General features: G+C 71.8%; 106 protein-coding genes, 1 tRNA gene and 2 pseudogenes (2 of these 109 running past the window's edge). 39 read left to right on the top strand and 70 right to left on the bottom strand.

What is annotated here, in order from left to right:
- Positions 1-2,030 carry the 5' portion of an FdhF/YdeP family oxidoreductase gene (locus tag BLV76_RS10575; RefSeq protein ID WP_342711703.1) on the bottom strand. It extends 370 nt beyond the left edge of the window, so the window shows 2,030 of its 2,400 coding nt (coding positions 1-2,030); its start codon is at positions 2,028-2,030; the stop codon falls past the left edge of the window.
- A 91-nt stretch (positions 2,031-2,121) separates the two neighbouring features.
- Between BLV76_RS10575 and BLV76_RS10570 the strand changes: the two genes are divergently transcribed.
- Together BLV76_RS10570 and BLV76_RS10565 are read left to right on the top strand one after the other, a co-directional pair.
- Positions 2,122-4,005 (top strand): ABC transporter ATP-binding protein, encoded by a 1,884-nt coding sequence (locus BLV76_RS10570; protein ID WP_090969087.1) that lies wholly within the window; start codon positions 2,122-2,124, stop codon positions 4,003-4,005.
- Positions 4,002-5,936, top strand: coding sequence for an ABC transporter ATP-binding protein (locus BLV76_RS10565; protein ID WP_090969086.1), 1,935 nt, complete (start codon positions 4,002-4,004; stop codon positions 5,934-5,936). The genes BLV76_RS10570 and BLV76_RS10565 overlap by 4 nt, the downstream gene beginning before the upstream one ends.
- A gap of 60 nt (positions 5,937-5,996) precedes the next feature.
- Here BLV76_RS10565 and BLV76_RS10560 read toward each other — a convergent pair whose 3' ends face one another.
- Positions 5,997-7,238, bottom strand: a complete 1,242-nt coding sequence (locus BLV76_RS10560; protein WP_217630319.1) for a multidrug effflux MFS transporter — start codon at positions 7,236-7,238, stop codon at positions 5,997-5,999.
- 43 nt (positions 7,239-7,281) lie between these two features.
- Positions 7,282-8,490, bottom strand: coding sequence for a homogentisate 1,2-dioxygenase (locus BLV76_RS10555; RefSeq protein WP_090969085.1), 1,209 nt, complete (start codon positions 8,488-8,490; stop codon positions 7,282-7,284).
- A 65-nt stretch (positions 8,491-8,555) separates the two neighbouring features.
- Here BLV76_RS10555 and BLV76_RS10550 point away from each other — a divergent pair, with 65 nt between their 5' ends.
- The 3 genes from BLV76_RS10550 (at position 8,556) to BLV76_RS10540 (ending at position 11,888) form a co-directional block, all read left to right on the top strand.
- Complete coding sequence (locus BLV76_RS10550; RefSeq protein WP_090969084.1) at positions 8,556-9,416, top strand: hypothetical protein; 861 nt, start codon at positions 8,556-8,558, stop codon at positions 9,414-9,416.
- Complete coding sequence (gene fahA / locus BLV76_RS10545) at positions 9,413-10,630, top strand: fumarylacetoacetase (protein ID WP_342711699.1); 1,218 nt, start codon at positions 9,413-9,415, stop codon at positions 10,628-10,630. Before BLV76_RS10550 ends, fahA begins: the two co-directional genes overlap by 4 nt.
- A 64-nt stretch (positions 10,631-10,694) precedes the next feature.
- Entirely contained in the window at positions 10,695-11,888 is a 1,194-nt protein-coding gene (locus BLV76_RS10540; RefSeq protein ID WP_090972593.1) for a glycosyltransferase, read from the top strand.
- On the opposite strand, the pseudogene mptB reads toward BLV76_RS10540, so the two are convergent.
- Positions 11,885-13,231, bottom strand: a pseudogene (gene mptB, locus BLV76_RS23080) (polyprenol phosphomannose-dependent alpha 1,6 mannosyltransferase MptB); the annotation flags it as partial. The gene BLV76_RS10540 and the pseudogene mptB overlap by 4 nt on opposite strands.
- A gap of 103 nt (positions 13,232-13,334) precedes the next feature.
- On the opposite strand from mptB, the gene BLV76_RS10535 reads away from it, so the two are divergent.
- From BLV76_RS10535 to BLV76_RS10525, 3 genes and pseudogenes are all read left to right on the top strand, one after another.
- Complete coding sequence (locus BLV76_RS10535; RefSeq protein ID WP_090969083.1) at positions 13,335-14,243, top strand: metallophosphoesterase; 909 nt, start codon at positions 13,335-13,337, stop codon at positions 14,241-14,243.
- A gap of 34 nt (positions 14,244-14,277) precedes the next feature.
- Positions 14,278-14,942 (top strand): annotated as a pseudogene (locus BLV76_RS10530) (histidine phosphatase family protein).
- A gap of 135 nt (positions 14,943-15,077) precedes the next feature.
- On the top strand, positions 15,078-15,284 hold the full coding sequence (locus tag BLV76_RS10525; protein WP_139306543.1) for a sigma factor-like helix-turn-helix DNA-binding protein: 207 nt from the start codon (positions 15,078-15,080) through the stop codon (positions 15,282-15,284).
- A 95-nt stretch (positions 15,285-15,379) separates the two neighbouring features.
- Here the strand turns inward: BLV76_RS10525 and BLV76_RS10520 are convergent, their stop codons facing one another.
- From BLV76_RS10520 to BLV76_RS10505, 4 genes are all read right to left on the bottom strand, one after another.
- Positions 15,380-16,720, bottom strand: coding sequence for an MFS transporter (locus tag BLV76_RS10520; protein ID WP_090969081.1), 1,341 nt, complete (start codon positions 16,718-16,720; stop codon positions 15,380-15,382).
- The gene (locus BLV76_RS10515; RefSeq protein ID WP_090972591.1) at positions 16,717-17,682 is read right to left on the bottom strand and encodes a carbohydrate kinase family protein; all 966 of its coding nucleotides are present in this window, start codon (positions 17,680-17,682) and stop codon (positions 16,717-16,719) included. Before BLV76_RS10515 ends, BLV76_RS10520 begins: the two co-directional genes overlap by 4 nt.
- Before the next feature lie 20 nt (positions 17,683-17,702).
- The gene (locus tag BLV76_RS10510) at positions 17,703-18,947 is read right to left on the bottom strand and encodes an AGE family epimerase/isomerase (protein ID WP_245734627.1); all 1,245 of its coding nucleotides are present in this window, start codon (positions 18,945-18,947) and stop codon (positions 17,703-17,705) included.
- Between the two features lie 88 nt (positions 18,948-19,035).
- Positions 19,036-19,117, bottom strand: a tRNA-Tyr gene (locus tag BLV76_RS10505).
- A gap of 84 nt (positions 19,118-19,201) precedes the next feature.
- Between BLV76_RS10505 and BLV76_RS10500 the strand changes: the two genes are divergently transcribed.
- On the top strand, positions 19,202-19,693 hold the full coding sequence (locus BLV76_RS10500) for a YajQ family cyclic di-GMP-binding protein (RefSeq protein ID WP_090969080.1): 492 nt from the start codon (positions 19,202-19,204) through the stop codon (positions 19,691-19,693).
- A gap of 53 nt (positions 19,694-19,746) precedes the next feature.
- Positions 19,747-21,057 (top strand): NHL repeat-containing protein, encoded by a 1,311-nt coding sequence (locus tag BLV76_RS22520; protein WP_175539634.1) that lies wholly within the window; start codon positions 19,747-19,749, stop codon positions 21,055-21,057.
- A 13-nt stretch (positions 21,058-21,070) separates the two neighbouring features.
- Here BLV76_RS22520 and BLV76_RS10490 read toward each other — a convergent pair whose 3' ends face one another.
- The 6 genes from BLV76_RS10490 to BLV76_RS10465 form a co-directional block, all read right to left on the bottom strand.
- Complete coding sequence (locus tag BLV76_RS10490; protein ID WP_175539633.1) at positions 21,071-21,715, bottom strand: cobalamin B12-binding domain-containing protein; 645 nt, start codon at positions 21,713-21,715, stop codon at positions 21,071-21,073.
- 79 nt (positions 21,716-21,794) lie between these two features.
- The gene (locus BLV76_RS10485; RefSeq protein WP_090969077.1) at positions 21,795-22,772 is read right to left on the bottom strand and encodes a sulfate/molybdate ABC transporter ATP-binding protein; all 978 of its coding nucleotides are present in this window, start codon (positions 22,770-22,772) and stop codon (positions 21,795-21,797) included.
- 33 nt (positions 22,773-22,805) lie between these two features.
- The gene (locus tag BLV76_RS10480; RefSeq protein ID WP_090969076.1) at positions 22,806-23,615 is read right to left on the bottom strand and encodes a sulfate ABC transporter permease; all 810 of its coding nucleotides are present in this window, start codon (positions 23,613-23,615) and stop codon (positions 22,806-22,808) included.
- Complete coding sequence (cysT, locus tag BLV76_RS10475) at positions 23,609-24,481, bottom strand: sulfate ABC transporter permease subunit CysT (RefSeq protein WP_090969075.1); 873 nt, start codon at positions 24,479-24,481, stop codon at positions 23,609-23,611. Before cysT ends, BLV76_RS10480 begins: the two co-directional genes overlap by 7 nt.
- On the bottom strand, positions 24,481-25,530 hold the full coding sequence (locus tag BLV76_RS10470; RefSeq protein ID WP_090969074.1) for a sulfate ABC transporter substrate-binding protein: 1,050 nt from the start codon (positions 25,528-25,530) through the stop codon (positions 24,481-24,483). The genes cysT and BLV76_RS10470 overlap by 1 nt, the downstream gene beginning before the upstream one ends.
- Positions 25,531-25,752: 222 nt before the next feature.
- Complete coding sequence (locus BLV76_RS10465; protein ID WP_245734626.1) at positions 25,753-27,249, bottom strand: glycosyl hydrolase family 18 protein; 1,497 nt, start codon at positions 27,247-27,249, stop codon at positions 25,753-25,755.
- 279 nt (positions 27,250-27,528) lie between these two features.
- Here BLV76_RS10465 and BLV76_RS10460 point away from each other — a divergent pair, with 279 nt between their 5' ends.
- On the top strand, positions 27,529-29,454 hold the full coding sequence (locus BLV76_RS10460; RefSeq protein ID WP_245734625.1) for a 2-oxoacid:acceptor oxidoreductase subunit alpha: 1,926 nt from the start codon (positions 27,529-27,531) through the stop codon (positions 29,452-29,454).
- The gene (locus BLV76_RS10455) at positions 29,454-30,557 is read left to right on the top strand and encodes a 2-oxoacid:ferredoxin oxidoreductase subunit beta (RefSeq protein WP_090969071.1); all 1,104 of its coding nucleotides are present in this window, start codon (positions 29,454-29,456) and stop codon (positions 30,555-30,557) included. The genes BLV76_RS10460 and BLV76_RS10455 overlap by 1 nt, the downstream gene beginning before the upstream one ends.
- Before the next feature lie 30 nt (positions 30,558-30,587).
- Here the strand turns inward: BLV76_RS10455 and BLV76_RS10450 are convergent, their stop codons facing one another.
- Positions 30,588-30,995 carry a hypothetical protein gene (locus tag BLV76_RS10450; RefSeq protein ID WP_090969070.1) on the bottom strand — a complete coding sequence of 136 codons (408 nt, stop codon included), beginning with the start codon at positions 30,993-30,995 and terminating at the stop codon, positions 30,588-30,590.
- Positions 30,996-31,096: 101 nt separating this feature from the next.
- Here BLV76_RS10450 and rarD point away from each other — a divergent pair, with 101 nt between their 5' ends.
- Positions 31,097-32,005, top strand: a complete 909-nt coding sequence (rarD, locus tag BLV76_RS10445; RefSeq protein ID WP_090969069.1) for an EamA family transporter RarD — start codon at positions 31,097-31,099, stop codon at positions 32,003-32,005.
- 76 nt (positions 32,006-32,081) lie between these two features.
- Here the strand turns inward: rarD and BLV76_RS10440 are convergent, their stop codons facing one another.
- The 16 genes from BLV76_RS10440 to BLV76_RS10365 all read right to left on the bottom strand — a co-directional run bounded on the left by BLV76_RS10440 (position 32,082) and on the right by BLV76_RS10365 (position 49,724).
- Complete coding sequence (locus BLV76_RS10440; protein WP_090969068.1) at positions 32,082-33,080, bottom strand: polyprenyl synthetase family protein; 999 nt, start codon at positions 33,078-33,080, stop codon at positions 32,082-32,084.
- Entirely contained in the window at positions 33,077-34,666 is a 1,590-nt protein-coding gene (gene nuoN / locus BLV76_RS10435; protein WP_090972587.1) for an NADH-quinone oxidoreductase subunit NuoN, read from the bottom strand. The genes BLV76_RS10440 and nuoN overlap by 4 nt, the downstream gene beginning before the upstream one ends.
- Positions 34,666-36,150 carry an NADH-quinone oxidoreductase subunit M gene (locus BLV76_RS10430; protein WP_090972585.1) on the bottom strand — a complete coding sequence of 495 codons (1,485 nt, stop codon included), beginning with the start codon at positions 36,148-36,150 and terminating at the stop codon, positions 34,666-34,668. Before BLV76_RS10430 ends, nuoN begins: the two co-directional genes overlap by 1 nt.
- Entirely contained in the window at positions 36,150-38,045 is a 1,896-nt protein-coding gene (nuoL, locus tag BLV76_RS10425) for an NADH-quinone oxidoreductase subunit L (protein ID WP_090972584.1), read from the bottom strand. Before nuoL ends, BLV76_RS10430 begins: the two co-directional genes overlap by 1 nt.
- A gap of 97 nt (positions 38,046-38,142) precedes the next feature.
- Positions 38,143-38,436, bottom strand: a complete 294-nt coding sequence (nuoK, locus tag BLV76_RS10420) for an NADH-quinone oxidoreductase subunit NuoK (RefSeq protein ID WP_056907095.1) — start codon at positions 38,434-38,436, stop codon at positions 38,143-38,145.
- Positions 38,433-39,263: an NADH-quinone oxidoreductase subunit J gene (locus BLV76_RS10415; protein WP_090969067.1), complete on the bottom strand. Its 831-nt coding sequence runs from the start codon at positions 39,261-39,263 to the stop codon at positions 38,433-38,435. The genes nuoK and BLV76_RS10415 overlap by 4 nt, the downstream gene beginning before the upstream one ends.
- Positions 39,260-39,844, bottom strand: coding sequence for an NADH-quinone oxidoreductase subunit NuoI (nuoI, locus tag BLV76_RS10410; protein WP_090969066.1), 585 nt, complete (start codon positions 39,842-39,844; stop codon positions 39,260-39,262). Before nuoI ends, BLV76_RS10415 begins: the two co-directional genes overlap by 4 nt.
- Positions 39,837-41,177: an NADH-quinone oxidoreductase subunit NuoH gene (nuoH, locus tag BLV76_RS10405; protein WP_090972582.1), complete on the bottom strand. Its 1,341-nt coding sequence runs from the start codon at positions 41,175-41,177 to the stop codon at positions 39,837-39,839. Before nuoH ends, nuoI begins: the two co-directional genes overlap by 8 nt.
- An 11-nt stretch (positions 41,178-41,188) precedes the next feature.
- Positions 41,189-43,618, bottom strand: a complete 2,430-nt coding sequence (locus tag BLV76_RS10400) for an NADH-quinone oxidoreductase subunit G (RefSeq protein WP_090969065.1) — start codon at positions 43,616-43,618, stop codon at positions 41,189-41,191.
- Entirely contained in the window at positions 43,615-44,925 is a 1,311-nt protein-coding gene (gene nuoF / locus BLV76_RS10395; protein WP_090969064.1) for an NADH-quinone oxidoreductase subunit NuoF, read from the bottom strand. Before nuoF ends, BLV76_RS10400 begins: the two co-directional genes overlap by 4 nt.
- Positions 44,918-45,601: an NADH-quinone oxidoreductase subunit NuoE gene (gene nuoE / locus BLV76_RS10390; RefSeq protein ID WP_090969063.1), complete on the bottom strand. Its 684-nt coding sequence runs from the start codon at positions 45,599-45,601 to the stop codon at positions 44,918-44,920. Before nuoE ends, nuoF begins: the two co-directional genes overlap by 8 nt.
- Positions 45,598-46,938, bottom strand: a complete 1,341-nt coding sequence (locus BLV76_RS10385) for an NADH-quinone oxidoreductase subunit D (protein ID WP_090969062.1) — start codon at positions 46,936-46,938, stop codon at positions 45,598-45,600. The genes nuoE and BLV76_RS10385 overlap by 4 nt, the downstream gene beginning before the upstream one ends.
- On the bottom strand, positions 46,938-47,612 hold the full coding sequence (locus BLV76_RS10380) for an NADH-quinone oxidoreductase subunit C (protein WP_090972580.1): 675 nt from the start codon (positions 47,610-47,612) through the stop codon (positions 46,938-46,940). Before BLV76_RS10380 ends, BLV76_RS10385 begins: the two co-directional genes overlap by 1 nt.
- 221 nt (positions 47,613-47,833) lie before the next feature.
- Positions 47,834-48,388 (bottom strand): NuoB/complex I 20 kDa subunit family protein, encoded by a 555-nt coding sequence (locus BLV76_RS10375; RefSeq protein WP_090969061.1) that lies wholly within the window; start codon positions 48,386-48,388, stop codon positions 47,834-47,836.
- Position 48,389: 1 nt separating this feature from the next.
- Positions 48,390-48,749 (bottom strand): NADH-quinone oxidoreductase subunit A, encoded by a 360-nt coding sequence (locus BLV76_RS10370; protein WP_090969060.1) that lies wholly within the window; start codon positions 48,747-48,749, stop codon positions 48,390-48,392.
- Positions 48,750-48,986: 237 nt separating this feature from the next.
- Positions 48,987-49,724, bottom strand: coding sequence for a demethylmenaquinone methyltransferase (locus BLV76_RS10365; RefSeq protein ID WP_217630317.1), 738 nt, complete (start codon positions 49,722-49,724; stop codon positions 48,987-48,989).
- A gap of 96 nt (positions 49,725-49,820) precedes the next feature.
- On the opposite strand from BLV76_RS10365, the gene BLV76_RS10360 reads away from it, so the two are divergent.
- The gene (locus BLV76_RS10360) at positions 49,821-50,819 is read left to right on the top strand and encodes a L,D-transpeptidase family protein (protein ID WP_090969058.1); all 999 of its coding nucleotides are present in this window, start codon (positions 49,821-49,823) and stop codon (positions 50,817-50,819) included.
- Between the two features lie 27 nt (positions 50,820-50,846).
- On the opposite strand, the gene BLV76_RS10355 is transcribed toward BLV76_RS10360, so the two are convergent.
- From BLV76_RS10355 to BLV76_RS10345, 3 genes are all read right to left on the bottom strand, one after another.
- Positions 50,847-51,212, bottom strand: a complete 366-nt coding sequence (locus tag BLV76_RS10355; protein ID WP_090969057.1) for a hypothetical protein — start codon at positions 51,210-51,212, stop codon at positions 50,847-50,849.
- Positions 51,213-51,319: 107 nt separating this feature from the next.
- Positions 51,320-52,579, bottom strand: coding sequence for an AMP-binding protein (locus BLV76_RS10350; protein WP_090969056.1), 1,260 nt, complete (start codon positions 52,577-52,579; stop codon positions 51,320-51,322).
- 140 nt (positions 52,580-52,719) lie between these two features.
- Positions 52,720-53,880, bottom strand: coding sequence for an AMP-binding protein (locus BLV76_RS10345; protein ID WP_139306542.1), 1,161 nt, complete (start codon positions 53,878-53,880; stop codon positions 52,720-52,722).
- Between the two features lie 140 nt (positions 53,881-54,020).
- On the opposite strand from BLV76_RS10345, the gene BLV76_RS10340 reads away from it, so the two are divergent.
- Positions 54,021-55,280 carry an isochorismate synthase gene (locus BLV76_RS10340; protein WP_090969054.1) on the top strand — a complete coding sequence of 420 codons (1,260 nt, stop codon included), beginning with the start codon at positions 54,021-54,023 and terminating at the stop codon, positions 55,278-55,280.
- 35 nt (positions 55,281-55,315) lie between these two features.
- Here BLV76_RS10340 and BLV76_RS10335 read toward each other — a convergent pair whose 3' ends face one another.
- Entirely contained in the window at positions 55,316-55,951 is a 636-nt protein-coding gene (locus BLV76_RS10335) for an MBL fold metallo-hydrolase (RefSeq protein ID WP_090969053.1), read from the bottom strand.
- A gap of 142 nt (positions 55,952-56,093) precedes the next feature.
- On the opposite strand from BLV76_RS10335, the gene BLV76_RS10330 reads away from it, so the two are divergent.
- Positions 56,094-57,311: a glycoside hydrolase family 16 protein gene (locus tag BLV76_RS10330; RefSeq protein WP_175539631.1), complete on the top strand. Its 1,218-nt coding sequence runs from the start codon at positions 56,094-56,096 to the stop codon at positions 57,309-57,311.
- A gap of 47 nt (positions 57,312-57,358) precedes the next feature.
- Here the strand turns inward: BLV76_RS10330 and menD are convergent, their stop codons facing one another.
- Genes menD through BLV76_RS10315 form a run of 3 tightly spaced genes read right to left on the bottom strand, consistent with a single transcriptional unit; the run spans position 57,359 to position 60,929 of the window.
- Positions 57,359-58,966, bottom strand: coding sequence for a 2-succinyl-5-enolpyruvyl-6-hydroxy-3-cyclohexene-1-carboxylic-acid synthase (gene menD, locus BLV76_RS10325; protein WP_090969051.1), 1,608 nt, complete (start codon positions 58,964-58,966; stop codon positions 57,359-57,361).
- Entirely contained in the window at positions 58,963-59,904 is a 942-nt protein-coding gene (locus BLV76_RS10320; RefSeq protein ID WP_090969050.1) for an o-succinylbenzoate synthase, read from the bottom strand. Before BLV76_RS10320 ends, menD begins: the two co-directional genes overlap by 4 nt.
- Positions 59,904-60,929, bottom strand: a complete 1,026-nt coding sequence (locus BLV76_RS10315; RefSeq protein ID WP_245734624.1) for an AMP-binding protein — start codon at positions 60,927-60,929, stop codon at positions 59,904-59,906. Before BLV76_RS10315 ends, BLV76_RS10320 begins: the two co-directional genes overlap by 1 nt.
- Positions 60,930-60,967: 38 nt before the next feature.
- Here BLV76_RS10315 and BLV76_RS10310 point away from each other — a divergent pair, with 38 nt between their 5' ends.
- The 5 genes from BLV76_RS10310 (at position 60,968) to BLV76_RS10290 (ending at position 65,739) form a co-directional block, all read left to right on the top strand.
- Complete coding sequence (locus BLV76_RS10310) at positions 60,968-62,230, top strand: MFS transporter (protein WP_090969048.1); 1,263 nt, start codon at positions 60,968-60,970, stop codon at positions 62,228-62,230.
- A 29-nt stretch (positions 62,231-62,259) separates the two neighbouring features.
- Positions 62,260-62,547, top strand: a complete 288-nt coding sequence (locus BLV76_RS10305) for a DUF1330 domain-containing protein (protein WP_090969047.1) — start codon at positions 62,260-62,262, stop codon at positions 62,545-62,547.
- Positions 62,548-62,549: 2 nt separating this feature from the next.
- Positions 62,550-62,891, top strand: a complete 342-nt coding sequence (locus tag BLV76_RS10300) for a DUF1801 domain-containing protein (protein ID WP_090969046.1) — start codon at positions 62,550-62,552, stop codon at positions 62,889-62,891.
- Positions 62,892-62,947: 56 nt separating this feature from the next.
- Entirely contained in the window at positions 62,948-64,207 is a 1,260-nt protein-coding gene (locus BLV76_RS10295; protein WP_090969045.1) for a NupC/NupG family nucleoside CNT transporter, read from the top strand.
- Positions 64,208-64,359: 152 nt separating this feature from the next.
- Positions 64,360-65,739: a hypothetical protein gene (locus tag BLV76_RS10290; protein ID WP_217630316.1), complete on the top strand. Its 1,380-nt coding sequence runs from the start codon at positions 64,360-64,362 to the stop codon at positions 65,737-65,739.
- Between the two features lie 50 nt (positions 65,740-65,789).
- Here BLV76_RS10290 and BLV76_RS10285 read toward each other — a convergent pair whose 3' ends face one another.
- Positions 65,790-67,295, bottom strand: a complete 1,506-nt coding sequence (locus BLV76_RS10285; RefSeq protein ID WP_090969043.1) for an HNH endonuclease signature motif containing protein — start codon at positions 67,293-67,295, stop codon at positions 65,790-65,792.
- Positions 67,296-67,463: 168 nt separating this feature from the next.
- Between BLV76_RS10285 and BLV76_RS10280 the strand changes: the two genes are divergently transcribed.
- The 3 genes from BLV76_RS10280 to BLV76_RS10270 are packed head-to-tail and all read left to right on the top strand — an operon-like array spanning position 67,464 to position 70,991.
- Positions 67,464-68,819, top strand: a complete 1,356-nt coding sequence (locus BLV76_RS10280; RefSeq protein ID WP_090969042.1) for an MFS transporter — start codon at positions 67,464-67,466, stop codon at positions 68,817-68,819.
- Positions 68,803-69,693, top strand: coding sequence for a 1,4-dihydroxy-2-naphthoate polyprenyltransferase (locus BLV76_RS10275; protein WP_090969041.1), 891 nt, complete (start codon positions 68,803-68,805; stop codon positions 69,691-69,693). The genes BLV76_RS10280 and BLV76_RS10275 overlap by 17 nt, the downstream gene beginning before the upstream one ends.
- 41 nt (positions 69,694-69,734) lie before the next feature.
- Complete coding sequence (locus BLV76_RS10270) at positions 69,735-70,991, top strand: GNAT family N-acetyltransferase (protein WP_175539630.1); 1,257 nt, start codon at positions 69,735-69,737, stop codon at positions 70,989-70,991.
- Here the strand turns inward: BLV76_RS10270 and BLV76_RS10265 are convergent.
- Both BLV76_RS10265 and BLV76_RS10260 read right to left on the bottom strand, forming a co-directional pair.
- Positions 70,978-72,060 (bottom strand): DNA glycosylase AlkZ-like family protein, encoded by a 1,083-nt coding sequence (locus BLV76_RS10265; RefSeq protein ID WP_090969039.1) that lies wholly within the window; start codon positions 72,058-72,060, stop codon positions 70,978-70,980. The genes BLV76_RS10270 and BLV76_RS10265 overlap by 14 nt on opposite strands.
- A gap of 4 nt (positions 72,061-72,064) precedes the next feature.
- Positions 72,065-72,334 carry a DUF4229 domain-containing protein gene (locus BLV76_RS10260; protein ID WP_090972579.1) on the bottom strand — a complete coding sequence of 90 codons (270 nt, stop codon included), beginning with the start codon at positions 72,332-72,334 and terminating at the stop codon, positions 72,065-72,067.
- A gap of 37 nt (positions 72,335-72,371) precedes the next feature.
- Between BLV76_RS10260 and BLV76_RS10255 the strand changes: the two genes are divergently transcribed.
- Positions 72,372-72,551 (top strand): hypothetical protein, encoded by a 180-nt coding sequence (locus tag BLV76_RS10255; RefSeq protein WP_090969038.1) that lies wholly within the window; start codon positions 72,372-72,374, stop codon positions 72,549-72,551.
- Here the strand turns inward: BLV76_RS10255 and ccsB are convergent.
- Genes ccsB through hemL form a run of 6 tightly spaced genes read right to left on the bottom strand, consistent with a single transcriptional unit; the run spans position 72,468 to position 78,407 of the window.
- On the bottom strand, positions 72,468-73,478 hold the full coding sequence (gene ccsB / locus BLV76_RS10250) for a c-type cytochrome biogenesis protein CcsB (protein ID WP_090969037.1): 1,011 nt from the start codon (positions 73,476-73,478) through the stop codon (positions 72,468-72,470). The two genes, BLV76_RS10255 and ccsB, sit on opposite strands and share 84 nt — an antisense overlap.
- A complete protein-coding gene (resB, locus tag BLV76_RS10245; RefSeq protein WP_245734623.1) occupies positions 73,475-75,106 on the bottom strand; it encodes a cytochrome c biogenesis protein ResB in 1,632 nt (543 codons plus the stop codon). The genes ccsB and resB overlap by 4 nt, the downstream gene beginning before the upstream one ends.
- Positions 75,103-75,822, bottom strand: a complete 720-nt coding sequence (locus tag BLV76_RS10240) for a cytochrome c biogenesis CcdA family protein (RefSeq protein ID WP_217630473.1) — start codon at positions 75,820-75,822, stop codon at positions 75,103-75,105. Before BLV76_RS10240 ends, resB begins: the two co-directional genes overlap by 4 nt.
- 23 nt (positions 75,823-75,845) lie before the next feature.
- A complete protein-coding gene (locus BLV76_RS10235; protein ID WP_245734622.1) occupies positions 75,846-76,403 on the bottom strand; it encodes a TlpA family protein disulfide reductase in 558 nt (185 codons plus the stop codon).
- Positions 76,400-77,077 (bottom strand): histidine phosphatase family protein, encoded by a 678-nt coding sequence (locus BLV76_RS10230; RefSeq protein WP_090969035.1) that lies wholly within the window; start codon positions 77,075-77,077, stop codon positions 76,400-76,402. Before BLV76_RS10230 ends, BLV76_RS10235 begins: the two co-directional genes overlap by 4 nt.
- Before the next feature lies 1 nt (position 77,078).
- A complete protein-coding gene (hemL, locus tag BLV76_RS10225) occupies positions 77,079-78,407 on the bottom strand; it encodes a glutamate-1-semialdehyde 2,1-aminomutase (protein WP_090969034.1) in 1,329 nt (442 codons plus the stop codon).
- A 192-nt stretch (positions 78,408-78,599) separates the two neighbouring features.
- Between hemL and BLV76_RS23325 the strand changes: the two genes are divergently transcribed.
- Complete coding sequence (locus tag BLV76_RS23325) at positions 78,600-79,775, top strand: lytic transglycosylase domain-containing protein (RefSeq protein ID WP_090969033.1); 1,176 nt, start codon at positions 78,600-78,602, stop codon at positions 79,773-79,775.
- 173 nt (positions 79,776-79,948) lie between these two features.
- On the opposite strand, the gene hemB is transcribed toward BLV76_RS23325, so the two are convergent.
- The 5 genes from hemB to BLV76_RS10195 all read right to left on the bottom strand — a co-directional run bounded on the left by hemB (position 79,949) and on the right by BLV76_RS10195 (position 85,587).
- Positions 79,949-80,953, bottom strand: coding sequence for a porphobilinogen synthase (gene hemB, locus BLV76_RS10215; protein WP_090969032.1), 1,005 nt, complete (start codon positions 80,951-80,953; stop codon positions 79,949-79,951).
- A gap of 66 nt (positions 80,954-81,019) precedes the next feature.
- On the bottom strand, positions 81,020-82,669 hold the full coding sequence (locus BLV76_RS10210) for a bifunctional uroporphyrinogen-III C-methyltransferase/uroporphyrinogen-III synthase (protein WP_090969031.1): 1,650 nt from the start codon (positions 82,667-82,669) through the stop codon (positions 81,020-81,022).
- Positions 82,670-82,682: 13 nt separating this feature from the next.
- On the bottom strand, positions 82,683-83,633 hold the full coding sequence (hemC, locus tag BLV76_RS10205; RefSeq protein WP_217630315.1) for a hydroxymethylbilane synthase: 951 nt from the start codon (positions 83,631-83,633) through the stop codon (positions 82,683-82,685).
- Positions 83,630-84,916, bottom strand: a complete 1,287-nt coding sequence (locus BLV76_RS10200; RefSeq protein WP_090969030.1) for a glutamyl-tRNA reductase — start codon at positions 84,914-84,916, stop codon at positions 83,630-83,632. Before BLV76_RS10200 ends, hemC begins: the two co-directional genes overlap by 4 nt.
- The gene (locus tag BLV76_RS10195; RefSeq protein ID WP_245734621.1) at positions 84,913-85,587 is read right to left on the bottom strand and encodes a redox-sensing transcriptional repressor Rex; all 675 of its coding nucleotides are present in this window, start codon (positions 85,585-85,587) and stop codon (positions 84,913-84,915) included. The genes BLV76_RS10200 and BLV76_RS10195 overlap by 4 nt, the downstream gene beginning before the upstream one ends.
- A gap of 305 nt (positions 85,588-85,892) precedes the next feature.
- Here BLV76_RS10195 and BLV76_RS10190 point away from each other — a divergent pair, with 305 nt between their 5' ends.
- Positions 85,893-87,299, top strand: a complete 1,407-nt coding sequence (locus tag BLV76_RS10190; RefSeq protein WP_090969028.1) for an HNH endonuclease signature motif containing protein — start codon at positions 85,893-85,895, stop codon at positions 87,297-87,299.
- 113 nt (positions 87,300-87,412) lie between these two features.
- On the opposite strand, the gene BLV76_RS10185 is transcribed toward BLV76_RS10190, so the two are convergent.
- The 4 genes from BLV76_RS10185 to BLV76_RS10170 are packed head-to-tail and all read right to left on the bottom strand — an operon-like array spanning position 87,413 to position 90,602.
- On the bottom strand, positions 87,413-87,796 hold the full coding sequence (locus BLV76_RS10185; protein WP_090969027.1) for an NUDIX domain-containing protein: 384 nt from the start codon (positions 87,794-87,796) through the stop codon (positions 87,413-87,415).
- 30 nt (positions 87,797-87,826) lie between these two features.
- On the bottom strand, positions 87,827-88,792 hold the full coding sequence (locus BLV76_RS10180) for an MsnO8 family LLM class oxidoreductase (RefSeq protein WP_090969026.1): 966 nt from the start codon (positions 88,790-88,792) through the stop codon (positions 87,827-87,829).
- Positions 88,793-88,807: 15 nt separating this feature from the next.
- Positions 88,808-89,047 (bottom strand): glutaredoxin family protein, encoded by a 240-nt coding sequence (locus tag BLV76_RS10175; RefSeq protein ID WP_090969025.1) that lies wholly within the window; start codon positions 89,045-89,047, stop codon positions 88,808-88,810.
- Between the two features lie 7 nt (positions 89,048-89,054).
- Entirely contained in the window at positions 89,055-90,602 is a 1,548-nt protein-coding gene (locus BLV76_RS10170) for a class I adenylate-forming enzyme family protein (RefSeq protein ID WP_090969024.1), read from the bottom strand.
- Positions 90,603-90,654: 52 nt separating this feature from the next.
- Here BLV76_RS10170 and BLV76_RS10165 point away from each other — a divergent pair, with 52 nt between their 5' ends.
- The 3 genes from BLV76_RS10165 to BLV76_RS10155 all read left to right on the top strand — a co-directional run bounded on the left by BLV76_RS10165 (position 90,655) and on the right by BLV76_RS10155 (position 93,807).
- Complete coding sequence (locus BLV76_RS10165; RefSeq protein ID WP_245734620.1) at positions 90,655-91,542, top strand: HAD family hydrolase; 888 nt, start codon at positions 90,655-90,657, stop codon at positions 91,540-91,542.
- Positions 91,543-91,637: 95 nt separating this feature from the next.
- Positions 91,638-92,411 (top strand): sigma-70 family RNA polymerase sigma factor, encoded by a 774-nt coding sequence (locus BLV76_RS10160; protein ID WP_090969022.1) that lies wholly within the window; start codon positions 91,638-91,640, stop codon positions 92,409-92,411.
- A gap of 106 nt (positions 92,412-92,517) precedes the next feature.
- Positions 92,518-93,807, top strand: a complete 1,290-nt coding sequence (locus BLV76_RS10155; RefSeq protein ID WP_090969021.1) for a DUF5667 domain-containing protein — start codon at positions 92,518-92,520, stop codon at positions 93,805-93,807.
- A gap of 34 nt (positions 93,808-93,841) precedes the next feature.
- Here BLV76_RS10155 and BLV76_RS10150 read toward each other — a convergent pair whose 3' ends face one another.
- From BLV76_RS10150 to BLV76_RS10130, 5 genes are all read right to left on the bottom strand, one after another.
- Positions 93,842-95,008, bottom strand: coding sequence for a lysophospholipid acyltransferase family protein (locus tag BLV76_RS10150; protein ID WP_090969020.1), 1,167 nt, complete (start codon positions 95,006-95,008; stop codon positions 93,842-93,844).
- Positions 95,001-95,993 (bottom strand): SDR family oxidoreductase, encoded by a 993-nt coding sequence (locus tag BLV76_RS10145; RefSeq protein ID WP_090969019.1) that lies wholly within the window; start codon positions 95,991-95,993, stop codon positions 95,001-95,003. The genes BLV76_RS10150 and BLV76_RS10145 overlap by 8 nt, the downstream gene beginning before the upstream one ends.
- 12 nt (positions 95,994-96,005) lie before the next feature.
- The gene (locus BLV76_RS10140) at positions 96,006-96,107 is read right to left on the bottom strand and encodes a 30S ribosomal protein bS22 (RefSeq protein WP_008356322.1); all 102 of its coding nucleotides are present in this window, start codon (positions 96,105-96,107) and stop codon (positions 96,006-96,008) included.
- Between the two features lie 128 nt (positions 96,108-96,235).
- Positions 96,236-96,442 carry a helix-turn-helix domain-containing protein gene (locus BLV76_RS10135; RefSeq protein WP_090969018.1) on the bottom strand — a complete coding sequence of 69 codons (207 nt, stop codon included), beginning with the start codon at positions 96,440-96,442 and terminating at the stop codon, positions 96,236-96,238.
- A gap of 192 nt (positions 96,443-96,634) precedes the next feature.
- Positions 96,635-97,816, bottom strand: a complete 1,182-nt coding sequence (locus tag BLV76_RS10130; protein ID WP_090969017.1) for an acetoin utilization protein AcuC — start codon at positions 97,814-97,816, stop codon at positions 96,635-96,637.
- Between the two features lie 119 nt (positions 97,817-97,935).
- On the opposite strand from BLV76_RS10130, the gene BLV76_RS10125 reads away from it, so the two are divergent.
- From BLV76_RS10125 to BLV76_RS10110, 4 genes are read left to right on the top strand one after another with little or no spacing between them, the layout of a single operon-like run.
- Entirely contained in the window at positions 97,936-98,352 is a 417-nt protein-coding gene (locus tag BLV76_RS10125) for a hypothetical protein (RefSeq protein ID WP_090969016.1), read from the top strand.
- 3 nt (positions 98,353-98,355) lie between these two features.
- Complete coding sequence (locus tag BLV76_RS10120) at positions 98,356-98,757, top strand: DCC1-like thiol-disulfide oxidoreductase family protein (protein ID WP_090969015.1); 402 nt, start codon at positions 98,356-98,358, stop codon at positions 98,755-98,757.
- Positions 98,758-98,766: 9 nt separating this feature from the next.
- Positions 98,767-99,483, top strand: a complete 717-nt coding sequence (locus BLV76_RS10115) for a TetR/AcrR family transcriptional regulator (RefSeq protein ID WP_090969014.1) — start codon at positions 98,767-98,769, stop codon at positions 99,481-99,483.
- 12 nt (positions 99,484-99,495) lie between these two features.
- Positions 99,496-100,425 (top strand): phosphotransferase family protein, encoded by a 930-nt coding sequence (locus tag BLV76_RS10110; RefSeq protein WP_090969013.1) that lies wholly within the window; start codon positions 99,496-99,498, stop codon positions 100,423-100,425.
- A 51-nt stretch (positions 100,426-100,476) separates the two neighbouring features.
- On the opposite strand, the gene proC is transcribed toward BLV76_RS10110, so the two are convergent.
- From proC to BLV76_RS10070, 8 genes are all read right to left on the bottom strand, one after another.
- The gene (proC, locus tag BLV76_RS10105) at positions 100,477-101,277 is read right to left on the bottom strand and encodes a pyrroline-5-carboxylate reductase (protein ID WP_090969012.1); all 801 of its coding nucleotides are present in this window, start codon (positions 101,275-101,277) and stop codon (positions 100,477-100,479) included.
- A 28-nt stretch (positions 101,278-101,305) separates the two neighbouring features.
- Positions 101,306-102,241: a proline dehydrogenase family protein gene (locus tag BLV76_RS10100; protein WP_217630314.1), complete on the bottom strand. Its 936-nt coding sequence runs from the start codon at positions 102,239-102,241 to the stop codon at positions 101,306-101,308.
- A gap of 14 nt (positions 102,242-102,255) precedes the next feature.
- Complete coding sequence (locus tag BLV76_RS10095; protein WP_090969011.1) at positions 102,256-102,993, bottom strand: ABC transporter permease; 738 nt, start codon at positions 102,991-102,993, stop codon at positions 102,256-102,258.
- Positions 102,990-103,694 (bottom strand): ABC transporter ATP-binding protein, encoded by a 705-nt coding sequence (locus BLV76_RS10090; protein WP_090969010.1) that lies wholly within the window; start codon positions 103,692-103,694, stop codon positions 102,990-102,992. The genes BLV76_RS10095 and BLV76_RS10090 overlap by 4 nt, the downstream gene beginning before the upstream one ends.
- A 51-nt stretch (positions 103,695-103,745) precedes the next feature.
- Complete coding sequence (locus tag BLV76_RS10085) at positions 103,746-105,368, bottom strand: peroxidase family protein (RefSeq protein WP_090969009.1); 1,623 nt, start codon at positions 105,366-105,368, stop codon at positions 103,746-103,748.
- Positions 105,369-105,493: 125 nt separating this feature from the next.
- Complete coding sequence (locus BLV76_RS10080) at positions 105,494-106,081, bottom strand: TetR/AcrR family transcriptional regulator (protein ID WP_090969008.1); 588 nt, start codon at positions 106,079-106,081, stop codon at positions 105,494-105,496.
- 10 nt (positions 106,082-106,091) lie between these two features.
- The gene (locus tag BLV76_RS10075; RefSeq protein WP_090969007.1) at positions 106,092-106,907 is read right to left on the bottom strand and encodes a sugar phosphate isomerase/epimerase family protein; all 816 of its coding nucleotides are present in this window, start codon (positions 106,905-106,907) and stop codon (positions 106,092-106,094) included.
- A 2-nt stretch (positions 106,908-106,909) separates the two neighbouring features.
- Entirely contained in the window at positions 106,910-107,854 is a 945-nt protein-coding gene (locus BLV76_RS10070) for a Ppx/GppA family phosphatase (protein ID WP_090969006.1), read from the bottom strand.
- Between the two features lie 26 nt (positions 107,855-107,880).
- Between BLV76_RS10070 and BLV76_RS10065 the strand changes: the two genes are divergently transcribed.
- From BLV76_RS10065 to BLV76_RS10055, 3 genes are all read left to right on the top strand, one after another.
- Positions 107,881-108,657 (top strand): DUF3109 family protein, encoded by a 777-nt coding sequence (locus BLV76_RS10065; RefSeq protein WP_090969005.1) that lies wholly within the window; start codon positions 107,881-107,883, stop codon positions 108,655-108,657.
- Positions 108,658-108,738: 81 nt separating this feature from the next.
- The gene (locus BLV76_RS10060; protein WP_090969004.1) at positions 108,739-109,377 is read left to right on the top strand and encodes a VOC family protein; all 639 of its coding nucleotides are present in this window, start codon (positions 108,739-108,741) and stop codon (positions 109,375-109,377) included.
- 111 nt (positions 109,378-109,488) lie between these two features.
- The gene (locus BLV76_RS10055; protein ID WP_090969003.1) at positions 109,489-110,172 is read left to right on the top strand and encodes a class I SAM-dependent methyltransferase; all 684 of its coding nucleotides are present in this window, start codon (positions 109,489-109,491) and stop codon (positions 110,170-110,172) included.
- A gap of 34 nt (positions 110,173-110,206) precedes the next feature.
- Here BLV76_RS10055 and BLV76_RS10050 read toward each other — a convergent pair whose 3' ends face one another.
- Positions 110,207-111,253 carry a LacI family DNA-binding transcriptional regulator gene (locus tag BLV76_RS10050; RefSeq protein ID WP_090969002.1) on the bottom strand — a complete coding sequence of 349 codons (1,047 nt, stop codon included), beginning with the start codon at positions 111,251-111,253 and terminating at the stop codon, positions 110,207-110,209.
- Between the two features lie 506 nt (positions 111,254-111,759).
- On the opposite strand from BLV76_RS10050, the gene BLV76_RS22835 reads away from it, so the two are divergent.
- Together BLV76_RS22835 and radA are read left to right on the top strand one after the other, a co-directional pair.
- Complete coding sequence (locus tag BLV76_RS22835) at positions 111,760-112,671, top strand: ankyrin repeat domain-containing protein (protein WP_217630313.1); 912 nt, start codon at positions 111,760-111,762, stop codon at positions 112,669-112,671.
- A gap of 42 nt (positions 112,672-112,713) precedes the next feature.
- Positions 112,714-112,979: the start of a DNA repair protein RadA gene (radA, locus tag BLV76_RS10040; RefSeq protein WP_090969001.1), read on the top strand. It continues 1,132 nt past the right edge of the window; the window shows 266 of its 1,398 coding nt (coding positions 1-266); its start codon is at positions 112,714-112,716; its stop codon lies off the right edge, out of view.

Here is a 112,979-nt window from a genome sequence, read left to right as displayed (position 1 = left end):
CGGTAGCGGTCGTCGAGGCCGTAGATGGTGGTGTTGAACTGGTCGTGCGAACGCAGCGTCTGGAGGATCAGCCGGCCCTCGGGGACCTGCAGCACGTCGAACGGCGTGACGCTGAGGACCGCCTTGCCGGACGGGGTCGTGAAGGTGCGGCTGTCGCGCGGCGGGTGCGGCAGCACGAAGCCGCCGGGGGTGTCGACGCGCCGGTCGTAGTCGTCACAGCCCGGCACCACGCGCGCGATCCGGCGGCGGATCTCGGTGTAGTCGGCCCTCAGGTGGGCCCACGGCACGACGTGGTCGGCACCGAGCGTCGCGAGGGCCGTCGAGCAGATGATGTCGACCTCCGAGCGCAGGTGCTCCGAGGCCGGCTCGAGCGGGCCCTTCGACGCGTGGACCGCGGACATCGAGTCCTCGACGGTGACCCGCTGCTCGCGACCGCCGGTCATGTCCTTCTCGCTGCGGCCGAGCGCCGGGAGGATGAGCGCCTCGCCGCCGGTGACGACGTGCGAGCGGTTCAGCTTGGTCGAGACCTGCACGGTCAGCGCGGCGTTGCGCATCGCCTTCTCGGTGACCTCGGTGTCGGGGGTGGCGCCGACGAAGTTGCCGCCCATCGCGAAGAAGACGCGGGCCTCGCCGTCCTTCAGCGCGTGGATCGCCGCCACGGTGTCGTGGCCGTGCTCGCGCGGCGAGGTGATCGAGAACTCGGCGTCGAGCCGGTCGAGGAAGTGGTCGGGCACCCGCTCCCAGATGCCCATCGTGCGGTCGCCCTGGACGTTGGAGTGGCCGCGCACCGGGCACACGCCCGCGCCCGGCTTGCCGATGTTGCCCTGCAGGAGGGCCAGGTTGACGATCTCCTTGATCGTGCCGACGGCGTTGCGGTGCTGGGTGATGCCCATCGCCCAGCAGGTGATGGTCGCCGGGGAGTCGCGGAAGTAGGTCGCCGCCTCGGTGATCTGCGCACGCGAGAGGCCGGTGGCCTGCTCGACCTGCTCCCAGTCGAGGTCGGCCACGTGGGCGACGTAGTCGTCGAGCCCGGTCGCGTGGTCGGCCAGGAACTCGTGGTCGAGCGCGTCCCACTCGACGAGGAGGTGGCCGATCGCCTGGAAGAGCGCCAGGTCGCCGTTGATCCGGACCGGCAGGTGCAGGTCGGACAGCGCGGTGCCGCCACCGACGACGCCCTTGGCGTGCTGGGGGTTCTTGAAGCGGACCAGCCCGGCCTCCTGGAGCGGGTTGATCGAGATGATCTTCGCACCGTTGTTCTTGGCCTCCTCCAGCGCGCTGAGCATGCGCGGGTGGTTGGTGCCGGGGTTCTGCCCGACGACCACGAGGAGCTTGGCCCGGTGGATGTCGTCGAGGCTGACCGAGCCCTTGCCGATGCCGATCGTCTCGACCAGCGCGGTGCCGCTCGACTCGTGGCACATGTTCGAGCAGTCGGGCAGGTTGTTGGTGCCGAAGGACCGGACGAAGAGCTGGAACGCGAACGCGGCCTCGTTGGAGACCTTGCCGGAGGTGTAGAACACGGCCTGGTCGGGGTGGTCGAGCGCGTTGAGGTGGCGCGCGACCGTCGCGAAGGCGTCGTCCCACGAGATCGGCTCGTAGTGGGTGGCCCCGGGCCGCAGCACCATCGGCTCGGTGATCCGGCCCTGCTTGCCCAGCCAGTACTCCGACCGGTCGGCGAGGTCGGCGATCGAGTGCCGGGCGAAGAAGTCGCGGTCGAGGAGCTCCTTGGTGGCCTCCTCGGCGACGGCCTTCGCGCCGTTCTCGCAGAACTCCGCGGCGTGGCGGTGACCGGCGTCGGGGTCGGGCCACGCGCAGCCCTGGCAGTCGAAGCCGTCGACCTGGTTGAGCCTGAGCAGCGTCTGCGCGGTGCGGACCGGGCCCATCTGCCCGACGGCGCGGCGCATCGCCACCGCCACCGCCGTCACCCCGGCCGCCGCGTGGGCCGAGCCGTCGACCTTCGGGTCGTCCTCGACCGGGTCGATCTCCGGAACGCCTCGCAGGCGGTCGGTCACCTTCTTCTTCAGCCGCGTCACCCCTCCCATCCTGCCTCCTCGCCCCAGCCGAGCGACAGAGGCGTTAATGCTTCGTGGGTTCGGGGTCCGGGCGCCTAGGGTCGTGCGGGTCATGCAGGACTTCCCTCCCCGGATCGCGACGTTCTTCACCGGAACCGACGACGCACCCACCCCGGACCCCGACACCCGGTCCCCTGCGGCGTTCCTCCGCTGGGTCCTCGGGCAGCAGAAGGGCCTGATCGCCCTCTCGTCCCTCTGCTACGCGCTGTGGTTCCTCCCGATGACCCTCGGACCCTGGATCTTCGGCCGCGCGGTGGACGACGGCATCGTCGGCGGGTCGGTCGCGGCGCTGCTGGGCTGGGCGGCCCTGCTGCTGGTCGTCGTCCTGATCGGCGGCGTCTTCGGGGTCGTCTCCCACACCCTCGTGGTCCGCAGCTGGCTCGTCGGCCTCTACGGCACCCTCGAGATGGTCACCCGCAAGGTGGCGCAGATGGGGCACGTGCTGCCCCGGCGCTCCCCCACCGGCGAGGTGCTCAGCGTCGCGTCGAGCGACTCCGACGAGTTCGGCGCGCTCACCGAGATCGTGGCGCGCACGGCCGGCCAGCTGGCGTCGTACCTCACCGTGGCGTTCATCGTGCTGACGATGTCGTGGCAGCTCGGCGTGCTCACGCTGGTCGCCGCACCCGTCCTGGTCGGCGCCGCACTGCCGCTGCTGCGCCCCCTCCACCGGCGCCAGGAGGTGGAGCGCTCGCGCACCTCCGACCTGACCTCGCTGGCCACCGACATCGTGGCCGGGCTGCGGATCCTGCGCGGCATCGGCGGCGAGCAGACCTTCGGCGCCAACTACGACCGGCAGTCGCAGTCGGCGCGGCAGGCCGGCGTCGCGGCCGGGATCTGGCAGGCGGTGGTCGAGGCCGTCGGTGTCCTGCTCTCCGGGATCTTCCTGGTCGCGCTGGTCTGGCTGGGCACCCGGCAGGTCCAGGAGGGCGCGCTGACCGTCGGCGAGCTGATCACCTTCCTCGGCTACGGCCTGTTCATGGTCGGCCCGATCCGGACCTTCTTCGAGTTCGCGCAGAAGGTGACCCGCGCCCTGGTGAGCGCGCGCAAGGCCGTCGCGATCTTCGAGCAGCGACCCCCGTGGCGCGACCCCGCGCAGCCGGTGGCCCTCGACGGCACGGCCGGCCTCCACGACGACGCCAGCGGGCTCGACGTACGACCCGGGCTGCTGACCGTCGTGGTCAGCGCAGTGCCCGAGCAGAGCGCCGCGCTCGCCGACCGGCTCGGTCGCTACCTGCCTGCCGACACCGAGCCGGCGCCGACCGAGGACGAGGCGGGAGCCAAGGGCCGCGCCGCGCGCCGTGCCCGCGCCGCCCGGGCGCAGGAGCGCGCCCGCATCGCCGCGCTCGACGAGGAGCGCGCCGGCCGCGACTGGGGCGTGACGCTGGGCGGGGTGGACCTCGCCCGCGCCAGCCTGGGAGACGTACGCCGCCAGGTGCTGGTGAGCGACACCGGCAGCCAGGTCTTCGCCGGCACGCTGCAGGACGCCGTCGACCCGCACGGCCGGCTCACCCGCGAGGAGGCCGAGCACGCGCTGCGGGTCGCCAACGCCGAGGACGTCTACGACGCCCTGCCGGAGGGCTGGCAGGGCCAGCTCGACGAGCGCGGCCGCGGCCTCTCCGGCGGCCAGCGCCAGCGGGTGGTCCTCGCCCGGGCGATCGCCACCGACGCGCCCGTCCTGGTCCTCGTCGAGCCGACGTCCGCCGTCGACGCGCACACCGAGGCCCGCGTGGCCGAGCGCGTCGCCGAGACCCGGCGGGGGCGCACCACGGTCGTCGCGACGGTCTCCCCGCTGTGGCTGCACCACGCGGACCACGTCGTCCTCCTCCACGACGGGACCGTGGCGGCCGAGGGCGACCACGCCGACCTGCTGGCCGGCAACGACGACTACCGGCGCGTGGTCGCGCGGGCCCTCGACGACGAGGAGGTGGCTCGATGACCTCGATGGCACCCGACCTCCTGGCCACCTCGGCGGAGACGTGGCGCGACCGGTCGGCCGACCCGCCCGTCATCCCCGACGAGCTGCGACCGCCCGGGCACGGCGGCGCACGCGCTCGCAACCGGGCCCTCTGGCAGCGCCACGACCTGCGCCGCCAGCGCGCCGAGGACGTGTACGCCGCCTCCCGCAACCCCGTGCGCGGCTGGCCCGTGTCGGGCAACCGGGCGGTGCTCGCCTTCTTCGGCGACCTGGTGCGGAGCCGCAAGCGGAGCTTCGTCCTGCTGGTCGTGCTCAACGCCCTGGCCGCCGGGTCCGCCCTCGTCGTGCCGCGCCTGCTCGGGGAGCTGGTGAACCGCGTCCAGTCGCAGGGCGCCGGGGTGACCGGGCTGGACTCGCTCGCGCTCACCGTGGTCGGGGTCGTGGTGCTGCAGGCGCTCTTCACGTTCGCCGCCCAGCGCACCTCGACGTACTTCGGGCAGGACCTGCTCGCCTCCGCCCGCGAGTACGTCGTCGGCACGATCCTGCGGCTGCCCGTCGGGCGCGTCGAGAGCGCGAGCACCGGCGACCTCGTCACCCGCGTGACCCGTGACGTCGGCACGATGGCGCGCTCGGTGCAGTGGGGCGTGCCCCGGCTGCTGATCTCGCTGCTGACGGTCGTGCTGTCCGTCCTCGCGATGCTGCTGAACTCGCTCGTGCTGGCCGTGCCCGCGCTGCTGGTCTTCGCGCTCTGCGCCCCCGCGGTGCGCACCTACCTGCGGCGCGCGCCCAAGGCGTACATCACCGAGGGGGCGACGTACTCCCGGATCAACACCACGCTCACCGAGACCGTCGAGGGCTCGCGGACGGTCGAGGCCCTCGGCCTCTCCGCACGCCGCGTGCGCGCCGGTGGCGACGACATCGAGGTCTCGGGCCAGGCCGAGCGCTACAGCATGACGCTCCGCAACGTGCTCTTCGCCGCGCTCAACGGCGCCTTCCAGGTGCCCCAGGTCGTCACGCTCGTGGTCGGCGCCTACGGCTACAGCCGGGGCTGGGTCGACCTCGGGCAGATCACCGCGGCCATGCTCTACGTCGTCGCGCTGGGCGAGCCGCTCGACGCGGTCATCGGCGAGGTCGACCGGCTGCAGGTCGGCGCCGCCTCGACCAGCCGGCTCCTCGGGATCGCGGAGGTGCCGCCCGACCGCGAGGCCGGCGACCGGCTGCCCGACGGCGTCGAGCTGGCAGCTGCGGACCTCCGCTTCGCCTACCGCGAGGGCCACGACGTGCTGCACGGCGTCGACCTGCGGCTGGCCGTGGGCGAGCGGCTCGCCGTCGTCGGCCCGAGCGGGTCGGGCAAGTCGACCCTCGGGCGGCTGCTGTCCGGCATCAACCGGCCGCGCACCGGGACCGCCCGGGTCGGCGGGGTCGACCTCGTCGACCTGCCGCTGGAGGTGCTGCGGACCGAGGTCGCGCTGGTGACCCAGGAGCACCACGTCTTCATCGGCACCGTGCGCGACAACATCGTCCTCGCGCGCGAGGACTCCGACGACGACGCCGTCCGCGACGCGCTGCGGGCCGTCGGCTCGCTGGCGTGGGTCGAGCGGCTGCCCGACGGGCTCGACACGATGATCGGCTCCGGCCGGTTCGCCCTCACCCCCGCGCAGGCCCAGCAGGTCGCGCTCGCGCGGCTGATCATCGCCGACCCGCACACCCTCGTCCTCGACGAGGCGACGTCGCTGATCGACCCGCGGACCGCCCGCACCCTCGAGGGCTCGATGAACAACCTGCTCACCGGCCGCACCGTCGTCGCGATCGCCCACCGGCTCCACACCGCCCACGACGCCGACCGGATCGCGGTCGTCATGGACGGGCGCATCGTCGAGCTCGGCAGCCACGACGAGCTCATCGCGCTCGACGGGGAGTACGCCGACCTCTGGCGGGCCTGGACGTCCTGAGGTCGACTCCCTCCAGGCGTCCGACTCGCCCGCCCGTCGGGCCTTGAGTCTCCTGGAGACTCAGGAGCGAGCGGCGGCCTGGCGGCGCAGGGCGATCCGGTTCCAGGTCCAGAAGCCCCAGCCGAGGAGGACGCAGCCGGCAGCCGCGACCGCGAAGCCCAGCACGGACCGGCCGGCGTACGGCGCGAGCACGGCGGCGCTGACGGCGTTGAAGACGAGCGTGACGAAGGACGACGCCGACATCACCGCACCGCGGCGCGCAGGCACGAGGTCGAGCATCAGGAGCTGGATGTTGGGGAAGGCCAGGCCGTTGCCGAAGGCGACGAGCGAGATGCCGACGACGGCCCAGGGCAGCATCTCCCCGGCCGGGGTCAGGGCGACGAGGATGCCGACGACCGCGCCGACCGTGCTGACGGCGTACCCGAACGTGACCAGCTCCGAGCTCGTGACGGTGCGGCCGAAGCGACCGCTGGCGACCGACCCGACGACCATGCCGCCGATCATCGGGACGAAGAGCTTCCAGAAGTCGAGCTCGCCCTCGCCGAGGAGGTCGACCACGAAGATCGAGGCGCCGCCGATGTAGAGGAACTGGGCACCGAACACGAGGGTCGCGGCCCAGGTCATCCGGTGGAAGGACGGCACGCGGGCGACCTGGACGAGGCCGCGGAAGATCTCGCCGACCCGCAGCGGCACCCGGCGCTCGACCGGGTGGCTCTCGGGCAGCAGCGCGACCGAGAGCACGATGAGCAGGAGCGCCATCACGGCCATGAACCAGAAGACCGTCTCCCACGGACCGACCTGGATGAGCAGGCCGCCGATGATCGGGGCGATGGCCGGTGCGACGCCGAAGATCACCGCGACCTGGCTCATCATCCGCTGGGCCTGCGGGCCGTCGAAGAGGTCGCGGATGACCGTGCGGCTGACGATCGTGGAGCCACCGGCGGCGAGGCCCTGCACGACGCGGCCGACGAGCAGCAGCTCGAGGGTCGGCGCGAACGCGCACGCGACCGAGGCGACGGCGTACACCACGAGCGAGCCCATGATGACCGGGCGCCGACCGATCGCGTCGGACAGCGGACCGTGGAACAGGCTCATCGTCGCGAAGGCCAGCATGTAGGCCGTGACCACGAGCTGGAGCTCGTGCGAGCCGACGTCGAGCGCCTCGCCCATCTGCGTGAACGCCGGGAACGGCGTGTCGATGCTGAACGGGCCGATCATCGACAGGAGCGCGAGCACGAGGGGGATCAGCACGACCGCCCGGGAGGCGACCGCCCGGTCCCGGGAGGAGTCGGTGGCGGTCACCTCGAAAGTCTAGTCGCGGACATGGGTTAGCCCGCGGGCGGTCTCAGCTGTTGCTGAAGACCGCGTCGTCGTCTCCCTGCGGCCCGCGACCGGCCCACGTCCAGGCGTAGGCCGGGTCCTCGACCGCGAGGCCTCCCTCACCGAGCTCGAGCGGGGCGAAGGTGTCGACCATGACGGCCGACTCGTCGAAGTAGTGGACGCCGAGGCTGGCCTCGATCGCGCTCGGCTGAGGGCCGTGCGCGTGGCCGCCGGGGTGCAGGCTGATCGAGCCGAGCCCGATCCCCGAGCCCTTGCGCGCCTCGTAGTCGCCGCCGACGTAGAACATGACCTCGTCGGAGTCGACGTTGGAGTGGTAGTAGGGCACCGGGATGGCGAGCTCGTGGTAGTCCACCTTGCGGGGCAGGAAGTTGCAGATGACGAAGTTCCAGCCCTCGAAGACCTGGTGCACCGGCGGCGGCTGGTGGACCTTTCCGGTGATCGGCATGTAGTCCTCGATGTTGAACGTGTAGGGGTAGAGGCAGCCGTCCCACCCGACGACGTCGAAGGGGTGGGTGGCGTACGTCATCCGGGTGCCGACGATGCCCGCGCTGGTGCGGTGCTTGACCAGCACCTCGACGTCGGTCCCCTCGGCCCGGAACGTCTCGTCCGGTCCGTGCAGGTCGCGCTCGCAGTAGGGCGCGTGCTCGAGCAGCTGGCCGAAGCGCGAGAGGTAGCGCTTGGGCGGGTGGATGTGGCTGTTGGCCTCGATGGCGTAGAGCCGGGACGGCTCGGCCGGCACCCAGCGGTGGTCGGTCGCGCGCGGCACGACGACGTAGTCGCCGGCGCGGTAGGGCACGACGCCGAAGACGGTCTCGACGGTGCCGGTGCCGGACTCGACGAAGACGCACTCGTCGCCGATGGCGTTGCGGTAGAGCGGGGAGGCGTCGGTGCCGGTGACGACGTAGGTGATCCGGACGTCGTTGTTGCCGAGCACGAGCCGGCGTCCCTCGACCGGGCAGGTCCCCGTCGCGAGGTCGTGCAGCGTGAGGTGCCGCGGCTTGAGCGGGTGGTTGGGCGTGCGCGACTGGTCGGGCAGCTCCCAGACCTCGCTGTTCGTGATCGCGCTGGGCACGCCGCGGCGGTAGAGCAGCGACGAGTCGGACGAGAAGCCCTCCTCGCCCATCAGCTCCTCGCGGTAGAGGTGGCCGTCGTCGTCCCGCAGCTGGGTGTGGCGCTGACGCGGCAGCCGCCCGAGGGCTCGGTAGTGGGCCATCCGCCCGCTCCATTCATCCGATTATCGGACACTGATGTCCGCTATCTGGTGGCTAGAGTAGACCCGTGGCACCCGCTGACGCACCTGTCCTTCCCGACCCGCACCCGGCCCCGCTCCCCGAGGCCTGGCGCGCACTGATCGACGACGCGGCGATCTTCCCGCCGGGCGACGTGCCGATCCACGAGGCCACGGCGGCCTTCGGCACCCGCCGGACGGAGTGGTACGCCGACCTCGTCGGCAGCTTCGTCCTCCGCGACACCGACCTCCCGCTCGTGCGGGGCTTCGGCGGCCCGCTGTCGGTGGTCGTGACCGGCGGCGCGGGCCAGCTCGCCGGGCCGATCGGTGCCGCGGCCAGGCTCGGGCTCGAGGTCGCCGCGGTCGAGATCGCGGTCCGCGACGTCGACGACCCGGTCGGCAACGTACGACGCATCGACGCCGCCGCACGCGACGCGGACATCGACGTGCCGATCTTCGTCGAGCTCCCCGGGCCGGCGACCGCGGCGTGGCTCGCGGCCGCCGACGAGGTCGCCGCCTGCGACCACCAGCTGAAGCTCCGGCTCGGCAACGTCGACCACGACCTGGTCCCGGACTCCCCCACGGTGGCGGCCTGGATCGACGCCGCGCTCGACCGCGAGCTCCGGTTCAAGGCGACGGCCGGCCTGCACCGCGCCGTCCGCCACGACCCGGAGGGCGGCGGGGCGCACGGCTTCCTCAACGTGCTCGCCGCGACGCAGGCGCTCTGGGACGGTGGCACCGTCGCTGACGCGACCGACGTGCTGGAGCAGCGCGACGGCGCCGCCCTGGCCGCCGGCCTCCCGGGACCTGGCCCGTCCTCGGCCCGCCGCTGGTTCACCTCGTTCGGGTCGTGCTCGGTGTCCGAGCCGCTCGACGACCTCATCTCCCTCGGACTGCTGGAGGCACCGTGACCACGCTGACGACCTGGGTCGAGGGAGCCGCCGGCTCCGGCTTCGATGTCGACCACCTCCCCTACGGAGTCTTCGCCCGCTCCGGCGAGCACCCGCGGGTCGCGGTGCGCATCGGCGACTTCGTGCTCGACCTGAGCATCGTGGCGGCGGCCGACATGGTCGACACGCACGCGCTGTTCGACCAGCCGACGCTCAACCCGTTCATGGCGGCCGGTCCGGAGGCCTGGGCCTCGACCCGGACGTGGGTGACGGGACTGCTCACCGACGAGACCGAGCGCGACCTCGTCGAGCCGGCACTCTCGCCCGTCGACTCGGTGCGGATGCTCATGCCCTTCACGGTGGGCGACTACGTCGACTTCTACGCCTCCGAGCACCACGCCTCCAACGTCGGCCGCATCTTCCGCCCCGACCAGGAGCCGCTGCTGCCGAACTGGAAGCACCTCCCGGTCGGCTACCACGGCCGCTCCGGCACGGTCGTCGTCTCGGGCACGGACATCGTCCGCCCGTCGGGCCAGAGAAAGGCCCCCACCGACGCGCTGCCGTCGTACGGCCCCTCGGGTCGGCTCGACATCGAGGCCGAGCTCGGCTTCGTCGTCGGCGTGCCGTCGGAGATGGGCGAGCGCGTCGCGACCGCCGACTTCGCGCGGCACACCTTCGGCGTCGTCGGCCTCAACGACTGGTCGGCGCGCGACCTCCAGGCCTGGGAGTACGTCCCGCTCGGCCCGTTCCTCGGCAAGTCGTTCGCCACCTCGATCAGCGCGTGGGTCACCCCGCTCGCGGCGCTCGACGCGGCGTGGACCGACCTGCCCGGCCAGGACGACCCGGAGGTGCTCGACTACCTCCGCATCGACGGGCCCGCCGGTCTCGACATCGAGGTCGAGGTCGTCCTCGACGGCGAGGTCGTCGCCCGCCCGCCCTACCGCTCGATGTACTGGTCGCCCGCGCAGATGCTCGCGCACACCACGGTCAACGGCGCCAGCGTGCGCACCGGCGACCTGTGGGGGTCGGGCACGATCTCGGGCGCCGACCCCGGTCAGCGGGGGTCGCTGCTCGAGCTCGGCTGGGGTGGGAAGGAGCCGTTCACGGTGGCAGGGCGCGAGCGCACGTTCCTCGAGGACGGTGACGAGGTGACGCTGCGCTACACCGCTCCCGGCACGGGCGGTGGCCGGATCTCGCTCGGCGAGGTCACCGGCCGGGTCCTCCCCGCGCACTGACCTGCCCCCTGGCATCCAGCCAGAGGTCAGGGTCCGTTCACCTCGCTGCGCCAGCGTGCGCAGCATGCGTATCGCCCAGCTGGCCAACTTCGTGGGACCCGCGTCGGGAGGCATGCGCACCGCGCTGCGCGCCCTGGGCAGCGGCTACGTCGAGGCCGGGTGCCGGCGCCTGCTCGTCGTGCCCGGCCCCGAGGACGCCCGCGAGTCGACGCCGCTGGGCGACGTCGTCCAGCTGCGCGCACCGCGCGTCGGGGGCGGCTACCGGCTGATCGTCGAGCCGTGGCGGGTCACCGAGGTGCTCGAGCAGTGGGAGCCGACGTCGATCGAGCTGAGCGACAAGCTCACGCTCCTGCCGGTCGCCCGGTGGGCCCGCCGCAACGGTGTCGGGTCGGTGCTCCTGTCGCACGAGCGGCTGGGCGACATGCTCGCGCTCCGCACCGGCTTCGACACCACCTCGAAGGTCTCGATCGGCCTGCTCAACCGGCTCCTCGTGCGCAGCGTCGACACCGTCGTGGTGACCTCGGCGTACGCCCAGCAGGAGTTCCAGGACGTCGCCGACGCGGCCGGCTGCCCGGTCGTGCGGGTGCCGCTCGGCGTCGACCTCGACACGTTCCGGCCGCACGCGCGCGGTGCGTTGCGACCTGACCGGGGGGAGCTCCGGCTCGTGCACGCCGGCCGGCTGTCGCGGGAGAAGAGCCCGCACCTCGCCGTCGCCACCGCCGTCGAGCTGCACCGTCGCGGCGTGCCCGTGCGGATGGACGTCTACGGCGTCGGCCCGCACCGCGACGAGCTCGAGGAGATCGCCGGCGACGCCCCGGTCCGCTTCCGGGGCTACGTCGACTCGCGGGCCCGCCTCAGCCGCGCGCTGGCCCACGCCGACGTCGCGCTCAGCGTGTGCCCGAGCGAGACGTTCGGGCTCGCCGTGCTCGAGGCGCTGGCGTCCGGCACGCCCGTCGTCACCGCCGACCGCGGTGGCGCGCGCGAGCTCGTCGACGCCTCCTCCGGCGCGTGGGGCGCCCCGGAGCCGGGAGCCCTGGCCGACGCGGTGCTGGAGGTCGCGGCCCGCCCCACGGCGTACCGCCGCGCAGCCGCCCGGGCACGCGCCGAGCGCTACCCGTGGTCGGCGACGGTGGAGTCGATGCTGGCGGTCCACTCGTCGGTCGCGATGCCGGCCAGCCGCTCGCGCGCGCGCCGGGTGATCAGCAGCAGCGCGGCCGCGGCGGCCACGACCAGGGAGCCGATCACGATCGCCAGGTAGGCGCCGTGCAGTGAGGAGTCCATCGGCGCGACCAGCCCGGAGACGAGCGAGAGCGCGACGAGGGCGGCCGTCGCGCCCCGGCCCAGCCGGAGGACCGCGACGAACGGGACGAACCACAGGAAGTACCAGAGGTGGACGACCGGGCTCAGCGCCACGGTCGCGGCCATCACGAGCGCGAGCGAGCGGACCGCCTCGCGCCGGTCGCCGGTCGGCCTGGTGAGGAGCACCCACGCGGTGACGACCACGATGCCGACCTGCGCGACGAGGCGGACGATGTCGAGGAAGGTCTCGTCGGGAGTGCCGAGCCCGATGAGCTGGGAGACGAGGTCGAACCAGCCGCCGACGACGGTCGGGATGGAGAGCGGGGTGTTCACCGTGCCGGGCACCGCGAGGGCTCCGAGCCAGCCGATGCCCAGGCCCCAGACGACGCCCGGCAGCACGAGGGCCGCGACGGCGACGACGCCGACCCGGGCGGTGTGGCGCAGGCGTACGGCGACGGTGGCCGCCGCGGGCAGGGTGACCAGCACGACGGCGACGCAGACCAGCCCGCCGGGGAGCTTCACCCCCGCGGCGAGGCCGCCGAGCACGGCACCGGCTGCCCAGTGGTGCTCGCGGGCGACGACCAGCGCGGCCGCCATCAGGCCGACCATCAGCAGGTCGTTGTGCAGGCCGGCGATGCCGTTGGACACCATCAGCGGCGAGGCCAGCACGAGGCACGACGCCAGTGCGGGGTTGGCGCCGCACCAGCGCGCCAGGCGCGGCACGGCCCAGGCGAGCAGCACCAGCCCGACCAGGGCCATCGCCCGGTGGGCGACGACCAGGAGCCACGGGTCCGCCGTGAACCCGGACGCCACGTCCCCGCCGATGAGCGGCACGGGGCCGTAGGGGGCGGGGGTGGCCATCCAGCGCGGGTCGACGCCCTCGGTCAGAGGCCCCGGGATCGACCGGGGACCGACCAGGCTCCACGGCCCGTAGTCGTAGGGGGAGATCCCGCGGTGCGCCAGCATGCCCTGGGCGGCGTAGGACCAGCCGTCGCGGGAGAAGAGCGGCGGCGCGACGAGGAGCGGGAGCGACCAGAGGACGGTCGTGTTCCGGACCCGGGCGAGCATCGCGCCCTGGTCACGCTCGTCGGCGCGTGCGGACTCACGGCACAGCTGCAGCCAGGCGGAGGCCAGCATGCCCAGGCCGACGAGGACGACGACCAGTCCTGCCATGCGTCCCCACTGCGATCCGCGCAGGACCTGCAGGAGGTCGACCGCGGCCACGGCCGCGCTCGGAGGGATCGTCGCGACGACCAGGCCGCCCAGCAGGACGAACACGCTCCCGACGACTCCACGTGACACCACGAAGCGGACGGTAGGGGCGGTCGCCGACCGCGAACCGACGCCGGGGTGAACGCCCGGATAACCCCTTCGCTGCCCTTTCGCCGCACTTTAGGGTGAGTCCGTGAGACAGCTCGGCCAGTACGCCGCCCCGCGGCACGCGATCGCCCACCTCTCCGACCCGCACCTGATCGGCGGGGGCGGGCTGCACTACGGCGTCGTGGACAACGTCGCGAACCTCCGCCGTGCGCTCGCCCGCCTCGCCGCCGTACGTCCGGCGCCGCAGGCCCTCGTCTTCACCGGCGACCTGGCCGACCAGGCGGAGCCCGATGCGTACGCCACCCTCCGCTCGATCGTCGAGCCGGCGGCTGCCGAGATGGGTGCCGTCGTGATCTGGACGATGGGCAACCACGACGAGCGCGCGCCCTACGCCCGCGGCCTCTACGACTCCGACGACGACGGCTTCCAGGACCGGGTCCACGTCGTCGACGGGCTGCGCATCATCGCCCTCGACACGAGCGTCCCGGGCTACCACCACGGCGTGCTCGAGCCCGCGCAGCTGGAGTGGCTCGCCGCCGAGCTCGCCACGCCGGCCGAGCACGGCACCCTGCTCGCCATGCACCACCCGCCGCTGCCGCTCCCGATGCTGCGGGCCGCCGAGCTGATCGAGCTGCACGACCAGCAGGCGCTGGCCGACGTCGTCACCGGCACCGACGTGCGCGGGATCCTCGCCGGCCACCTCCACCTCTCGACGTGGTCGACCTTCGCCGGCGTACCCGTGTCGGTCACCTCCGCGAGCTGCTACACCAGCGACCCGGCGCCGGTCGACCGCTTCGTGTCGGGCGTCGACACCAACCAGGCCTTCACGATGGTCCACGCCTACGACGACCGGTTGGTCCACACCCTCGTCCCTCTCGAGCGCGGCGTCGAGGTGAGCCAGGTCGGCACCGACATCGCCGAGGCGCTCGAGACGATCCCCCTCGAGCAGGCCTTCGAGCTCGCCTCGTCCAAGACCTCCCAGTTCAACAACTAGCCCCCGAAAGCCTCTCCTCGTGCGACTCCTCCTCATGCGCCACGGCCAGACCCACGCCAACGTCTCCGGCGCCCTCGACACCGCGCACCCCGGCGTCGACCTCACCGACCTCGGCCGCGCCCAGGCGGTCGCCGCCGCCAAGGCCCTCGCCGACGAGCCCCTCGACGCGATCTACGTCTCCAGCCGCGTGCGTACGCACCAGACCGCCGCCCCACCGCCGACGACCGCGCCCTCGTGCCGACCCAGCTCGACGGGCTCGAGGAGATCGACGCGGGCGACTTCGAGATGCGCCACGACCACGACGCCGTCGCCGGCTACATCGGCACCGTCGCGACCTGGCTCGAGGGCGACGTCGCCGCCCGGATGCCCGGCGGCGAGACGGGCGAGGAGTTCCTCGCGCGCTACGACGCCGCCGTCCGGCAGATCGTCGACGCCGGTCACGCCTCGGCACTGATCGTCAGCCACGGCGCGGCGCTCCGGACCTGGACCTCGTCGCGGATGCTGCCCACCCCCGACGCTCCCCCGGCCACCGAGCCGCTCCACAACACAGCCCTCATCGTCCTTGACGGCGACTTCGACGCCGGCTGGAGCCTCGTCTCGTGGCAGGGCCACCCGGTCGGCGGCGACTTCCTCGAGGACGCCTCCGCCCCCGATCCGACGGGTGACCTCGACTCCGACGGTGACGGGAAGGTCGGCTGAGACGGGCTCGCCTGGCTGGAGTCACCGGATATCCGGTGACCGCCCCGGTTGTCGGACCAGATCTCGGACGACAACCGGGAGACTCGGGTGCAAAGGTCGCTGGAACGAGCCGATCTGTCAGCATATGCTGACGCCATGACCAGGACATCGGTGGACACCGGCGACGGTGGCGGCATCTTCAACGAGCTCGCGGCGGTGCGGGAGGCGAAGAAGGACCTGTCGCGGCGCGAGGAGGTTGCCGTACGCCGGGCGCGCAACAGCGGCCTCAGCTGGGCCGAGATCGGGACCCTGCTCGGCGTGACCCGGCAGACCATGCACCGGAAGTACCGCAAGGTCGGCTGACACCAGCGGGTCGTCCGTCAATCACTGGACTTGTCAGGCCTTGCAAGCGCCGACATGTTGAGTGATCCCCGGTCAGCCGGGGATCACGACGAGCCTCAGACGCCCTCGGTGCCGATCCCCGGGTGCACGAACGGCCGCCCGGACTTCATCTGGTCGATCGCCCCGGGGTGCAGGCGGGCGAGGTGGTCGATGCCGCGGCGGCGGTAGCGCAGGGTCTGGAGGACGCCGAAGGCCCAGAAGAGGTACTGCACGGAGAGCGCGAGCTTGAAGTCACTGAGGGAGTACGACCCCATGCCGCCGGAGGCTGACAAGTCGAGGACGACGCCGATGAGCGCCATCGTCAGCAGGGAGGCGGTGAAGCCGCCGATGTTGACCAGCCCGTTGGCGCGGCCCGTCTCGTGGGTGGGGTTGAAGGAGCGGGCCAGGTCGAAGCCGACCATCGCGGCCGGTCCGCCGCTCGCGGTCGCGAAGGCCATCACGACGACGAGCCAGTGCGGTGCGGCGCCGGGCCAGAGCAGGACCGCGGTCCACGCGACGACCATCGCGATGACGATCCCGATCACGATCCACGAGCGGTAGAACGGCAGCCGAGCCACCAGCCGCGCGGTCACCAGCCCGCTGACCACGGCCCACGCGGTCATCGCCATCAGCAGCGTGCTGGCGCCCCCGGAGGACCAGCCGAGCCCCTGTACGAGGAACGGGTAGCCCCACAGCAGCGCGAACACGGTCGCGGAGAACTGCGAGGTGAAGTGCGACCACATCCCCAGCCGGGTCCCGGGGTTGCCCCACACCGTGCGCACTGACAGCGCGAGCGCGCGCAGCTTGATCGCGACGACCTCGTCGCTGCGGTAGGGCGAGTCCTTGACGAGCAGCGCCACGGCGACGACGAGCACGAGGCCGATGCTCGAGGTCGTGGCGAAGGCACGGGTCCAGCCGAGCTCGTGCAGGAGGTACGACAGCGGGCCGGCCGCGGCGATCGCGCCGAGCTGGCCGGTGAGGCCGGTGACCTGCGTGACCATCGGCGCCTGGCGCACCAGGAACCAGACCGTGACGAGCCGGATGACGCTGATGAAGATCATCGCGTCGCCCGCTCCGACCGCGGCCCGCGCGGCGACGGCGGCGGGGAACGACCCCGCGAAGGCGAAGGCGAGCTGCCCCGCCGTCATCAGCCCCAGCCCGCCGAGCAGCATCGCGCGCGAGCCGAAGCGGTCGAGCAGCACGCCCACCGGCACCTGCATGCCGGCGTACACGACGAGCTGGAGGACGGTGAACGTCGCCAGGCTTGTCGCGCTGATGTGGAACCGTTCGGCGGCGATGATGCCGGCGACGCCGAGCGAGCTGCGGTGGAAGACCGCCAGCACGTAGACCGCGAGCGCGACCGCCCAGATCACCCAGGCGCGCCTCTTGCCGATGTCGTGGACCTGCTCGGTGGTCACTCCTCGCCCGCTCCGGGGAGCCCCAGGGCGGTGTCGAGCTCGGCGCGCGACGGCGGGTCGGCGCCCGGTCGCGAGACGTTGATCGCGGCGCCGATCGCCGCGGTGGTGACGGCCTCGAGCACCTCGCGGTCTGACAGCGCGCGGATCGCGTCACCGCTGCCGGCGCCCGCGACGCCGAGCCCGAGGAGCGCGTCGAGCAGCACCCCGCTGAAGGTGTCGCCCGCGCCCACGGTGTCGGCCACGGCGACCGGGACCCCGGGCACCTCGAGCGGCGCGCCACCGGGGCGTACGACGACCGCGCCCTCGCCGCCGCGGGTCACCACGACGAGCGCCGGACCCGCCTCGGCCCAGCGGGCGGCGGTGACGACCGGGTCGGCGTCGGGGTGGAGCCAGTGGAGGTCCTCGTCGCTGACCTTCACCACGTCGGCGAGCGCGACGAGCTCCTCGACGCGTGCGACCGGGTCGGCGCGGTCGGGGGTGATCGCCGGGCGGGCGTTGGGGTCGAGCGACAGGAGGGCGCGACCCCGGTGGGCACGGAACGCGGCCAGGACCGCGTCCGCACCGGGTGCGAGCACCGTGGCGATCGACCCGACGTGCAGCACGTCGCAGTCCTCGTCGGGCACGGCGGGGAGGTCCCAGTCGAGGTCGAAGACGTAGGACGCCGCGCCGGACGCGTCGAGGGTGACGGCGGCGCTGGAGGTGCGGCCCGACCCGGTCGGCTGGGCGAGCACGGTGACGCCGCTCGCCTCGAGCCACGCGCGCACCACGGCGCCGCGCTCGTCGTCGCCGAGGAGGGTCACGAGGCGTACGTCGCGACCCAGCCGGCCGAGGGCGATGGCCACGTTGGCCGGGCTGCCGCCGGGCAGGTCGCGCGGCATGCCGTCATGGTCGGGGACGACGTCGACGAGCGCCTCGCCGACGACGAGGACCCTGGCTGCTGCGTCCGTCCGGTCCGTCGTCATGGCTCCCATCATGCCGCCCATCAGGCCGACGCCGAGAGGGCCACGGCGCTCGCGAGACTCGGCGCGAGCGGGAGCCGGGGCAGCAGGGTCGCCTGGACCGCGTGGTAGAGGTCGGGCTTGCCCGGCCACACGGTCGCGGCAGGCTGGTTCGCGGTGTCGAGCTCGTGATGCCACGACCCGCGCTCGGTGTCGCGGAGGTGCTCGACCACGTAGTCCCACCACTCGGCCGACTGCAGCGCGAAGCCCTCCTCGCCGGTACGACGGTGGAGTGTCGCCGCGGCCGCGGTCGCCTCCGCGGCGACCCAGTGCATGCGCGTGCGCACGACCGGCTCGCCGGACCAGTCGGTGGTGTAGACGAAGCCCGGTGCGCCGTCGACGTCCCATCCGTCTGCGACCGCCCGGTCGAAGAGGAGGCGGGAGGTGTCGAGGAGGCCGGCGGGGGCGGAGTCGCCGAGGGTCGCCTCGAGGTGGAGCAGCAGGCGCGCCCACTCAAGGCCGTGCCCGACGGTCGCACCGTAGGGCTTGAACGGGTCGTCGGGCCGGTCGCGGTTGAGCTCGAGGTCGGGCGACCAGTCCGGTCCGAAGTGCTCGGGCAGGCGACCTTCGTGGGCCGCGGCGAGGTCGACCACCATCTCCGCGATCCGGGCGGCGCGGTCGTGCCAGGCGCGGTCGCCCGTGGCGTCACCGACGGCGAGCATCGCCTCGACGGAGTGCATGCTCGAGTTGAGGCCGCGGTAGGGCAGGGGCGCGGTCCACGCGCGGTCCCACTCGTCGGCGACCCGGCCGAGCGAGTCGTCCCAGAACCGCTCGAGGAAGACGTCCGTCGCCTCCTCGAGCAACGGCGCGGCGCCGGGCAGGCCGGCGACCACGGCGGTGGAGCCCGCGAGCATCACGAAGGCATGGGCGTAGCAGGCCTTGGTCTCCTCGACCGGCGCGCCGCCCGCGTCGACCGACCCGAACCAGCCGCCGTGCTCGGGGTCGCGCAACGTCGTACGCAACCCGGCGAGCGCCGCGGTCGCGATCGACGCACTGCCCTCGACGCCCATCAGAGCGCCGAGGCCGAACACGTGCACCATCCGGCTCGTGATCCACGTGTGGACCGGCCGCGAGAGGTCCGGCGCACCGTCGTCGTCGAGCCACGCCGCGCCGCCGGTCGGGTGGACGACCCGGCGGCCGAAGTCGAGGAGGCGACGGCACTCGGCGTCCAGCCAGGCGTCGTCGGGACCGAAGGGCACCGAGGGGGTGGAGGAGATCGGGTGGCTCACCCCGGCAGTCAATCAGCCGGGCCCGGAACGCACGAGACCCCCGCACGCGGTGCGGGGGTCTTGCGACTGGACCCGTTGATCCGTCCAGTGGCAGGTAGAGGATTCGAACCTCTGTAGGCAATGCCGGCTGATTTACAGTCAGCTCCCTTTGGCCGCTCGGGCAACCTGCCGGGCCGTGCGGAACAATAGCAAGGCACGGACTTCACCACGAATCGCCGGGGCGCTCGCAGAGCCCCCACTAGGAGGCACAAGAAATGGCTGACTCGAGCTTCGACATCGTGAGCAAGCTGGACCGCCAGGAGGTCGACAACGCCCTGAGCCAGGCCGCTCGCGAGATCGCCACCCGCTTCGACTTCAAGGGCACCGGCGCCACCATCGAGTGGAAGGGCGAGACGGCCATCGAGATCACCGCCTCCGCCGACGACCGTGCCAGCGCGGTGCTCAGCGTCTTCCAGGACAAGTTGATCAAGCGCAACCAGAGCCTGAAGATCCTCGACACCTCCGAGCCGCGCCAGTCCGGCCAGGTGTCCAAGATCGACATCGCGCTCAAGGAGGGCATCACCTCCGAGGACGCCAAGAAGATCTCCAAGCTGATCCGCGACGAGGGCCCCAAGGGCGTCAAGGCGCAGGTCCAGGGCGACGAGCTCCGGGTGTCGTCGAAGAAGCGCGACGACCTGCAGGCCGTGCAGCAGCTGGTGAAGTCGCAGGACTACGAGTTCGCGGTGCAGTTCACCAACTATCGGTGATTCGGGGGCCAGCACTCTGGCCCTCCCCGTCGCGCGGGCGCATACTCCGGCGCATGATCACGCGCTGGAGGGCGTTGGCCCTCGCTCTCGCCCTGGTGCTCTGCGGCGTCGGGCCGGCCCTCGCGGCCGCCATCAACACGCCGCCGATCGCCCGACTGGTTGGTGGCAACACCAGTCTCACCGAGATCAAGGACGTCGCCGTCGACGCCGCCGGGCGGCGTTACGTGCTCCTCGCGGACTCCATCCTGGTCTTCGACGCCGGTCAGGTGGGCAACCAGGCACCGGTCCGCCGGATCACCGGCGCCTTGACCGAGCTCGTATGGGCGTGGGGCATGGCCGTCGCACCCGACGGCCGGATCTACGTGAGCGAAGGCAAGGGTACGAGTTGGAAGATCCTGATCTTCGCCGCAGGTGCGTCGGGCGACACTCGTCCGGCAGATCGGATCGAAGGCCCGCAGCCAGGCCTCTCCTGGCCCTACGGCTTGGCTCTCGATCCGCAGGGCGGGCTCTACGTCGCCAACCGCGAGGCTGACTCTGTCCTGTGGTTCGCGCCCACCGCCACTGGCAACACCCCACCGAGCCGGACCATCAGGGGTGCACGCACTGGCCTGGACCGCCCGACTGACGTCGCACTCGACAGCTCGGGAAACATCCACGTGGCCAATCCGAACGCCAAGTCCATCTCTACCTACCCACCCAACGCAGGCAACGACGTCGCACCGATCCGCCGCATCGCCGGACCGAACACCGGGCTGAGCAGTCCGTTCGCGATGACGTTCGACCAACAGGGGAACCTGTACGTCGCCGACAGCAGTGCTGGCGAGCTCGGCGCGGTGCTTGCCTGGGCGTCTGGCGCACCAGGAGGAGACACTGCGCCATATGCGCGTCTCACAGGGGGAGCCACCGAGCTTGACTCGCCCACAGGCGTAGCAGTGGATTCGACGGGCCAGCTCACCGTAAGGGGCTATCGGAGCGTCCTCACCTTCGCCCCGCTTCCGGCGCCCACTCCGCTACCCACCCCCACCCCGACGCCCACCCCGACACCCACCCCGACACCCACCCCGACACCCACCCCGGCCGTACCGCTCAAGGTCACCCAGCTGAAGGTCGCGGGCAAGTCGACGGGCGTGTCGTGGAAGGTGACCTGGAAGGCCCCCGCGTCGACGGTGACCGGCTACAAGGTGAAGGTCACGCTCGGCAAGAAGGCCTTGCTCACCGAGAAGCGCACGAAGACGAAGATCACCCTGAAGCGGAGCAAGCTGAAGGTGGGCAAGCTCACGGTGACCGTGACCGCGGTCAACAGCGTCGGCAAGGGGCCGCGTACGACGACGACGTTCCGCGTCGCGAAGCCCGCGCGGGGCTAGTCGCGCGCGGGCCTCACCAGCCGCCGCGGGCCCGCGCCAGCGCGCCCACCAGCTCCGCCACGGCGCGCACGGGATCCGCGGTCAGCGCCACGGCACCGATCTCCGCACCGATGTGGTCGTCCGCACCCTTGCCCGCGATGTAGAGCGGGTGGTCGTCGGCCAGCCGTCGCAGCGCCGAGCTGTGTGCGGTGAAGACCGTCGGCCGGGTCGCGGCGAGCACGACCGCGTCGGCGCCCGTCCCGCGCGCGGCGGTCGCGATCGCGGGCACCGGCGTGTCGGCCCCGAGGAAGCGCGTCCGGACGCCGCGCTCGCCCAGCATCAGGGCCACGCACAGCAGCACCATGTCGTGCCGTTCCCCCGCCGGGCAGGCGAGCAGGACCACCGGAGCGTCGTCCGTGACCGCGCCGCGCGCATCGGCCGACACGGTGACGAGCCTGCGGCGCACGAGCTCGCTCACGAAGTGCTCGTGCGCCACGGAGAGCGATCCGTCCTCCCACCGGTCACCGACGTCGGCGAGGAACGGCAGGACGACCGTGGCGACGGCGCCCGAGAGCGGGATGCCGTGGAAGAGCCGCTTGAGCTCGAGCTCGGCGGCCTCGGCGTCGAACGCCTCCACGGCAGCCCACAGGGCGTCGCGCGGGGTCGTCCCGATGTTCACCCGCGCACCGTAGTGCGTCGAGCGCTCCACATCGACCTGTTCCACCGACGGCCCACCCTCCGGGGTGGAGCGGTGGGCGTCAGCCGGCGACCGCCATCCGGGGCACGACGGTCGCGCCGGCGGCCGGGGTGAGCCACACGTTGGCGCCCTCCTCGAGCCCGAGCGCGCGGGCATGGGTGCGGGTGGCCACCACCGACACCTCGTCTCCGTCGACGGTGAGGACGGTGAGGCGTACCTCGAAGCCGATCCGGATCAACCGCGAGATGGTGCCCTCGACGGCGCCCGCCAGCGTCGGTGCGGTCTCGATCTCGATGTCGTGGGGCCGCAGCGAGACGCCTCCGAGGTGGGTGACCTCGCCGAGGAACGACATCACGAAGTCGTTGGCCGGCTCGTCGTAGAGCTGGTCGGGCGTGCCGACCTGCTCGACGCGACCCTCGTTGATGACCACGATCTCGTCGGCGACCTCGAGGGCCTCCTCCTGGTCGTGGGTCACGAACACGGTGGTGACGTGCACGTCGTCGTGGAGCCGGCGCAGCCACTCGCGCAGCTCCTTGCGGACCTTGGCGTCGAGCGCACCGAAGGGCTCGTCGAGCAGCAGGACCGAGGGCTCCACGGCGAGCGCACGGGCCAGGGCCATGCGCTGGCGCTGGCCCCCCGAGAGCTGCGAGGGCAGCCGGTGGGCGAACTGCGACAGGTGCACGAGCTGGAGCAGCTCGTCGACCCGGTGGGCGATCTCGTCCTTGGGCCGCTTGCGGATCTCCAGGCCGAAGGCGACGTTCTTGGCGACGGTCATGTGCTTGAAGACCGCGTAGTGCTGGAACACGAAACCGACGTTGCGCTTCTGCGGCGGCAGGGTCGTGGCGTCGACCCCCTCGATGCTGACGGTGCCGGTGTCGCCCTTCTCCAGCCCGGCGATGATGCGCAGGAGGGTCGACTTGCCGCCACCGCTGGGCCCGAGGAGCGCGGTGAGCTGGCCGGTCGGGATCGAGACGTTGACGTCATCCAGCGCGACGAAGTCGCCGAACTTCTTGTTCAGCCCTGACACTTCGATGCTCATGGGGTGACCTTTCGGGTGCGAGCGCGCGGGCGCTCAGTCATGGACTTTGGGACGGAGGAGGGCGACCACGATCAGGCTGGCGACACAGACCATCACCAGCAGGAAGGCGATGGCGTACGCCTCTCCCTGGGCGAAGTTCTGGTAGCTCTTCTCGACCGCGAGGGTGGCCGTCTGGGTCTTGCCGGCGACGTTGTCCGAGACGACCTTGACCGCGCCGAACTCACCGACGGAGCGCGCCAGGCTCAGCACGACGCCGTACACGACCGCCCACTTGATGCTGGGCAGGGTGATCCGCAGGAAGGTCTGCGGGCCGTTGGCGCCGAGGCTGCGGGCCGCCTGCTCCTGCTCGTCGCCGATCTCGTTGAGGACCGGGACGACCTCGCGGATCACGAGCGGGAGCGCGACGAAGCAGGTCGCCATGACCAGGCCGGGGGTGGCGAAGATGACCGAGATCCCGCCCTCCTCGAGCCCCTGGCCCAGCCAGCCGTCGCGGCCGTTGTAGACCAGCACGAGGGCCAGGCCGACGACGACCGGCGACACCGAGAGGGGGAGGTCGACCAGCGCGGACAGCACGCGCTTGCCGGGGAACTCGTAGCGGACCAGCAGCAGCGAGATGGTCACGCCGAAGACGAGGTTGATCAGCACCGCGGCGAGCGCGATCTTGCCGGTCAGGGCGAGTGCGGCGACCACGTCCTCGTCACCGAGCGCGTCGGTGAGGTTGGTCAGCCCGCCCTCGAAGGTGCGCTGCACCAGGAGCCCGAGGGGCCAGGCGATCAGGAAGAACACGTAGCCCACGGCGACGAGCCGCAGGATCCACTTGGTGGGGGTCGAGGTGCTCACCATCGGCGGGCCACCCTCCTCTGCAGGATGTCCAGCGCGACGATCACCAGCAGGGCGATGAAGAGCATCACCGAGGCGAGCGCCGCGGCGGAGGAGTAGTTGCCGTTCTCGATGAACGACAGGACGCGGACCGAGACGACCTCGGTCTCGTTGGGCCGGTTGCCGCTCAGCAGCACCAGCGAGCCGTACTCCGAGATCGCCCGGGCGAAGCTGAGGGCGGCACCCGAGGCGATGGCGGGCACGAGGCTGGGCAGGATGATCCGCCGGAAGATCGTGGCGCGGCTCGCGCCGAGCGACGCCGCGGCTTGCTCGACGTCGGTGTCGAGCTCCTCGAGCACCGGCTGCACGGTCCGCACGATGAAGGGCAGCGTCACGAAGGCGAGCGCGAGCGTGACCGCGTTGGGCGTGAAGGCCCACTGCACCCCGATCGGGCTGTTCGGCCCGTAGAGGCCGAGCAGGACCAGGCCTGCCACGACGGTCGGGAGCGCGAACGGCACGTCGATGATGACGTTGAGGAGCTTCTGGCCCCAGAACCGGTCCCGCACGAGGACCCAGGCGATGACGGTGCCGACGACGACGTTGACCAAGGTGACGACGATCGACTGGGTCACCGTGAGCTGGACGGCGTTCCACGTCTGCGGGTTCTGCAGGACGGTGAAGTACTGGCTCCACCCGCCTGCGGCTGCACGGGCCACGATCGCCGAGAGGGGCAGCAGCACGAGCAGGCTGAACCAGATCATGGCCAGCCCGAGCCCCACGCCAGCCCCGGAGGTCAGGGTGTTGCGGGGTGTCGTGCGCCGGGTCCGGCCCCCCTGCGGGGAGGCCGGACCGGCGGCGTCGATCGTCGCCCCGGTGAGGGCGGCTGACATTACTCCTCGCCCTCCTGGCCGGTCTTCTGCTGGAGCTCGGTGATGATGCCGAGGACGTCGCCCTCTTCACCGGTGCCGAAGTACTTCGGGGCCGCGTCGGCCCAGCCACCGAAGTTGTCGTCGATGGTGTAGAGCGTGCCGGGCGTCGGGAACGGGTCGCTCGGGTCGTTGGCACCCTCGACCTCGGGGATGTCGACGCCGTCGACGACGGGGCGGAAGCCGAAGGACGCGTAGTCCGCCTGCGCCTCGGGGCCGGTGAGGAAGGACAGGAAGTCGGACGCGGCCTGGGGCGCGTCGACCGTGACCGCAGCCGGGTTCTCGATCAGCAGCGTGTCGTCGGGGACCACGTAGTCGATGTCCGCACCGTTCTGCTTGGCCAGGATCGCCTCGTTCTCGTAGGAGAGGAGGACGTCGCCCGAGCCGTCGGTGAAGGCGGTCGTCGCCTCGCGGCCGCTGGACGGGAGCGCGATGACGTTGTTGAGCATCTTGGTGATGAAGTCGCGGCCGGCCGCCTCGTCGTCGGTGCCGCCGGTGGCGTGCGCCCACGCGGCGAGGATGTTCCAGCGCGCGGAGCCGGACGAACCCGGGTTCGGCGTGATGACCTCGACGCCCGGCTTCACCAGGTCGTCCCAGGAGGTGATGTTGTCCGGGTTGCCGCTGCGGACGACGAACACGACGACCGAGGAGGTCGCGATCCCGTTGGTCGCGTTGTCCTTCCAGTCGTCGGCGACGATGCCGGCGTCGACGAGACGGGTGATGTCGGTCTCGAGCGAGTAGTGCACGACGTCGGCCTTGGAACCGTCGGCCACGGCGCGGCTCTGGTCGCCCGAGGCGCCGTAGGACGGCTCGAACTCGACGTCCGCACCCTCGTCGGTGGCCTGGAAGTCCTCGAAGATGCCTTCGTTGGCCGTCTCGAGGATCGAGAACCCGCTCAGGCGGAGCGCGGTGCTGTCGTCACTGCCCGAGCCCGAACCGCCACCGCAGGCGGACAGGGTGGCGAGGGCACCGACCAGGGCGGCCGCAAGAGCGGCACGTGAACGGTTCTGCATGAGGGGTACTCGACTTTCTTGATCGGTGAGCAATGTCGAGAAACATACATGACTTTATGGACCGGGCTGACATTGATCCACCGTGTCGTGGCTCACCTGTCCAGACCGGTCCGCGCGGCCACGCCCGGACGGGCGCCGGACGCACCGACGGGCCGGAGGCGTTCACCGCCCCCGGCCCGTCGTACGCCGTCCCGAGCGGCGTGTCCGTGCGTCAGTCGTGCGTCAGTTCAGGCCGTTGCTCACGGCCGTGATCAGCTCGCCGTTGGACGTGTCGCCCGACAGCTCCCAGAAGAACGCACCGGCCAGGCCCTGGTCGTTGGCGTAGGCCATCTTGGTGCCGATCGTGGCGGGGGTGTCGTAGCTCCACCACTGGTTGCCACACTTGGCGTACGCCGTCCCGCCGACGGTGCCGGTGGCCGGGCAGGTGTTCTTGAGGACCTTGTAGTCCTCGATGCCCTGCTCGTAGGTGCCGGGAGCCGGGCCGGTGGCCGAGCCGCCGGGGGCGTCCTGGGTGACGCCGGTCCAGCCGCGGCCGTAGAAGCCGATACCGAGCAGCAGCTTCGAGGACGGGATGCCGAGCTGCTTGAGCTTGGCGATCGCGGTGCTCGAGTCGAATCCGTTGGTCGGGATGCCGGGGTAGGACGACAGCGGCGAGTGCGGTGCGGTCGGGCCCTGCGCCGCGAAGGCGCCGAAGTAGTCGTAGGTCATCGGCATGTACCAGTCGACGTACTGCGCCGCCGCGTCGTACCCGCCCGCCTCGATCTTGCCGCCGCTCGTGCCGTCCGCGGTGATGGCCGCGGTGACGAGGTCGCTGCCGAACTCGCCCCGCAGCGCCTGCATCAGTCGCGGGAAGGCCTGGTTGCCGCTGCTGTCGCAGGTGAGGCCGCAGGCGTTGGGGTACTCCCAGTCGATGTCGATGCCGTCGAAGACGTCCGCCCAGCGCGGGTCCTCGACGAGGTCGTGGCACGACGAGGCGAAGGCGGCCGGGTCCTGCGCGGCCTGGGTGAAGCCGCCCGACCAGGTCCAGCCGCCGAACGACCAGATGACCTTGAGGTGGGGGTACTTCGCCTTGAGCTTGCGCAGCTGGTTGAAGTTGCCGCGGAGGTCCTGGTCCCACGTGTCGGCGACACCGTCGACGCTCTGGTCGGCGGTGTAGGCCTTCTCGTAGTCGGCGTAGGAGTCACCGATGGTGCAGCGGCCGTTCTGGACGTTGCCGAAGGCGTAGAGGATGTGGGTCAGCTTGGACGCCGAGCCGTTGGTGTCGAGGTTCTTGGCGTGGAAGTTGCGGGCATAGGTGCCCCAGTTGGTGAAGTAGCCGATCACCTTCTTGCCGCCCGGACCCGTCGTGGGCGGGTTGGTCGTCGGCGGGGTCGTCGGCGGGGTCGTGGTGGGCGGGGTCGTCGGCGGGGTCGTCGTGCCGCCGCAGGCACCGAGGTCCTGCCACACGCCCCACTCGCCGGTCGTGCCGGGGGTCTCGCCCTGGGTCCACCACTTCGCGCGCCAGTTGTGGCCGCCGTGGGTGACCTCGGCGCCGCCGGTGTAGGTCGCGGCAGACGTCCAGGCCGTGCCGGCGCACGCGGCGGCCGCGGTGGAGCCGGCCGGGGCCAGCGTGGAGGCCGGCGCGGCGAGCGCGAACGGCAGCAGGACCGCGGACGCGACGGCCCCGGCCAGCAGGCCGGCGACACGTCCTCTCCGGGATCGAGGGGCGAGCGTGGACAACATGGATCCTCCCGAGATCGAAGGGCGCGGTGCGCCCGGTCGTTCGACCGTAGGGACTCCGTGAGCCGGGTCACAAGGGGTTCGTTAGATGTCCTTACCAATTACCCCGGCGTGATTCGTGAGGCCAACTAACAAAAGGGCAGGTCATCGGCCTGCGGAACCGTGCCGACGCCCGCGGGGATGCCATCGGCTCGCGTCTCGGATGGTGGGACGAACGCGTCCGTCCCACAGGGCAGGAACGCCCGGGCGACGAGGGACCGACGGCTATCGTCTCCCCTTGTGGTAGCAGCAGAGAAAGAGGTCAAGCAGCTCGACCGCGTCATCATCCGGTTCGCCGGCGACTCGGGCGACGGCATGCAGCTCACCGGCGACCGGTTCACCCAGGAGACCGCCGCTTTCGGCAACGACCTGGTGACCCTCCCCAACTTCCCGGCCGAGATCCGCGCACCCCAGGGCACGCTCCCGGGCGTCTCCTCGTTCCAGGTGCACTTCGCCGACCACGACATCCTCACCGCCGGCGATGCCCCCGACGTGCTCGTCGCGATGAACCCGGCCGCGCTTCGCGCCAACCTCGGCGACCTCCACAAGGGCGCGACGATCATCGTCGACACCCATGACTTCACCGCGCGCAACCTGTCCAAGGCCGGCTACCAGGACAACCCGCTCGACGGCGACACCCTCGACGCCTACGCCGTCCACCCGGTCGACCTCACGGGCATGACGATCGAGGCGGTCAAGGACTTCGGGCTCTCCCGCAAGGACGCCTCGCGCGCCAAGAACATGTTCGCCCTCGGTCTGTTGTCGTGGATGTACGGCCGCCCGACCGACCCGACGACCACGTTCCTCGGCAAGCGCTTCGCCAAGGTGCCCGACATCCGCGACGCCAACCTCGCCGCCTTCACGGCCGGCTGGAACTTCGGCGAGACCACCGAGACCTTCGCCGTCCAGTACGAGATCAAGCCGGCGGTCATGCCGCCCGGCACCTACCGCAACATCACCGGCAACCTCGCCCTGGCCTACGGCCTGGTCGCCGGCAGTGTGCAGTCCGGGCTCCCGGTGTTCCTGGGGACCTACCCGATCACCCCGGCCTCCGACATCCTCCACGAGCTCTCGAAGCACAAGTCCTTCGGCGTCACGACGTTCCAGGCCGAGGACGAGATCGCCGGCGTCGGCGCCGCCATCGGTGCGTCGTACGCCGGTCACCTCGGCGTGACCTCCACGTCCGGCCCCGGCGTGGCGCTGAAGTCGGAGGCCATCGGCCTCGCGGTGATGACCGAGCTCCCGCTCGTCGTGGTCGACGTGCAGCGCGGCGGCCCCTCGACCGGCCTGCCGACCAAGACCGAGCAGGCCGACCTGCTGCAGGCGATGTTCGGCCGCAACGGCGAGGCGCCGGTGCCGATCGTGGCGCCCCAGTCGCCCGGCGACTGCTTCGCCGCCGCGGTCGAGGCGACCCGCATCGCGGTCACCTACCGCACCCCCGTGCTGCTGCTCTCCGACGGCTACCTCGCCAACGGCTCCGAGCCGTGGCGCGTGCCCACTGTCGACGAGCTCCCCGTGATCGACCCGGACTTCGCGACCGAGAAGAACCACGGCTCAGGGGAGGACGCCGAGTTCTGGCCCTACCTCCGCGACGAGGCGACCCTCGCGCGGCCGTGGGCGATCCCCGGCACGCCGGGCCTCGAGCACCGCATCGGCGGCCTCGAGAAGGGCGACGGGCACGGCAACATCTCCTACGACCCGGCCAACCACGACTTCATGGTCCGCACCCGCCAGGCCAAGGTCGACCGGATCGCCGACACGATCCCGCCCGTCGAGGTCGACGACCCCTCCGGCGAGGCGAAGGTCCTCGTGCTGGGCTGGGGCTCGACCTACGGTCCCATCGGTGCCGGCGTACGCCGCGTCCGGAAGGCCGGCTACCACGTCGCGCAGGCACACCTGCGCCACCTCAACCCGTTCCCGAGCAACCTCGGCGAGGTGCTGACGGGCTACGACAAGGTGCTCGTGCCCGAGATGAACCTCGGCCAGCTCTCCCTCCTGCTGCGCGCGAAGTACCTCGTCGACGCCGTCGGCTATAACCACGTCCGCGGGCTGCCGCTCAAGGCGACCGAGCTCGCGCACGCGATCGGCGAGCTCGTCGGCCAGGCGGAGGGCATCGACATCGATCTCGGCGTGTGGGGCGAGCCCACCCAGAAGGAGCACATCTGATGACGACCTCCGTCCCGGCCGACCTCGGCCTCCCCGGCCTGCGGTCCGGCACCGAGAACGTGCCCACCACCGACGAGCCGCAGACCGGCAAGGACTTCACCTCCGACCAGGAGGTCCGCTGGTGCCCCGGGTGCGGCGACTACGCCGTGCTCAAGGCCGTCCAGTCCTTCCTCCCCGACCTCGGGCTGCGCCGCGAGAACATCGTCTTCGTCAGCGGCATCGGCTGCTCCAGCCGGTTCCCCTACTACCTCGACACCTACGGCATGCACTCCATCCACGGACGCGCGCCCTCCATCGCCACCGGCATCGCCACGGCCCGCGAGGACCTCTCGGTGTGGGTCGTCACCGGCGACGGCGACGCCCTCTCCATCGGCGGCAACCACCTCATCCACGCCCTGCGCCGCAACGTCAACATGACGATCCTGCTGTTCAACAACCGCATCTACGGCCTCACCAAGGGCCAGTACTCCCCCACCTCCGAGGCCGGCAAGGTCACCAAGTCCACGCCGATGGGCTCGGTCGACCACCCGTTCAACCCCGTCTCGCTGGCGCTCGGTGCGGAGGCGTCCTTCGTCGCCCGCACCATCGACTCCGACCGCAAGCACCTCACCGCGGTCCTCGCCGCGGCCGCCGCCCACCGCGGCACCTCGCTCGTCGAGATCTACCAGAACTGCCCCATCTTCAACGACGGCGCCTTCGACGCGATCAAGTCGCCCGACACCAAGGGCGACGCGATCATCCCGCTGGTGCACGGCGAGCCGATCACGTTCTCGGCAGGCACCCGGGGCCTCGTGCGCGACAACGCCTCGGGCGGGGTCGCGATCGTCGACACCGCCGACGTGCCGGCCGAGCAGCTGCTGGTCCACGACGCCCACAACGCCGACCCGTCGCAGGCCTTCGCGATCTCCCGGCTGACCGACATGGGCTACCTCAACCAGACGCCCATCGGCATCTTCCGCCAGGTGCAGCGGACGACGTACGACGACGCGGCGCGCGAGCAGGTCACCGCGGCCAGCCAGGCCTCGGCCGGGAACGGCACCGCCGACCAGTCCGCCCGGTTGGCGGCGCTGATCGGCGGCGGTGACACCTGGACGATCCTCTGACCCCTGCGGGTCAGCGGCTCGCTCGGGTGGTCAGTCGAAGTAGAGCGTCCAGACCTTGCCCTTGGTGTTGCCGAAGCCGCTGGAGCTGTCGACCTTCGAGCGCCACTTCCAGCGGCCCTTCTCGGGCGCGAAGATCCGGGTCTTGAAGACGCCGCGGTCGTTGGTCTTGATCTTCTTGACCGTCTTCCACTTGCACTTCCCGCAGGCCTTCTTGAGGATCTTCACCTTGCCGACGTAGGGCAGGAGCGTGCCGTCGACCTGCGGCTCCATGACCGTGCCGCGCAGCTTGAAGGCGTTGTAGGAGACCTGGTGGTCGCCCGGGGGCCGCTCCTCGATGATGCGCTTCGGCGCAGAGCCGGCGGTGGCTCCGGTGCTGAGCGCGACGGTGGCGAGCAGCGCAGCGACGAACGCTGCCAGGACGGTGCGGAAGACCCGCATGGTGTTTCCCCCTCGAGAGACGATGACGTGCTGACCTCCCCGGGGTCCCGACCCCGGAGACGCGTCCATGCTAGGCGACGTCGCGGCCCTACACTCCCGGAGTGCCAGAGAACCGTCGCGGACTCGTGCTCGGAGCGCTGGCCTACCTCCTCTGGGGCACCCTCCCGGTCTACTGGGCGCTGCTCGAGCCGGGCGGTGCCGTCGAGATCCTCGCGCACCGGCTGCTCTGGTCGCTGCTGACGATGGTCGTGGTCCTCGCCGCGTGGCGGAAGGTCGGCGGCTTCGCCGACCTGCTGCGCGACCGACGGAAGGTCCTCCTCATCAGCAGCGCGGCCGTCCTCATCACCATCAACTGGGGCACCTACATCTGGGGCGTCAACAGCGGTCGCGTGGTCGAGACCTCGCTCGGCTACTTCATCAACCCGCTCGTCACCGTGCTCCTCGGCGTGCTCGTTCTGGGCGAGCGGCTGCGCCCCCTCCAGTGGGTGGCGATGGGCATCGCCTTCCTCGCGGTCTGCGTCCTGAGCGTCGACTACGGCCGCCCGCCCTGGATCGCGCTCGTCCTCGCCCTGAGCTTCGCCGCCTACGGCCTCGCGAAGAAGAAGGCGGACGTCGCCGCCGTGGAGAGCATCACGCTGGAGACCCTGGTCATGGCGCCGTTCGCGCTGGCGTACGTCGTCTGGATCACCGCCCAGGGGCAGTCGAGCTTCGGCTCGCACGGCCTCGGCCACGCCCTGCTCTACACCACGACGGGCGTCGTCACCGCGGTCCCGCTGATGCTCTTCGGCGCCGCGGCCATCCGGGTCTCGATGGTGTCGCTCGGCCTGCTGCAGTACTTCGCGCCGACCATCCAGTTCGCCCTCGGCATCCTGGTCTTCCACGAGGACATGCCCGCCAGCCGCTGGATCGGCTTCGCGATGGTCTGGGTCGCGCTCGTGCTCTTCACCGTCGAGACCGTCAACCACCGCCGCCGGCACCTGCGGCTGATCGCGCAGGCGAGCGCGGCCTGACGTCCCGGCTCCGGAGCGGTGTGTGAGCCACGTTCGGCGCGGGCCGAAGGTGGCTCACTCACCGCCCGACGGCCGGTCAGGCGAAGCGGGTGGCCACGACGTCGGCGAAGGACTCGAGGGCCGTGCGCACCGGGCCGGGGTCGAGGACCTCGAGGTGCTTCTTGGCCTGGGCCGCCTGGCCGACGACGTAGTCACGTGCCTGGGCCATGGCCGGGTGCACGCGCAGGAGCGAGAGGGCCTCGGCGACCTCGGCGTCGTCGGTCAGTGGGCGACCGAGCAGCGACAGGAGCCGCTCGTCGGCCGGGTCGGAGGAGGCCTGGGCCATCAGCACCGGCAGCGTCGGCACGCCCTCGCGCAGGTCGGTGCCCGGCGTCTTGCCCGAGGTGTCGGACTCGGAGGCGATGTCGAGGATGTCGTCGGAGAGCTGGAAGGCCGAGCCGACGATCTCGCCGTAGGCGCTCAGCGCCTCGACGACCTCGGGGCGGGCGCCGCCGAACATCGCGCCGTAGCGCGCCGAGGTCGCGATGAGCGACCCGGTCTTGCCCGCGACGACCTCGAGGTAGTGCGCGAGCGGGTCCTCGCCCGGTCCCGGCTTCACGGTCTCGAGGATCTGGCCCTCGACCAGGTGCGTGAACGTCCGCGCCTGGATGCGTACGGCGTCGGGGCCGAGGTCGGCGGTGAGCTCGGAGGACCGGCCGAAGAGGAAGTCGCCGACCAGGATCGCGACCAGGTTGTCCCAGCGTGCGTTGGCCGTGTCGGCACCGCGGCGCAGGTCGGCCTCGTCCATGACGTCGTCGTGGTAGAGCGAGGCGACGTGGGTGAGCTCCACGACGCAGGCCGCGGTCTCCACCTCCTCGGCCTCGGGGTGGGTCCCGGTCTCGGCCGCCAGCAGGACGAGCAGCGGACGGAACCGCTTCCCGCCGGCCATCATCAGGTGCGTCGCGGCCTGCGAGACGTAGGGCGTCCGGCCCTGGCAGTGCCCCTCGAGCAGCTCGTCGATGTGTGCGAGCCGGTCCACGAGCCGGCGCTCGAGGTCGGCGTCGACGACAGGCAGTGCGAGGGGCGAGTCGGTCACCTGATGAATTCTCCAGCAACGGCCGCCAGATCGAGAACCGGGCCCGGCACGATGCCCAGGACGAGGGTCACAGCCGCACCGACGGCGATGGTCGTCGCGGTCATCACCGAGGGGTACGCCACGCTCGGTCCGTCGCCGACGGGCTCGTCGAAGAACATCACCTTGATCACCCGGACGTAGAGGGCGACCGCCAGGATGCTCGCCGCGATCGCGGCCACGACCACCGGCCAGGCACCGGCCGCCAGCGCGACCGAGAAGACGGCGAGCTTGCCCACGAAGCCGGCGGTCAGCGGGATGCCGGCGAGCGCGAGCAGGAAGAAGGCGAAGACCGCCGCCACGAGGGGCGACTCCTTGCCGAGCCCCGCCCAGCGGGCGAGCGCCGTCGTCTCGCCACCGCCGTCGCGCACGAGGCTGACCACGGCGAAGGCGCCGATGGTCGCGAAGCCGTAGGTCGCGAGGTAGAACAGCACGGCCTGGAGCGAGGTGATCTCGCCGGAGGCGAGGTCGGCGGAGCCCTGCAGGCCGATCACGCCGACGAGGATGAAGCCGGTGTGCGCGACCGAGGAGTAGGCGAGCAGGCGCTTGATGTCGCTCTGCGTCATCGCGAGGATCGCGCCGACGAACATCGAGAGGATCGCGATGATCCACAGCATCGGCTGCCACGACCAGCGGTCGGCGCCGAGGGCGACGTAGAACAGGCGGAGCAGCGCGCCGAACGCGGCGACCTTGGTGCCGGCGGCCATGAAGGCCACGACCGGGGTCGGGGCGCCCTGGTAGACGTCGGGCGTCCACGCCTGGAAGGGGACGGCGCCGACCTTGAAGAGCAGGCCGACCGACAGCAGGCCGGTGCCGATGAGCAGCAGGCTGTTGCTGCTCACGTCGTTGCGCACGGCCTCGTTGATCGCGGCGAAGTCCATCGAGCCGGCGTAGCCGTAGAGCAGCGCGGCGCCGTAGAGGAAGAAGCCGGAGGAGAAGGCGCCGAGCAGGAAGTACTTCAGGGCCGCCTCCTGGCTGAGCAGGCGCCGGCGCCGGGCCAGGCCGCTGAGGAGGTAGAGCGGCAGTGAGAGGACCTCGAGGCCGACGAACATGGTCAGCAGGTCGTTGGCCGCGGGGAAGAGCATCATCCCGAAGACCGCGAACATCATCAGCGGGTAGACCTCGGTGTGCTCGCGCTGCGCAGCGATCGCCGCGGTCTCGGCGTCGGTGCCCGGCACCGCGGCGGCCTGGCCGGCGAACGCCGACACCCCGCCGTCGAGGTGGCGCTCGGCGAAGAGCAGCACGCCGGCGATCGCCAAGGCGAGCACCAGCCCCCAGATGAACAGGCTCGGGCCGTCGACGGCGACCGTGCCGCCGACCGCGAGGATGCCGCGCGCGGCCCCGTCGTCGTACGTCGCCACGGCGCGGGCCACGAGGACGACGCCGACCAGCGCGGCCACGAGGCCGACGAGCGACAGCACGACCTGCGCGCGGTAGCGCAGGGCGCGCGGCAGGAAGGCCTCCACCACGACGCCGAGGCAGGCGACGGCGAAGACGATGAGCAGCGGCGAGAGCTCGAAGTAGTCGATGCTCGGCTTCACGAAGTCGATCACTGGTGACCACCCTCCAGGCTGATGCCCACACTCGTCAGCGAGTCGTGGACGAAGGGATTGATGACGTCGAGCAGCGGCATCGGGAAGAAGCCGAAGATCACGAGCGCGAGCACGAGCGGCGCCACGATGCCGACCTCACGCCGGTCGAGGTCGGCCACCGGTGCCGTGCCGTCGAGGTCGGGGCCGGTCATCGTGCGCTGGTACATCCAGAGCGCGTAGATCGCGGCCAGCACGATCGCGAGCACCGCGACCGAGCCGACCAGCCAGTGGTGGTCGAAGGCCGCGATGATGACCATGACCTCCGAGACGAACGGCGACAGGCCGGGCAGGCCGCACGCCGCGAGCCCGCCGATGAGGAACGAGCCGGCGAGGATCGGCGCGTGCTTCTCGACGCCGCCCATCTCGCTGATGAGCGTCGTGCCGGTGCGGTTGATGAGGAACCCGGCGACGAGGAACATCAGCGCCGTCGCGATGCCGTGGTTGACCATGTAGAGGACCGCACCCGTGCCGCCGGTGGCGTTGAAGACGAAGATGCCGAGCACGATGAAGCCGAAGTGCGACAGCGACGTGAGGCCGATGAGGCGCAGGACGTCGTCCTGGCCGATCGCGATCAGCGCGCCGTAGACGATCGAGACCAGCGCGAGCACCACCACGACGGGCGTGGCCCACTGCGAGGCGTCGGGCAGCAGGCCGAGGCAGAAGCGCAGCATGCCGAAGGTGCCGATCTTGTCGAGCACGCAGACCAGCAGCACCGACGTGCTCGGCGTCGCCTTCTCGCTCGTGTCGGCCAGCCAGGTGTGGAACGGGAAGATCGGGGCCTTGATCGCGAAGGCGACGAAGAAGCCGACGAAGAGCCAGCGCTGGGTGATCGGGTCGATGTCGAGCGCGGCCAGGTCGCTGATCAGGAAGCTCGGGTTGCCGGCGTCGGCGGAGACGACGTAGAGCCCGACCACCGACGCGAGCAGGATGAGCCCGCCGGCGAGCTGGTAGATGAGGAACTTCGTCGCCGCACGGCCGCGACCCGAGCGGCCGAAGCCGCCGATCAGGAAGTAGGCCGGGATGAGCGTGGCCTCGAACACGACGTAGAAGAGGAGCACGTCGGTCGCGGTGTAGACCGCGAGCGACATCGCCTCGAGCGCCAGGACCCACGCGAAGAAGGAGCGCGCTCCCCCGCCCTCGGGCGACTCGCTCTCCTTCCAGGAGGCGAGCATCACCGGCGGCACGATCGCGACGGTCAGCAGCACCATCATCAGCCCCAGCCCGTCGAGGCCGAGCGCGTAGTGCACGCCCATGGCCTCGATCCAGGTGTGGGTCTCGGTCATCTGCATGCCGCCGTCGACGTCGTACTGGCTGGCGACCACGAGGCCGTAGACCAGCGAGGCGAGGCCGAAGGCGAGGCCGACCGGGCGCACCTGTGCGCGCGGGACGAAGGCGACCGCGAGCGCGCCGAGGAGCGGCAGCAGGATCAGGACAGTCAGCATCATCCGAGGTTCACCGCCAGGAGAGCGAGGACGACCAGCAGGGCGCCACCGAGGAGGGACAGGGCGTAGGAGCGGACGAAGCCGTTCTGCACGCGACGCAGGGCGCCGGAGATGCCACCGACGGCGGCGGCGCCGCCCATGACGGCACCGTCGATCCCGCCCCGGTCGAGGGTCAGCAGGCCGCTGACCAGCCCGGCACCGGGTCGCACGACGACGGCGTCGTTGATCGCGTCACCGTAGAGGTCGGCGCGGGCGGCCCTCGTGGCGAAGGAGACGTCCCGCGGTGCCTCGCGCGGGATGTCGCGCTTGCCCACGAGGAACCAGGCGGCCGCGACACCGATCGCGACGACGGCGGTGATCATCAGGGTGATCACGATCGCCGGGAGCGGCGGCTCGTGGTGCTCGGCGTGGCCGGTCACCGGCTCGAGCCAGGTGACGATCCAGTCGCCGAGGAGCAGCAGGCCACCGAGCACCGACAGCGCGGCGAGCACCACCAGCGGCACGGTCATCACCTTCGGCGACTCGTGGGGGTGCACGTCCTTCTCCCAGCGCTTCTGGCCGAAGAACGTCATCAGCATCAGCCGGGTCATGTAGAAGCCCGTGATGCCGGCACCGAGCATCGCCAGCAGGCCGATCACCAGGTTGTCGGCGAGCGCCGACTCGATGATCCGGTCCTTCGACCAGAAGCCGGAGAAGCCGGGGAAGCCGATGATCGCGAGGTAGCCCATCGCGAACGTCAGGAAGGTCACCGGCATCGCCTGGCGCAGCGCGCCGTAGTGGCGCATGTCGACGTCGTCGTCCATGCCGTGCATGACCGAGCCGGCGCCGAGGAACATGTTGGCCTTGAAGAAGCCGTGCGTGAGCAGGTGGAAGATCGCGAAGGGGTAGCCGACCGGGCCGAGGCCGGCGGCCAGCATCATGTAGCCGATCTGGCTCATCGTCGAGCCGGCGAGCGCCTTCTTGATGTCGTCCTTGGCGCAGCCGAGCACCGCACCCCACAGGAGCGTGACCGTGGCGACGACCACGACGGCGGTCTGGGCGACCGGGGTGAGCTCGTAGATGAAGTTCGAGCGGACCACGAGGTAGACGCCGGCGGTGACCATGGTGGCTGCGTGGATGAGGGCCGAGACCGGGGTCGGGCCCTCCATCGCGTCGAGCAGCCAGGCCTGCAGCGGCACCTGGGCCGACTTGCCGCAGGCACCGAGCAGGAGCAGCAGGCCGAGCGCGTTGAGCGTGGCCTGGTCGGCCTCACCGGCGAGCTCGCTGACGCCGCCGAAGTCGGAGGTGCCGAAGGTCGCGAACATCAGCGCGATCGCCAGCGTCAGGCCGATGTCGCCGACGCGGTTGATCACGAACGCCTTCTTGGCTGCCCTCGCCGCCGACGGCTTGTGCTGCCAGAAGCCGATGAGGAGGTACGACGCCAGGCCGACGCCCTCCCAGCCCAGGAACAGGCCCACGAAGTTCGCCGAGAGGATCAGCGTGAGCATGGCCGCGACGAAGAGGTTGAGGTAGCCGAAGAAGCGACGACGGCGCGCGTCGTGCTCCATGTAGCCGATGGCGTAGACGTGGATGAGCGAGCCGACGCCGGTGATCAGGAGCAGGAACAGCGCCGAGAGCTGGTCGTAGAGCAGGTCCATGCCGACGGTGAGCTGGCCGGTCTCGAACCAGGTCCACAGGTGCTGGCCGACCTGCCGCTCCTCGGCGTCACGGCCGAGCAGCGAGATGAACAGCGTCAGGCTGAGCACGAAGGACAGGACCGCCATGGCGGTGCCGAGCAGGTGACCGCGCTTGTCGACGGTCGCCTTCAGCGAGGCCGGCAGGAACGGCGCGATGCCGAGCAGCACGAGCGCGCCGAGCAGCGGCAGCGCGATGACCAGCCACAGCAGGTCGAACACGCCGCCGGCACCGGTGTCGGGCGCGACCACGGGCGCGTGGGTCGGGGTCTCGGCCGCGAGGAGGACCGAGTGGGACAAGAGGTTCACGATCGCTCCCTCAGTACTTCAGCAGGCTGGCGTCGTCGACCGAGGCCGAGCGTCGGGTGCGGAAGATGGTCATGATGATCGCGAGCCCGATCACGACCTCGGCGGCAGCCACGACCATCACGAAGAAGGCGGTGATCTGGCCGTCGAGGTTGCCGTGCTGGCGGGCGAAGGCGACGAACGCGAGGTTGCAGGCGTTGAGCATCAGCTCGACGCACATGAACACCACGATGGCGTTGCGCCGGGTGAGGACACCCACGCAGCCGATGGTGAACAGGATCGCGGAGAGCACGACGTACTGGGTCACTTCTCGTCCTCCGTCGTGCTCGCCGGGGTGCCGGCCTTGCCGGACGTCTCGGGCATCCCCGTCGGGTCGCTGTGCCCGTCGAGGCCGGCGATCTGGCGCCGTACGTCGTCGATGTCGTCGGCGAGCGCGGGGGCCGAGCGGACCGTGCCGCGTGCGGCGAGCACCCGCGAGACCGACGACTCGGCGGCGGTGCCGTCGGGCAGGAGCGCCGGGGTGTCGACCGCGTTGTGGCGGGCGTAGACGCCGGGCGAGGGCAGCGGGCCGGGGTGCTTCCCGTGCTCGCCGAAGTCGCGGATGCGCTGGGCGGCGAGGTCGGCCTGCGTGGCCCTCGGCGTGAGCCGCTCGCGGTGGGCGAGCACCATCGCGCCGAGCGCGGCGGTGATCAGCAGCGCGCTGGTGGCCTCGAAGGCGAAGACGTACTTGGAGAAGAGGATGTTGGCGATCGCCGGGACGTTGCCGCCGGTGTTGGCCTCGTCGAGGCCGACGACCGTCCCGAGCGTGACCTGGCTGATGCCCACCACGAGGACGACCCCGAGGACCAGGCCGAACGCGACGGCCAGCACGCGCTGACCGCGGATGGTCTCCACGATCGAGTCGGAGGCGTCGACGCCGATCAGCATCATCACGAAGAGGAACAGCATGAGGATGGCGCCGGTGTAGACGATGATCTGCACCGCGAAGAGGAAGGGCGCGTCCAGCACGGCGTAGAGGAACGCCAGGCTCACCATGACGACGGCCAGCAGCAGCGCGGCGTGCACCGCCTTGCGGACGAACAGGATGCCGAGCGCGGCGACCACCATGATCGGGGCGAGGATCCAGAACGTCATCGCGTGGTCCCCCTGTAGTAGTCACCTTCGTCGTCGCCGAGGCGCATCGGGTGGGGCGGCTGCTCCATGCCGGGCAGCAGCGGGGCCAGGAGGTCGGACTTCTCGTAGATCAGGTCGGCGCGGTTGTTGTCGGCGAGCTCGTACTCGTTGGTCATCGTCAGCGCGCGGGTGGGGCACGCCTCGATGCAGAGCCCGCACAGGATGCAGCGCAGGTAGTTGATCTGGTAGACGCGGCCGTAGCGCTCACCGGGGCTGAACCGGCCAGATGTCACCGGGTTGCCGTCGGCGTCCACGCCCGTGACGTCGTCGGAGTTGGACGCACCCTCGACGTAGATGGCGTCGGCCGGGCACGCCCAGGCGCACAGCTCGCAGCCGATGCACTTCTCGAGGCCGTCGGGCCAGCGGTTGAGCTGGTGGCGGCCGTGGAAGCGCGGAGCCGTCGGCAGCTTCTCGAACGGGTACTGCTCGGTGACGACCTTCTTGAACATCGTCCGGAAGGTGACGCCGAAGCCGGCGATCGGGTCCCAGAGGGACTCCTTGATGCCCTTCGACTCCTCGCCGGACGGCTGGGACTCACTCATGGTTCTCCTCCGCTGCGGCGGTGACGGTGGTGTGGCCCCCCGAAGAGGTCGCGAACGACAGCGGCGCGGCGCCACCGCGGACGGCACCGCCCGCCGGCATCGGCGGGACGGGGAAGCCGCCCGCGAACGCGTCGTGCGGCTCCTCGCTCGCCTCGACCTCGGGCTCCTCGCCCTTGCCGTCGCCCAGGAACATCAGGCCGACGGTGAGGACCAGCAGGACGGCGATCGCGGCCACGAGGTAGCTGCGGTTGATGTTGCCCTCGAGCGAGATGACGCGGATGGTCGCGACGGCCACGATCCAGGCCAGCGAGACCGGGATCAGGATCTTCCAGCCGAGCGCCATGAACTGGTCGTAGCGCATCCGCGGCAGCGAGCCGCGCAGCCAGACGAACAGGAAGATGAAGAGGAAGACCTTGCCGAAGAACCACAGCACCGGCCAGTAGCCGGAGTTGGCGCCGTCCCAGACCTGCTCGACGCCCCACGGCGCGGCCCAGCCGCCGAGGAACAGCGTGGTGGCGATCGCCGAGACGGTGGCGAGGTTGATGTACTCGGCCAGGAAGAACAGCGCGAACTTCAGGCTGGAGTACTCGGTGTGGAAGCCACCGACCAGCTCGCCCTCGGCCTCGGGGAGGTCGAAGGGGGCACGGTTGGTCTCGCCGACCATCGAGATGACGTAGATGACGAACGACGGCAGCAGGATCAGGCCGAACCAGAGGCGGTCCTGTGCGGCGACGATCTCCGAGGTCGACATCGAGCCGGCGTAGAGGAAGACCGCGACGAGCGCGAGGCCCATCGCGACCTCGTAGGAGATCATCTGGGCGCTCGAGCGCAGGCCGCCGAGCAGGGAGTACGTCGACCCGGACGACCAGCCGCCGAGGACGATGCCGTAGATGCCGATCGAGGCGATCGCCATCATGAAGAGCACGGCGACCGGCATGTCGGTGAGCTGCAGGGGCGTGCGGTGGCCGAAGAAGTTGACCTCGGGCCCGAACGGGATGACCGCCCAGGTGATGAAGGCCGGCACGGTCGCGACGACCGGCGCGATCAGGAAGACGACCTTGTCGGCCGCCTTCGGCACGATGTCCTCCTTCAGCGCCAGCTTCACGCCGTCGGCCAGTGACTGCAGCAGGCCGAAGGGCCCGTGCACGTTGGGACCGACGCGGTGCTGCATCCGGGCCACGACCCGGCGCTCGAACCAGATGTTGAACAGCGTCAGCAGCACCAGCACGAGGAAGATGAGGACGGCCTTCACCAGGATCACCCACCAGGGGTCCTGGCCGAACTTCGACAGGTCCGTCTCCGGCAGGTCGGCCGCCAGCGGCAGGACGCTCATGACCGAGAGGCTCACTGCGGGGCTCCCTTCACGGTGACCGGGCTGCCGGGCGAGGCGAGCTCGGCGAGGACGCCGCGGCCGACGGACCGGGCCGGGACCCAGACCACGTCGTCGGGCAGGTCGGCGACCACCGCCGGCAGCGTGATGCTGCCGCGGTCACCGGTGACGGTGACCAGGTGCTCACCGCCGGGTTCGACGAGGCCGAGCACCGCGTCGTACGACGCCTGGCTGAGGCGCGCGACCGGCGTGCGGGCGGTGGCGCGCAGGTGCACCTCGCCGTCCTGCATGGAGCCGAGGTCGACCAGCTGCTTCCAGGTGGCGAGGGCGAAGGCCGTCTCACCCTTCCTCGGCGCGCGGGGGGCGCGGGGCGCCTTGCCGGCGTCGACCGAGGGGCGGGCACCGTCCCACGGGCCGAGGGCCTGCATCTCGGCGCGGACCTCGGCGACCGTGCGGAAGCCGAGCGGCGTACCCATCTCCTCCGCGATGCCGGCCAACAGGCGCAGGTCGGGCAGGGAGGCGGGGTTGGTGAAGACCGCGTCGAACTCGCGGACCCGCGCGTCCCACGTCACGAACCAGCCGGACTTGTCGGTCACCGGGGCGACCGGGAGCACGACGTCGGCGACCCGGGTCACGTCGGTCTCGCGCAGCTCGAGGCTGACCACGAAGCCGGCGGCGTCGAGCGCGGCGCGGAAGGCGGCGGGGTCGCTGGTGTCGTCGGGGTCGACGCCGCCGACCACGAGGCCACCGAGGTCGCCCTTGGCGAGCGCGGCGACGATCGCGTTGCCGTCACGACCGGCCTTGGCCGGGAGCGTGCCGACGCCCCAGGCGGCGGCCACGTCGACGCGCGCCTCCTTGTCGTCGACCGGACGGCCGCCGGGGAGGAGGTTGGGCAGGACACCCGCCTCGACCGCACCACGGTCGCCGGCCCGGCGCGGCACCCAGGCCAGCCGGGCACCGGTGGTGGCGGCCAGCTGGCTCGCCGCGGTCAGCGCCCCGTGGGTCTGGGCGAGCCGCTCGCCGACGAGGATCACGGCGTCCTTGGTCACGCCGTGCTCGGCGTCCTTGAGCGAGGCGATGACCTCGGCCTCGGTGCCGGGCACCGCCGGGACCAGGCGGCCGTTCATCTTGTGCAGGCCGCGGGAGGTGTAGGGCGCGACGGACACCACCTGGGTGCGGCCCTTGCGGGCCGCCTTGCGCAGCCGCAGGAAGATCGTGGCCGCCTCGTCCTCGGGCTCGAGGCCCAGCAGCACGACGACCGGCGCGGCCTCGAGGTCTGCGTAGGTCACCCCGCCCGACAGCGCCACCTGCGCGGCGAGGAAGGACGCCTCCTCCGCGCTGTGCGGTCGGGCGCGGAAGTCGACGTCGTTGGTGCCGAGCGCGACGCGCGCGAACTTGCCGTAGGCGTAGGCGTCCTCGGCGGTCAGGCGACCACCGGTCAGGACCGCACCGGCACCGGCCTCGCGGAGCCCGCGGGCGGCGACGGCGAACGCCTCGGGCCACGACGCGGGCCGGAGCTCGCCGTCCTCGCGGACCTGCGGGTAGGTGATCCGGTCGTCCCCCGCGGCGTAGCGGAAGGCGAAGCGGTCCTTGTCGCTGATCCACTCCTCGTTGACCTCGGCGTCGTTGCCGGAGAGCCGGCGCACGACCTTGCCGCGGCGGTGGTCGACGCGGATCGCCGCACCGCAGGCGTCGTGCTCGGCGACGCCGGGCGTGGAGACCAGGTCGAACGGGCGCGAGCGGAAGCGGTAGTCGGCCGAGGTGAGCGCACCCACCGGGCAGATCTGGATCGCGTTGCCCGAGAAGTAGCTCTCGTAGGGCTCGCGCTCGTAGATCGCGACCTGCTGGAGGGCGCCCCGCTCGGCGAGGGCGATGAACGGGTCACCGGCGACCTGCTCGGAGAAGCGGGTGCAGCGCGCGCAGAGCACGCAGCGCTCGCGGTCGAGGAGGACCTGCGCGGAGATGTTGATCGGCTTGGGGAAGGTGCGCTTGACGCCACCGGACTCGGCGAAGCGGCTCTCGCCGCGGCCGTTGCTCATCGCCTGGTTCTGCAGGGGGCACTCGCCGCCCTTGTCGCAGACCGGGCAGTCGAGCGGGTGGTTGATCAGCAGGAACTCCATCACGCCCTGCTGGGCCTTGTCGGCCACCTCGCTGGTCGCCTGGGTGTTGACGACCATGCCCTCGGCGACGGGCAGCGTGCAGGAGGCCTGCGGCTTGGGGAAGCCGCGGCCGTTGCCGGCGTCAGGGATGTCGACCAAGCACTGGCGGCACGCGCCGACCGGGTCGAGCAGCGGGTGGTCGCAGAACCGCGGGATCTGTACGCCGACCTGCTCGGCCGCGCGGATCACCAGGGTGTCCTTGGGGACGCTCACCTGCACGCCGTCGATGGTCAGCGTGACGAGGTCGGTGTCGACCTTCTCGGGCGCCTTGTCGGTCGTCGTCATGCCTCAGCTCCCACAGGCGAGAAGGCGGTGGAGGCGGCGGGGTCGAACGGGCAGCCGCCGTGGGTCAGGTGCGCGAGGTATTCATCCCTGAAGTGCTTGATCGAGCTCGAGATCGGGCTCGTGGCACCGTCGCCGAGGGCGCAGAAGGAACGGCCCAGGATGTTGTCGCACTGGTCGAGCAGCAGGTCGAGGTCGGCCTCGCTGCCCTGCCCCTTCTCCAGCCGGGCCAGCGTCTGGGTGAGCCACCACGTGCCCTCGCGGCACGGGGTGCACTTGCCGCACGACTCGTGCTTGTAGAACTCGGTCCACCGCAGCACCGCGCGCACGACGCAGGTGGTCTCGTCGAAGAGCTGGAGCGCGCGCGTGCCGAGCATCGAGCCGGCCGCGCCGACGGACTCGAAGTCGAGCGGCATGTCGAGGTGCTCGGGCGTGAGCAGCGGGGTGCTCGACCCGCCGGGCGTCCAGAACTTCAGCTCGTGGCCCTCGCGCATGCCCCCGGCCAGGTCGATGAGCTGTCGGAGGGTGATCCCCAGCGGTGCTTCGTACTGTCCCGGGGTCTTCACGTGTCCCGAGAGGCTGAAGATGCCGAAGCCCTGCGACTTCTCGGTGCCCATCCCGGCGAACCAGGGCGCGCCGTTGACGATGATGCTCGGCACCGACGCGATGGACTCGACGTTGTTGATGACAGTCGGGCTGGCGTAAAGGCCGGCGACGGCGGGGAAGGGCGGGCGCAGGCGGGGCTGGCCGCGGCGGCCCTCGAGGCCCTCGAGCAGCGCCGTCTCCTCGCCGCAGATGTAGGCGCCGGCGCCGGCGTGCACGATCAGGTCGAGGTCGTAGCCGGAGCCGTGGATGTCCTTGCCGAGGTGGCCGGCGAGGTAGGCCTCCTGCACCGCGCGCTGGAGGCGGCGGATCACGTGGAGCACCTCGCCGCGGACGTAGATGAACGCGGTGTTGGCGCGGATGGCGTAGGAGCTGACGATGACGCCCTCGACCAGCGTGTGCGGGCTGGCCATCATCAGCGGGATGTCCTTGCAGGTGCCCGGCTCGGACTCGTCGGCGTTGACCACGAGGTACTTCGGCTTCGGGTTGTCCTGCGGGATGAAGCCCCACTTCATGCCCGTGGGGAAGCCCGCGCCGCCGCGGCCGCGCAGGCCGGACTCCTTGACGGTGTTGATGACGTCGTCGGGCGACATCGCGAACGCCTTGTCGAGGGCGTCGTAGCCACCACGCTCCTCGTAGGACGCGAGCGTCCAGGCGCGGTCGGCGTCCCAGTTGTCCGTCAGCACCGGGGTCAACGTGTCAGCCATTGCTCTGCTCCTTCTCGGAACCGGCGGCGGCACCCGACGTCCAGCCGTTCTCGCGCGCGAGCCTCAGGCCGACCACGGATGCGGGACCGGCGGTCGGTCCCTCGTCGGCGCGGTCGTCGGGGAAGCCGGCCAGCACGCGCTCGGCCTCGCGCCAGGTGCACAGCCGCGGGCCGCGGGTGGAGTGGACCTCGTTGCCGGCGCGCAGGTCGTCGACGACCTGGACCGCGGACTCCGGGGTCTGGTTGTCCATGAACTCCCAGTTGACCATCATCACCGGGGCGTAGTCGCAGGCCGCGTTGCACTCGATGTGCTCGAGGGTGACCTTGCCGTCCTCGGTGGTCTCGTCGTTGCCGACGTCGAGGTGGTCCTTGAGCCGCTCGAAGATCAGGTCGCCGCCCATCACCGCGCAGAGCGTGTTGGTGCAGACGCCGACGTGGTAGTCGCCGACCGGCTTGCGCTTGTACATCGTGTAGAAGGTCGCGACGCCGTTGACCTCGGCGGCGCTGATCCCGAGGATCTCGGCGCACGCCTCGATCCCCTCCGGCGTGACCCGGCCCTCCACCGACTGCACGAGGTGCAGCATCGGCAGCAGCCCGGAGCGGGCCTGGGGATAGCGGGCCGCGATCTCGCGCAGCTCGCCCCAGGTCTTCTCGTCGAGATTGGAGGGGGTGCTCATCGGTCGACTCCTCCCATCACGGGGTCGATGGAGGCGATGGCGACGATGACGTCGGAGACCATGCCGCCCTCGCTCATCACGCTCGTGGCCTGCAGGTTGGTGAACGACGGGTCGCGGAAGTGCGCGCGGAAGGGACGCGTGCCGCCGTCGGAGACGACGTGAGCACCCAGCTCGCCGCGCGGCGACTCGATCGGCACGTAGGCCTGGCCGGCCGGGACCCGGAAGCCCTCGGTGACCAGCTTGAAGTGGTGGATCAGCGCCTCCATCGACTCGCCCATGATGTGGCGGATGTGGTCGAGGCTGTTGCCCATGCCGTCGCTGCCGATGGCGAGCTGGCTGGGCCAGGCGATCTTCTTGTCGCCCACCATGACCGGGGCGCCCTCGAGGCCGGCGAGGCGGTCGGCCGCCTGCTCGACGATCTTCAGCGACTCCCACATCTCGTTGAGCCGGATCCGGAAGCGACCGTAGGAGTCGCAGGTGTCCCAGGTCTGGACCTCGAAGTCGTAGTCCTCGTAGCCGCTGTAGGGCTGCGTCTTGCGCAGGTCCCAGGCGTAGCCGGTCGAGCGCAGCACCGGGCCGGTGAGGCCGAGCGCCATGCAGCCGGCCAGGTCGAGGTGGCCGACGTCGACGAGGCGGCCCTTGAAGATCGGGTTCGCGTTGCAGAGGGCGGCGTACTCCGGCAGGCGCTTCTTCATCAGCGCGATGAAGTCGCGGATCTCGTCGAGCGCGCCGGGCGGCAGGTCCTGGGCGACGCCGCCGGGGCGGAAGAACGCGTGGTTCATCCGCAGGCCGGTGATCAGCTCGAAGAGGTCGAGGACCAGCTCGCGCTCGCGGAAGCCGATCGTCATGACCGTCAGGGCGCCGATCTCCATGCCGCCGGTCGCGATCGCGACGAGGTGGGAGGAGATGCGGTTGAGCTCCATGAGGAGGACGCGCATCACCTGCGCCTTCTCCGGGACGTCGTCCTCGATGTCGAGCAGCCGCTCGACGCCCAGGACGTAGGTCGCCTCGTTGTAGAACGGGGAGAGGTAGTCCATCCGGGTGCAGAAGGTCGTGCCCTGCACCCAGGAGCGGTACTCCATGTTCTTCTCGATGCCGGTGTGGAGGTAGCCGATGCCGCAGCGCGCCTCGGTGACCGTCTCGCCCTCGAGCTCGAGGATCAGCCGGAGCACGCCGTGCGTGGACGGGTGCTGCGGGCCCATGTTGACCACGACCCGCTCCTCGGCGGACTCGCCGATGCTCTGGGTGATCGAGTCCCAGTCCTGGCCCGTGACGGTGAAGACCTTGCCCTGGCTGGTGTCGCCGGGCGCTGCGTAGAAGTCCTGTTCGGTGACCATCAGTTGTACGACCTCCGCTGGTCCGGCGGCGGGATCGACCCGCCCTTGTACTCGACGGGGATGCCGCCGAGCGGGTAGTCCTTGCGCTGCGGGTGGCCCGGCCAGTCGTCGGGCATGAGGACCCGGGTCAGGGCAGGGTGGCCGTCGAAGACGATCCCGAACATGTCCCAGGTCTCGCGCTCGTGCCAGTCGAGCGTCGGGTAGATGCTGACCAGGCTCGGGACGTGCGGGTCGCCGTCGGGGGCCGAGACCTCGACGCGGATGCGCCGGTTGTGGGTCATCGACGTGAAGTGGTAGACCGCGTGCAGCTCGCGACCGGTGTCGTCGGGGTAGTGGACCCCGCTGACGCCGGAGCAGAACTCGAAGCGCAGCGCGTCGTCGTCACGGAGCATCTGCGCGACGAACGGCAGGTCCTCGCGGCGGACGTGGAAGGTGATCTCGCCGCGGTGCACCACGACGCTCTCGATCGCGGTGGTCAGCTCGGTCGCCTCGAGCCGCGCCTCCAGCGCACCCGCGACCTCGTCGAACCAGCCGCCGTAGGGCTTCGCCGACGGGGCCGGGAAGACCTTCGCGCTGACGAGCCCGCCGTAGCCGGAGGTGTCGCCGGAGCCCTTGACGCCGAACATGCCGTGGCGCTCGCCGACCGAGCGCACCTCGCCGGTCGGGGCGGGCACGTTCTCCGGGGACTGCTCCTCGGCGGGCTGCTCGACCCCGCCGCCGGTGCCGGTCTCGGCCTTGGCCGCCTCGAGGTTCCTCTCCTCGGACGGGCGGGCGGACTCGTTGGCGTCGGTCTTGTCGTCCGACTCGCCGCCCGCGCTGCCGGCGGCCTTCTCGTCGACCTTCCCGTCGGTGGCGTCGGCCACCTTCTCCTCGGGCTTGCCGTCAGGCTTCTCGCTCACCGCAGCAGCCCCTTCATCTCCGAGGTCGGGAGCGCGCGCAGGGCGGCGGTCTCGAGCTCCTCGATCTCGTTCGTGCGGTTCACGCCGAGCTTGGTCTGCTGCACCTGGTCGTGGAGCTTGAGGATCGCGTCGATCAGCATCTCCGGGCGGGGCGGGCAGCCGGGGAGGTACATGTCGACCGGGACGACGTGGTCGACGCCCTGGACGACGGCGTAGTTGTTGAACATGCCGCCCGACGAGGCGCAGACGCCCATGGCGAGCACCCACTTGGGCTCGGGCATCTGGTCGTAGATCTGGCGCAGGACCGGGGCCATCTTCTGGCTCACGCGGCCGGCCACGATCATGAGGTCCGCCTGGCGCGGGCTGGCGCGGAAGACCTCCATGCCGAAGCGGCCGAGGTCGTACTTCGGGCCGCCGCTGGTCATCATCTCGATGGCGCAGCAGGCCAGGCCGAAGGTCGCGGGCCAGAACGACGCCTTGCGCATGTAGCCGGCGACCCCCTCGACGGTGGTCAGCAGGACGCCGCTCGGCAGCTTCTCCTCGAGACCCATGTCAGTCCCAGTCCAATCCTCCGCGGCGCCACACGTAGGCGTAGGCCACGAAAACGGTTGCGATGAAGAGGACCATCTCGACGAGGCCGAAGAGGGCCATCTGGTCGAAGTGGACGGCCCACGGGTACAGGAAGATGATCTCGATGTCGAAGACGATGAAGAGCATCGCGGTGATGAAGTACTTGACCGGGAAGCGGCCGCCGCCCACGGGCTGCGGCGTCGGCTCGATGCCGCACTCGTAGGAGTCGAGCTTGGCCCGGTTGTAGCGCTTGGGGCCGATGAACGCGCTCATGATCACGGAGAAGACCGCGAAGCCCGTCGCAATGAGCGCCAGCGCCAGGATCGGCGTGTAGAGATCCATCGCTTCCCTTCCGGTGCACCAGGTGTTCCTGCGCCGGCCACCGAGAATGTGACCTTGTGAATGGCTTCACGAGTGGCGCAGACCACACTGTAGTCCCGCGATGTCGCGTAGGTCACGCAGGGGGGCGGATGACGTATTGCCGCGCTGACCTGCACATTTAGGCAATATCGACGTGCCCTAATTCCGGCGGAGGAGCTCCGCGCGGCGGACCTCGCCGGCGACGCGCGCTGCGACCCCTCAGGCGGTCGCGCGGTGCAGCGCGACGATCCCGCCGGTCAGGTTGCGCCACTCGGGCGCCTGCCAGCCGGCCTCGACCATCAGGTCGGCGAGCCCGGCCTGGTCGGGCCAGGCGCGGATCGACTCGGCGAGGTAGACGTAGGCGTCGGACGCGCTGGCGGTCACCGACGCGATCCTCGGGAGCGCCTTCATGAAGCCGTCGAGGTAGAGCGAGCGGAAGGCGCCGTTGGTCGGGCGGCTGAACTCGCACACCACGAGCCGGCCGCCGGGACGGGTGACCCGGCGCATCTCGCGGAGCCCGGCGACGGGGTCGACGAAGTTGCGCAGGCCGTAGGAGATGGTCACCGCGTCGAAGGTCTCGTCGAGGAACGGCAGCCGGGTGCCGTCGCCGGCGACGAACGGCAGCGAGGGCCGGTCCCGCTTGCCCTGCCGGAGCATCCCGACCGAGAAGTCGCACGGCACCGCGGTCGCACCGCGCGTGAAGAACGGCTCACTCGAGCAGCCGGTGCCGGCGGCGAGGTCGAGCACGAGGTCGCCGCGCTGCGGGTCCACGGCGTCGACCATCGAGCGGCGCCAGCTGCGCTGGATGCCGGCCGTCATCAGGTCGTTGGTGAGGTCGTAGCGCTTGGCCACGGTGTCGAACATGCGACGAACGTCGGTCGGTTGCTTGTCGAGCTCTGCGCGGGCCACGCGCCGAGCGTAGGCGTCCGCACCCCGTCGGACCCAACGCGGGTGCATCCCCGTCCGGCCTCGTGTGGCGCGGGACGCAACCCGGGGGCGTCGGTGCGCGTCCCTAGACTGAGTCCGTCTGGCATTCCCCGGGGGAGGAACCACATGTCACGCCGTCAGCCCGCGCTGGTGCTGCTGCTCGCACTCCTGTGCGCCGCCACCACGCTCGCCGCGCCCACCACGTCGTCGTACGCCGCCCAGGCGGGTGCGTCGGCCCGCGAGTTCGCCCCGATGCGGCTCGGCGACACCGGCTGGCGGGTGCGCGTCCTGCAGAGCCGGCTCCACCAGCTCGACCTCCACTCGGAGGTCGTGACCAACCGCTTCGACCCCGAGACGCGCGACGGCGTGGCCACCTTCCAGCGGCGCCGCGGCTGGACGGCCGACGGCGTCGTCGACGAGCGCACGTGGACGAAGATCGTCGCGCGCACGACGGAGCCCACGTCCGACGCGCTGCACAACGTCTACACGCCGGGTCGTCCGCTCCTCGAGCGCGGCGACTCCGGGATGTGGGTGCGCCAGGTGCAGGCCCGGCTCAAGCAGCTGCAGTGGTACGACGCCGAGGTGACCGGCCGCTTCACCCGCACGACCGTCGCGGCGGTCGAGGGCTTCCAGGCCAAGCGCAGGATCCCGGTGACCGGCCAGGTCGACCGGCGCACGCTCACCCGGCTCAAGGACATGACCCGCGAGCCCACGAGGGCCGAGCTGTTCAACATCGTGCCGACCGGGCCGGCGCTCGACCCGCGGTGCACGACGGGACGGGCGATGTGCGTCGACAAGACCTCGCGCTCGCTGCGCTGGGTGGTCGACGGGGTGGTGCTCAGGACGGTGGAGGTGCGCTTCGGCTCCGACGAGCTGCCGACCCGCGAGGGCGCGTTCGCGGTCTTCCGCAAGTCACGCGACCACGTCTCCAGCCTCTACGGCACCTCGATGCCGTTCGCGATGTTCTTCTCGGGCGGGCAGGCGGTGCACTACTCCCCCGACTTCGCGGCCAACGGCTACAACGGCGCGTCGCACGGATGCGTCAACGTGCGCGACTACGCGACCGTGCAGTGGCTGTTCGACCAGGTCAGGATCGGCGACAAGGTGATCGTCTACCGATCCTGACCGGTCACAGCGGCCCGGAGGAGGCGCTCAGATCTCGAGCTGGGTGGAGAGCGTCGCGAGCTTGTGGCGAGCCATCGCGAGGTTCGCCTTCTGCTTGTCGAGCACCAGGTAGATGAACAGGCCCGGGTGACCCTTCGGCAGGTTGATCAGGTGGTAGGCCTGGCCCAGCGTGATCAGGATGTCGTCGATGGTGTCGTTGAGGCCGAGGCTCTCCATCGTGCGCATCTTGGCGCGGACGACGTCGGTGTTGCCGGCGGCGGCGACGTCGAGGTTCATCACGGTGGCGTCGCCGGCCTGGCCGAGGGCCATGCCCGACTGGTAGTCCACGAGGAGGGCGGCAACCGCGCCGTCGATCTGGACGGCTTCCTTGAGGATCACGTCAACGTTGGTCATTTCGTTTCCTTCTTCTGGGTGTTCTTCCCGGCCGCTGTGGTCGGGAGAGGTCTGGTGGGAGCGGCGTGCCCGGAGCCGGGCCATCAGGCCCGCGCCGTGCCGCTCGCTCATTGCTCGGCCTGGGCGGCCTGCTGGAGGAGGAGCTTGTCGAGGAACGACTCACCCCCGAAGAGCGGGAGCGAGGGCAGCACGAACGCCGACTCCTCGGGCTCCTCGACGACCCGGAGCGACCGCTCGAGCCGGAGCCCGAAGTCGCGCCCGGGCTCCCCGCGCGAGCGCCGGGGCAGGTCGGCGGCGTCGCCGATCACGACGGGCGGCGGGACGGGGAGGTCGGCGTCGCGCAGCGGTGCCGGGCGGGCGATAAGGCCCTCGACGTCGCAGGCGCGCAGCGCGTCGCGCACGCCCTCCGACAGCTCCTCACCGACGACCCGCTCCATCCCCGCGCCGAGCCAGGCCCGCAGGGCCACGGCGTTCGCGGAGCGCACCCGTGCGGGCAGCAGGCGCCGGGCGCCCGGGACCGTCACGTTGGAGACCACGTCGCCCAGCGCGGCGCTCGCGCCGGACGCGAGGGCGAGTGCGGTGGGTCCGAGTGCGTCGAGGGCGAGGGGCAGCTCGGGCGGTGTGGCCACGTGGGCGAGCGTGCCGCCGGACGCCAGGTGGGCGTCACGGACGAGGTGGACGAAGGGATCGGTGTGCTCGCCGACGAGCAGCGTGACGCCGTCGCGCGGGAGGAGGTCGTCGAGGTCGTCCGCTCCCGCCTCCGGCGCGACGCGCGCGAGGGCCGCGCTGGGCGGCAGCAGCCGCGCGACGGTGCCCGCGGGGTCCACCACCCGGTCGAGGCGGTGGACGGCGTCGGGGTCCATCACCAGGCGCTCGGCGCCGAGCGCGAGCAGCCGGGTCCACGAGTCGTCGCCGAGGTCGAGCATCTCGGCGGAGGGGAACCGCAGACCGGCCAGGCGGTCGAGCTCCGACTCGGCCTGCGACACGACGAGGCGCACGTCGACGCCGGTGAGCTCGCGGACCAGGTCCTCGGTGGGCGTCCGCGGCGAGACGTGGATGACGACGGCGCCGATGGCACGCAGCGCGATGTCGAGCTCGGGGTGAGGGTGCGCCGACGGCAGAAGCGACAGCACGACCTGGTCGCTGCGCATGCCGCTGCGGATCAGTCCGGCGGCAGCACGCTGCACGGTCGTCTCGACCTGCGACCACGACCGCGCCTCGACCCCGGCGCTGGTGGCGACGAGGTAGGCGATGTCGTCGCCACGCTCGGCGGCGAGGGTCGCGAGCCGGCGCAGCGGCGACGGCGGCAGCACCGCCTCGTCGTGCGTCGGGAGGGCCGACGCACGTGCATGCAGGATGTAGGCCATCGACTCACCCCCTTGGATCGACTGGTTGTTCGTTCAACAAGGATTTTCGTGCGCCGGGTGCCCGGGCGTGCGGCTTTTACTTGGGGTTGTTGCGTTTGTTCATCAGTCGTGGAACCGGTTCTCAGGTCCTGAGACGACGGTCACGAGCCGGCGAGCGAGAAGGCCGCGTCCAGGTCGCTCCGGCTGGCGCCGCGGCGCGGCAGGTGCGCATCCGCGGCGACCGGCACCACGGCAGCGGCCGGGACCGCGACCACCGCGTGCTCGTCGGCGAGCTCGAGCCGGACGGCCGGGTGGTGCGCGATGCGACCGATCCGGAAGCCGAGCGTGGTCGCGAGGCCGCTGATCGTGCGGTTGACCCGGGCGTCGAGCGCCAGCACGCGCACCCGGCCGCCGAACCACGGCGTGAGTCCGGCGACGTCGTCGGCGAGCTTGCGGGCCTTCGAGCCCAGCCTCGCCTCGGCGACGCGGGCGCTGGTGGCCTCGAGCACCTCCAGCGGCGCCTCGTGCCACGGTGCCCCGTCGACCGTCGCGTGCTCGAGGAGGTCCTCCAGCTCGCGGGCGGCGACGTGGTCGAGCAGGACGTGCGTCGGCGACCAGCGGGCCAGGGCGCCCTCGAGCTGGTCGGGACGCTCCACCCACGCGAGGGTGCAGCCGCTGGTCAGGTGCGCGTCGCGCACGACGGTCGTGAACCGGTCGGTCGCCTCACCGGTCAGCACGACGACGTCGTCGCCGGTGAGGTCGGCCAGGGTGCCGGACGACTCCGGGCGGAAGAGCCAGGCGAGGCTCTTCTCGCGCGGCAGTCCGAGCACGGCGCCCGAGGACGCCCCCGCCCGGGCGGTGTCGACCCACGTCAGCAGGTTCGGCTGGCGCTTGCGGCGCTCGAGGCCCATCCCGCGCAGCCGCTCCCACGAGCGGTCGTCGCACTCGAAGAGCTGCGCCTCCATCAGGCCGGCCTCCTGCAGCAGCGCGAGACGGCTGTCGTCGTCGACGATGACGAGGCGCACCTCGATCTCGTCGAGCAGGCGGCCCACCTCGGCGCGGTCCATGTGCTCGGGCAGGAGGAGGGGCACGGCGCCCGCGACGCGCGTCGCGAGCTCGAGCTCGACCTGCCTGATCCCCGTGGGCACCCGGATCACGACGACCTGGCCCGGGTTGACCCCGGCCTCGATCATCCCGGCGGCGCCGTCGATCGCCCTGCGGTAGAGCTCGTTCCAGGTCAGCGAGGTCCAGGCCCCGTCGCGCTGCTCCGCCACGGCCACGTCGAGGGCGCGACTGCGTGCGTGACGCTCCAGGCGCGCCAACGGCGAATGCTGAACAGGCACTTGCGGCTCCTTCGACTGCTGGTGTACGAGGCGAAAGTAGGGCAGGAGGTGTGGCCGTGTTCACGGTTTCGGCCATCTGTGCCCCGGAGGTGAGGAGCCCCGGCGTAGGCTCCCCCCTCGTGACGACCCCCTCGTCCGCCCCCCAGGCGGGTCCTGCCGCACCGCTCGTCGTGCGCACCGTCCCGGTGGACCGGGCGGACCTGCCGCTGCTCGACCTGCTGCCCCAGCAGGACCCGGTCAGCTGGCTGCGCCGCGGGGAGGGCCTCGTCGGCTGGGGAGTCGCCGCCCGCCTCGAGACCTCCGGCCCGACCCGGTTCAGCGACGCGGTCAAGTGGTGGTCGGAGACCGTGGCCCGCGCCGAGGTGGAGGACCACGTCGGCGAGCCCGGGACCGGGCTGGTGTGCTTCGGCGCCTTCGCCTTCGCCGACGAGCCGGGCGACTCCGTCCTGGTCATCCCACAGGTCGTCGTCGGCCGCCGCGGCGACCGCACGTGGCTGACGACCGTCTCGGTCGACGCCCCCGACCTCGTGACCGCGCCTCGCCCCGACCCGCCGGTCGGTCTCGTCTTCTCCGACGGCGCCCGCAACGGCGAGGAGTGGATGTCGGTCGTGGCGGACGCCGTCGACCGGATCGCCGCCGGCGACCTCGAGAAGGTCGTCCTGGCGCGCGACCTCATCGCCACCACCGACGAGCCCATCGACGTCCGCTGGCCGCTGCACCGGCTCGCCGAGAGCTACGAGATGTGCTGGACCTTCCACGTCGACGGCCTCTTCGGCGCGACCCCCGAGATGCTGGTGCGACGCGAGCGCGGGCTGGTGACCTCGCGGGTGCTCGCGGGCACGATCCGTCGTACGGGCGACGACGAACGCGACCTCGCCCTCGCCGCGACCCTGGCCCGGTCGTCGAAGGACCTCGAGGAGCACGAGTACGCCGTGCGCTCGGTCGCCGACGCGCTCGAGCCGCACTGCTCCTCGATGAGCGTCCCCGAGGCGCCCTTCGTGCTGCACCTGCCCAACGTGATGCACCTGGCCACCGACGTGAACGGCGTGGTCCACGACCTCGCCACCTCGCTCCAGCTCGCCGAGTCGCTGCACCCCTCGGCCGCCGTCGGGGGCACCCCCACCCCCGCCGCGACGCGGCTGATCTCCGAGATCGAGGGCATGGCCCGCGACCGCTACGCCGGCCCCGTGGGCTGGATGGACGGCGACGGCGACGGCGAGTGGGGCATCGCCCTGCGTTCCGCCATGGTCACCGAGGGCGGCGTACGCCTCTTCGCCGGCTGCGGCATCGTGGCGAGCTCCGACCCCGAGGCCGAGCTCGCCGAGTCGCAGGCGAAGTTCGTGCCCGTGCGCGACGCGCTGGGCGCGGACGCGCCCTAGCCGGCGACGAGCGGCACAGATCGGCCCAGGTCGGCCTAGAGGTCCTGGCCCGCGTCGCGCAGCTCGAACGCCTGGGGTTCGGGCAGCAGGTTGCGGAAGTGGCTGGCGGCCATCGCGACGCCGACGTCGCTGTAGACCCGCTCGTGGATGCCGAGCGAGGTGGGCGCGCCGACCTCGCGCGCGAAGTCGATGGCCTCGCTGATCTTGAGCCACGGCCCGCTCACCGGGGCGAGCAGGACGTCGACCTGCCGCGGCGGCGCCGTGAGCGAGTCGCCCGGGTGGTAGACGCTGCTGCCGCCCGACTCGAGCAGGTAGCCGGAGTTGTCGAAGCGGTCGTAGTCGGGATGGATCACCGCGTGCTTCTCGCCGACCACCTCCACGGACGTGCCGGCGACCTCGAGCCGGTCGCCGGGTCGTACGACGGTGACGCGCTCGGCCACGTCCGGCGCGGACTCGCGCAGCATCCGCTCGACCGCGGCGATCGTCCAGATCGGGGCGTCGGAGCGGCGCAGGTGGTCGGGGTGCACGTGGTCGGCGTGCTCGTGGGTGAGCAGCACCGCGTCGGCGCCGTCGACGGCCTCCGCCTCACTGAAGCTGCCGGGGTCGATCACGACGACCCCGCCCTCTCCCTGCACCCGCACGCAGGCATGGCCGAACTTCGTGATCCGCATGCCGCCAGCCTACGACCGCGGGGATTTTGCTGATGAATGTGTGACGCATGGGGTCCGCGGTTATGGTGGTCGCGCCTCTGACGGGTGGAGAGAGTGCCCCGGGGGATCCATGCCAATCGCACCCGAGACGAAGAGAGTTCACATGTCTGCACGCCGCGTGCTCGCAGGCAGCGTCGCCGCGCTGCTCCTGCCCGCGTCCCTGCTCCTGACGACCGAGATCGGCTCCGCGAAGGACGCCGACGCGTCGGCTCCGGCCGCCGCCACGTCGTCGGTCTTCACCAAGAAGGCGGGACAGAAGATCTCGCTGGAGGTGCTCCCGCAGATCGTCCAGCAGGGCAAGCGCCCCGCCAGCGCCAACTCCGCCAAGGGCTCGGTCATCGCCACCCTCAAGCCCGTCAAGGTCGGCCGCAAGGTCACCCTCGAGGTGCAGCAGGGCACGAAGTGGAAGAAGGCCGGCACGGCCCGCCAGGAGAAGTCCGGCAAGGCCTACTTCCGCGCCAAGGTCTCCAAGGGCGGCCAGCCGCTGACCTACCGCGTCACCGCTGCCAAGCTCGGCGGCCTGAAGACGGTCTCGAGCAAGAGCGCCGACACCTCGCAGTGGGTCACCCCGACCTTCTCCGACGAGTTCTCGGGCTCGACCCTGAACCCCGTCTGGTCGATGCGCGGCCAGGACTATGAGGCGCAGAGCAAGCGCCTGTGCTCCAAGGGCTCGCCCGAGGCCGTCAAGGTCGGCGGCGGCACCCTGCGCCTGAGCGTCATCAAGGACAAGTCGCGCAGCGACAAGTGCACCGCGTCCTCGCGCAAGAAGAAGGAGAAGATCTCCTACCGCCTCAACGGCCACATCGGCACCGGTGACAGCAACGGCTTCAGCTTCCGCTACGGCGTCGCCGCCGCGCGCATCAAGATGCAGAAGTCGCGCGGCCAGCACGCCAGCTTCTGGCTGCAGCCGATCGGCGAGAACCAGCCCGGCAGCGCCGGCCACGAGATCGACGTCATCGAGTACTTCGGTGACAAGCACCCGCAGGGCGGCCTCACCAGCTTCATCCACTGGTACAAGGGCCAGCGCCTCATCAAGACCGGCTCGTGGATCAAGAACTCCGAGTCCTTCCTGAAGAACAAGAAGGACGGCTGGTCGAAGAACTACCACGTGTTCTCGGTGCAGTGGACGCCCAAGGCGATCTCGATGTACATCGACGGCAAGGAGACCTGGCGCACGTCGGCCCGCGTCTCGAAGGCCCAGCAGTACCTCATCCTCAGCATGCTCGCCTCGGACTACGAGGCGCTCGAGATGAAGGACTCCAAGCTCCCGCAGAGCATGGACGTCGACTGGGTCCGCGTGTGGGAGACCCCGCAGCCCTGATCGACCGAACGACCCAGCAGCACCGTCCGCGCGCTGATCCCTCCCTCTCAGGGAAGGGTCAGCGCGCGGATCTTTCCGTCCAGCTCGCGCCGGTTGTCCCGGCGCACCCGGACCTCGACGACCTCGATGCCGCCGTTGGGCATCGCCAGCGCCTGCTCCAGCTCGGGCAGGCTGTCGACCCGCAGGTGCGGCACCCGCACCGCGGCGCAGAGGCTCGCGACGTCGACTCCGTGCGGGGTGCCGAACAGCGTGTCGAAGCGGTCGGCGTACGCCGGCGCCCCCTGCTCGAGGGTGGCGAAGATCGAGCCGCCGTCGTCGTTGACCACGACGATCGTGAGGTCCGGCCGCTCCTCGCGCGGGCCGATCACCAGGCCGGTGGTGTCGTGCAGGAAGGTCACGTCACCCAACAGCGCGATCGCGCGCGTCGACCCCGGCCGGCCGAGTGCGGCACCGATCGCGCTGCTGGTCGTGCCGTCGATGCCGGCCAGGCCGCGGTTGGCGGCGACGAAGCGCCGGGCGCCGACCTCGTAGCGGGCGGCCATCAGGTCCAGGTCGCGGACCGGGTTCGAGGCGCCGACGAAGAGCAGCCCGCCCGGCGGCACGGCGCGGCTCACCGCACCGACCGCCTCGTGCGGGGTCAGGTCGGGCTCGGCCGCCAGCAGCGCGTCGAGGGCACGCGAGGTCGTGCGGTCCGCCTCGCGCCACTCCTCCAGCCATGCCGGGTCGTCGGTGCCGTCGAGCAGGAGGTGGTCGGCCTCGTGGGCGACCGGGAACGGCCGCCGGGACCATGCACCCCGGTGGGTGGCCGAGACCACCTCCACGTCGGGACTGCCGAGGAGTCGCGCGACGGGCCGCGACAGGGTCGGGTGGCCGAGGACGACCGCCCGCTCGATGCGGGTGCCGAGCCCGCCGGACAGGAGGAGCCGGTAGGTGCGGATCGCGTGGTCACCCGTCCGCGAGCCGCTGGACGGCTCGGCGAGCAGCGGCCAGCCCGCGCGCTCGGCGAGGTTGCGGGCGAAGGGGCCAGCGTCGTCCCCCGCCACCACGACCGTGCGGGGACCCATCGCGAGCACGTGCTGGGTCTGCGTCGGTCCGGGGTCGAGGTCGACCCACTCGGGGGCGTCCCCTCCGTCCCACCCGTCGTCGTCGGGGAGGAGCGGGTCGTCGAGCTGGACGTTGAGGTGGACCGGGCTGCGGTGGCGGTGGCGGCGTACGAACGCGAGCAGCTCGTCGAGGTCGGCGGACGTGACGTCGAGCGTCGGGGCGAAGCTGCCGAAGAGGTCGACCTGGTCGGTGGTCTGGTTGGCGTCGGTGCCGCGCAGCCGGGCCGGACGGTCGGCCGTCACGACCACGAGCGGCACGCCGGCGTGGGCGGCCTCCATCACGGCCGGGAGGAGGTTGGCCGCGGCGGTGCCGGAGGTGCAGACGACGGCGGCCGCCTCCCGGCTGATCTTCGCGAGGCCGAGCGCGAGGAAGGCGGCGGTCCGCTCGTCGACCCGGGTGTGCAGGCGCAGCCCGCCGGCCCGCGAGGCGTCGTAGAGCGCGAAGGAGAGCGGAGCGTTGCGCGATCCGGGCGCGACGACGACCTCGCGCACCGCTGCCCCGCGCAGTGCTGTCACCACGGCGCGGGCGAGCTCGGTCGAGGGGTTCGTCACGAGTCCAGATCCTGCCCTACCGACGCCAGCCGCTCGCGCCAGTGGGCGACCCGGTCGTCGGGTGCGGCGAGGCGGGCGAGCGCGGCCTCGTCGACCTCGGGCCGAGAGACGGGAAGGAGCCCGTCGACCGGCAGCAGCGGGTCGACGGCGACGTCGTCGGTGAGCAGCTGGATCGTCGCGAGCCCGCACGCGTGGTGCAGCTCGGGCAGCGCGGCCGCGAGCGCGACCCCGGCCGCGATCCCGACACTCGACTCGATCGCGCTGGAGACGACCACGGGGAGCCCGATGTCCTCCGCGATCCGCAGGCAGGCACGGACTCCTCCGAGCGGCTGCACCTTCAGCACGGCGATGTCGGCGGCCTCGAGGTCGCGCACGCGGTAGGGGTCCTCGGCCCGCCGGATGGACTCGTCGGCGGCGATCGGCACCTGCACCCGGCGGCGGACGACGGCGAGGTCCTCGACGCTCTCGACCGGCTGCTCGACGTACTCCAGACCGCCGGCCGCGCGGTCGAGCGCGGCGATCGCGGCGACCGCCTCGTCGACGTCCCAGCCGCCGTTGGCGTCCACCCGGACCAGCCCGTCGGGCCCGAGCGCGTCCCGGACGGCCTCGATGCGCGCGAGGTCGTCGGCGAGCGCCTGGCCGCGCTCGGCGACCTTGACCTTCGCGGTGCGGCAACCGCCCGCGGCCACGATGGCGTGGGCGCGCTCGGGGTCGGTGGCGGGCACGGTGACGTTGACGGGTACGACGTCGCGCACCGGTGCGGGCCAGCCGAGGTCCGCGGCCTCCCGGGCGCAGGCCAGCCACGGCCGGGAGACGGCGTCGTCGTACTCGAGGAACGGCGACCACTCGCCCCAGCCGGCGTCGCCACGGATGAGGAGTCCCTCGCGGACGGTGATGCCGCGGAACCTCGTGCGGAGCGGGATCGAGAAGACGTGCATCACAGGCCCGCCCTCAGGGCCTGGCGGTCGACCTTGCCGTTGGGGAGCAGCGGCAGCGCCGCGACGCGGCGCACCTCGCGCGGCGCCCACGACCGCGGATGGGCCTCGCCGACCCAGTCGCGCAGCTCGGCGTCCGCGACGGCCTCCCCCACGACGACCGCGACCACCCGCTGGCCCCACTCGTCGTCGGGCACGCCGAGCACCTCTGCCTGCTCCACGGACGGGTGCTCGCGCAGGCGCCGGGCGACCGCGGGGAGCGGGACCTTCACGCCGCCGGTGATGACGACGTCGTCGACGCGGCCCAGCACTTGCAGGCGTCCGTCCTCGTCGAGGCGGCCCGCGTCGGAGGTGAGGAACCAGCCGTCGACGAGCGTCTCGGCGGTGAGGTCGGGGTCGTCGAGGTAGTGGCTGAACAGCGTCGGGCCGGCGAGCCGCACGCGGCCGTCCGCGGCGATCGTGACGCCGACCCCGTCGAGCGGCAGGCCGTCGTAGACGCAGCCGCCGGCGGTCTCCGACGAGCCGTAGGTCGTCACCACGCGCACCCCGGCCTCCTGGGCGAGGCGCCGGAGGTCGGGGTCGATGCCGCCGCCACCGACGAGCACGGTGTGGCAGTGCACGAGTGCCGCGAGCTGCACCGGGTCGTCGAGGACGCGGTGCAGCTGGGTGGGCACGAGCGAGGTGAAGAGCGGGACGTCGTCGCCCGCACCGGCGGCGACCGCGCCGGCGAGGTCGAGGTCGTGCACGACGACGGGCTCGTGGCCGGCCACGAGGGAGCGCACGACCACCTGCACCCCGGCGACGTACGACGACGGGAGCGCGAGCAGCCAGCGGCCCGAGGCCCCGAGCCGGCGGGCCGACGCGGTGACGCTGGCCAGCACTGCCGGGCGCGTGAGGACGACGCCCTTGGGGCGGCCCGTGGACCCGGACGTCTCGATGAGGAGCGGCTCCGGGTCGACCGCGTCGAGCCACTCCGACAGCTGCCGCACCGCGACCGCGGGATCGTCGGACGGTCGCAGGAAATTCACGCGACTCACGCTAGTCCCCGGTGCCACGATGGCCTGCGATGGGTGAGACGGGGACCGACCAGGAGCGCCAGTCGTGGTGGCAGCGCCAGCTCCCGCCCTCTCCCCTCGCGCGCTCCCTCTCGGTGCAGTCGATCCTCTTCGCGATCGGCGAGGGCACCTTCCTCACCGGGTCCGCGGTGTTCTTCACGCAGATCGTCGGGCTCTCCGCGGCGCAGGTCGGCGTCGGCCTCACGGTCGCCGGCATCGCGTCGTTCTTCTTCGCGGTGCCCGCCGGCAAGCTGGCCGACAAGGTCGGCACCAAGCGGATCTGGGCGATCTGCGCTGCCCTGACGGCGCTGCTCTACCTCGTGTGGCCGCTGATCTCCGGGTTCGCGGCGTTCCTCGTGATGATGGTGCTCCTCGAGGTGGTCAGCCAGGCCGGGTGGAGCGGGCGCGGCGCCTACACGATCGACGTCTTCACCCGCGAGGAGCGCGTGCAGTCGCAGGCCTTCATGCGGGCCGCGCTCAACATCGGCTTCACCCTCGGCGCCCTCATCGGCGGGCTCGCGCTCGCGACCAACAGCGACGCGGTCGTGCGGGCGGTGCCGATCCTCACCGGTGTGATCCTGCTGGGCAACGCGTTCTGGATCACCCGGCTGCCCGACCCGCCAGCGAAGGAGCCGGTCGCCGCCGAGGAGGCCGTGATCAAGCCGGCCGCGCTGAGGAACCGCGCGTTCGTCGCGCTCATGACCGGCGACGGCGTGCTGGGCACCAACCAGGTGCTGCTCAACATTGTCATCCCGCTCTGGCTCGTCGAGGAGACCGACGCCCCGCGGGTGCTGCTCGCCTGGCTGTTCGGCACGAACACGGTGATGGCCGTGCTGCTCCAGGTCGCCGCCGCGCGCGGGATCGACTCGGTCGCGCGCTCGCTGCGGGCGTCGTACATCTCCGCCGGGTTCTTCGTCCTCTCCTGCGGGATCGTGCTCGTCACCCACGACACCATCGGGTGGGTGACCATCGCGCTGGTCTGGCTCGGGCACGTCACCGTGACCGGCGCCGAGCTGTTCCAGTCGGCGGGCCACTGGGGCTTCATGTCCGAGCTCACCGACGTCGACCAACGTGCGGAGTACCAGGGCGCGGCCCAGATCGGCGGCACCCTCGGCTCGGTCTGGGCGCCCGCCCTCTTCACGTTCCTGGCGATGGAGCACGGCTCCCTGGGCTGGCTGACGATCGCGGCGATCGTGGTCGTCGCGACCCTCACGATGGGCCCGTCCGCACGTGCCGCGGAGCGCTACCTCGCGCGCCACGGGTCGGCGTCCTGACGCCACGAGCACGTCGTACGCTCGATGCCATGAGCGCGTACTGGATCACCACCTACAAGGCCGTCCACGACCCCGACAAGGTGGCGGCCTACGCCGTCCTCGCCGGCCCGGCCCTCACCGCCGCGGGCGGCACCTTCCTGGTCCGCGGGATGCCCGAGGCGACCTTCGAGAAGGGTGAGACCACCCGCACCGTGGTCATCGAGTTCCCCTCGGTCGAGGCCGCGGTGGCCGCGCACGACAGCGAGGCCTACCAGGAGGCGCTGCGCGCCCTCGACGGCGGCGCCGACCGCGACATGCGCGTCGTCCCCGGAGCCTGACGATGGCCGGCGACTGGCGGGCAGACCTCGTCGACGACCTGCGCGCCCTGATCAACCAGGGTGCGCCCGGCGTCGAGGAGGAGGCCAAGTGGCGCAAGGCCTCCAACCCCGACGGCGTCCCGACCTTCACCCTCGACGGGCTGATCTGCACCGTGGAGACCTACAAGGACAAGGTGAAGGTCACCTTCGCCCGCGGCGCCTCCCTCGACGACCCCGCCGGCGTGTTCAACTCCAGCCTCGACGCCGGCAAGCGCCGCGCGGTCGACGTCCTCGAGGGTGACACCTTCGACGAGGAGGCCTTCGTCGCGCTGGTCCGGGCCGCGGTCGAGCTGAACCGCGGGTAGCCGTCGCCCGCCCTCCGGGGAGGGCAAGGGGTCGCGGGGAGAGGCAGGGTGGGGTCATGGCTGGCTTCCGTGGACTGCTCGGACTCGCCCTGCTGCTGCTCATCGCCGTGGCGCTCTCCAAGCACCGGCGCGGCATCGCATGGCGCACCGTCGCGGTCGCCCTGGCACTGCAGGTCGGGTTCGCGGTGCTCGTGCTGCGGTGGGGGCCCGGCAAGGAGGCGCTGACGTGGGTGTCCGACCGGGTCGCGACACTCATCGGGTACGCCGACGAGGGCACGTCGTTCGTGTTCGGACCGCTCCTCGACGTCGGGGAGGAGGGCGACACGATCTTCGCCCTGCAGGTGCTTCCCGTCATCGTGTTCCTCGGCGCACTCATCGGGTTGCTCTACTACCTGCGCGTGGTCCAGTGGGCGACCTGGCTGCTCGGCGGTGCGCTGTCCCGCCTGCTGCGGATCAGCAAGGTCGAGTCGATGTACGGCGCGACGGTGATCTTCCTCGGCCAGAGCGAGGCGCCACTGATGATCGCGCCCTACCTGAGGTCCCTGCGGCGCGGACAGCTCTTCACGGTGATGACGGCCGGCTTCGCGGCAGCGGCGGGTTCCACCCTCGTCGGCTACTCGCTCCTCGGCGCGCCCCTGGAGTACCTCCTCGCCGCGACGGTCATGAACGCTCCTGCCTCCCTGCTGATGGCCAAGGTGATGTGGCCCGACAGCACGCCGGACGACGACGAGCTGGAGGGTGCGACGCCCGTCGACTCCGACGACGAGGTCGACGTGCGCCACGTCCGCGACGAGGAGTCGTCCAACGTGATCGACGCGATCGGCCGAGGCGCGATCGCCGGCGGGCGGATCGCCGTGACCGTCGGCGGTCTCCTGATCGCCTTCATCGCGCTGATCGCGATGGCCGACGGGATCCTCGCGGCGGTCGGGGGGTGGTTCGGCGCCGATGACCTCACCTTCGAGGGCATCCTCGGTCGAGCCCTTGCGCCGCTCGCCTGGCTGCTCGGCGTCCCGTGGTCCGAGTCCGTCCAGGCAGGCTCCTGGATCGGCGAGAAGACCGTGCTCAACGAGTTCGTGGCCTTTGCGAACTTCGGACCCGAGGTCGACGGGCTCTCCCCCGTCACCGTCGCCGTGGTGACGTTCGCGCTCGCCGGGTTCGCCAACTTCAGCTCCATCGCCATCCAGATCGGCACGATCGGCTCGCTCCTGCCCGAGCGGCGCAGCGTGGTCGCCCAGCTCGGGCTCCGCGCCCTCCTCGCCGGTGCCCTCGCCAATCTCGCCAACGCCGCGATCGCCGGAGTCGTGCTGTCGCTGTAGCGGGAGCGTCAGCTGAGCGCCGAGGCGAGACTTGGGTCCAAATGAGCCACCAACCCGCTCCGCTTCGCTAACGTCCCCCCACTGGCTCGCGAGAGCCGTCGCACTCGACGACTTGGGGAGCCGTGGCAGAAGAGTCTTGGCACGAAGCGCGCTTGATCCCGACCTCCGGGATCAACGGCGCGGAAGAACAGGAGCGCCGTGCCACTTCGGCTCTGCTCGCCGTGCTTTCCGCGGTCAAGGAGTTCGGTCGAGGCTTCGTCAAGCCGTTCGGCGCTCCAGCGGGCGGTCTCGAGTGCTTCATCGAGGTCCCATTCGTTCTTGGCGAACGAAGGCTCTACCCGGACGGGTTGATTCGAGTCTCCCGCGGGTCGAAGGCTTGGACTGCGCTCGTCGAGGTGAAGACCGGCGCGAACAACCTCGAGACCGAACAGCTCGAGAACTATCTCGATATCGCTCGTGAGCAAGGCTTTGACGCGGTGATCACGATCTCGAACGAAATTCCCGCCATCGCCGGCCAACATCCCACCAAGGTGGACAAGCGCAAGCTCCGCAAGGTGTCACTGCACCATGTCTCTTGGTCACAGGTACTCGCCGATGCGGTGATGCAGAAGGAGTTTCGGGGGGTCGCCGACCCCGACCAAGCATGGATCCTCGGAGAACTGATCCGATACCTCGAACACCGGAAGTCCGGCGCCTTGGAGTTCGATGACATGGGTGAGGCGTGGGTCGGTGTGCGCGACCAGGTGTCGGCGGGAACGCTGCGCTCGACCGACAAGGGCATCGCAGAAGTGGTGGCGCGATTCGACGCACTACTGCGCTTTGCCAACCTCCAGCTCGGACGTCAGCTCGGCACCGAGGTCGTACCAGTTCTCTCCCGCAAGGAGACTGCCGATCCTTCGATCCGCGCTCAGGGTCTGGCGCAGGCCCTGTGCGCGACCGGAGAGCTCTCCGGTGCAATCCGCATCCCCAACACAGTTGGCGACCTCGTCGTCACGGCCGATCTCCGATCCGGACGAGTGACATGCCACGTCGACGTGGACGCGCCGCGTGAGGGCCGACCCACCACCAGGGTGAACTGGCTGGTCCGTCAGCTCAAGGCCGCCCCAGACTCGACCCGCGTCGAGACCTTCGTGGCACACGCGAGGGGCTCGCAAGCCGCCGAGCTGTTGTCGGTCGTGCGTGATGAGCCGTCGACCTTGATCCACGATGCGGCGAAGGAGATCAGGACCTTTCGGCTCGCGACGACCACAACACTCGGTACCAAACGAGGGCGTGGGCGTGGGTCGTTCATCGATTCAGTCTTGCTGTCGGTCGACGGCTTCTACCGAGACGTCCTCGAATCACTGCGTGCGTGGTCCGCGGCGCCGCCCAAGCTCCGACCCGCCGCGATGTCGGAGTCGCCAGAAGTCGATCCGGATGTGAGCACTTCGCTCGTCTCGACCGACTACTCCTCTCAGGACGGCGCGAGCCTGGCGCCGCCGCGGACGGGGTCACTCCCCTCGCCTGACTTCGACTCGAACACCCAGCCCTGACTGCGCGCGCCCGTGGCCCGATCACCGGGTGGTGTCGGGCAGTGGGGCGGTCAGGGTCTGCGGGGTGGTTGCCGGTGCTCGGGCGGGAGCGGTCTCGGCCTGGGCGGGTCGGTGGTGACGACGCGTCCGGACGGCAGGGTCCACTCGTACGCCCCGTCGTCACGGCGCCGGTAGGTGAAGGTGCCGAAGGTCTTGGCGCGGTGGTGCCGACGGCACAGGGGCGCGAGATTGTCGGGCCGGGTCTGGCCGGGCGGCCCTGCGCCGGTGTCGCCACTGATCGGGACGTAGGCGTCGATGTGGTCGAGGTCGGCCTGCGCGGACGGGCGGGTGCAGGCAGGGAAGACGCACGTCTGGTCGCGGTGGCGGACCATGGCTGCCATCCGGGCGGGTGGGTCGTGGCGATCAACCGGCGGGTGTGCGGCGGGATCGAGGTCGACCACGGGCTCGATGATCACGGTGCCGGCGGTGAGGAGCCACGTGCGGAGCCGACCGATGAGCATCGGGCCGAGCTGCGGGCACCGGGCCACGCCGAACCGGTCAGCGCTCGCTGGGGCGAGGAGGTGACGGTCGGTGACGTGGACGACCAGCCTCACCTGACCCGCCGCACCCCCTCTCTCGCCCGTGGCCGCGCCTGCCACGTCGCCGGCGCCGCCGGGAGGTGTCGGCCGGCGGAACGGTGACGGGGTGGCGTGGGCGGCATCGTCGGCGACGCAGGTCCTCGGGTCATCGTCGTCGAGGCCGCCTGCCGCAGCGAGGAGGTGGAGGGCCTGCTGGGGGTCGGCGAGGAGCCCGACGGCGTGGGCGCGGCGAGCGCCGAGGTCACCACCGTGGCCCAGCGCCTTCATCGTGGTCGCCATCGCGGACACGGTGTGGTCGAACGCGATCGCGTCACCGGTGTCGAGGCTCATGAACACCTCGCTGACGCCGAGTGCGCCTTCCTCGTGGTGGACCTCGACGCGCCGGCGGGCCAGCGCTGCGTCGTGGTCGGCGATCGCGCGGTCCGGGTCGGCGTACAACCTCGCCTCGTGGACCAGGACCCCGACCCGGTGGGGATTCAGCCGGCGGGGCTGCCAGGCGAGCAGCCGGTCCGCGTGCCGCGCCGCGTCCGGGGTCAGGTCGCGCGACTCCCGCGCAGCCTCGCGACCGAGCCGCACCGGCACCGCCTGCGACCGAACGAGCGCCCACAACCGGGGCAGGCGGTGGGCCAGGTCGAGGACGTCGCCCAGCAGCACAAAGGTCGCCTCGTGGGACAGCTCCAGTGCGGCGGCCAGCTCCACGACCGCGAACTCCGCCACCAGCGGCGCGCCCGGACCCGCGATGGGCAGCGGCCGCTCGCCGAACAGCGCAGCCCGGCTGCCGGGTGCGTGGATCGTCTCCGAGCGCCAGCCCGCCGAGTCGGCGAGGTCGGTCACGACGTGGGCGTGGGCCCACGCGAGGGCGGACTCCAGCACCTCGACCTCCGCCCGCCGTCGCGCACCGATCGCCGCAGCAGCCCGGTCCAGCGCCGCACGGGACAAGGCCGTGCCGGCGAGCGGAGCCAGACTGGTGATGGACATGAATCCATTGTCCCAGAGCCCGCCGACACCTGACCTGCAGAAACCATGTGAGAATCTGCGACATTCGATCAAGTGATCGATTCGCCGGACTGCCTCGAGGGATCTCGACCCAGGTCCCGGCATCAATTCGCGCGACGTCGCCCGCCAGACCGGTGAGAATGTCCCTCGATGTTCGCCGCACTGATCCGCTACGCCACCCCGCCGTCGCTCCTCGCCCGTCGGCTCTCGACCCAGTCGCTGCTGTTCGCGTCGGGCGAGGGCACCTTCCTGGCGGGCTCCGCGGTGTTCTTCACCATGGTGGTCGGCCTCTCGCTAGCCGAGGTCGGCATCGGGCTCACGGTGGCGGCGGTCGCCAGCTTCATCGTGGCGGTGCCCAGCGGCAAGCTCGTCGACCACTTCGGGCCCAAGCGGATGTGGTCGCTCAGCGCCATCGTCCAGGGCCTGCTGTTCCTGGCGTGGCCCTTCATCGACAGCTTCCCCGAATACATCGCGCTCGCCGTCGTGATGGAGGTGGCCGGCACGCTCGGGGGCGCCGCGCACGGTGCGTACGTCATCGACGTGCTGCCTCCGTCCGAGCGGGTCGAGTCGCGGGCCTACATGTACTCCGCGCTCAACGTCGGCTTCAGCCTCGGCGCCTTCCTCGGGGCCGGCGCGATCGCGTTCGGCACCGACGTGCTGCGGTGGGCGCCCGTCCTGACCGCGATCCTCTACGTCGCCAACAGCGCAGCCATCCTGCGACTGCCCGATGCCACGCACGACGTCCGTGGCGACGAGCCGCGGGCCAAGCCCGAGGGCATCCCTGCGATCCGCAACCGGAGCTGGATCGCAGCCACCTTCTTCATCGGGATCATGTGGACCAACCAGGTGCTGCTGCACACGGTGATCCCGGTCTGGCTGGTGACCGAGACCGATGCCCCGAAGGTCCTGGTGGCGGTGCTCTTCGCAGCCCACACCGTGATGTGCATCGTGCTCCCCCGGCTCGCCTCGCGGGGCATCCACGACGTCGACACCGCGCTGCGAGCCGTACGCCTCTCCACCGTCTTCTTCGTGCTCACCTGCCTGATCACGCTCGCCACGCACGAGACCGTCGGCTGGGTCACCATCGTGATGTTCTTCCTCGGCCACGTCGTGCTCACCTGGGCCGAGCTCTTCCTGTCCGCCTCGGGCTGGACCTTCGAGGCCGAGCTGATGGACCCGCGACGCCGCGGCGACTACCAGGGCGTCTCCGAGCTCGGCAGCACGCTCGGCCGCTTCTGGGCGCCTGCGGTCTACGGCTTCCTGGCGATGCACTGGGGCGCCTACGGCTGGCTCACCATCGCCGCGATCGTGACGTCGGGCGCGGTGGGCCTCCACTACGCCGCGCACGCCGGCCGCCGGTTCCTCGAGCGCAACGTCCCGGCCGACGTCCTCGCCGACGCCCGGGCCGACAAGCCGGACCCCGAGGAGGTCGTCGCCGCCGGACCTCCCTCGATGCTCGAACCCGAGCCCGCCCTGCCAGAATCCACCGGTGACCTCACCCGCTGACTGGCTCGCCGGCGCCCGGCCGCGCACCCTTCCCGCCGCCGTCGCCCCCGTGCTCGCCGGCACCGGCGTGGCTGCGTACGTCGACGGCGCGCCGCTCGGTGATCTCGCCTGGTGGAAGGCGCTGCTCGCCCTCGTCGTGAGCCTGGCGCTGCAGGTCGGCGTGAACTACGCCAACGACTACTCCGACGGCATCCGCGGCACCGACGCCGACCGCGTGGGCCCGATGCGGCTCGTCGGGTCCGGCACGGCGACCCCGCAGGCCGTGAAGACGGCTGCCTTCGCCGCCTTCGGTGTGGCGGGCGTGGCCGGCCTGGTGCTCGCCGCCACCACGGCGTGGTGGCTGGTCGCCGTCGGGCTGGTGTGCGTCGTCGCCGCCTGGTTCTACACCGGCGGCAAGACGCCCTACGGCTACCTCGGCCTCGGCGAGGTCATGGTCTTCGTCTTCTTCGGCCTCGTCGCGGTGATCGGTACGACGTTCGTGCTGACGCAGACCTGGGAGTGGCCGGCCCTCTACGCCGGCGTCGGCATCGGCTCGCTCGCGTGCGCGATCCTCGTCGCCAACAACCTGCGCGACATCCCCACCGACACGGTGGCCGGCAAGCGCACGCTCGCCGTCCGGCTCGGTGACGAGCGCACCCGCTACCTCTACGCCTTCCTCGTGCTCGTCGCGGCCGCGGCGGTCGTCGCGATCGCTGCGGCGACGACGTGGTGGGTGCTCCTCGGCCTGGTCTTCCTCGGCCGTGCGATCGCTCCGACGCGGGCCGTGCTGGGTGGCGCGCAGGGTCCCGCGCTCATCCCGGTCCTCGCGGCCACGGGCGCCTCCGAGCTGGCCTGGTCGGTCCTCGTGGCGGTGCCCCTCCTCGTGCGCGGCTAAATGCGTCGCCCGGCGGCGACGCCGCTGGCTACCGTGCGGACGTGGACTACGACTTCGCGACGCTCGACTTCCTCGACGACTCCGAGGAGGCGGTGGCGCGACGCCGCGGCTGGATCGGTGCGACCCTGCGCGGCTTCCGCGAGCCGCGTCCCGACGACGAGGTCGTCACGCGCTGGACGGCCCACTACCGGACCGACCGGGCCAGGGTCACCGGCGCTTGGCTGCCGCCGGGTGAGTTCGGCTCCGGTCCCATGCCCGTGGCGACCTACGCCAGCTTCGACAAGACGCTCAACGCCGGTCTCGAGCTGCTCCCGCTGCGGATGATCACCGACGTCACGACCAGCTCGACGCACCGCCGCCAGGGGCTGCTGCGACGCCTCCTCGAGGACGACCTCGCCGACGCCGTGGCGCAGGGTGTCCCGCTGGCGGCGCTGACCGCGTCGGAGGCCGAGATCTACGGCCGCTGGGGCTTCGGCCCGGCGACGTTCAACCAGACGATCGAGCTCGACACCTCGCCCGGGTTCGCCCTGCGGCCCCACGACGACCGCGGACGGGTCGAGATGGTGGAGCCGGCCGACGCCTGGCCCCACGTCAAGGCCGTCTTCGACGCCTTCCACGCCCGCCAGCGCGGGTCGGTCGAGTGGCCGGCGGCCTACGCGGACATCCACACCGGCGCGTTCGACTTCGACACGGGTGCCCCCAACACGAAGATCCGTGCGGCCGTCCACCTCGACGACGGCGGCACCGTCGACGGCTTCGTCATCTACTCGTGGGGCGAGGACTACACCCTGAAGGTCGCCGAGATGATCGCCCTCGACCCGACCGCGCAGCTCGGCCTGTGGTCCTTCCTGGCCCACACGGACCGGGCACAGAAGGTGACCTTCAACCTCGCCCACCCCGACGACCCGCTGCGCTGGGCGCTGGTGGACATCGACCGGCTCAAGCTGACGGCGAGCCGCCACTTCCTCTGGCTCCGCGTGCTCGACGTCCCGCGCGCGCTCGCGGCCCGGCCGTGGGGCGCCGACGACTCCCTCGTCCTCGAGGTCGACGACCCCCAGGGCCACGCCGCCGGCCGCTTCCGCGTGACGACCCGCGACGGCGTCGCCGAGGTGGCAACCACCGACGACGAGCCCGAGGTGACGATGAGCGCCGAGACGCTCGGCAGCCTGTACGCCGCCGGCGTACCGGTCCGGCAGCTGCACCGCGCGGGTCGGCTGGCCGCCACCCCCGACGCCGTACGACGCCTCGGTGCCGTCGCCGACCTCGAGGACGAGCCCTACAACCTCACGGGGTTCTGAGCGACAGGTCGCGGCCGAGGAGCGAGCCCAGCCGGGTCGCCTCCTCTGGCAGGCCGGCCGGGTCGCACGTCGACTCCAGCGCGGACCCGGACAGCCGCCACGTCCCGGCCACGACGCCGCCGACCACGACCGGGTTCGCACCCCGCGTCATGTCGGTGCGGTGGGAGGCGGGCACGATCCACGTGTCCTTCGTGCCGGGTCCCACCACCCAGTCGTCCTTGCCGGGCAGCAGCACGACCGCGTCGGAGGGCGCCACGGCGAGCAGCTCGTCGGCACGGTCCGCCGGGAGCCAGCGCCGCTCGCCGTCGACGTCCACCTCGACCAGGCGGTCCTCGACCGATGCCCACCAGCGCTTCAGCCGTGACCGGCCGGCGCTGAGCCCGCCACCGAGCCACTGCTCGAGGAGCTCGGGGGTCGTCGGGCCGTAGGCGTCGAGGTACGCCAGCACGGCACGCGGACCGGCCTCCTCGAGGGGCGGGACCCCCTGCCAGGCCGGGGCGACGGCCGGGCTCTGCAGGAGGAGCTCGCCCTCGGCCGACGGCGCGAGGGCGACGTCGCCCTGCCAGGCGAACGGCTTGAGGAGGGTGATGTTGGGCTCGGCGAACTCCTTCGCCAGGTGCTCCCACCGGCCACTGGTGACCGCGTCGGCCACGGCTTGCGGCGGCACCGGCCCTGCGGCCACCACGTCGCGGACGAGCTCGCGCAGCGCGGGCCACTCGTCGGCCGGGAGCCGGTAGTGCTCGACCCAGCTCTTCAGGGCCCACTGGCGACCGGCCGAGCGGAGGGCGAGGTAGTCGCCGGCGGTGGCGGGGTCCATGACCTGCACCGACCCGCGGAACGAGAAGGTCCGCATCAGCCGGCCGTCGGCCAGCGCGCGCCCGACCTCACCCGGCGTGCCGGGGTCGGCCAGCCGACGGCGTACGGACAGGTCGGGGTCCGAGCCGAACACCGACACCGCACCGAGCGTGCGGACGACCTCGACGACGTCACCGGCCCCGGAGAGCAGGTGCTGGCGCCCCAGGCGCCACGCGAGCGCCTGCTGCCGGGTCACCGCCAGCGTCGGTGCCATGGCGTCAGTCGGACTCCGCGTCCTCGCGGGCCTTGCGCTCCTCGAACGCGGCAGCCGCCTTCGCGGCCCGCGTCTCGACGCGCCGGGCGAAGGCCTCGCGCTGCCGGTCGAGGAGGAAGAAGGACGCCAGGCCAGAGATCAGGAAGGCCAGCACGATCGCGAGCAGGAGGTTGTAGGTGCCGTCGAAGAGCAGTGCCATGATCCCGACGACGATGCCGAACGAGGCGAGGAACAGCAGGATCCTCATGGCGGTGTAGACGACGAACTCCTTCACGGCGTCCACCTTAGGTCGATGGGTCTACATTGGAGGAATGCTGAAGGTCCTGCTGATCGTCGCGGTCATCGCGTTCGTCGTGTGGACGCTGGTGCGGATCTCGCTCAAGCGCCTCGACGGTGGGTCGGGCGGGTCACAGAGCCGGCTGATCGCCCCCGACGATGACCCGGACTTCCTGCGTGGGCTCGACCGGCGCAAGGACGTCGACGACGGCTGAGTCGGCGCGGTGGTGCACCACTGAGTGCTCCGCCCCCTCGCTCTCGGCGTACGAGTGCTGGCTCGAGCTGCTGAAGAAGTTGATCCCGATGAAGTTGAACCACAGCGTCGCGACGCCCACCAGCGCCAGGTAGGCCGCGTTGCGCCCACGCCAGCCGGCGGTGGCCCGGGCGTGGAGGTAGGCGGCGTACACCACCCACGTGATGAAGGCCCACACCTCCTTCGGGTCCCAGTTCCAGTAGGCGCCCCACGCCTGGTGGGCCCAGATCGGGCCGGTGATCAGCACCGCGAAGGTCCACACGGGGAAGCCGAACGCGTGCATCCGGTAGGACAGCCGGTCGAGCTTGGGGAGCTCGGGCAGCCGTGCGAGGTAGCCCGTCTCCTTCGTGGAGCGGCTCTTGATCAGGTAGAGCCCCGACAGCAGTGCGCCGATAGTGAAGGCGCCGGTCGAGATCACCGCCGAGATGACGTGGATGACGAGCCAGTAGGAGTTGAGCGCGTCGGGCAGCGGCAGCACGGCGTCGTCGAGGCCGAGGAACGCGGCCATCAGCGCGGCGACCACGAACGTCGTGACGAGCGGGCCGAGCCAGTCGGTGCCCCAGACCCGCGTGACGACCAGGAAGGCGAGCGCGACCACGAAGGTGCCCGCGATCGTGAACTCGTACATGTTGCCCCACGGCACCCGGTTGGGGTCGGCGGCGAGACCGCGCGCCACGAGGGCGACGAAGTGCACGACCACGGCGAACGACGTCAGCACGAGTCCGAGCCGGCCGGCCACCGCCGTCCGGCGGTCCTCGACCTCGGCGTCCCGGGCCACGGTGCGGAGACCGGCGAGCTCGACGAAGTAGGCGAGCATCGCCAGGAAGTAGAGGACGGACGCGCCCTCGATGCCCTGGTAGCTGAAGACTTCCCACTGCGCGTCGGTCACGACGTCTCCTTCTGCGGGGCCCGGAGGGCCTCCACGATGTCTGCGAGCTCGGTGCTCTCACCGGGGACGGCCCCGTTGGAGCGGTCGAGGCGGGCGACCTCGACGAGGGTGGTGCCGTCGTCCCGGCGACGTGCCCGCACCCAGGCCCGGCGCGGCCGGACGAAGAGCGAGCCGAGCAGCCCGAGCAGCGCGGCGACCACGCCGGTCAGCGCCACCATGGTGCCGGGGGTGCGGCTGACCTGGATCTTGTTCCAGCGCTGGAGCCCGTCGAACGTCACGCTGCCCAGCCCGTCGGGGAGGTTGACGGTGTCGCCGGGGCGGAGGTCCATCCGGAAGGGCTGGCCGTTCGCCTTCGTCAGCTGCGTCGCGTTGCTCTTGTCGAGGACGTAGACCGACGACGCGCCGCCGTCGTCGACCCCGACGTCGCCCGTCCAGACCTGCAGCGAGAGGAGGGGGTTGCCGGCCGCGCCGAACACCGAGGCCGGCATCGACAGGTTGCCGTCAGCGTCCTCGCCGAGGGCGAACGTCGGGTAGAAGGTGCCCTCGAGACCGAGCTGCTCGGGCTTCGCGAAGGGCGCCTTGATGACGCCGAACGACTCGAAGGTCTGCGCGTTGATCGGCAGGAACACCGCCGGGCCGCTCTTGGTGATGTTGCCGTCACCGTCGCGGATGGTGACGACCGGGGCGTAGCCGTGGCCGATCAGGAAGATGTCGGTGCCGCCGATGCTGAGCGGGTGGTTCACCTTGAGGTCGTACTTCTCGGTCTGCGCACCCGGCTCGGTCGTGTAGTCGAGGTGGGCGACGAAGTCGCGGGCCATCCCGACGCGTGCGCCCTCGGTGATCCAGTCGACGTCGAAGTCGGTGATCGTGAAGGAGAACGGCTCCATCACCGACGGGTCGAACAGGTTGCCGGGCGCGAAGTCGTCGTACTGCGACAGGTTGTTGGAGAAGCCGTAGTCCTTGCCGTTGAGCAGGATCACGCCGCCCTTGTAGCCGAACAGGCTGCCGGCCGCGACGCCCACCAGCACCACGAGGACGGCGAAGTGGAAGAGCAGGTTGCCCGCCTCGCGCAGGTGGCCGCGCTCCGCGGACACGGCACTGTCGCCGGTCGCGGTGCCGGCCTCGGGACCCACGACCCGGAAGCGTCGCCGGCGCAGCACCTTCGCGGCGCGGGCGAGCACGACGTCCGGGTCCTCGTCGGTGGTGTACGACGTCGACTCCGGCAGGCGCAGGAGATTGCGGGGCGCCTTCGGGGGCTTGGCCCGCAGGGCGCGGGCGTAGACGAAGAGGCGCGGGATGATGCAGCCGACGAGCGAGATCATCAGCAGGATGTAGATCGCGGAGAACCACACCGAGCCGTAGACCGAGAACAGGTCGAGGCGGTCCCAGATCGGCGCGAGCCGCGGGTGGTCGTCGCGCCAGGTGGTGACGGCCAGGGAGTTGATGTTCTCCTGCGGGATCACCGAGCCGGGGATCGCGGCGAGGGCGAGCAGCAGCAGGAGCACCAGCGCCGTGCGCATCGAGGTGACCTGGCGCCAGACCCAGCGGAACAGCTCGCGGCCGGTGAGGTCCATGGGCAGCGCGGTGGCCTGGCGGTCGTCCGACGGCCGCTTGTCGAGGTCGGTCACAGCGGCGTCCAGAAGCCGAGGACGCTGGCCTGGAGGCTCTGCACGATGCGCTCCCACCACCCGGTGACCAGCAGGAGCCCGACCGCGACCATCATCACGCCGCCGAGCCGCATGATGAGCACCTGGTGGCGGCGCACCGCCTTGAACGCGCCGATCATCCGGCGGTAGGCGAAGGCCGCCGCGATGAAGGGCAGGCCGAGGCCGAGCGCGAAGACCCCGGACAGCACGGCGCCCCGCGTCGCCGTCGCCTCGTTGACCGAGAGCACGTTGATGGCTGCCAGCGTCGGGCCGACGCACGGAGTCCAGCCGACCCCGAAGAGGAAGCCCAGGACGGGCGCGGCCGCGAGCCCGACGGCCGGCACCTTGTGGATGCGCCAGTCGCGCTGGAGGAAGCCGAAGCCGCCGAGGAAGGCGACGCCGAGCAGGATCGTGATGATGCCGAGCACGACGTTGAGCTGGCCGTAGTGGACGAACAGCCAGGCGCCGGCCGCGCCCGTGAGGCTGCCGAGCAGGACGAAGACGACCGCGAAGCCGAGCACGAACAGGACGGCACCGAGCACCATCCGGCTGCGCCGCGCCTCCTCGAGGTCGGCGCCCGAGACGCCGGTGGCGTAGGACAGGTAGCCGGGCAGCAGCGGGATCACGCACGGGCTGAAGAACGACACCAGCCCGGCGACGAGCGCGACGGGGAGCGCCAGGACCATCGACCCGGACATGGCGGTGTCCTGCAGCCAGTCGTTCACCCCTGCGCCCCTTCCACGAGCGCGACCAGCGTGCGCACGCTCGGGATCCGTCCCTGCACGGACGCCGCGATCCGGCCCTCGGCGTCGAGGACCACGGTGCTGGGGATCGACCGCGGGCCGAGGGTGCCGGCGAACGCGAACAGCGCGGCGCCGTCGCCGGAGTAGATGGAGGGGTAGCCGACCTCGAGGTCGCGCACGAACGCCGTCGCGTCGTCGCGCGACGCGTCGCGGATGTTGACCCCGACGAAGGCGACGTCGTCGCCGAGCTGGTCGGCGGCGTCGTTCAGCTCGGGCTGCTCGGCGATGCAGGGCGGGCACCACGAGGCCCACACGTTGACGACGACGGGCTTGCCCCGCAGGTCCGCGAGGTCGATGGGCTCGCCCTGGAGGTCGTCGCCGGTCAGGTCCACGGGGTCGCCCCGGTCGACGGCCTTCACCTCGACGGGCACGCCCTCGCCGGTGATGTAGCCCTTGTCGCCGGTGCCGGACACGCCCGAGCACCCGGCGAGGAGCAGCAGGCACACCAGGACCATGAGCGGGCGGACGACCCTCACGGGCGGTCCTCGCCCGGTGCACCACCGGCGGAGAACGGCGCGGAGCGGTCGCCGACGGGGATCAGGTCGCCGGCCGGCTCGGAGTAGCGCACCTGCACGATCTGGTCGTCGTCGAAGACGATGCTGGTGAGCGAGCAGAGCGTGCACTGCCGGCGCTTGGGGTGGTGGACGTAGCTGCGCTTCTCCAGGAACAGCCGCGTCGTCCAGATCGGCAGCTGGTGGGAGACGACCACGGCCTCGTGGCCGGCGGCGGCGTCGCGCGCGTCGTGGACCGCGGCGACCATCCGGCCGGCGATCTCGTCGTAGGGCTCGCCCCACGACGGCGTGCGCGGGTCGTACATGTGGCGCAGCAGCTGCGGGTGCTTGAGGAACGTCCTGGCTCCCCCGGCGAAGCTGACGCCCTCGAACTTGTTGGAGGACTCGATCACCCGCGGGTCCACGACCGGCGTGAGGTCGCGGGCGCGGGCCAGCGGCGCCGCGGTCTCCTGCGCGCGCTCGAGGGGCGACGTCCGCATGTGCACGATGTCGCGGTCACCCACCTCGTCGGCGACGCGCTGGGCCATCCGGTGGCCGAGCTCGGAGAGGTGGAAGCCGTCACGGCGGCCGTAGAGGATGCCCTGCGGGTTGTGCACCTCGCCGTGGCGGAGCAGGTGCACGATCGTCTGCACGCCCACGTCAGTGCCCCCCTGCCGCGGCGGCTGCGACGGCTGCCGCGGGGAGCGCGGCGAGGATCGTCGCGATCGCCCGGTCGTCGTGACCCGCGGAGACGAACCACGCCTCGTAGGCCGACGGCGGCAGGTAGACGCCCTGGTTGAGCATCGAGTGGAAGAACTCGGCGTAGGCCGCGGTGTCCTGCTGGCTGGCCTCGGCGAAGTCGTGGACGGCGCCGTCGCGGAAGAACACCGAGAACATCGTGCCGGCCGACTGCACCACGTGCGGGACGCCGGCAGCCATCAGGTGCTCGGCGACCGCGTCGCGGATCGTGGTGGCCGTGCGGTCGAGCTGGGCGTAGACCTCGGGCGTCGCGAGGCGGAGCGTGGCCAGGCCAGCGGTCGTCGCGACCGGGTTCCCCGACAGCGTGCCGGCCTGGTAGACGGGGCCCTCCGGGGCGAGGAAGCCCATCAGGTCGGACCGTCCGCCGAAGGCCGCGGCCGGGAAGCCGCCGCCCATCACCTTGCCGAAGGTCATCAGGTCGGGCACCCAGCCCTCGATCGCGCCGTCGAGGCCCCAGCCGCCCTGCTCGGTGGCGCGGAAGCCGGTCATCACCTCGTCGGAGATGAAGAGGGCACCGTGGGCGCGGCAGGTCTCGGCCAGGAACGAGTTGAAGCCCGGTGCGGGCGGGACGACGCCCATGTTGCCGGGCGAGGCCTCGGTGATCAGGCACGCGATGCGCGGCCCGTGCGCCGCGAACGCCGCCGTCACCGCCTCGCGGTCGTTGAAGGGCAGCACGAGCGTCTCGCCCGCGGACGAGGCCGGCACGCCGCTGGTGCCGGGGACCGCGAGCGTCGCGACGCCGGAGCCCGCCTCGGCCAGCAGCGGGTCGACGTGGCCGTGGTAGCAGCCGGCGAACTTCACGACGAGGTCGCGCCCCGTCGCGCCGCGCGCCAGCCGGATGGCCGACATCGTCGCCTCGGTGCCCGAGGACACGAATCGGACCCGCTCGACGGGGGTGCGCGCGACGATCTCCTCGGCCAGCTCGACCTCGGGCTCGGTGGGGGTGCCGTACGACGTACCGCGGGCCACCGCGCCGGCGACGGCCGCCTGCACGTCGGGGTGCGCGTGGCCGAGCAGCATCGGGCCCCACGAGCAGATGAGGTCGACGTAGTCGTTGCCGTCGGCGTCGGTGAGCCAGGCCCCCGACGCGGAGGTGATGAAGCGAGGGGTGCCGCCGACGGCGTTGAAGGCGCGGACGGGCGAGTTCACGCCTCCGGGCGTCACAGCGCGCGCACGCTCGAAGAGCGCCTCGCTCGCCGCCGTCCTGGAGAGGAAGGTCTCGGAGGTCACCGGCTCATTGTCACGCAGGCCTGCAAGCCCGACCCAGCCGGGACGGCCCTCGGGCGGACGCCTGTGGGTTGGCACACATGTAACCCGCGCGTAACTTGGGGTGAAGAGTTGTCGTTGTGAGGTGTGAGGGGCCCCTCACGGGGCACCATGTACGGGACTGTTCCACCAGCTGCGCCTTGGGAGATGAGAGCAATGTCGAAGTTCGGCTCCGTGCGTCGGGCCACGGCCCTCGTGCCGCTCGCCGTGCTCTCGGCCGCCTGGACCGCGAGCCTCGCCGGCGTGGGCGTCGGCACCGCGAGCGCCGACTCCGACGGCTCCAGGACGCTCCCCGACGGCACCAGCCTGCCCGCAGCGGTCATCGAGGCACCGGCCAGCATCGGCGACGAGGCGGTCAACCGGTCCGCCGCCGTCTCCCCGGGGCAGGCCAGCGACATCCCGCAGGCCGCGCTCGCCGCCTACCAGCGTGCCGAGGCCGTGATCAACAAGGCCGACTCCGCGTGCCACCTGCCGTGGGAGCTCATCGCCGCGATCGGCCGGGTCGAGTCCGACCACGGTCGCGTGTCCGGCAACTCGCTCGACGCCCAGGGCGTCGCGAGCCCCGGCATCTACGGCGTCGCCCTCAACGGCAAGAAGGGCACCCAGCTCATCCCCGACACCGACGGCGGGCAGTACGACAACGACACGGAGTTCGACCGGGCCGTCGGGCCGATGCAGTTCATCCCCTCGACGTGGGCGGTCGTCGGCGTCGACGGCGACAACGACGGCACCCGCAACCCCCAGGACATCGACGACGCGTCGCTCGCGACCGCGGTCTACCTCTGCTCGGGTGACGACGACCTGTCCGCCGAGCAGGGCCAGCGCGCGTCGGTCTACCGCTACAACCACTCCAACGCCTACGTCGACCTGGTCATGCAGATCATGCAGGCCTACCTCGACGGCGACTTCAGCGCCGTGCCCACCTCGACGCTCACGACCGGCGTGATCCTCCCCGACCCGACGTCGCCGACCAGCCAGAGCACGACCGGGGGGACGAAGCCCGACAAGGGCGGCAAGCCGAGCGGCAAGCCCACCCACACGTCGAAGCCGACCCCGACCTCGAAGCCGACGCCGACCCAGACGCCCACCCAGACGCCGACCCAGACGCCGACCCACACCCCGACGCAGACGCCGACCAGCGACCCCACCACCGGCCTTCCGACCGAGCTCCCGACGACGCTGCCGACCGTCATCCCGACGGTCCCGCTCCCGACGGTCGTGCCGTCGGTGCTGACCGTCGCCGAGGCGACCACCCAGTGCCTCGCCTCCGGCATCTCGGCCCTCGACGTCGCGGCCCTCAACGCCTGCATCAACAACCTGATCAACCCGTAGCCGCTCAGCGGTGCGTGAGCCACATTCCGCGGGTCGCGGATGTGGGTGGCACACCGCTCGCCCGCGTGTCGGCGTACGACACTCCCGTGGGCGGTGTGTGAGCCACGTTCCGCACCTCAGGAATGTGGCTCACACACCGCTCAGGCGGCGGCGAGTGCGACCGGAGCCCACGCTCAGCGGCGGAAGAGCCGGGCGGCCTCGGAGGCCCAGTAGGTGAGGATCACGTCCGCGCCGGCGCGGCGGATCGAGGTGAGGGTCTCGACGATGGCGGCCTCGCGGTCGATCCAGCCGTTGGCGGCGGCCGCCTCGACCATGGCGTACTCACCCGAGATGTTGTAGGCCGCGACCGGGATGTCGACTGCGTCGCGCACGCGGCGGATCACGTCGAGGTAGGCCAGGGCCGGCTTCACCATCACGATGTCGGCGCCCTCCTCGACGTCGAGGAGCACCTCGCGCACGCCCTCGAGGCCGTTGGCCGGGTCCTGCTGGTAGGTCTTGCGGTCGCCGGTGAGCGAGGAGTCGACCGCCTCGCGGAAGGGGCCGAAGAAGGCCGAGGCGTACTTCGCGGAGTAGGCGAGGATCGAGACGCTCGTGTGGCTGGCCGCGTCGAGCGCCTGGCGCACGACGGCCACCTGGCCGTCCATCATCCCGCTCGGGCCGACCATGTCGACGCCCGCGGCGGCCTGGGCGAGCGCCATCTCGGCGTACGCCGCCAGCGTGAGGTCGTTGTCGACCTCGCCGTCGGGCGTGAGCACGCCGCAGTGGCCGTGGTCGGTGAACTCGTCGAGGCAGAGGTCCGACATGACCGTGAGCTGGTCGCCGACCTCGGCGACCACGTCGGTGATCGCGAGGTTGAGCACGCCGCCGGGGTCGATGCCGCCGGAACCGGTGGCGTCCTTGTGCTCGGGGATCCCGAAGAGCATCACGCCGCCGAGGCCGAGCTCGGCCGCCTCGGTGACCGCGGCCCTGAGCGAGTCGCGGGAGTGCTGCACGACGCCGGGCATGGTGGCGATCGGCTGCGGCTCCGAGATGCCCTCGCGGACGAAGACCGGCAGCACGAGCTGGCTCGGCAGCACGTGGGTCTCGGCGACCATCCGGCGCAGTGCCGGGGTGCGGCGCAGTCGCCGGGGTCGGATGAGCGGGGCCTGGACCTGGAACTCGTCAGTCACGCCGACCATCCTCCCGCAGCGGTGTGCGGGACGGGTTCCCGGCTCGGAGAACCCGTCCCACCCACCGCTCGACGACTACTTCGCGCGGGCCTTGCGGCGACCCGACGGCGTGCGCTCGCTCGGGCGGGTGACCGGCTCGCCGGCCTCCAGCATCGCGAGGCGTCGCGAGGAACCGAAGTCGGCCAGCGCGTCGACGAGGACCTCGACGTCGGGCGAGGGAGCCAGGACGTCGACCCGCAGGCCGTGCTCCTCCGCGGTCTTCGCGGTGGCGGGACCGATGACGGCGATGATCGTCGACGGGTGCGGCTTGCCGGCGATGCCGACGAGGTTGCGCACCGTCGAGGACGACGTGAACACGACGGCGTCGAACTTGCCGGTCTTGATCGCGTCGCGCACCGGCGCCGGCGGCGGGGTGGCCCGCACGGTCCGGTAGGCCGTGACGTCGTCGCACTCCCAGCCGAGGTCGATGAGGCCGGCGACGAGGTTCTCCGTGGCGATGTCGGCGCGCGGGAGGAAGACCCGGTTGATCGGGTCGAGCAGCTCGTCGTAGGGCGGCCACTCCTCGAGCAGGCCGGCGGCGGACTGCTCGCCGGACGGCACCAGGTCGGCGCGCAGGCCCCAGTCGGCGATCGCCTGGGCGGTCTTGTCGCCCACGGCCGCGATCTTCAGGCCGGAGAAGGCGCGCGCGTCGAGGCCGTACTCCTCGAACTTCTCGCGCACCGCCTTGACGGCGTTGACGGAGGTGAAGGCGATCCACTCGTAGCGACCCTCGACGAGGCCGCGGACGGCCTTGTCCATCTGCAGCGGGTTGCGCGGCGGCTCCACCGAGATCGTGGGCACCTCCTCGGGCACGGCGCCGTACTCGCGCAGCCGGCGCGACAGCGAGCCGGCCTGCTCCTTGGTGCGGGGCACCAGCGCGCGCCAGCCGAAGAGCGGCTTGGTCTCGAACCACGACAGCGTCTCGCGCAGGTCGACCACGTCACCGACGACGATGATCGCCGGCGGCGCGACCCGCGCGGCGCGGACGTCGGCGGCGACGGCGGCGAGGGTGGAGACGAGGGTCTGCTGCTCGGTCGTGGTCCCGACGCGGGTCACCGCGACGGGGGTCTCGCCCGAGCGGCCGGCCTCGATGAGGGCGGCGGCGGTCTCGCCGATGCTGCCCACGCCGGAGAGCAGCACGAGGGTGCGGTCGTCGGCGTACGCGCTCCAGTCGACCTTGTCGCCGCAGGTGACGACGGCCATCTCCTTGTGACGCTTGGTCGTCAGCGGGATGCCGGCGTAGGCCGGGACGGCGCTGACGGACGACACGCCGGGCACGACGTCGAAGCCGACGCCCGCCTTGGCGCACGCCTGCGCCTCCTCCGGGCCGGAGGCGTAGAGGAACGGGTCGCCGGTCATCAGGCGAACCACGCGCTGCTTCTTGCCGTGGCGTACGACGACCTTGCCGCGCGCCGCGTGGGTCAGGGGCTGGCCGTCCTCGCCGAAGCCGCCGTCGACGATCTCCGGGCCACCCTCGAAGCCGCCCTCGGGCCCCTCGACGAGGCCGAGCAGCTGGCGGACGAGGTCGACGTGCTCCGGCGCCTCGGTCACGACCACGTCGGCGGTCTTGATGAGCTCCACGGCCCGAACCGTCAGCAGGCCCGGGTCACCGGGACCGGCGCCGACGAACGACACCCAGCCCGGGTTGGCGGGGGTGGTCTCCTGCGGGGTCTGTACTCGCGTCATGCGTGCTGGTTCCTCACTGGTGGTCCTCGAAATGTGGTGCCGTCATCAGGTCTGCTGCTCCCTCGGCGAGCATCTCGCTCGCGAGGCGTTGTCCGAGTCCGGCGGCGTCGTCGACGGGGCCGCTGGCGCTCATCCGCACCGACAGCCCTCCGTCCTCCGACAGGGCGACCGCGCGCAGCCACAGCTCGTCGCCGTCGTCGCCCTCGACCACGTCGGCCAGTGCACCGAGCGGGGCCGAGCAGCCGGCCTCCAGGGTGGACAGGACCGCGCGCTCGGCGGTGACCGCGGCGCGGGTGGCGGGGTCGTCGAGCTGCGCCAGCGCGGTGACGAGCTCGTCGTCGCTGCGGCACTCGATCGCGAGGGCGCCCTGGCCGGGCGCGGGAAGCATCTGGAGCGGGTCGAGCACCTCGGTGACCTCCTCGAGGCGACCGAGGCGGGCGAGACCCGCGCGGGCGAGCACGACGGCGTCGTAGTGCCCCTCGCGCACCTTGCGGATCCGGGTGTCGACGTTGCCGCGGATGCCCTCGAGCTCGAGGCCGAGGCCGAGCGCCGCGAGCTGGCTGACCCGGCGCGGCGAGCCGGTGCCGAGGCGGCTGCCGACGGGCAGCTCACCGAGGGTCAGGCCGTCACGGGCGACGACGACGTCGCGCGGGTCCTCGCGGGGCGGGATCGCGGCGAGCGCGATGCCGTCGGCGGGTGCGGTCGGGAGGTCCTTGAGCGAGTGGACGGCGACGTCGACGCGGCCCTCGAGCAGGGCGTCGCGCAGCGCGCTGACGAAGACGCCGGTGCCACCCATCGTGGCGAGCGGGGCGCTGCTCACGTCGCCCTCGGTCGCGACCTCGACGAGCTCGACCTCGCAGCCGAGGCGCTCGCGGATCAGGTCGGCGACGTGCCCGGACTGCGTGGTGGCGAGGGCCGAGGCGCGGGTGCCGAGGCGGATCGGCCTCGAGGTGGGGGCGTTCACGACTTGCCCTCCGCCCGCGTCACCCGGTCGACCGCCTGCGGGTCGAGGCGGAACAGCTCGGCCAGCGCCGCGGTGTAGGACACGGCGGGCTCGGCGTCGGCGAGCTCCTTGACCCGGACGGTCGGCTCGTGGAGCAGCTTGTCGGCGACCCGGCGCACGGTGTGCAGCACCTCGGCGCGGGTGGCCTCGTCGAGGTCGGGAAGGCGGGTCGCGAGGCGCTCCATCTCGGCGTCGACGACCGCGGTGGCCATGGAGCGCAGCGCGACCACGGTCGGCGTGACGCTCGCCTGGCGGCGCACGGCGAGGAAGGCGGCGATCTCCTGGCCGACGATGGTGCGGACGTCGTCGACGCCCGCGGTCGCCTCGAGGCCGCGGAGGGCGTCGGCGAGGCTGGTGAGGTTGATGAGCTCGACGCCCGGCAGCTCGTCGAGCTTGGGGTCGACGTCGTGCGGCAGGGCGAGGTCGATGACCGTCAGCGGCCGGTCGCTGCCGCCGCGGGCGGTGACCACGTCGACCAGCCGGACGAGCGGCTCGGGCGCACCCGTGCACGAGACGACGATGTCGGCGCCCGCGAGCTCGTCGACCAGGGCCGACATCGGCAGCGACGTGGCGCCGTACTCCTGGGCGAGGCGCTGGGCCCGGCTCGCGGTGCGGTTGAGGACGGAGATGCTCGACGCACCGCCGCGGGCGAGGTGGGCGACGGCGAGCGAGGCCATCGCACCCGCGCCGATGACGACGGCGCGGGCGCCCTCGACGGGCGCGGTGCTGCGCTCGAGCGCGGTGCTGACCAGCGACGGGGCGGCGCGGTCGATGTCGGTCTCGGCGTGGGCGCGCTTGCCGACCCGGAGCGCCTGCTGGAAGAGGGTGTTGAGGGCCGGTCCGACGGTGCCGTGCTCCTGGCCGATCCGCAGCGCGTCGCGGGTCTGGCCGAGGATCTGGCCCTCGCCGACGACCATCGAGTCGAGGCCGGCGGCGACCTGGAAGAGATGGGAGACCGCGCCCTCGTCGTAGTGGACGTAGAGGTGGCGCAGCATCGCCTCGGTCGGCTGCTCGGCGCGCGCGACGAGGAGGCCGGAGACGTCCTCGACGCTGCCGTGGAAGCGGTCGACCTCGGCGTAGACCTCGAGGCGGTTGCAGGTCACGATCGCGGTGGCCTCGGTGACGTGCTCGCCGGCGACGACGTCGCCGACCAGCTTGATCGCGCCGTCGGGGTCGAGGGCGAGCTTCTCGAGGAGACCCACGGGTGCGGACTTGTGGGAGATCCCCACGACCAGGACGCTCATGACAGGACCTCCGTCTCGATGGCCCCCGCCTTGCGCTGCTCGTGGTACGCCAGGATCTGCAGCTCGATCGACAGGTCGACCTTGCGTACGTCGACCCCCTCCGGCGCCGTCAGGACGGTCGGGGCGAAGTTCAGGATGCTGGTGATGCCGGAGGCGACCATCCGGTCGGCGACCGACTGGGCGGCGACAGCCGGGGTCGCGATGACGCCGATGGAGACGTCGTGCTCGGCGACGATCGTCTCGAGGTCCTCGAAGCTGCGGACCTCGAGGCCGGCGACCACGTCGGTGTGCCGGTCGGGGTCGGCGTCGAGCAGCGCGACCACCCGGAAGCCGCGGCTGCGGAACCCGGAGTAGTTGGCGAGCGCGTGCCCGAGGTTGCCGATGCCGACGATGACCACGGGCCAGTCCTGGGTCACGCCGATCTCGCGGGCGATCTGGTAGCGGAGGTACTCCACGTCGTAGCCGACACCGCGGGTGCCGTAGCTGCCGAGGTAGGAGAGGTCCTTGCGGAGCTTGGCGCTGTTGACGCCCGCAGACGCGGCGAGCTCCTCGCTGGAGCAGGTGGTGGTGCCGTCCTCGGCCAGGCCGGTCAGGGCACGCAAGTACACGGGAAGCCTGGCGACAGTTGCTTCGGGAATGTCCCGGGCAGAGTCGGGGGTCCGTGCGGTCACAGCTGCTTCTTTCCAGTCCCGCGAACCTCGCGTGACTCCGTCACTGTAGGAGTTTGTGAACGAAGGAACAAAACGGGAGATCGTCGGACTAGCACATGTGAGATGACCCACCTGTGGCGGGGTCGCCCCGACTTGCATCAGCGGCCTCCGACGGCGTAGTGGGCGTTCGCAGCAGTGGCCTCGGCGAGACCTCGCACGCGGCGCGGTGGTGCTGGCGGAGCGAGCCTGACGACCACGTCGATCCCGTTCCCCACAGATGCGCTCCGGCATGTCCGCTGTCGGTCCTCGCGCCTACAATCGAACACATGAGCGAAGCGCTGGCAGCGATTTCAGAGGCAGGGGTCGACGACCTCACTGCCTCGGCCCTGCTCGCTGCCCTGCGCGACCGCAAGGCCGTCGAGGACAAGGCAGCCGCCGACCAGCTCGACCTCGCCGCCCGGTGGGCTGATCTGCACCCACCCGAGTCGATCCACCTCGCCGCCGCCTTCACCACAACAGGCTCCGAGCACGAAGAACCCATCGCCGGCGACGGCTGCCCGCTGGTCGCGGAGTTCTGTGTCGCCGAGCTCGGAGCCGTCCTCGGCATCAGCACGACCGCGGCCAAGAAGCTCATCGGGCACGCCCTCGAGCTCCGCCACCGCCTCCCCCGGTTGTGGGGTCAGGTCCACTCCGGCTCTGTTCCGGCATGGCGTGCCCGGTCCGTCGCCGAGGCGACCATCCACTCTGTTCCTTCGCTGACCCGTGACGCAGCCGGGTGGGTCGACGACCAGGTCGCCGCGGTCGCAGGCAAGGTCGGTGTCGCGCAGCTCGACCGCCTCGTCGCCGAAGCCATCAAGCGCTACGACCTCGCCCACCCGGATCCCTGGTCGGATCCGGAGGACGGCTACCTGTACGTCGATCCGCGGCATGTCACCGTCCTGGATCAGGACGTGCACTTCGCCGGGACGATCCACGTCGAAGCCGACCTCGACCTCGCCGACGGCATCGACCTCGACCACGCCCTCGCGCGCGACGCAGCCACGCAGAAAGCCCTCGGGTCCACCGAGACCCTCGACGTCCGCCGCGCCAAGGCCCTCGGCAACCTCGCCCGCACCCAGACCGCCCTCGACCTCTCTGCAGGTGGTCGAGTAGCCGACGAGGAACGAGGAGGCGTATCGAGACCCGACCTCCCCAACCTTCCGGTTGCGCGGGAGGTAGTCTTCCACGCCCACTTCGACGCCGACATCACCAGCGAGGGCACGGTCTTCGGGCCGACCGGACGGATGGAGAACCGGCAGAAGCTCCTGCTTCTCGAGCAGCTCCAGTCGTGGTGCGGCGACTCCCGCACCACGATCACCGTGAAGCCGGTCATCGACCTCAACCACAACCTCAACGCTCCCGGCTACGAGATCCCCGACCGGATCCGTGAGCAGGTGATCCTGCGCGACCGCACCTGCGTGTTCCCGCACTGCACGAGACCGGCCCGACGTTGCGACGTCGACCACGTCGTCGAGTACGACCACGACGCCGAAGCCGAAGGCAGACCACAACCAGGACCCACACGGTCCGACAACCTCGCCTGCCTGTGCAGGTCACACCACCGGCTCAAGACCTTCACCAGCTGGCGCTACCAGATGGTCGCGCCCGGCGTGTTCGAGTGGACCAGCCCCCACGGCCACAGGTTCCGACGCGACAGATCAGGCACCAGCCGGCTCGAGCCCGAACGACCATGACCCCGCCCCACACCCCGCCAGTCACCGCGACGGCGGGGCCACAGGCACGTCCGGGTGGGCCGTCCATCCCTCCGACCAGATCCGGATCCGAGCGTTCCCGCAACATCCTCCCGTCAGGTGCTCATCGCGGTCACGACGGACTGACGCACGAGCTCGTGCACGAGCGGAGGTAGCTCGTCGAGCCCGAACCAGCCGAGGTCGTCGTGCTCCTCGGGCGCGGCGTTGGCCGGCTCGCCCGCCCAGTCGGGCACGAGCCACGCGGCCAGGTGCGCGGTCCCGAGATCGACCCGGCACATCAGCGACGTCGTGGACGTATCGGCCTCCACGCCGAGCTCCTCACGCAGCTCACGCTCCAGCGCGTCCAGCTCGGACTCCCCCGCCTCGACCACCCCGCCAGGGAGGTCCCAGGTGCCGGGGAACGCGTGCTTGTCGGGCCGCCGGTGCACCAGCAGGACCTGACCGTCCCGCACCAGCGCCCCGACGACGACCTCCACCATGTCCTGAGTAGAGCAGGGCCGACCGACGGCTCAGAGGAGCGAGCGCAGCATCCGGTCCGAGGCGAGCAGCGCGTCGCGGTCGTACGTCGACGAGCTCGCGAGCAGCTCGTCCGCGCCGGTGCGCTCGGCGAGCACCTCCAGCCGGCGGCGCACGACGGAGGGGCTTCCGGTGACCGCCCGGGACACCGACTCCTCGACCCGACGGCGTACCTGGTCGGGCCACGCCGCCGCGCGGATCGCCTTCACCGACTCCAGCGGCGGGAACTCACCGGTCTGGCGCGACCTGGCCATCGCCCACGCCTCGGGCAGGGCGAGCTCGCTCGCGGTCGCGTCGTCGTCGGCGACGAGCACGTCGAGCGAGACCGTGACGGAGGGCGAGCTCCCGAGGTGCGACCGGAAGGCGCGGCGGTAGCCGTCCAGCGCCGGGGCGAGGTCGGGCGACGACAGGATCGGGCCGCCCATCACGACGGGGAGACCCAGCCGGGCCGCGACCTCGAGGCCGCGGCCGGTGGCGAGCACGTGCATCGGGACGGCACGACCGGTGGCGGGCCGCGCGGTCACCTCCGAGGTGCCGTCGAGGTAGCCGCGCAGCTCGACCAGGTCGTCCTCGAAGGTGTCGCCGTCCTCGTGGTCGCGTCGCAGCGCGCGTCGCACCGGCGGGGTGAAGCCGAGCGAGCGACCGAGGCCGAGGTCGACCCGGCCCGGGTGCAGCGCCTCGAGCACGAGGAACTGCTCGGCGACCACGAGCGGCTGGTGCAGCGGGAGCATCACCCCGCCCGACCCCAGCCGGATCCTCGACGTGCGGGCGCCGATCGCGGCGAGCAGCAGCGCCGGGACGCCCGAGGCGATGCCCGGCACCGCGTGGTGCTCGGCGACCCAGAACCGGTCGTAGCCGACCTCCTCGGCGTGCACCGCCCGGGCGACCGTGGCCTCCAGCGCATCGGCATCGGCGGAGTCGACGCGTGTGCGCGACCGGTCGAGCAGGGAGAGCCTCACGCCGTCCTCAACGCATCAGGCGCCGAGAGCCTTCCTCAGCCGTGCTTCGTCGACGCGCCAGTAGTCGTGCTGCTTCCCGTCGACGAACGTCACCGGGATCTCCTCGCCGAAGCGGTCTTCGAGCCCGTCGTCGGACTCGATGTTGACCTCCTCGAAGGTCTCACCGAGGTCGGCGCACACGCGGGCGATGACGACGCGGGCGTCGTCGCAGAGGTGGCAGCCCGGGCGGGAGTAGAGGGTGACGCGGGCCGTCATGAGGTGCTCATTCGAGAAGCCCCAGCGCGCGGCGGCGCTCGTAGCCGCGGAGCCGGCCCTTCTGCACCTTGCCGGTCGCGGTGAAGGGAAGCTCGTCGACGAGCTCGATCCGCGTCGGCTGCTTGAAGCGCGCCAGCCGCAGGATCGCGTGCGCCCGCACGGCCTCCTCGACGTGCTCGCGGAAGTGCGAGGCGACGACGTAGGCCACCACCGCCTCGCCGGTCTCCGCGTCGGGTACGCCAATGACGGCCGCGTCCGCCACCCCGTCGACCTCGCGAACGACGTCCTCCACCTCGCTGGGGTAGACGTTGAAGCCGCTGACGATGATCAGCTCCTTGACCCGGTCGACGAGGTAGAGGTCGCCGCTCGCGTCGAGGAAGCCGACGTCACCGGTGGCGTACCAGCCGTCGGCGTCGGGACCATCGGCCCCGTCGGGCCAGTAGCCGCTGAAGAGGTTCGCGCCGCGGACCTGGATCTGGCCGGGGTCCTCGCCCTCGACCTGGCCCCAGGTCTCGTCGACGAGGCGGAGCTCGATGCCGGGCAGCGCCGCGCCGACGGACCCGGGCCGGTTGTCGTGGCTGCAGAGCGTGCTCGTCACGACGGGCGAGGCCTCGGTCAGGCCGTAGCCTTGGTGCACCGGGATGTCGGTGAGCTCCTCGAAGGCCTCGATCACCGACGGCTCGAGCGGCGCCGACCCCGACAGCACGAGCCGCACCGGGCCGAGCCGCTCCTTGAGGTGCTCGTCGGGCAGCCAGTGGCCGAAGACCGGCGGCGCGATCGGCACGACGCTGCACGCCTCGTCGTCGATCAGGTCGAGGACGGCCTGCGGGTCGTAGTGCTCGACCAGGAGCAGCCGCGCGCGGTGGCGCAGCACGCCGCCTAGCACGGCGTTGAGGCCGTAGACGTGGAACAGCGGCAGCACGCCGAGCACGACGTCGTCGCCGTGCATCATCGGCGGCTCGACCGCGGCGACCTGCTCGATGTTGGCCAGCAGCGCACGGTGGCTGAGCATCGCGGCGCGCGGCCGCCCGGAGGTGCCGCTGGTGTAGAGGAGGGCCGCGAGCTTCTCCGGATCGGGCAACGGCGGGACGGGGCGTACGACGTCGGCGCGCAGCTCGGCGTGCGCGAGCTCCGACCCGGCGGGCTCGGCTCCCGTGACGACCAGGCGCGGACGCGCGTCGGCGTCGAGCAGGGACAGGGCGGCGCGCACGACCTCGAGCGACGTGTCGTCGGCGACGACCAGCCGGGTGCCGGAGTCGGCGACCATCCGGGCGATCTCGTCGGCCGTCGAGCGCGGGTTGACCGGCACCGCGACCACCTGCGCGCGCAGCACGCCGAGGTAGGTCGTGACGAACTCGATGCGGTTGGCGGACGCGATCATCACCCGCTGCCCGGCGCGGATGCCGAGGGTCCCGAGACCGGTGGCGATCCGGGCGACCTCGTCCTCGAGGGCCGACCACGTGAGCGTGCGTCCGCCGCTCTCCACCAGTGCCTGCCGGTCCGGGACGTCGGCGGCCGCCTCGGCCACGAACGCGGAGATGTCGTTGCGCGGCATGGGCAGATCCTTCCACAGCACGGGGCAGGTCGGGCTTGGCTACGCTGGCCGCGTGACCCCGTCGGAGCGACCCAGGCGACTCAACCTGCAGCAGCGCTCCGCCCTCGCCGGCGAGGCGGCCGCGGCGTCCGCGGAGGTCGAGAACGAGCTCCGCACGCCGAGCGACCCGGCGGCCGCGGCCTTCTTCGACGTCGACAACACGCTCATGCAGGGCGCGAGCATCTTCCACTTCGCGCGCGGGCTGCACCGCCGCAAGTTCTTCACCACCCGCGAGATGGCGGAGGCGGCCTGGAAGCAGGCCTACTTCCGGATCATGGGCGTGGAGGACCCCGAGCACGTCGCCGACGCCCGCAACTCCGCCCTGTCCTTCATCGCCGGCCACACCACGACCGAGCTCGAGGAGCTCGGCGAGGAGATCTTCGACGAGTCGATGGCCCACCGGGTCTGGCCCGGCACCCGCGCGCTGGCCCAGCTCCACCTCGACGAGGGCCAGCGGGTCTGGCTGGTCACCGCCGCCCCGATCGAGATCGCGGCGATCATCGCGCGCCGGCTCGGGCTGACCGGCGCGATGGGCACCGTCGCCGAGCACGTCGACGGCGTCTACACCGGCCAGCTGGTCGGCGACCTCCTGCACGGCCCGGCCAAGGCCGAGGCGGTCAAGGCGCTCGCCGCCCGCGAGGGGCTCGACCTCGCCCGCTGCTCGGCGTACTCCGACTCCGCCAACGACCTGCCGATGCTCTCCCTCGTCGGCGACCCCTGCGCGATCAACCCCGACACGCGGCTCCGCGCGCACGCCAGGGCCAACGGCTGGCGCGTCCGCGACTACCGCACCGGCCGCAAGGCCGCGCGTGCCGGCCTGATGGCCGCCGCCGTCGCCGGCGCGGTTTCGGGCGCCGTCGCCGCGGGTACGACGGTGAGGGCACGCAGCCGGCACTCCTGAGAATTTCTTGGTAACTCATAGTTACTCACGGGTTCACAGGTCCCGGTCCCGCGCTTATCGTGGAGGATGCAGCAGTAACTGGGAGGGGCTACCGCATGCCACGGCTGGAGCCCGAGCGCACGCTCGGTGAGGGACTCGACGCGCTACGGCGCGCGGTCCTCGCCGCCCTCGCCCACCCGGTGCCGCACCTCGCCGGCCCGGGCACGGTGCTCATGTCGGAGGCCACCACCGTCGGCCCGGCGGACGCAGGTGCGGCCGGCGGACCCGGTCCCTTCGGCGACGAGGACAACGCCGCCTCGTCCGAGGTCGACGAGGCCGAGCGGGAGCGACTGATCGCGCTGGTCGAGCTCGCCCGGACGGGCGACAAGGAGGCGTTCGGCCTCCTCTACGACCACTACCAGCCGTCGGTCTACCGGTTCCTCTACTACCGCACCCGCTCGCAGTCGCTCGCCGAGGACCTGACCTCCGACACCTTCTTCCGCGCGCTGCGGAGCATGAACAACTTCCGGTGGCAGGGCAAGGACTTCGGCGCCTGGCTGATGACCATCGCGCGCAACCTCACGACCGACCACTTCAAGGCCGGGCGCACCCGCCTCGAGATGACGACCGAGGACATGACGCCGCACGACGACGCGACCGACGGCCCGGAGGACACCGTCATCGCCGACCTCACCAACGAGGTCCTGCTCGAGGCGCTCACCCAGCTGCCGACCGAGCAGCGCGAGTGCCTGATCATGCGGTTCCTCCAGGGCCTGTCGATCTCCGAGACGGCACGCGCCCTCGACCGCTCCGACGGAGCCGTCAAGCAGCTCCAGCTGCGCGGTGTGCGCAACCTGGCGAAGCTGATGCCCGAGGGGTTGAGGGACTGATGGCGCACCTCACACCGGCCTCCTCCACCGGACCCGTAACCACGTCCGCTCCTGGCTCGTTCCCCTGTCTGGGAGGATCCGCCAGCATCGAGACAGGACGAGCACGATGACACCCGCCTTCTCGGCACGCCGCCGAGCCGACGAGTTCGAGGGACTCCTCTCCCGCGACCGTGACGCACCGCTCACCGAGCGCGACGCCGCCCGGTTCGCCGAGCTGCTCGACGTCGTGGCCGACCTCCGCGCACTGCCCGAGGCCGCGCCGCGCGCCGACTTCACCGCCTCCCTGCGCGAACGCCTGATGGCCGAGGCCGACACCGTCCTGGTGCCGCAGCCTGAGGTCCCCTCGCGGCTCGCGATGCCGGTGGGCGACCGCAAGCGCCAGCGCCGGGCAGCCACCCTGCTCGGTGGCGTCGCGCTCGTCGGCGCCACCGCGACCATGGCGGTCGCGGCCCAGGCCTCGCTGCCGGGCGAATCGCTGTACCACGTCAAGCGCGGCATCGAGTCCGCCCAGGTCCGGCTCGCGCCCGACGACGCGGCCCGCGGCAAGCTCCAGCTCGCGCAGGCCGGGGAGCGGCTCGACGAGCTCGAGACGCTCACCGCGGAGGGCGGCCACGACCAGCTCATCCCGTCCACGCTGGAGGCCTTCACCGAGCAGTCCGGCGACGGCGTGCGCAGCGTCCTGGCGTCGTACTCAGCCGGCGGCTCCGAGGTCGACGTGCAGCAGGCCCGCGACTTCGCGGCCACCAGCCTCGACCGCCTCGACGCGATCAAGGACGACGTGCCGGCCGCTGCCGAGGAGCAGTTCCTGGCCGCTGGGCGCACGCTCTCCGACCTCGATCTCGAGATCAGCTTCGCGTGCGCTGCCTGCCAGGGCGGCATCACCGAGCTGCCCGAGTTCGTGCTGACCAGCGCCGCGGTCCCCGACCTGCTCCAGGGCCTCGACGTGGACGACCTCACCCTGGAGGGCGCCCCGATCTCCGCCCAGGACGTGAAGGGCATCAAGGTCCCCGAGCTGCTCCAGACGCCCGGAGGCACCGACCCGGGCACCCTGCCCACGACGCTGCCGGGCAACCTGCCGACCAACCTCCCGACCAACCTGCCGACCAACCTACCGACCACGAACCCGACGCAGGTCCCGACCGAGCCGGTGAAGACCAACATCCCGAAGCCCGACCCCACCGACCCGGTCGGCACCGTGACCACCACGGTCACCACCACCACCAGCAACCTGACCGACACCGTCGACGGGCTCACCGGGGGCGCGCTCGGCGGCCTGACCAACGGCCTCGACGACGCGACCGGCGGCCTGATCGGCGACGTCACCGGCACCGTCGACGGCCTCACCGGCGGCCTGCTCGGCAACGCGACCGGCGGTCTCCTGCCGGGCAAGAAGTAGCAGTCCGCCCCGCCCCTGCGGGAGCGACGACCGACTAGCCGAAGACCCCGTCGCGGTCGCGGAGCAGGTCGAACAGCGTGTGCTGGATCGTCTCGCGCACCTGGTCGGTGACGTTGAAGACGAGCATCGGGTCCTCCGCCTCCGCGCTGTCGTAGGCGTCGGTGCGGATCGGCTCGCCGAACTCGAGGATCCACTTCGACGGCAGCGGCACCATGCCGAGCGGGCCGAGCCACGGGAAGAACGGCGTGATCGGGATGTAGGGCACGCCGAGCAGCCGCGCCAGCGACGGCACGTTGCCGACGAGGGGGTAGATCTCCTCGGCGCCCACGACGGAGAGCGGGATGATGGGTACGCCGGTGCGCAGCGCGGCGGACACGAAGCCGCCGCGACCGAAGCGCTGGAGCTTGTAGCGCTCGCTGAACGGCTTGCCGATGCCCTTGAAGCCCTCGGGCCAGACGCCGACGAGGTTGCCGCCGGCGAGCATCCGCTCGGCGTCCTCGACGCAGGCCAGCGTGGCGCCGCCCTTGCGGGCGAGCGAGCTGATCAGCGGCATCTTGAACACGAGGTCCGCACCGAGCGGGCGCAGGAACCGTCCGGCGTGGTCGTGCACGGTCAGCATGGTCATGAGGCCGTCGAGGGGCACGGTGCCGGAGTGGTTGGACACCACGAGGGCGCCGCCCTCGGCCGGGATGTTGTCGAGGCCGCGGACCTCGAGGCGGAACCACTTCTCGGCGACGGGGCGCAGCGCGGCCATGAAGAACCGCTCGGTGAGCTCCTGGTCGAAGCCGTAGTCGTCGACCTCGTAGTCACCCTCGAGCCGTCGGCGGGCGAAGGCCATCAGCTCGGCGAGACGGCGCTCCCAGTCGGCCCCGAAGACCTCGTGGGCCGCGCCCTGGACGGCAGCGAGCCAGTCGCCGACGGGGATGCCGCCCGCGGGCTCGCGCTCGGTGATGCGCTCGGCCCGGGGGGCGGCGGCAGCGTCGATCGGCGTGGGCGCGGGCTTCTTCGGCGCAGGCTTGGCGGCGGCGGGCTTGGCGGCGGGCTTGCGGGAGGCCGTCGGCTGCTTGCGGGAGGCGGGCGCCAGGTTGCGAGCGGCCGAGGACGGGCGCGCGCTGCCGGTGCCGCGGCCGGGACGGCCGCCGGTGCCGATCGGGATGACGACGGCGTCCTGCCCGGCCCCGTCGCGGGCCTCCTCAACCACGACCGGCCCCTTCGGCGAGCGGGGACCGGAGCTCGCCCGGCTGCATCTCGCGGCAGAAGTCGGCGAAGGCCTCGGCGGAGGTGTAGGACGGCTCGAAGCCGAGCTCGGTGCGCATCCGGGTGGTGTCCACTCCTCGACCGTAGGTCAGGAACCCCAGCTGCTCGGGCGAGAAGTCCGAGAGGCGGGCCTGCCGCATGGTCGCGCCGAGGCGGCCGACGGCGAAGCGCGGCATCGAGACCGCGGGCTTGCCGGCACGGCGTACGGCCTGGGACAGGGTGACCATCCCGTCGCCGGCCACGTTGAAGGTGCCGGGGATGCCGGTGAGCACCGAGTGGCGCAGGACGCGCAGGAGGTCGTCCTCGTGGAGGAACTGCAGGCGCGGGTCGAAGCCGAGCACGCGCGGGATGACCGGCAACCGGAAGTAGTCGGTCAGGGGGCTCGAGACGTGGGGACCCACGACGTTGGCCGCGCGGATCATGGTCACGCCGACGTCGGGGCGGCGGCGCGCGAAGCCGCGGACGTAGCCCTCGATCTCGTAGACGTCCTTGGCGTAGCCGGAGGAGGGCAGGCGCTTGGGGCCCATGTCCTCGGTGAACATCGCGGGGTCGCGCGGGCTCGAACCGTAGACCGTGGTCGTCGACTTCACGACCAGGTGCTTCACCGTCGTCGACTTCTGGCACGCAGCGAGCAGCTGCATGGAGCCGATGACGTTGAGCTCCTTCATCGTCCCGCGACCGCCGGCCGAGCCGGGCGTGGCGATCACGCTCATGTGGACGACGGTGTCCACGTCCTCCTTGGCGAGGACCTTGGCGATGACGGGGTTGCGGATGTCAGCGCGGACGAACGAGACGTCCCCGATGTCGCCCCGCGGGGGGACGACATCCACCCCGATCACTCGCTCGATGGACGGGTCGCCGGCCGCGGCGCGCGCGAATCGTCGCCCTATGTCCCGGGAGATCCCGGTGACCAGCACGACCCGTCCCATGGGCGAGGGGTGTTACTTGCCGAGCTTGCGGCGCTGGACGCGCGTCTTCTTGAGCAGCTTGCGGTGCTTCTTCTTGGCCATGCGCTTGCGCCGCTTCTTGATGACAGAACCCACGGTGAGACCTTTCCTTTCGGCCGACGTTCGTCGGCCGGACCCGCACACCCTACTTGCCGGGCATGTGGAGCGCGGAATCGTCTCTTCGCAGGGTCGGACCAGCCGGCCCCGGAGCAGGTCGGGCGTGCTCAGCCTGCGTTGTAGAAGCTCTTGCGCAGGTACTCGTTGACGTCGTCCTCGGTGACCCGGAACGAGCGGCCGACGCGCACCGCGGGCAGCTCGCCGCCGTGGACGAGTCGGTAGACCGTCATCTTCGAGACGCGCATCTTCGCTGCGACCTCGGCAATGGTCAGGAACTGCGCCTCGGACATGTCGCCAGGGATGTTCTCAGCCATGGGTGTGCACCGATCCTTCTGCGCGGCGACGGCGCCGGCTTCCCCACCGGCGTCACAGGCGTGCCGCTCCGGCTGAGACTAGGGCTTGTGTGACGCATGGGGAAGAGGAATGGCAGAGAAACTTGTGGGACGAGCGGCGTGTCGAGTTGCGCCGCCGCGATCCACGCTCGGCGTGGACTGGACCGCGCTCGTTCAGGGCAGCGGGTCGAGGCCGTGCAGCGGGAACACCTCGGTGCGCGTCGCGTTGATCGCGCGGTCCAGCCAGGCGTCCGGGTCGTAGCCGCTCGACCAGTCGCGGTAGGCCGGCGTGCGGCCGTCTGTCATGCGGAACGGCGGCGTCGCGCCGAGCACCTCCTCGACGTACGCCCGCCACATCGGGGGCGTCTCGGTCGCGGGGTCGAGGGCGCGGCCCGAGGCGATCGCCAGCAGGTGCGACCAGGCCCGCGGCACCACGTCGACCACGGAGTAGCCGCCTCCGCCGGTGACGACCCAGCGCCCGCCCGCGACCTCGTGGGCGAGGTCGTGGAGGGCGAGGTAGGCCGCGCGCTGGCCGTCGATGCTGAGCATCATGTGGGCGAGCGGGTCGTTCATGTGGGAGTCGCAGCCGTGCTGGGTGACGAGCACGTCGGGCTGGAACTCGCGCAGGATCGGGGGCACGACGGCGTGGAACGCGCGCAGCCAGCCGGCGTCGGACGTGCCGGGCGGGAGCGCGACGTTGACCGCCGAGCCCTCGGCGCCCGGGCCGCCGGTGTCGGTCGGGAAGCCGGTGCCGGGGAACAGCATCTGGCCGGTCTCGTGCAGGGAGATCGTCAGCACGCGCGGGTCGTCGTAGAAGACCTTCTCGACGCCGTCGCCGTGGTGCACGTCGATGTCGACGTAGGCGACCCGCTCCGCGCCGTCGGCGAGCAGCTGCTTGATGCCGACCGCGACGTCGTTGTAGATGCAGAAGCCGCTCGCCCGCTCGGGCATCGCGTGGTGGAGGCCGCCGGCGATGTTGACCGAGTGGAGCGACTCGCCGCTCCAGACCTGGCGGAAGGCCTCGAGGCTCGCGCCGACGACGTGCGCGCTGGCGGTGTGCATGTCAGCAAAGCACGGGTCGTCGTCGGTGCCGAGGCCACGCGAGGAGTCCTCGAACCCGGGCGTCGTACCGCCCTTCAACACCGCGTCGAGCAGCCCCTGCTCGTGGACGGTCAGCAGCTGCTCGTCGGTGGCGATGGGCGCGTCGACGCGCTTGATGCCGTCGAGGACACCGAGCTCGTCGGCGAGCCGCATCGTCAGGTCGACGCGGATCGGGGACATCGGGTGGGTGGGTCCGAAGTCGTACTCGCACAGCGTCTGGTCGAACACGACCGACGTGGGGCCCTCGCACTCCATGTGGCGGACGTTACCCGCGCCGGGGGCCCGGTCCGCAGGTCGGACCTATTTGAACATGTTCAGAACTGCGCTACGGTGGTGCCACATCATTTTTGAACACGTTCAAAGGAGTCTCCGCCATGGACTGGACCGCCACCTCGTACTTCACCTACCTCGCCGTCACGGTGCCGCTCACCGTGTGGGTCGCCCGGACCCTCTCGAGCAACGGAGGCGTCTTCCTCCAGGACGTCTTCGCCGACAACACCGCCCTCGCCGACGCGATCAACAAGCTGCTGGTCGTCGGCTTCTACCTGCTCAACGTCGGCTTCGTGCTGCTCTACCTGCGCACCGGGGAGGCGGTGAGCGACCTGCCGAGCCTGATGGAGGTGGTGAGCCTCAAGGTCGGCGTCGTCATGGTCGTGCTCGGCCTCATCCACTTCACCAACGTCTACGTCTTCAACTCGATCCGTCGCCGCGTGCGCCAGGAGGCCTTCCGCACCCCGCCGCTGCCTCCGCAGCACGTGGTGGGCGGCGTCCGGCCCGCCTTCGAGGGCTGAGGAGTGCGCCTCACGGTGCTGTACGACGACGGCTGCCCCCTGTGCTGCACCTTCAGCGGGTGGCTGTCGCGGCAGCCGGCCCTGGTGCCGATCGACCTGGTGCCTGCGGGATCCTGGGCCGCGCGCAAGCGGTTCCCGGCCCTCGACCACGAGCGCACGCTGGTGGAGATCACCGTCGTCAGCGACTCGGGCGAGGTGTGGGAGGGCGCGCACGCCTGGGTGATGGCCCTCTGGGCGACGACCGCCCACCGCTCGCTGGCCGAGTCGCTCGCGCGGCCTTCGCGCCTGCCGATGGCCAGGGGTGCGGCCCACCTCGCCGCCGGGATCCGCAACGCCATGTCCGGGCTGCCCCGGCGCGACCGCGCGGCCGCGTGCACCGACGCGTGCTGCCGACCGACGTCCTAGGGTGGCGCCGTGGCGGAGACGGGTTCGGGGACGAGTTCGGGGACGGGTTCGGAGAAGGCGCCGGCGAGGCGATCGGCCAAGGCCGAGCAGACGCGGGCCGGGATCGTGGCCGCCGCGCTGGACCTCTTCAGGGCCGGTGGCTACGACGCCACCACGATGCGGGCGATCGCCGACGAGGCAGGCGTCTCGCTCGGCAGCGCCTACTACTACTTCTCCGGCAAGGAGGAGCTCGTCCAGGCCTTCTACGACCAGCTCCAGGTCGCCCACGCGGCCGCCGCCGAGTCGGCCTACGACGACACCGTCTTCGCCGACCGGCTGCGCCGGGTGATGGAGTCGTTCCTCGACGTCGCCGAGCCGTTCCACGACTTCGGCGGGCAGTTCTTCCGCAACGCCGCCGACCCCCGCTCGCCGCTCTCCCCCTTCTCGGCGGACTCCGCACCGGCGCGCGAGGCGAGCACGGCCCTCTTCCGACGGGCGGTCGAGGGCTCGGACCTCAAGGTCGCACCGGCCCTGCGCCAGGAGCTGCCCGACCTCCTGTGGCTCCTGCACATGGGCATGGTCCTGTTCTGGGTGTACGACGACAGCCCGGGACAGCGACGCACCCGCACCCTCGTCGCCGGCATGGTGCCGCTCGTGGACCGGTCGGTCCGCCTCACGCGACTGCCGCTGGTGCGGGGCCTGGTCGACGACGCGCTCGGGGTGGTCCGCCAGCTCCGCGGCGCCTGAAGGGGTCGCGTCGTGCGCGGGCTGGAGGCCGAGGCGGTCGCCGTGGTCGAGCGGCTGGGGTTCGCGAACCTCGGCGTGCTCGGCGCCGGGATCGAGGGGGTCGTCGTGGCGATCTCCGACGAGACGGTCGCCAAGGTCTGGTCCCGGCGGTCGTACGACGACCTGGTGCTGCTGCGCGGGTTCCTCGAGGCGGTCGAGGGCGCGGAGGACGCCCCGGCGTTCCCGCGCATCCACGACGTGCTCGACCTCGACGGCACATGGGTGACCGTCGAGCGACGGCTGCGCGGACGCCCGCTCTGGGAGGCCGACGGCTCGTCGCCCGACCTCGCCACCGGTGACGTCGATGCGATGACCGAGGCGCTGGCTGCCCTCGCGGCCGTGCCCGGGTCCCCGGCGTTGCGCTCGCTCCCGGTGCTGCCGGACGAGCCGGCGTTCGGCGCGACCCGGCCGTTCGAGCTCGAGCTCGCCGACCTGGTGCGCCGCCGGGCATCCAGGTTCGGGTCCTTCCTCGCTGCCGCGCGTCCGGACGTGGAGGCGGTCGCGGCCGGCACCGTCCGGGCCCTCGAGACGCTCACCCCTGCGGAGCCGGCGCTGGTGCACGGCGACCTGATCGCCGCCAACGTGCTGGTCGCCGACGGGCGCGCCTCGGCGGTGCTGGACTTCGGCTTCCTCAGCACGGCGGGCGACCCGGCGTTCGACGCGGCCGTCACGGCCAGCGTCTTCGACATGTGGGGACCGCGGGCACGGGAGGTCGAGCGCGAGCTGGACGCCGCCTTCACCTCGGCCTTCGGCCACGACCCGGCACGGCTGGCCACCCACCGGGCGGCGTACGCCCTCGTCACCGCGTGCTGCTTCGGCACGGACCTCTCCGATGGGCACTTCGCGTGGTGCCTGGCGATGCTCGACCGCGGTGACGTGCGCGAGGCCGTCGGGCAGGCATGACGCGCGCCCCTCAGGGAATCGTCATCGGGCGCGGGCTGCGCGACGAGGTCGTCAGGAGCCTTCGGCGAGCTCTCGCGAGCGGTTGCGCGCGGCCTCCATGGCGGCGAGGAACGCGGCCCTGACCTTGTGGATCTCGAGCTCGCGCAACGCCGAGGCGGTCGTGCCGCCGGGCGAGGTGACCTGCTCGCGCAGGACGACCGGGTGGTCGCCGGTCTCGCGCAGCATCGCGGCCGAGCCGACGAGCGTCTGCACGACGAGCTCGGTCGCGGTGGTCCGGGGCAGGCCGAGGTGGACGCCGGCCTCGATCATCGACTCGACGACGAAGAAGATGTAGGCCGGACCGGAGCCGGAGATCGCGGTGACCGCGTCCATCTGCTTCTCGGGGATCCGGAGGACCTTGCCGGTCGAGGACATCAGCGACTCGACCTCGGCGAGGTGCGACTCGTCGCAGTGCGAGCCCGGTGCGATCGCCGCCATGCCCTCGTCGACGAGGGCGGGCGTGTTGGGCATGACCCGGACGACAGCCACGCCCTCGGGCACGCGCGACTCGATGAACGTGGTGGTGATGCCGGCGGCGAGGGAGACGACGAGCTGGCCGGCGCGCAGGTCGGGGGCGATCTCCTCGAGCACGTCGCCCATGTCCTGCGGCTTCACCACGAGCGCGACGGTGTCGGCCTTCGCAGCCGCCTCGCGGTTGGAGACGACGGCGACGCCGTAGCGCTCCTCGAGCTCCCGGGCGCGCTCGGCGCGCTTCTCGCCGACCATCAGCTGGTCGACGCGGCGCCCCGCTCGGACGAGTCCGGACAGGAGGGTCTCCCCCATCACGCCGGCGCCGATGATCGCAGTGCTCATGGCGTCAATCTACTTCGTGGCGGCGAGCCTACTTCTTGCTGATCAGCGAGCGGGCGAAGAAGGCGAGGTTCTGCGGCTTCTCGGCGAGGCGGCGCATCAGGTAGCCGTACCACTCCGTGCCGTAGGGGATGTAGACGCGCATGGTCTCGCCGGCGGCGGCCAGCCGCTTCTGCTCCTCGGGGCGGATGCCGTAGAGCATCTGGAACTCGTAGGTGCCCGGGCGCTTGCCGAAGCGGCTCGCGAGCGAGGAGGCGATCTGGATCATCCGCGGGTCGTGCGTGGCGATCATCGGGTAGCCCTGGCCGCCGAGCAGGACCTTGAGGCAGCGGACGTAGGACTTGTCGATGTCGACCTTGTCCTGGAAGGCGACGTGCTCGGGCTCCATGTAGGCGCCCTTGCAGAGCCGCACGCGCGAGCCCTCGTAGGCCAGCGCCCGGCAGTCGGCCTCGGTGCGGTGGAGCATCGCCTGGAGCACGGCGCCGGTCTCGGGGAAGTCCTTGCGGAGCTCGCGCAGGATCGTCAGCGTCGAGTCGGTGGTGGTGTGGTCCTCCATGTCGAGGGTGACCGTGGTGCCGGCGTTGCGGGCGGCGCGGCAGATGTCGCGGGCGTTCTCGAGGGCGACCTTGTGGCCGTTGTCGGGGAGGAACTGGCCGATCGCGCTGAGCTTGACCGACACCTCCGCCTGGGGTGCGAGTCCCTTCGCGGCGAGGTCGGCCAGGACCTCCTTGTAGGCCGCGACCGTGGCCTCGGCCTGGGCGGCGTCGGTGGTGTCCTCACCCAGGTAGTCCAGCGTGACCCGCAGGCCGTCGGCGACCAGCCCGGACGTCGCCCGCACCGCGTCGGCGGTCGACTCGCCGGGGACGTAGCTGGTGACGATCCCGCTCGAGACGGGCATCGTCGAGACGAGCTTCTTGACCCCCTCGCTGCGGGCGAGGAGCAGGATCGGCTGGCGGAGCAGGGACATGCCGAAAGGCTACGTCAGGGCGTTCGGCGGCGCAGGGTGGCGGCACCGAGTGCGAGGGCCGCCAGCGCGAAGGCGAGCACGACCGCGACGTCGCGCCAGACCTCGGCGGAGCCGGCGGACCCGACGAGCTCCTGCATGGCGTCGACGGCGTACGACAGCGGCAGGACGCTGCTGATCGCCTCGAGCACCCCGGGCATCGAGGTGCGCGGCACGAAGAGCCCGCAGAGCAGGACCTGGGGCAGCACGAAGGCGGGCATGAACTGGACGGCCTGGAACTCGGTGGTCGCGAACGCGCTGACGAGCAGGCCGAGGGCGGTGCCGAGCACCGCGTCGACGACCGCGACCACGCCGAGGAGCCAGACCGAGCCCTCGACCTCGAGGCCGAGGAGCCCGACGCTGACCGCGACCGCGAGGACGGACTGGACCGCCGCGAGCAGGCCGAAGGCGAGGGCGTAGCCGAGGAGGAAGTCGAGCCTGCCCATCGGCATCGTGAGCAGTCGCTCGAGGGTGCCGCTGCTCCGCTCGCGCAGGGTCGTGACGCTCGTGACGAGGAACATCACGATGAAGGGGAACATCGCCAGCAGGCCCGGCCCGAACCGGTCGAACTGCTCGCCCGGCAGGTCCTCGAACATCCACCACAGCAGGCTGATCAGCAGGCACGGGACGACGAGCAGCATCGCCACCGTGCGGCGGTCGCGGCGGACCTGGGTCAGCACGCGGCCGGCGACGGCGAGGGTGACCGTGGCGCTCATGCCGCCTCCACGAGGCGGAGGAACGCGCCCTCGATGTCGGGCGCCCCGGTGCGCGCGCGGATCTCGTCGGGCGAGCCGTCGGCGATGATCCGGCCCTCGCGCATCAGCAGCAGCCGGTGGCACCGCTCGGCCTCGTCCATCACGTGGCTCGACACGAGCACCGCGGCCCCTCCGTCGGCGATCCGGTGGAACAGCTCCCACAGGTCGCGGCGCAGCACCGGGTCCAGCCCGACCGTCGGCTCGTCGAGCACCAGCAGGTCCGGCGTACCGAGCAGGGCGACCGCCAGGCTCACCCGGCTGCGCTGGCCACCGGACAGGCGCCCCACGACCTGCGACCGGTGGTCGGCGAGGCCGACCGACGCGGTCGCGCGGTCGGCCTCGTCGCTGCCGACGCCCAGGACGCGGGCGAAGAACGTGAGGTTCTCCGAGACGGTCAGGTCGTCGTAGACGCTCGCCGACTGCGTGACGTAGCCGATCCGCGTGCGCAGGGACGGGCTCCCGGCCGGCTCCCCCAGCACCTGGACGGTCCCCGACCGCACCCGCTGGGCGCCGACGAGGCTGCGCAACAGGGTGGTCTTGCCACACCCGCTCGGCCCGAGGAGGCCGGTGACGCCCGCCGGGACGTCGAGGCTGATGCCGGGCAGCACCTCGCGCGCGCCGCGTACGACGACGAGGTCACGCACTTCCACCACGTTTTTCATCCTGTGTTGAATTGTGCGACGGGGTCGGGCGCCCGTCAACCTCCCGGGAGGTCAGTCGCCGAGCGGGGCGAGCAGCTCCTTCCTGCCCTCGAACGCGACGAGCAGCAGGTCGGCCATCCGGAAACGGCCGTCCTTCTCGCCGAGGCTCGGCCGGAAGCCGGGGTTGCGCACGATCGAGAACGTGCTGCCCTCCATCGCCCGGTGGAAGGTCTCGGCCACGAGCCGCGCGCCGACGCCGGTGAGCACGCCGTCGTTGAGCTCGGCCTCGCGCAGGACGTAGAACCACAGCGGCGTGTCCTTGAGGAAGGCGTCGAGCTGGGGCGCGGTGAGCCCGTCGAGGCTGGCGGTGCTGCGCCCGCCCGACCCGCGGAGCTGGGCCTTGGTCAGCGTCGTGACAGGTACGCCGTTCGCGCGGAGCAGGGCGGCCATCTGCTGGCCGCTGGCGAGCTTCATCATCCGCGCGCGGACGAGGTTGCGGAAGGCGAGGTTCGCCCGGATCGTGCCCTCGTCGCTGACACTGCCGCCGAACGAGCCCATCGGCAGCGTGGCCAGGGGGTCGACCAGGCGAGTGTCGATGCGGCGCGCGAGGTTGAACTCGCCGGTGGGCGGCTTGAGCTCGCCGTGCCCGACCTGCGCGAAGCGGTAGAGCCGGCGCCAGTCCGCGATCCAGTTCGACGGCAGGGTCGGGTCGCCGCCGAGGCCCCCGCTGGTGCCGGAGAAGAAGAAGAGCAGGTCGAGGGTGCCCGACCCGTTCGGGAAGCGCGCGTTCCAGTCGTAGGCCTCGCGGACCATGGAGTGCCCGAGCCGGAACGCCGCGACGGAGAACTCGACCGGCATCGTCGGCATGGTGAGCGGGTCGGCGCCGGGCTCGACGATCTTGCGGCCTCCTGAGAAGACGTCCTTCACGACGGCTCCGTCGCAGATCCGCGTCAGGTAGTCGTGGCGCAGCATCCACTGGTAGTGCAGCACCACCTTGCGGCGCGCCTTCTCGAAGCGCTCACCGGGGGGCGTGGCGGGCCCGAGATCCGCCACGACCCGGTTGTGGAAGCGGATCATCGCGGCGTGCGTCTGCGCGACGACGAGGTTCTCGTCGTTGCGCCGGTCCGGGATGTCCGCCAGGTCACGGTCGACGCCACCGCCACCGACGCGCGGCACGTCGAAGCCGACGCGCGCAACGTCGCTGCCGATCTTCGTGGTCTTGCCGACCTTGAGCCGCGTGCGGTCGGCCTCGTAGAAGTGCGCGGAGACCGGGTCGAGCGGGCCGGCGCCGTAGAGGCTGTCGAGGTCGAGCGTCGGCGAGCGGCCCTGGAGCAGGTCGGCCGGCGAGACGTCGTCGCCGAACGCCACCGTGGTCGCGTCGAAGGTGAGGTCGTGGTCGACGAACTGCCCGAGGTAGGTGTAGCCGGACGGGATGTCACCGTCGGTCTCCGAGCCGCCGGTCATCGCCAGGGCCACCTTGCGGAGCGTGGCCTCCGGGAGGCGTACGCCGGTGGGGCCCACGCGCGAGAAGCGGAAGGTCGGGGCGGCGGGGGCGGCGGCGCTCGTCGCGCTGGTGTTCGCCCGGGCGCTGAACGCGCGGTCCGGGGCGTCGCCGACGACGCCCTCCCCCACGATGAAGAACGCGTCGCGTCCGTGGTGCGGTGCCTGCTGGTGCCGGTCGGATGCTGGTGCCATCGCTGGTCCCTCCCAAGAGCTGCTGTGGCTGGTCGGACCACCATCCGCCGGTCGCCACGAACGCGCATCGGTGATCCTGCTGAGGTCTGGACCACCGGTCCGACAGCCCGGAGGGACGAGGACGGCTAGGGGAGGTCGCCGGTCAGGTAGTGCTGCAGCGTGGGCCCGACGCGTGCGACGAGGTCGTCGGCGGGCATCGCAGCGAGCGGCGGCAGGGCGACGACATAGCGCGCGACGATGAGGCCCATGAGCTGGCTGGCCACCAGCGGGATCCGCACCTCCGGCCGGTCGGCGACCAGGCCGGTCAGGACGGGGCCGACCACCACGGGGATGAAGGCGTCGCGCACGAGCCCGCCGTTGTCGTCGGTGATCAGCGAGCGCACCATGGCCAGCAGCCCGGGCTGGACGGCCGGGTCGTCCCACACGCGCAGGAAGGTGCGCAGCAGCCGCTCGCCGGCGCCGTCGGGACCTGCGGCCACCACCGGAGCCAGCACCTCGCGCGGGTCGACGGGGATCTGCAGGGCGGCGACGAACAGGTCGTCCTTCGTGCCGAAGTAGTGGTGCACCAGCGCGGGGTCCACACCTGCGGAGGCCGCGACGGCGCGGATCGTCGTACCCCGGAAGCCCTTCTCGGCGAACGACGCCCGCGCGGCGGTGAGCACCTCGGCGCGGGTGTCCGGGGCACCCGGGCGCCGGCCGCGGGCGGTGGTCATCGCGGGCGGCTCATCGCGGCGGGAGGCCCAGGTGCTCGCGGGCGAACTCGAGCGACTCGCGCAGGTCGTCCTCGCGCTCGGCGCGGTTGGCGGCGCGGCGGGTGTTGATCTCGAGCACGACGTGCCCGCCGAAGTCCTGGGCAGCCAGGTGCTCGAGGAAGGCCTGCGCGCCCATCACGCCGCGGCCCGGGACGAGGTGCTCGTCCTTGGCGGAGCCGGAGCCGTCGGTGAGGTGGACGTGGCGCAGCGAGTCGCCCAGCCGGTCGGCCATCTCGATGACGTCGGAGCGGGCGATGGCGGCGTGGGAGAGGTCGATCGTGGTGTTGGCGTAGTCCTGCTCGCTGGGGTCCCAGCCGGGGAGGTACATCTCCATCCCGCGCCGGGAGGAGGCGCGCCAGGGATACATGTTCTCGACGGCGAAGGCGATGCCGGTGCGGGCCTCGAGCGAGGCGATCCCCTCCACGAAGCCGGCGGCGTAGTCCTTCTGCCAGCGGAACGGCGGGTGCACCACGACGACATCGGCACCGACCTCGTGGGCCATCTCGGCCGACTTCTCGAGCTTGCCCCAGGGGTCGGTGCCCCACACCCGCTGCGTGAACAGCAGGCAGGGCGAGTGGACCGCGCAGATCGGGATCTCGTGGTGGTCGCTCAGCTTCCTGACCGCGTCGATCTGCTGGCTGAGGGAGTCGATGCCGACCATCACCTCCACCGCGTCGTAGCCGGTCGAGGCCGCCCAGCCGAAGCCGTGGGCGGTCGACTCGGGGTAGACCGACGCCGTGGACAGGCCGATCGTGGGAGTCGCCGCAGGGGTCGAGCGGGAGGCCATCGTCAGCGGAGCCTCGTCACGACCGAGATCTGGTCGAGCCGCTCGAGGATGACGCCCTCGCGCAGGGCCCACGGGCAGATCTCCAGCTCGGTCAGGTCGAAGATGTCCATGCAGGCCTCGGCGACCAGCGCGCCGGGCACGATCTGGTGGGTGCGGCTCGGGGAGACGCCGGGCAACGCGGCCAGCTCGTCGGGCGAGAGCTCCATCAGCTGCGGGATCTTCTCCGACAGCGTGGCGAGCTCGAGGACCCGCGGCACCAGTGGGCCGTCGGCGCTGGGCGCGGCACCGCAGATCCGCGCGAGCGACCGGAACGTCTTCGACGTGGCTGCCGCCTTGTCGGGCACGCCGCCTCGCAGCAGGTGGCCGGCGTCGCGGGCGATGTCGGCGCGGACCTGCTTGCGGAGCTCCTTGATGTCGTCGTCGGTCGGTCGGCCGCCTCCGAACCACATCCGCGCCAGCCGGGCCGCGCCCAGGGGCAGCGACCACGCCACGTCGGGGGCCTCGTCGGTGCCGCCGGCGATCTCGAGGGAGCCGCCGCCGATGTCGAAGACCGCCAGCCGGCCGGCCGACCAGCCGAACCAGCGGCGTACGGCCAGGAAGGTGAGGCGTGCCTCGTCCTCACCGGAGAGGACCTCGAGCGCGACCCCGCTGTGCTTCTCCACGTGGGCCAGCACGTCGTCGGAGTTGACCGCGTCACGGACCGCCGAGGTCGCGAAGCCGAGCATCTCCTCGCAGCCCTTGTCCTCGGCGATCTCGGTCGCGGAGGCGCAGAACGCGGTGAGCGCGTCGAGGCCGGCGGGCGTGACGGCGCCGTCGGCGTCGAGGTGCTCGGCCAGGCGCAGGGGCTGCTTGTGCGACGAGGCCGGGAGCGGCGCGGCACCACCGTGGGCATCCACCACCAGCAGGTGACCGGTGTTGGATCCGATGTCGAGGACGCCCAGGCGCATGACAGCCACGCTACTAGGGTGGGTGGGTGCCCGAAGTCGATCTGGTGTTCCCCCGCGCGTACGTCGAGTTCGCGGATCCGGCAGACGACACCCAGGTGTTCCGCTGCGACCTGACCTGGCTCACGTCGAGCTACACGTGCATCTTCGGCCAGGGCTGCCGGGGGATCTACGCCGACGCACCCGACGTGGGCTGCTGCACCCTCGGCGCCCACTTCGCGGACAAGGACGACGAGAAGCGGGTCGCCACGTTCGTCGCCCAGCTCACCCCCGACGACTGGCAGCTCCACCCCGGGCGCGCGGTGAGGAAGAAGGACTGGATCGAGACCGACGACGACGGCGAGCGCAAGACCCTCGCGGTGGTGGTCGACGACCAGCAGGCGTGCGTGTTCCACAACCGCACCGATTTTGCTCCCGCGAGCGGCGGGGGCGGTGCCGGCTGCGCGCTCCACGGCCTGGCCCTGCGGCAGGGCCGCAACCCGCTGGAGACCAAGCCCGACGTGTGCTGGCAGCTGCCGATCCGCCGCCAGTTCCGCAGCGTCGAGCGGCAGGACGGGACCTCCTACACCGAGGTCTCGATCGGCGAGTACGACCGCCGCGGCTGGGGTCCGGGCGGGCACGACCTCGACTGGTACTGCTCCGGCAACACCGAGGCGCACGTCGCCCCGGAGCCGGTCTTCCTCACCCACGAGGCCGAGCTCGTCGAGCTGATGGGCCGCGCGGGGTACGCCGAGCTGGCGCGGCACTGCGAGGCCCACGTCCGGTCGCGATCGGCCCTCGCGCTTCACCCCGCCGACCCGAGATGACCGTCACGCCCATTTCGCTCGACGTCAAGACAACCCGACCCCGGTGTCAAGCCGCTTCGCGAACGGTCGCAGAATCTCTGCATGCGCCTGGACCACGTCAGCTTCGCCGCCGGACCTGATGGTCTTGCCAGCACCGCCCAGCGCCTCGGGGGGCTGCTCGGCACGGACTTCATCGACGGCGGCGTGCACCCCCGCTTCGGCACCCGCAACATGATCCTGCCGCTGGCCGGCGACATCTACATGGAGATCGTCGAGGTGCTCGACCACCCGGCGAGCGACAAGGCGCCCTTCGGGCAGGCCGTGCGCGCCCGCTCCGTCCTCGGCGGCGGCTGGATGGGCTGGGTCGTCTCGGTCCCCGACATCGCCCCCATCGAGGCGCGCCTGGGCCGCGAGTCGGTCAAGGGCAACCGCCACCGCCCGGACGGCACCGAGCTGCTCTGGCGCCAGATCGGCGTCAACGGGCTCCTCTCCGACCCGCAGCTCCCCTTCTTCATCCAGTGGCAGTCGCCCGACGAGCTCCGCCCCAGCAACGGCGCCACCGGCGACTTCTCCCTCGCCTGCCTCGAGATCGCCGGCGACCCGCAGCGCGTCTCGGAGTGGCTCGGCGAGACCGTCGAGGCGCCGCTCGAGGACGTCAAGGTCGAGTGGGTCGCCCCCAACGGCACCCCCGGCGTGGTCGCGGTCCAGCTCCAGACGCCCCACGGCCTCGTCCGCATCTGAGACGAGCAGCGGCGAACGAGGAACGAGCTCGCCGCGTGGGCTCGGCCAGATCGAGCAAGCCCCACGGCCGAGGCACGAGGGCGTGACGGGCGCGTCGAGATCTCACCTCCCATGAAACCCCGGCCCAGCCCCAACATCTGGAACACCCCCGAGCTCTACGAGCTCGAGAACCGGGCGGCCGACCCCCACGACCGGATCGCCACCGCGATGCGCGAGCTCGGCGACTGGGCCGGTCGCAGCGTGCTGGACATCGGCTGCGGCAGCGGCTTCCACCTGCCGCTGTGGGCCTCGACCGCGGCGCAGGTGGTCGGCGTGGAGCCGCACCCACCGCTGGTCGCGCTCGCCCGTCGTCGTACCCGCTCCCTCGACCACGTCTCGGTCCTCGAGGGCGGCGCCCAGGCGCTGCCCGTGCCGGACGCCTCGGTCGACGTCGCGCACGCCCGGTGGGCCTACTTCTTCGGCCCCGGCTCCGAGCCGGGGCTGCGCGAGCTCGACCGGGTCGTACGACGCGGGGGCACGGCGTTCGTGATCGACAACGACCCGACCCGGTCGACGTTCGGCCGCTGGTTCCGCCGCGGCTTCCCCGAGGTCGACCCGGTGGCGGTCGAGCGGTTCTGGTCGATGCACGGGTGGCGGCGCCGCCCGATCGAGATGGGCTGGTCGTTCGCGTCGCGGGAGGACCTCGAGAGCGTGGTCCGCATCGAGCTCCCGCCCGAGGCGGCCGAGGAGGCGCTGGCCTCCCACACCGGCACGACGGTCGACTACGCGGTCAACGTCTGGTTCCGGCACTACTAGGGCTCAGCCCTCGAGGTCGTGCCGGGCGGCTCGATCAGCTCGACTCGCGGATCGCGAGCGTCGGCTCGAGCAGGACGCCCCACGTGTCGACGGGCTGGTGGGTGAGCAGCAGCCGCAAGGTGTTGACGATCTCGACCGCGACGTCCTCGAGGGGCTGGCGCACCGAGGTCAGGCCGACCGGGAAGACCTGCGCGACCTGGGAGTCGTCGAAGCCGACCACCGCGATGTCGCGCCCCGGCGCGAGCTGGCGGATCCAGAGCGTGTGGAGCACGCCCATGGCGAGCGTGTCGGAGGCGCACACGAAGGCGGTGGGCGCGGACTCGTCGAGGAGCACGGCGGCCGCCTCGGCGCCGCTGTGCACGACGTCCTCGACCCGGGAGGCGAGCCCGGTCGTGGACAGGCCGTGGGCGTGCATGGTCTTCAGCCATCCCGAGCGGCGGTCCTCGCCGATCGGGGAGTCCTTGCGCCAGCCGATCCACGCGATGCGGGTGTGGCCGCGGTCGATGAGGTGCTGGGTGGCCAGCCGGGTGCCGGCGGCGCCGTCGACGTCGACCCAGACGTGCCGGGCCTCCTCGTCGTCCCACGGCCTGCCGAAGGCGACGAACGGCGCGCGCTGGTCGGTGAGCCAGGAGGCCTGCGGGTTGCCGAGGTAGGTGTCGGTCACCACGAACGCGTCGACCGCGGTCGAGCGCAGCAGGTTGTCGTAGCCGCCGATCGGGTCCTCGTCGTCTCCCGGGAAGAGCAGGACGTGGTAGCCGACCTCCTCGCTGGCCTCGACCAGCGAGTGGACGAAGCGGTCCATCGCGGCGTTGGCGGTGCCCTCCTGGGCGGGCGCGAAGCGCAGGCCGATCAGCGACGACGTGCGGGTGCGGAGGTTGCGGGCCGCGCGGTTGGGCGAGTAGCCGAGCTCGGCGATCGTCTGGCGCACCCGCTCGAGGGTGTCGGGCCGCAGCAGGTCGGGGTTGTTGACCGCGTTGGACACGGTCTGGCGCGAGACGCCGGCGCGCTCGGCGACGTCGGCGAGCGTCGGGGGCGTGACCGGGAGCTGGCTGCCGCCGACCCGACTGTCACTGCGCCCCATCTGCTGCCCCCCCTTCGACCCGTCCCCTTGACCGATCCAAGGAGCCGAGCATAAAGCCTCGCTCGCGGGCGCCTCGCCCACCAAACGGGTGAAGGGCCCTCGCGAGTATGAGTCGCAAGGGCCCTCCAGGGTGACCGGATCATGTGACGACCTCCGGTCGACGGCCCGTCCCCGCTGATCCCCGCTCCTGCGTCACCCAGTCGCGGCGGCCGGTCTGCCGAAGCTTCCCCGCCGGTCGGATCCTCGTCTCCGAGCCATCCCGCCTCCCGTTGCCGGGCTGCGTGGGAGAAGTTCTACGCCCGTCCCGGGGGCGGGCGCAAGGGGTCGGTCGAGGGGCGTTCGTCCTCCACCGGTCCGTCCACCGACGGCCGGTCCGGGTCCCCAGCAACGGCCGCTCCGTCCACAGGATCGCCGGGTCTTCCACAGGCCGGGCGGCCACGCTGTGGAAACGTGGTCGAGACCAGTGGACGGCGCGCGGGTGTGGGTCGGGCTGGGAGGATCGTGCCGTGCGAAGGAGAGCAGCGGGGCTGGGACTGGTCGTCGTCGGGCTGCTGGCCGCGACCGCCTGCTCGGCGAGCCCGGAGCCCGATCCGGCTCCGTCGGGCACGCCGAGTCCCACCAGGTCCCCGGCGGTGCCCGAGGTGACGGAGCCCGACCTGTCGCCGCTGGCGGAGGCGGTCCGGGGAGCTGTCGCCGACCCTGCCGCGGCACGCGCCGACGTCCGGGAGCTGCTCGCGCAGGGCGCCGAGGTGGCCGACTCGGCCGAGCGCGCCGACGCCCTGGGACTGACCTCGCTCGCCCGCCTCCTCACCCGCGCCGACGACCCGGTCCGCGAACCCGGCGCGGAGCTGCTGCGCGCCGCCACCCGCGGCGACGCCGACGGCGCGGCGCTGGCGCTCCGGGCTGGTGCTCCGGTCGACGTGCGCGACGCGCGTCGTCGTACGCCCCTCCTGCTCGCGGTCATCGACGACCGGCTGGAGGTCGCCGACCTGCTCACCCGCCTCGGAGCCGACCCCGACGCCGTGGACGCGCAACAGGACACCCCGTGGCTGGTCACCGGCGTCACCGGCTCGGTCGCCATGGCGAAGCTGCTGCTCCCGCTCGACCCCGACGTCGCGCTGCGCAACCGCTACGGCGGCGTCTCGATCATCCCGGCGTCCGAGCGCGGCCACGTGGCCTACGTCCGCTGGGCGCTGCAGCACACGGCCGTCGACGTGGACCACGTCAACGACCTCGGCTGGACGGCGCTGCTCGAGGCGGTGGTCCTGGGCGAGGGCACCGAGCGCTGGCAGCGGATCGTCGCGATCCTGCTCGCGCGCGGCGCCGACCCCTCGATCCCCGACCGCGACGGCGTGACGGCCCTCGCGCACGCGCGCGCCCGGGGGTACGACGCCATCGCGGCGCTGCTCTCCCGGTGAGCGTCCGCGGGGCTGTCGGTGGCCTCGCCTAGCGTGGCGCCCATGTCGACCAAGGCCCCCAGGCAGCGCTCCTCCTACCGGTGCTCCGAGTGCGGCTGGGAGACCGCCAAGTGGGTCGGGCGGTGCGGCGAGTGCCAGGCGTGGGGCTCCGTCGCCGAGGCGGGCGCACCCACGATGCGCGCGGCCGCCGGGCCGGTGTCGACCCCGGCCGTCCCCATCGGTCAGGTCCCGATCACCGAGTCGGTCGCCCGCTCCAGCGGCGTGCCCGAGCTCGACCGCGTGCTCGGCGGCGGCCTGGTGCCGGGCGC

It is taken from the genome of Nocardioides exalbidus (genome assembly GCF_900105585.1).
In the GTDB taxonomy this organism is placed as follows: domain Bacteria; phylum Actinomycetota; class Actinomycetes; order Propionibacteriales; family Nocardioidaceae; genus Nocardioides; species Nocardioides exalbidus.
The sequence above is the reverse complement of the archived record's forward strand: the minus strand, read 5'-3'. Positions and strand labels throughout refer to the sequence as shown.

Excerpts from the sequence above, each read along its gene's own strand:
- BLV76_RS10175 (WP_090969025.1), bottom strand. The coding sequence starts at position 89,047 with ATGACGGCCCGCGTCACCCTCTACTCCCGCCCGGGCTGCCACCTCTGC.
- BLV76_RS10070 (WP_090969006.1), bottom strand. The coding sequence starts at position 107,854 with ATGCGCCTGGGCGTCCTCGACATCGGATCCAACACCGGTCACCTGCTG.
- BLV76_RS10385 (WP_090969062.1), bottom strand. The coding sequence starts at position 46,938 with ATGGTCACCGAACAGGACTTCTACGCAGCGCCCGGCGACACCAGCCAG.
- BLV76_RS10255 (WP_090969038.1), top strand. The coding sequence starts at position 72,372 with ATGCTGAAGGTCCTGCTGATCGTCGCGGTCATCGCGTTCGTCGTGTGG.
- BLV76_RS10055 (WP_090969003.1), top strand. The coding sequence starts at position 109,489 with ATGAAACCCCGGCCCAGCCCCAACATCTGGAACACCCCCGAGCTCTAC.
- BLV76_RS10200 (WP_090969030.1), bottom strand. The coding sequence starts at position 84,916 with ATGAGCGTCCTGGTCGTGGGGATCTCCCACAAGTCCGCACCCGTGGGT.
- nuoE (WP_090969063.1), bottom strand. The coding sequence starts at position 45,601 with ATGAGCACCCCCTCCAATCTCGACGAGAAGACCTGGGGCGAGCTGCGC.
- BLV76_RS10355 (WP_090969057.1), bottom strand. The coding sequence starts at position 51,212 with ATGACCAACGTTGACGTGATCCTCAAGGAAGCCGTCCAGATCGACGGC.
- BLV76_RS10500 (WP_090969080.1), top strand. The coding sequence starts at position 19,202 with ATGGCTGACTCGAGCTTCGACATCGTGAGCAAGCTGGACCGCCAGGAG.
- BLV76_RS10555 (WP_090969085.1), bottom strand. The coding sequence starts at position 8,490 with ATGGCCCACTACCGAGCCCTCGGGCGGCTGCCGCGTCAGCGCCACACC.
- BLV76_RS10350 (WP_090969056.1), bottom strand. The coding sequence starts at position 52,579 with ATGGCCTACATCCTGCATGCACGTGCGTCGGCCCTCCCGACGCACGAC.
- BLV76_RS10540 (WP_090972593.1), top strand. The coding sequence starts at position 10,695 with ATGCGTATCGCCCAGCTGGCCAACTTCGTGGGACCCGCGTCGGGAGGC.
- BLV76_RS10190 (WP_090969028.1), top strand. The coding sequence starts at position 85,893 with ATGAGCGAAGCGCTGGCAGCGATTTCAGAGGCAGGGGTCGACGACCTC.
- BLV76_RS10130 (WP_090969017.1), bottom strand. The coding sequence starts at position 97,816 with ATGGAGTGCGAGGGCCCCACGTCGGTCGTGTTCGACCAGACGCTGTGC.
- BLV76_RS10480 (WP_090969076.1), bottom strand. The coding sequence starts at position 23,615 with ATGGTGAGCACCTCGACCCCCACCAAGTGGATCCTGCGGCTCGTCGCC.
- BLV76_RS10280 (WP_090969042.1), top strand. The coding sequence starts at position 67,464 with ATGTTCGCCGCACTGATCCGCTACGCCACCCCGCCGTCGCTCCTCGCC.
- nuoF (WP_090969064.1), bottom strand. The coding sequence starts at position 44,925 with ATGGCTGACACGTTGACCCCGGTGCTGACGGACAACTGGGACGCCGAC.
- BLV76_RS10210 (WP_090969031.1), bottom strand. The coding sequence starts at position 82,669 with ATGACGCGAGTACAGACCCCGCAGGAGACCACCCCCGCCAACCCGGGC.
- BLV76_RS10450 (WP_090969070.1), bottom strand. The coding sequence starts at position 30,995 with ATGCGGGTCTTCCGCACCGTCCTGGCAGCGTTCGTCGCTGCGCTGCTC.
- proC (WP_090969012.1), bottom strand. The coding sequence starts at position 101,277 with ATGAGCACTGCGATCATCGGCGCCGGCGTGATGGGGGAGACCCTCCTG.
- BLV76_RS10085 (WP_090969009.1), bottom strand. The coding sequence starts at position 105,368 with ATGGCACCAGCATCCGACCGGCACCAGCAGGCACCGCACCACGGACGC.
- BLV76_RS10050 (WP_090969002.1), bottom strand. The coding sequence starts at position 111,253 with ATGGGGCGCAGTGACAGTCGGGTCGGCGGCAGCCAGCTCCCGGTCACG.
- BLV76_RS23325 (WP_090969033.1), top strand. The coding sequence starts at position 78,600 with ATGTCGAAGTTCGGCTCCGTGCGTCGGGCCACGGCCCTCGTGCCGCTC.
- BLV76_RS10360 (WP_090969058.1), top strand. The coding sequence starts at position 49,821 with ATGTCACGCCGTCAGCCCGCGCTGGTGCTGCTGCTCGCACTCCTGTGC.
- BLV76_RS10160 (WP_090969022.1), top strand. The coding sequence starts at position 91,638 with ATGCCACGGCTGGAGCCCGAGCGCACGCTCGGTGAGGGACTCGACGCG.
- BLV76_RS10330 (WP_175539631.1), top strand. The coding sequence starts at position 56,094 with ATGTCTGCACGCCGCGTGCTCGCAGGCAGCGTCGCCGCGCTGCTCCTG.
- BLV76_RS10335 (WP_090969053.1), bottom strand. The coding sequence starts at position 55,951 with ATGCGGATCACGAAGTTCGGCCATGCCTGCGTGCGGGTGCAGGGAGAG.
- BLV76_RS10515 (WP_090972591.1), bottom strand. The coding sequence starts at position 17,682 with ATGACGACGGACCGGACGGACGCAGCAGCCAGGGTCCTCGTCGTCGGC.
- BLV76_RS10135 (WP_090969018.1), bottom strand. The coding sequence starts at position 96,442 with ATGGCTGAGAACATCCCTGGCGACATGTCCGAGGCGCAGTTCCTGACC.
- BLV76_RS10145 (WP_090969019.1), bottom strand. The coding sequence starts at position 95,993 with ATGGGACGGGTCGTGCTGGTCACCGGGATCTCCCGGGACATAGGGCGA.
- BLV76_RS10155 (WP_090969021.1), top strand. The coding sequence starts at position 92,518 with ATGACACCCGCCTTCTCGGCACGCCGCCGAGCCGACGAGTTCGAGGGA.
- BLV76_RS10185 (WP_090969027.1), bottom strand. The coding sequence starts at position 87,796 with ATGGTGGAGGTCGTCGTCGGGGCGCTGGTGCGGGACGGTCAGGTCCTG.
- BLV76_RS10570 (WP_090969087.1), top strand. The coding sequence starts at position 2,122 with ATGCAGGACTTCCCTCCCCGGATCGCGACGTTCTTCACCGGAACCGAC.
- cysT (WP_090969075.1), bottom strand. The coding sequence starts at position 24,481 with ATGTCAGCCGCCCTCACCGGGGCGACGATCGACGCCGCCGGTCCGGCC.
- BLV76_RS10565 (WP_090969086.1), top strand. The coding sequence starts at position 4,002 with ATGACCTCGATGGCACCCGACCTCCTGGCCACCTCGGCGGAGACGTGG.
- BLV76_RS10295 (WP_090969045.1), top strand. The coding sequence starts at position 62,948 with ATGGCTGGCTTCCGTGGACTGCTCGGACTCGCCCTGCTGCTGCTCATC.
- BLV76_RS10455 (WP_090969071.1), top strand. The coding sequence starts at position 29,454 with ATGACGACCTCCGTCCCGGCCGACCTCGGCCTCCCCGGCCTGCGGTCC.
- BLV76_RS10375 (WP_090969061.1), bottom strand. The coding sequence starts at position 48,388 with ATGGGTCTCGAGGAGAAGCTGCCGAGCGGCGTCCTGCTGACCACCGTC.
- BLV76_RS10265 (WP_090969039.1), bottom strand. The coding sequence starts at position 72,060 with ATGGCACCGACGCTGGCGGTGACCCGGCAGCAGGCGCTCGCGTGGCGC.
- BLV76_RS10470 (WP_090969074.1), bottom strand. The coding sequence starts at position 25,530 with ATGCAGAACCGTTCACGTGCCGCTCTTGCGGCCGCCCTGGTCGGTGCC.
- nuoI (WP_090969066.1), bottom strand. The coding sequence starts at position 39,844 with ATGAGTGAGTCCCAGCCGTCCGGCGAGGAGTCGAAGGGCATCAAGGAG.
- BLV76_RS10100 (WP_217630314.1), bottom strand. The coding sequence starts at position 102,241 with ATGTCCCTGCTCCGCCAGCCGATCCTGCTCCTCGCCCGCAGCGAGGGG.
- BLV76_RS10430 (WP_090972585.1), bottom strand. The coding sequence starts at position 36,150 with ATGCTGACTGTCCTGATCCTGCTGCCGCTCCTCGGCGCGCTCGCGGTC.
- BLV76_RS10305 (WP_090969047.1), top strand. The coding sequence starts at position 62,260 with ATGAGCGCGTACTGGATCACCACCTACAAGGCCGTCCACGACCCCGAC.
- BLV76_RS10095 (WP_090969011.1), bottom strand. The coding sequence starts at position 102,993 with ATGAGCGCCACGGTCACCCTCGCCGTCGCCGGCCGCGTGCTGACCCAG.
- nuoH (WP_090972582.1), bottom strand. The coding sequence starts at position 41,177 with ATGAGCGTCCTGCCGCTGGCGGCCGACCTGCCGGAGACGGACCTGTCG.
- BLV76_RS10365 (WP_217630317.1), bottom strand. The coding sequence starts at position 49,724 with ATGCACCCGCGTTGGGTCCGACGGGGTGCGGACGCCTACGCTCGGCGC.
- BLV76_RS10310 (WP_090969048.1), top strand. The coding sequence starts at position 60,968 with ATGGGTGAGACGGGGACCGACCAGGAGCGCCAGTCGTGGTGGCAGCGC.
- hemB (WP_090969032.1), bottom strand. The coding sequence starts at position 80,953 with ATGGTCGGCGTGACTGACGAGTTCCAGGTCCAGGCCCCGCTCATCCGA.
- BLV76_RS10080 (WP_090969008.1), bottom strand. The coding sequence starts at position 106,081 with ATGACCACCGCCCGCGGCCGGCGCCCGGGTGCCCCGGACACCCGCGCC.
- BLV76_RS10400 (WP_090969065.1), bottom strand. The coding sequence starts at position 43,618 with ATGACGACGACCGACAAGGCGCCCGAGAAGGTCGACACCGACCTCGTC.
- BLV76_RS22520 (WP_175539634.1), top strand. The coding sequence starts at position 19,747 with ATGATCACGCGCTGGAGGGCGTTGGCCCTCGCTCTCGCCCTGGTGCTC.
- BLV76_RS10090 (WP_090969010.1), bottom strand. The coding sequence starts at position 103,694 with ATGAAAAACGTGGTGGAAGTGCGTGACCTCGTCGTCGTACGCGGCGCG.
- BLV76_RS10320 (WP_090969050.1), bottom strand. The coding sequence starts at position 59,904 with ATGCACGTCTTCTCGATCCCGCTCCGCACGAGGTTCCGCGGCATCACC.
- BLV76_RS10170 (WP_090969024.1), bottom strand. The coding sequence starts at position 90,602 with ATGCCGCGCAACGACATCTCCGCGTTCGTGGCCGAGGCGGCCGCCGAC.
- BLV76_RS10415 (WP_090969067.1), bottom strand. The coding sequence starts at position 39,263 with ATGACGTTCTGGATCCTCGCCCCGATCATGGTGGTCGCCGCGCTCGGC.
- BLV76_RS10060 (WP_090969004.1), top strand. The coding sequence starts at position 108,739 with ATGCGCCTGGACCACGTCAGCTTCGCCGCCGGACCTGATGGTCTTGCC.
- BLV76_RS10240 (WP_217630473.1), bottom strand. The coding sequence starts at position 75,822 with ATGTCCGGGTCGATGGTCCTGGCGCTCCCCGTCGCGCTCGTCGCCGGG.
- BLV76_RS10370 (WP_090969060.1), bottom strand. The coding sequence starts at position 48,749 with ATGGATCTCTACACGCCGATCCTGGCGCTGGCGCTCATTGCGACGGGC.
- BLV76_RS10485 (WP_090969077.1), bottom strand. The coding sequence starts at position 22,772 with ATGAGCATCGAAGTGTCAGGGCTGAACAAGAAGTTCGGCGACTTCGTC.
- BLV76_RS10075 (WP_090969007.1), bottom strand. The coding sequence starts at position 106,907 with ATGGCCTCCCGCTCGACCCCTGCGGCGACTCCCACGATCGGCCTGTCC.
- BLV76_RS10125 (WP_090969016.1), top strand. The coding sequence starts at position 97,936 with ATGGACTGGACCGCCACCTCGTACTTCACCTACCTCGCCGTCACGGTG.
- BLV76_RS10300 (WP_090969046.1), top strand. The coding sequence starts at position 62,550 with ATGGCCGGCGACTGGCGGGCAGACCTCGTCGACGACCTGCGCGCCCTG.
- BLV76_RS10525 (WP_139306543.1), top strand. The coding sequence starts at position 15,078 with ATGACCAGGACATCGGTGGACACCGGCGACGGTGGCGGCATCTTCAAC.
- BLV76_RS10285 (WP_090969043.1), bottom strand. The coding sequence starts at position 67,295 with ATGTCCATCACCAGTCTGGCTCCGCTCGCCGGCACGGCCTTGTCCCGT.